We start from the raw sequence: 114,095 nt of genomic DNA, 5'->3' as shown, positions 1-114,095 counted from the left end.
CACATTAAATGTTTTGTGAATGGTGAATGGTGAATCGTTAATTGTGAATCTATTAGCAGTCTATTATTCACTATTGACTTGCGAAGCAAAATTGACTTTTCACATTTAAATTTTTGTGAAGGGTGAATCGTCAATTGTGAATCCTACTATCAGCCTATCATTCACTATTGACTTGCGTAGCAAAATTGACTTTTCACATGAAAAACAGCAACAGAATTCCTGCTTACCCGAAATAGTTCAGATAAGGACGTCTGTTTTCCGCGTGAGGGATAGGAAGGGCGGCGAGGAACGAGCCGGTGCGAAATGAAATGGAGCACCGAAACGAAGTGAAGCCGTGGAATAGCCCGACCGTTTTGCCCCGGCTTTGCCGGGGCAAACGGGCACGCCCTAATATTAAAAATTAAAAGAAACCTAATTTGTTTTTGTTGTAAGAGATCAGCATGTTTTTGGTCTGACGGTAGTGGTCAAGCATCATTTTGTGATTTTCTCTACCGATTCCCGACTGCTTATATCCTCCGAAAGGTGCTCCCGCAGGATACGAATGATACTGATTCACCCAAACTCTTCCCGCCTGAATCTGACGCGGAACATTGTACAACTGGTGTGCATCTCTTGTCCAAACCCCTGCACCAAGTCCGTAGATGGTATCATTGGCAATTTTTATCGCCTCTTCTTCGTCTTTGAAAGTCGTGAATGCCAATACAGGCCCGAAGATCTCTTCCTGAAAGATTCTCATTCTGTTATTCCCTTTGAAGATTGTTGGCTGGATATAGAATCCATCTTCAAGATCTTCTCCCACATTGTTTACTTCACCACCTACAAGAACCTCAGCGCCTTCTTCTTTTCCAAGCTGGATGTAGGAAAGGATTTTATCTTTCTGGATCTGGGAAGCCTGAGCACCCATCATCACGGTTTTGTCCAGTGGATTTCCTACTTTGATGGCTTTTACTCTTTCGATTACTTTTTCAATAAATGCATCTGCAATATCTTCCTGAACCAATAGTCTTGAAGGACATGTACAGATTTCCCCCTGATTAAGGGCAAAAAGCACAGCTCCTTCAATTGCTTTATCGAGGAATGCATCATCTGCATCCATCACCGAACTGAAAAAAACGTTTGGAGATTTCCCACCTAATTCAAGGGTTACCGGGATAATATTTTCTGTCGCATACTGCATCACAAGACGTCCTGTAGCTGTAGAACCCGTGAATGCTGCTTTTGATACTTTAGGATTGGTTACCAAAGCTCTTCCCAGTTCTGCTCCGAAACCATTAACGATATTAATAACTCCGGCAGGCAATAGATCTCCAATGATTTCCATTAAAACCATAATGGAAACCGGAGTACTTTCTGCCGGCTTCAATACTACGCAATTTCCTGCTGCTAAAGCCGGAGCCAGCTTCCACACGGCCATCAAAATCGGGAAATTCCAAGGGATGATCTGTGCGATTACGCCCAGCGGTTCGTGAACAATCAGAGAAACAGTATCTTTATCGAGTTCGTTATGAGAACCTTCTTCTGCGCGTACCACGGAAGCAAAATATCTGAAATGGTCTACCGCAAGGGGTAAATCAGCTGCTAAAGTCTCTCTGACGGCTTTTCCATTATCGATGGTTTCAACGATGGCAAGATGTTCAAGATTTTGCTCTATTCGGTCTGCTATTTTATTCAGGATGATACTTCTCTCCGTAGAAGAGGTATTTTTCCAGGTTTGAAATGCTTTGTCCGCAGCATTGACAGCCAATTCCAAATCTTCTTTGGATGAATGGGCTACCTGAGTGAAATTTTTCCCGTTAACCGGTGAAACTACATTGAAATACTGTCCGTTAACCGGAGGTGTGAATTTTCCGTCAATGTAATTATCATATTTGTTTTTGAATTCAGGCCACTGAAATGCGGTCTCTGATTTTGGTTCTGTAATTGTGCTCATATTAGTAATTTTAATTTTTTCGTAAAGCCAAGTTACATTTACAGATGAAAAAGCAATAGCACAATCGTATAAAAAAACATCACAATAGTGCAGATGTTCAATTTTATAATTTTATTAACAACAGTGTAGGCCTAAAATTTATATATTTGAGTGATTGGGTTTTACAAAATGTTTAGAAATGAATAACAATAATAAATTTTTATTAAATACTCCTGAATTGAAGAAGGAGAGCCAGTTATTGAACCTTGTTGAAAACCAGACAAAATTCAATCTAAACAACTGTGAGTTCAGCATATACGAAACGCATAAAGCCGCTTTCGGTGTCAAACTCCACTTTGAAAACATTGCTTTTACAGCCATGCTGAGAGGCAAAAAACACATGAAACTGGACAATAAAACGGGTTATTTTGATTATTTTCCGGGAGAAAGTGTTCTGGTAGCTCCGGGAGAAACTATGGTCATTGATTTCCCTGAAGCAGATGAAGCTCCAACCCAATGTATTTCTTTAAGTCTTAATCCTGATTTTATAGAGGATTCTCTCAATTATTTAAATTATAGCCTTCCTAAAGTGGACGAAACTTCACAATGGAATATCCAGCTGGATGAATTTTTCCTTTTTAACAATCAATCCTTAACGTCTGCGACCAACAACATCATGAGAATTGCTATGGATGATAATTCCCAAAAGGATATCATGGCAGATTTTGCTTTGAAAGAACTTCTAATAAGACTTATGCAGACCCAGGCCAGAAGCATGGTAGAAAAAAATATCGCTAAAAATAAATCGAGAATAGGTTTTGCCGTAGATTATATCAGGAAAAACCTCCATCAAAAGCTGTCTATCGACAGTATGGCCAAACTGGCTTACGTCAGCAAGTCTAATTTCTTTAAAATGTTCAAAGACGAATTGGGAACTTCTCCGAATGATTTTATCCTGCAGGAAAGAATCAATCGGGCAAAGGAATTGCTCGCTGGGCAGAACAGCATTAAGGAAACTGCCTATCAAACAGGTTTTTCAGATACAAATTATTTTACTAGGGTGTTTAAGCAGCTTGTGGGTGTGACGCCGAAGAGTTATCAGATAAAAACAGTATTGTCGGAACGGTAATTTTTGTAATAATGATTAATTAAAACCTTTTTATTCGTTATAAGAAAAAGCCCTGCAGAGCAGGGCTTTTGTTTGAATTTTTAAATGTTTATAGTTAATAACCTGGAAATTGTTTGATATTTGGATTACTTAGTATCTCTCCTTGAGGAATAGGAAACGCTTTAAATTGGTATTTAGTGTTGTTCAGCGTCACACCAGTTTGAGAATTTGTAAATCCTATTCCATTTCTTTTTAGGTCCCGATATCTAAATCCTTCCAAAAACAACTCAACATCTTTCTGAAACAAGATCTCCTCCAGCAAAGCTTGTCCTGTCCCTGCAAAAATATACCCAGGCACTCTATAAGTTGAAACATAAGTATTTAATTTTACTAAGGCAGAAGTCGGATTTGTATAATAAAGAGCTTCCAGTTGGTTAAAAACTGCTTCAGATTTTCTCATCAAGATAATATCAGTTGCTGGTGTCTTGTATTTAGCGACATCAACAGGTTTAGGATTATCTGGAAATGCAGATATTGCTGGAGAACCTACACTGGTTAATGTAAACCAGCTATTTTTTCTCACATCACTGTTAGAAAGTTTATCATAAAGCCCTCTGGTAGCAAAGTTCTGTCTATATCTTCCTCCTGAATACCAAGTTGCGGTAATACCATCATTAGCTCCCGGGAGATCTTTATCATTAAACTCAAGCTTAAAAATTGTTTCCTTTCCTCCTTCTTCCGTAGCACTGAACATTGTTGGAGCCTCCGTAGTGGTTGAAAGGCTGGAAAAATTACTATTTAATATTTTTTGAGAATAAACATCTGCTTGAGAATAGTTCTTAACTGCCAGATAATATCTGCTAAATAACATATCTACAGCTGAATTGTTGATCTGCCTTTTATTAGTATTCAAAATTTTCCCCTCTGCAGTAGTAAGATCGGAGAGAATTTGATTATAAATTTGAGCAACTGTAGACCTTGGAAGCTTAGCATTTACATCTAATACCAAAGGAAGAGGAACCCCAAGATCCTGATTTCCATTTCCCGAAACTTCGGAAAAGTGAGTGATCAGATCATAATAAGCCATTGCTCTGACAGCATGTGCTTGAGCAAAAAGGCTGCCTGGAGTCTCGGATGTATTGGTATCATCCTGAATTTTTCCTTCATAGCCCAAAACAAAGTTTGCATTTGCGATTATGCTATATAAACTTCCCCATAGACTGGTAAAATTTGCCTGTTGGGTAACATAATATGACAAATCAGTCTGCCTTGTACCCGCAAATCTATTTGAGTTTCTTAAGCTCACAAAGCTGTTATCTGCTAAGAGCTCATTTAAAGTAGGAATCAACGCTCCATAAGAATCTGTACTCTGCAATCCATTGTGTAATCCAAGAATAGCAACCGCAAGATTTTTCTCATTAGTAATCCCTTCTTTTAATTCTACATCAACCTGTGGTTTTTCTTCCAAAAAATCATTACTACAAGAAGTAGATGACGCAGCTATAATGAGTGATGCAATTATATATTTAATATTTTTCATTTCTATCTTATTTAAATTAAAAATCTACACTAACACCCAACATGTACTGTCTCAAATTGGGCTGCGTCTGATCATAAACGCCTAAATTAGAAGCGGTATAGGTAAAAGCATTTGAGTTAGATTCCGGATCAAAATAAAGATTTTTATCAAACGCATAAGTCAATAAATTAACTCCTCTTGCATATACGTAAATACCTTTAACACCATCAATTTTTAAGACATCCTTTGTAAACCTGTAACCAAATTCTACATTTCTTAACCGTATATGATCTCCATCAAATAAATATCTTGTAGAAGCCGAATTAGCATTCTTATTTCCTCCATAAACATATTTTGGTTGTACAGCGTTAGGATTTTCCGGAGTCCAGGAATTATATAACGCTGAAGACATCTGGTTCAGATAGCCATACTGACCACTGGAATCATAAACAAATGCCCATCTGTCATATACCGAATAATTACCCTGATAATTAATCAGGAATGATAATTTAAAATTCTTATAATTCAATTCATTATACCAACTTCCAATATGAGTAGGCAAAGCATGCTTACCTGTAAAAGATAGTTTAGCTAAACCAGAATTATTTGTTGTAGCAGTCTTTGAATCATCGGTATACCATAATGGATCTCCATTTTTAGGATCAACGCCAGCCCAAAGTCTTGTGTAAAACTCTGTTGGATTATGGCCTGGAAAAAAAGCTTTAAATCCATCTATTGTAGTGGGGTTAGTCTCTCCATTTAAACTTTTAATTCTACTGTCGTTATAAGCATAATTAAACTTGGTATTCCAATTAATACCCTCACTATTTCCCACTCTAAATCCTAAGGTGGCTTCTAATCCTTTTGAATAAGAATCAGCAATATTCTTTGTCAGAGAACTAAAGCCTGTAGATGCCGGATTTGGGACACTAAAAATTTGATCGGTATTGTTATTCTTATACACTTCTAAAGTACCGTATACAGCTCCATTTTTACCAAATGTAAAATCTAAACCTATATTGGATTTATCTGATTTCTCCCAATATAATCCTTCAACAGGAGCAACATTAGAAACAAAACCTGCATTTGAAGAAATATATGCCCCTCTGTAAGAATACTGATCATATTTTGCATAAGGACCTACTGCCTGGTTACCATTTTCCCCGTAACTGGCTCTTAGCTTCAAGCTTTTAAAAAATCCAGGAAGAACATTTGCTTTACCAAAATCAAAACTGAGCCCTGCGCCCCAAAAATTACCATTATAACCTGTAAACCCAGAATAACCATCTCTTCTGAAAGAACCTGTAAACGTTAAAAATTTATTGTATGTATAGGAAGCCCTTGTAACATACCCTACCAAACTCCTAAAATCAGCGCTTCCACCAGCTCCTGTTGGGTTCGCTCCTACATCAGCATATTTTATTCTTGTCCCGGCAGGAAATCCCTGTACGTTCAGAACATTAAATTCTCTTTCCGTTCTTGTAGCTTCCAGACCTACTGAAACAGAAACATTGTGTTTATCTGCAAAAACCTTATTATAATGTACAAAATTATACCAGTTCCAGGTCAGATAATTATTAAATTGCCTTGCCAGATATCCATTACCATTCGCATCTCCATCAAATGTTCCATCTCCAAAGTCAGGATTCCAATAAAGTAATTCATTTCCTGATGTATAATCTAATCCAAAATTGGAAGAGTATCTGAAATTAGGGAGAAACTGATAATCACCCCCAACACTTGTGATAATTTTATTAAAAATACCTTTCTCTAAGTTTTCATTTTGAATCCCAATAGGATTAAATTCTTCGCTAAGGTAATAGAGTTTAGTATTATAGGTCCCATCAGGATTATAAAATGACTGTGTAGGAGACATCAATCTACCTGTAAATACAGGATTACTAAATGCTGATCCATCTGTCGCACCCCTCTGAACTGATCTTGATAAATTAACAGACATATTCATCTTTAATTTATCACTTGCTTTCCAATCCGCTCTTAACGCACCATTATACCTATCAAATTTAGAATCTCTGGAAATCCCTTCTTGCTGAAGGTATCCAAGTGACGCAAAAATCAAAAGGTTTTCTACTCCCCCACTATAGTTAAAATTATACCGACTGAACGCCGGATTAGCTCTTCTCACCGCACGATTCCAATCATAATCTGAAACACCGTCCCAACCATACTCAGATTTTGCTAAATTATATCCGTTCTGAAGTGTGGTAGCCTGCCCTGCATTAAATAAGCTCCGACCAAATAAACTGGTAGATTCACCTGCATTAAGCATTTTAAATTTTTCAAAAGCTATCTCACCTGCACCTATTTCACTGGTAAAGTTAAGATCTGATCTACCTTTTTTACCAGATTTGGTAGTTATCACAATAACCCCGTTAGCGCCTCTTGAACCATATACTGCAGTAGCAACTCCATCCTTCAATACTTCAATATTCTCAATATCAGCAGGATTAATCAGTGACAATGAATTCTGTGATGTTAACAATCCAGAAACATCACCGGAGGGTATGGGAACTCCATCTAAAATGTATAAAGGATTATTTCCGGAAGTCAAGGAACCAAGTCCTCTGATTAGTGTAATACTGTTTGCACCAGGCTGCCCACTGCTAGCGGTTGACATTAATCCGGCCACCTGCCCCTGCAATGCATTTTCTATCGAAATTGCTGAGGGTCTAACCAATTTATCGGCTCCAATTTTAACGCTCGATCCGGTAACCTGTTCCGGAGTCTGCCTGATCCCATAAGACCCCGTTACCACCACCTCATCAATCTCACCCCGAATAGTGTCATTTTTCGTTTTCTGCGCCGAGACAGCATGTCCTATAAAGAACAAAACTCCCACACTTAACACACGTAATTTTACATTCATGTTTTTAATTTTAGCATTTAGACAGCAAATATGTTAATAAAGCTTAACAATGTCAAAATTTAAAATACTGGAATACAAATAGATACAGTGTATTAATTTAATTGAAATACAAGTAAAAAGAGTTTTTAAAAAAGTATTTGCATTGAAAGAATAAAAAATAATCTAAGAAAAACGATTCAATAGAAATTTTAACCCGTGAAAAAAAAATCATCACAATTAAACAAAATCTACAAAATGATAAATAATATAAATGATTAATGAATTGATTAACAAATAAAATAAAGATTCAGTTTTAGCAATTCATAAACAAAATCAAGCTTTACCCTATAATTTCCTCAAAAAATAAACAATAAAACATTGAAAAAGAAAAACCATCCCAAATGAGAAATACATTTTTATGATTAATTAAGAATAAAATAACAGTCAATTCAAAAAGCCAGTGGCCGTGTTACTTTGCAACAAAAAAATCTTTTAATACAATCACAGACTTGGTACAAACAGAAGATTGTTTTAAATTTATTTGCAAATACATCTATGAGAACCTTTATTATCCTGACCATTGTGTTATTAACCGGAAGCAGATATACAGCTCAGCTTCAGGAAAATAAGTTTCAGATTTCAAAAGATTTAGAACAAATTCCTCTGTGGACAAGCCAAATGCCTGATGGATCCGGACCACGAGGAACAGAGATAATAACAGCCAAAGGATCTGTTACCAACATTTCAAAACCAAGATTGATCGTGCATCAACCTACCCATCCCAACGGAACAGCCATTTTAGTGATTAGCGGAGGTGGATATGCTCATATTGAAATGGGTAAAGAAAGTACTCCAACGGCTAACTGGCTACAATCTGAAGGGGTAACAGCTTTCGAGCTTATCTACAGACTGCCTTCAGAAAACTGGAAAAGCACCAATGTTCCTTTTGAAGATGCTCAGCGGGCCATGCGTATGATCCGAAGTCTTGCAAAAAAGTATAAGTTTGATCCCGATAAAATAGGAATACTTGGATTTTCTGCAGGAGGTCATTTAGCAGGATTTACCTCAGCTCAACCGGATAAAAAGCTCTATAAACCAGTTGATAAAATAGATTCTTTATCAGCGAGACCGGATTTTGCAGGACTCATCTACCCTGTCGTTTCCATGCTTCCTCCCAATAATAAAACCCATTCAAGGAAAAGTATTCTTGGAGAAAATCCTTCTGTTGCGGAAGAAGCTGCATTTTCAGTGGAAAAACTGGTCAATTCAAATATGCCTGTTACATTTTTAGCACAAGCTATGGATGATCCTATCTCTTCTGTTGATAACAGTTTGCTGTTATATTCGGCTCTAAAGAAGGTGAATGTAAAAGCTGAAATGCATCTTTTTCCAACCGGTGGTCATGGCTGGGGCTTAGGTAAAAAAGGAAGTTCTGTGGCTGCCTGGCCGGAGCTTTTTAAAACCTGGATGAAGAATAGTGGTTTTTAGAAATAGGATTGTAAGGAAGTGTTAGGATGAATGAGGGAAGATCCTGAGAAATATCCTTGCCAAGGTTTAAAACCTTGCCAAGGATGAGAAAGGTTATTAATCCTTCTGATATTTTTTAATCCTGATAATGGTAATACCTCGCTCCTATCAAAACGGGATTTTCCGATTCTATTGATACTAATCCAAAACCGTGGTAGTTACTGTTAACAGAATGATCAAGCTGTTTTCTATGTAGTTTTTCATAGGTCTCAAAATCAATCGCTATTCTGTTTTTTATATGTTCGAACAGATTCCATTTTGAAACGGCTGTTTTCCAGTTTTCAGATATTTTTCCGGCGAAAACTTTAGATTTTGAACCGCTACCATAGCCTAAGAAGCCAATTTCTTGACCAGCCAGTTCTTCACCTTCATCATAAGAAACCTGAATAGCAGACAGCAGCGCCATAAAAACAGAAGCTGTATACATATTCCCTATTTCTGACGATGCTCTTTGAGACCTTTCTATTTTTTCATTGATAAAATTCAGATAGTTTTCAGATTTTGCAACCGCTTTCTGCTCCTCGGGAGTTTGATAAGAAAGTCCGTTTTCAAGACTGTAGATCTCTGTAAACACTCTTTTTCCATGGAAGGCATATGGAAGATGGAAAATAAGATATCTCCAGTCTTCATACGGTTTATCTCTTCCTGTAATTTCTTTATAATTCTGATAAGCTTCTCTGATTCTGTCCTGATAACACTGGTTGGAATACTGTCCGTCGAAAACAGGCTCATCAGTAAAAATTTCAATCTTATCCGGAAAAGTATCCGGTGCTGCATTTAAATCTTCCTTGCTGTATGGTCTTCTCGGTTTGAAAAAATCAAAGACACTTTCTGTAGCAACGCCCCAGTGGTTTTCAATTTCCAGAAGATCAGGTTTTGATGAAACCAGTAATGCTACTGCTCCTCCACCCTGTGTATATTCACCGGAAGAAGCCAGTTCATATTTAGCATAATCGCTGGCAATGACTACGGCTTTTTTCTCAGGATTTACCCTTACAAAATCAAGGGAATTATGCAGGGCATCTACTGCTCCAATGCAGGCAAATGTCATGTCCACGACATCACAGTTCCTGAAACTCCTTTCACCAAACTCCTTTTCCAGAACTTTTTCTACCATCTGCATCGCATAAGAAGCGGTAGGTTTCGCTGCATCCGGCGCGCTTTCGGTTCCCAGATAAATCCTGGCTATATCTTTCGGATTGAGATCATGATCCCTGATCAGTTTTAATAAAGCCTCTGCCGCAAATGTAGCTGCATCTTCATGAACATCCGGGAAACCCATTTTATGCAATCCCAGTCCTTTTTCCAGTTTAGCGGGTTCAATTCCCCTTTTCTCCGCCAGATCTTTGATCTCTAAGTACAAAGACGGCACATAATAGCCCGCAGCCTCAATTCCAAAAGTCATTGTATTCTAAATTTTTATACGAATTTATAAAATGATGTTTGAATATACCTCCCATTTATTACCCAAATTTCGTTCTTAAAAATAAAAATCATAAAAAAACTGCTGTTTTTCACAGCAGTTTTATATTCTAAATAATTTTAAGGATCTTTTTACTTAAAATCTTCAATGGCTTTATTAATCGCATCGATCTGTTTGTTGATGCTCGCTGCATTCTGAGGATTCTGTCTCAGCAGTTCCATTTTTTTGCTTAAACCATCTTTCAGCATCTGGGAAATCATCATTTTAACCTGAGGATTATCTCCCATTTCACCTTTTGCATGGCTGATGATTTTTGTAATATTTTCAGTAGCTTTCAGATTATCCGAGCTCATGATCCAGTTGTATCCTTCTTCTGCAGATTTCCCCAGTTCCGGGTTCTGGAACTTAATGAAAGGATAGAATGCTACAAGTGGCGTGATATTGGACATCTGAGAAGTCACTTTATTCTTCACAATTACCGGAAGAAGTTGTCCCAGTAATTCTTCTGAAGCCCCTTCAAGATCAATCTTATCAGACAGTGCATTAGCTTTTGACGGATCTATCGTTAAAACAGCACTTAATGACGTTGCTTTTACAGCATTGGATACCGCATTCACCCCTTTTTCAAAAATCGGAAGGTATTTTTTATCTTTAGTTTTAGCCAAAGCAGTAATCGCAGCAGCCTGAACCAGTGTTTTCGGATCATTGGAAGCCAGTTTCTCTACATCAGCGCCAAGGGCTTTCATCTGTTCAGCATTTGAAAGATCCATCAACTGAAGTGCTTTGATTCTTGTTCTGAAGTAAGGATCTTTTAACGCCGCTGCCAATAATTTCGTAGCAGCCGGGTTTTTACCCACCTGATCTTTTATAGCGGCTAAAGCTTTGTATCTGCTCTTAAATTCCTTAGAATTGGTAAACTGCATCAGGTTTTGTTCCGGAGTCTTAGTCTCAGTAATTTCTGAAACTAAAATTCCGTCTGCATTGACATTGATCAGATCCGGAGTTTTAGACACATCAAAATTGAATGTGTTTTTCGCTTCAGCATTAACCCATACATTATATCTTTTTGGTTTTCCGTTGTCATACACATCGATGGCAAGAGGGAATTCAAACGGTTGATCCTGGGTTTGGTTAATGGTTACGGCTACCTGCTTTTTCACAGGCTCAAAAGTAAACGAATAATTCAACTTTGGATTTCCGCTTCCGAAATACCATTGATTGAAGAACCAGTTCAGATCTTTTCCTGAAACTTTTTCAAAAGAAAGTCTCAATTGATGAGCTTCTCCGTTTTGGTATTCATTGGTTTTCAGATAATCATTCATTCCGGCAAAGAACGCATCGTCCCCTAAATAATTTCTCAGCATGTGAAGGATACCACCACCTTTCTGATACGTCACCAGGTCAAAAACATCTTCACGGGAATCATAGTTGAATCTCACGAGGTTTTTCTTGAAATCAGCCGGATTGTGAATGTACATATTCACATCACTCATCTGGTGATAGTCTGCCTGATCTTTTCCGTATTTATATTCATTCCACAGGTATTCAGAATAGTTGGCAAAAGATTCGTTCACGGTAAGATTGCTCCAGCTTTCTGCCGTCACAAGATCTCCAAACCAGTGGTGGAATAATTCATGAGCAATGGTATCTTCCCATTTGTTTTCATCAATCAGCTGTCCCGGTTTCTGTAGAATATCACTTCCGTGAAGAGTCGCCGTTGTATTCTCCATCGCACCACTCACGTAGTCTCTTCCTGAGATCTGTGCATATTTCGCCCACGGATAATCATACCCCATTTTTTTAGAGAAAAACTCGATCATTTCCGGCGTGTTTCCGTAGATCTGTTTTGCGTAAGGTTCATATTCTTTTTCGATATAATAATCTACCGGAATATTTTTCCATTTGTCTTTCACAATAGCATATTCACCTACTCCCATAAAGAACAGATAGGTAGAATGTCTTTTATCCATGACCCAATGGTCGGTTCTTAAACTTCCTTCTTTCTGTGAATCTTTCAGAATTCCATTGGAAAGGGTGACATATTTATCAGGAACGGTCATATAGATTTCCTGAGTAGTTTTCTGATTCGGTTTATCGATGGTTGGGAACCATGCGGAAGAAGATTCTGTCTCACCCTGCGTCCAGATCTGAGTCGGCATCTCGGGATCCTGTCCCTGTGCATTGATGAAATAAAGACCTTTGGCATCGTTGATCGCCATGCTTCCTTTCTGTTTCACCTCATTCGGACGTGCCGTATACTTGATATATACCGTATATTCCTGGTTCTTCTGATAGGTTTTATCCAAAGTGATCTTCAGAATCTCGTCCTTATATTCATATTTCAGAGGTGATTTTTTTCCGTTGCTGTCAAGAGCTACTTCATGAATCAGCATTCCTTTCGCATCAAGCGTCAGTTCGTTCGTAGGATAGAAATACGGAGTGGCCGTTAACCATTCTTCTCCGCCCATCTGCTCTTTCTGATAATCGAAATTGACTTTAAGCTTGGTATGTTTAAGTTCCGTTACTTTGGTATGTGTGGCTCTGTACGCCTTTTCTCTTCCTGAAGTTTCGGTCTGTGCTGATACGTTTGCGGAAAAGAAAATTCCGAGTATAGCAATGGACAAAATCGCCTTTTTCATCTGTTACTTTATTATTTTTTAGAATTATTTTTTGTTATTATATCAAAAATATCATTAACCAGGGTTTCGTAGTCGCCCGTTTTCAACTGTTCTTTGGTTTTAGCAAAAGCTTTTTTCAGTTCACTTTCCGGGTTTTCATCATCAATGATCTCTACCGAGGCTACTCCTTTCAGCTGCAGAACTGCATTTTGAAGTGCCGCAAGATCTGCATTGTCTTCTGTATTGATTTTTAAATATTTCATTTTATTGTTTCTTAAAGGTAAAATTATTGGCACCCTGCGAGAAGTCCATGGTTCCTTTTTCCGCATTGAACTTCATTTTGATGCCTGCCATTTCAAACTTAAATTCAGTTTCAGAGACCGCTTCCAGTGGAAATGCGCCCTGGCCTGTAGCCTGTCCTTTCAGTTTGCCTTCTTCCTGGAAGATTTTTATATCCAGTGGAAAGCCTTCGGTCTTGTAAAGTCCTTCATATTTTTTCAAAGTTTCGGCGGCTACAGAAACTCCTCTAAAATTAGGCATTTTAAAATCTTTACCAATAGATGTTTCCAGCATTTTAATGGAAATATCATTATTATCGTAATCTGATTGATTGGTAATGGCGCTCACTCCTACTTTCAGTTCAGGAAAATAATACAATACCGAGCGGAACTGATCAATTCCACCGTTATGCCCATAACCCGAATATGTTTGAAAAGGGACCTTTGCCATTCCGTAGCCATAACCGTCGATAAAGTTTTTCATCCCGGAAAGACTGGCTTTACTGATCAGTTTTCCGTTTTCCAGAGCAATGATAAACTTCAAAAGTTCAGTAGGCGTGGAAATGATATCTCCTGCACCTAACGGAACGCTCATATCTGTTTCCTGCCATGGCTGATAACTCCCGTTGGAATAGGTATAGGAAAGCGCCTGGTTTTTAGAAGGATCAATCTTTCCGCCCACTTCTGTCAGGGTTAACTTCAAAGGGTTGGTGATTTTGGTTTTCAGCAGCTGTGCATAGGTCTTTTTATATACTTTTTCCAGTATAAAGGTCAGCAGAATATAGTTGGAATTGCTGTATTCATATTTCGTTCCCGGAGCAAAGTCGCTCTTATATTTTTTGATGATAGAGAACAGGGATTGTTCTGTCTGGGGCTTTGTATTGTAGTTCCAGTAATCCTGTTCATCCGTCAGATTATGAATTCCGCTTCTGTGCTGTAAAAGGTTTTCGAGGGTTATTTTATCTGCATTTTCTATTTCCGGATACCAGGTGGAAAGTTTGGTGTCAAGAGATAGCTTTTTCTCTTCAACAGCTTTCATCACAAGGACTGCGGTGAATGTTTTGGAAATGGAACCTATGCGGTATTGGGTATTGATATTGGTTTTCTGCTGTTTTGCAGCATCGGAGAATCCGGTTGTCTTCAGAAAAGTAGGCTGACCGTTCTCTGCAATCGCAAAACTTCCCATTACTTTGTGGTGAACAGAAAGTGAATCGAGGTAATCCATTAGTTTCTGTTTGTTTGCACTTTGAGAAAATGCCATACACGAAATACTTGCTGTCGCTACAAAAAACAGTTTTTTCAGAATCATATTATTAATTTTTCAATCAGTAGTAAAATTAAGGATTCTGTTACAACAGGATTCGGAATATCAATCGTAATCTTCAGAGAAAATCCCGTTATTTTCCAGCCGGGACATAATCTCATGATCCTCTTTCCACAGGCTGTCTTTTTTGAGATAATTCAGGACCGTTTTTTTATTTCCGGGATTATTAAAGGAAAGAAACATGGCTACATAATCTCTTTTATGTCCTATATTAATAGAATCATTTTCGATCAGATTTGCCAATTCCTTCTGCAAAAGGTCAGCGTATTCCTTTTTGTGCCATGAGTTAAGGTATTTCAAGGCCGGCTGCCTATGATTTTCAAAGGCCTGTTTTGCGATTTGGTTTTTCAGACCGTCGGAATAGGTTCTGTTTCTCAATACTGTTGTAAGGATAAGTTCTGAAGATTCCGGCATGAAAAGGATCATGCTGTCGAGCTGTTTCAAATCCTGATCTGAATGGAGTTCTTCAGGTTTCAGTTTGTAATATTGTGTCCAGTAAACCGGTTCCGCCGGGTGGTCATGACTGAGAATACACCCATTTTGAATAGGCATCGTTCCTTTTCTGTTGAGCATTTTCTGAAAAGCAGGAACCGTATATTGCTTATTTTTGTCCAAAAGTCCAATGGCTGCATACACCGCTACTGCATTATTTTTATTGTCAGTAAGCGATAGCAATTCCTGTTCTGATGCTAATGCTGATAATTTTTTGAAGTTTTCAAAATTATTATAAATCGGCGGGCCCTTTCCTTCAACTCCTGTATCATAAACATTTATTGCAGAAATATTTTTGACCATTTTTCTTAAATGTTGTGGCACATTTAAAGAATCGAAGACAGCATCTTTTGTATAATCGAAATCCTCGGTCAACAGATCTGTAATGACCGGTTTTTTCTCTTCTTTTTGATGACAGCTGAAGAGCGTAATGGTAAGAATAACAGCGAAAATTCCCGAGACTTTCATTATACCGCTACAGGCGCTTTAATTCCCGGATGCGGATCATAGTTTTCAAGGGTAAAATCTTCAAATGTAAAACCGAAAATATCTTTGATCTCCGGATTCAGTTTCATTACAGGAAGTGGTCTCGGATCTCTGGAAAGCTGTTTATTTACCTGCTCAAAATGATTGTTGTAAATATGTACATCCCCGAAGCTGTGAACATAATCTCCAACTTCCAGGTCACATACCTGCGCTACCATCATCAGTAATAATGCATAGCTCGCAATATTGAAAGGTACTCCTAAAAAGACATCAGCACTTCTCTGATAAAGCTGCAGCGACAGTTTTCCATCTGCTACATAAAACTGAAATAAAGCGTGACAGGGTGCCAGCGCCATATTGGGAATTTCGGCAGCGTTCCATGCAGAAACAATCAGTCTTCTGGAATCCGGATTTTTTTTAATCTGATCAATGACCTCAGTGATCTGATCTATGATTTTCCCATCCGCTCCCTGCCAGCTTCTCCACTGTGCACCGTAAACAGGACCTAAGTCTCCGTTTTCATCTGCCCACTCATCCCAAATACTTACTCCGTTGTCATTCAGATATTTGACATTGGTATCGCCTTTCAAAAACCAAAGCAGTTCATAGATAATGGATTTCAGGTGTACTTTTTTAGTGGTCACCATAGGAAAACCTTTTGACAGATCATACCTCAGCTGGTACCCGAAAACACTTCTGGTTCCGGTCCCTGTTCTGTCGGTCTTATCTGTTCCATTGTCTAAAATATGCTGTAAAAGGTCTAGGTAGTTCTGCATTTTTGAAAGCGGGTTTTGATGGTTCAAATTTAGAAAAAACTAACCGATTTTGAGTTATCATAGATCATAAAAAAACAGCTGTGAAAATTATTTCCACAACTGTTTAATGGTATGATGTATTGGTTAAATCCCGAAGGATCCGTTAAAAATCAATGATTAATTTTTAATAATTTTCTGAGTAATTTTCTCTTTCCCGTTATCCAGTGAAAGAACATAAACTCCCTGAAGCAATGCTTCCACGTTGATAGACTGGGATTTGGTTTCGCCAGACTGCACTACGCTTCCACGGGCATCCACAAGCTGATATCTGAATTCTGAACCGGATTGAGATTTAATCTTAATCACATCTTTTACCGGATTTGGATAAACACTGATAGCCGTATTATCACGAGAAGATTCAGCAATTAATGAAGAGATAGAACCAACAGAAGTTATTTTTAAGGTATAATCTTCCACCTGTCCGTAGCTAATTGTTCCACATGAAGACGAAGGCACTGCATTGTATTTCATAATCACTCTCATTCTTGTATTTCCTGTAATAGCAGTAGCTGGAATGGTTATACTTCCGGACACCGGAGATGTTGTACTTGCTGTTTTTGACCATGCCAGTTCTCCACTGTCTGTAAAGTCTCCGTCACCGTTATAATCAATATAAACTGCATATCCCTCGCCAAATTTTGTAGATGTCCAGAACGGAGTTACTTCAACAGTATAGGAGTTTCCTTTTACCACATTTCCAACAACCGAGGTAAAATCTTCATATCCTGTAGTCCCTGTTGATACTTGATTAATATCTGCAAATTTAACATTGCTGATGCGCTCGTCTGCTGTGGAATTGGAAGAAGCTGAACAATAGCTTGCAGCCGTTCCGGATTGGGTCGTTACATTTACGGTATTGCTTACTACGGAAATATTTCCAGCTGCATCTTTTGCCTTCACAGTGAAGCTGTACGATGTGGACGGAGAAAGTCCGGTTACGGAATACGTTGTGGCAGTAGTCGTAGATCCAAGAAGACTTGTACCTCTGTACACATCATAACCTGTCACCGCAACATTATCCGTAGATCCGCTCCATGACAATGATGTAGAGTTTTGTGTGGTGGAAGATGCAGACAACTGAGGCGCTGTAGGTGCCTGGGTATCTGTTGTAGTTCCGCCTGAGTAGGCCGTTCCTAATCCTACCGCATAAAATGCATTCTGAGTAGCTTTATGTTCTGCCGAATCTGCACCGAAAAGATCTTTTACGGATTGAATTCCGTAGGTTAAAGTATTGCTATAGGTAGAATTAGATGTCAGATAAGAAGTTTCTAATCTGTAGACTATTTTTGCTGCTTTTTCAAATCCGATTCCGGTCACATTGAAGCTGTTTCCAATATCATTGGTTCCGGTACCTCCCATTACCAGAAGATAGAACCAGTAATTCAGCACGCCGCTATTGATATGAACACCGCATTGATCGTTATTATCTGTTGGAAAGCAGGAACTACTTGCATCTTTCCAATAAGTTCCATTATAAGTATCCGGTTGATTGGACAAGCCTAAGTTAGGATTACTCATAGACCTTAGATAGTTTGGTGATACTTTTGTAATATCCTCACCAATTAAAAAATTTTGTTTTTCCGGGGCATATTTATTTTCAACTATTGCGCCCCAAATATCGGAAAGTCCTTCATTTATAGCTCCTGATTCTTTTTGGTAGGTAAGAGCTGCTGACCCCTGGCATATTGCATGTCCCAGTTCGTGTGCTGTAACATCAAATGCTCCAAGAGGCTTAAATGTGCTCGCCCCGTCACCATACACCATGGCACTGCCATTCCAGGCTGCATTTTCCCATGAGTATTTTACATGAACATAATTGTCAAGAACAGCCCCCTGATTATCATAACTGTTTCTGTTGAATGTATCTTTGAAATAATCGTATGTTTTCTCTACTCCCCAATGAACATCCAGTGCTACATCATTCCCTGTGGAAGAATGTTCTGCTGTTGTCCAGTTGTTATCCGTATCCGTAATATTATTTTTTGTAAGACTGGTATAGTTCGCATTATTGTTGTTGTAGGTATTGATTCCACCTCCTCTTGTATTGTCTTTTAATGCATACTTTCCACTTACAAGGGTGGTCTCAATTGATTTTGTTCCGCTGTATTTTGTCTGGGCGTTCCCGGAAACAAAAATTGATGCAAAATCCTGTTTTGATTGGTTTTCCGGCCCTACAGGAGAAATACCAGTCATTCCTTTTCCGTGAGCATGTTCTCCTGCATGCTTCATAATCTGGTCGTTAAGCAATACTGCTCCTGATTTGGCATCTACATACACATTAGATCTTAAAAAAGGTTCGGCTGAAAAAATGTCAAACTTATAGGCTAATAAAAGCCGATACTTTTTATTGGAAGCTTCAACCGGTAATAGTACAAGTTCTCCATTAGGCTGATAATTAATCTCTCTCCCGTATTCTGTGGTTGTCATTAAAACTTTAGCACCTATATATTTCATGGCAGTTTTAAGTGCAGCAGATTCCGGAACATCGGGCTGGGTGTTCAGATCGTTGGTATCATATAATTCGCCATTCATGCTTACCAGGTTGCCTTTTATATAGTGCAGCATATAATTGGCAAATTCAACTTTAATCCCATCGTGATAAAGCTGATATTTTTCATCAGAAAAATCATTGAAGAGTTTTGCAGAGCTAACTTTTACCATTTTAGATCCGGCGGGTAAATTTAAAACTTCAGAGAAGAATTTTCCGCTATCTGATAAAGCCAGGTTTCTAGCAGTTGTTCCGGAGTTAAAAGTAATAAATGATGATCTGCCATCATCACTATTGACACGCTGCCCAACATATTTTTGGGCCTGTACTGAAATTCCACTTATCAAAAGAGGAATTAAAAAAGAAGGAATCAATTTGTTTTTCATAAATATGTATTGGTTTGTTTAAGGTTCTGTAATGTAACGACAAACAAAATACGCAAACAATAAAAATCCCTACATATTGAATAATCAATATCTCCAACGCCAAACCATCAAACTAAAAAAAATTATAAAATATCCTGATTAAACAAAATAATTAATCAATTAAAACACATATTAAAAAAACAAACAAGGCAACTCCTTCAATTCATTAAATACATTAAACCGTGAAAAATATGTAAACAGAGGAAATATATTCTATAATTTATCTGTAAAAAAATAAATTTTACGCAACACCTTATTCCCAATTAAGTACTATTTTCTTTTTTCCATTAAAATTTATATGATTTAAATACCCAAAAATCAGCCTGTCTATCCCTGTAATTGTACAGCCGACCTATTTCACCTTATTTTCAATACCTTATAAAAGCATTATGAAATGTCATTTTTTTTAATCCTTCTACCAGATCTTATAATATTGTGGTGAATACTATTTTATAACAAATCTTTCTGCATAGCTTTTGCCAGGGAACCATTCTGAGCTTTATCAGAAGTTTCAGTTGATATTTTTCTGACAACAGCCAACTGATCAAAGATTGTTAAAGTTATCACAGATCATAAAAAAAACAGCTGTGAAAATTATTTTCACAACTGTTTAATGGTATGATGTATTGGTTAAATCCCGAAGGATCCGTTAAAAATCAATGATTAATTTTTAATAATTTTCTGAGTCATTTTCTCTTTCCCGTTATCCAGTGAAAGAACATAAACTCCCTGAAGCAATGCTTCCACGTTGATAGACTGGGATTTGGTTTCGCCAGACTGCACTACGCTTCCACGGGCATCCACAAGCTGATATCTGAATTCTGAACCGGATTGAGATTTAATCTTAATCACATCTTTTACCGGATTCGGATAAACACTGATAGCCGTATTATCACGAGAAGATTCAGCAATCAATGAAGAGACAGCTCCTGTAGAAGTTATTTTTAACGTATAATCTTCCACTTGTCCGTAGTTAAATGCTCCACATGATGAAGAAGGCACTGCATTGTATCTCATGATCACTCTCATTCTTGTATTTCCAGTAAGAGCAGTCGCTGGAATGGTTATACTTCCGGACACCGGAGATGTTGTGCTTGCTGTTTTAGACCATGCTAATTCTCCGCTGTCTGTAAAGTCTCCATCACCGTTATAATCAATATAAACTGCATATCCTTCACTGTATTTTGTAGAAGTCCATGATGGTGTAACGGAAACGGTATAAGAAGTTCCTTTCGTCACATTTCCAATAACAGAAGTAAAGTTTTCGTATCCTGCCGTACCTGTTGATGATTGATTGATATCCGCAAATTTCACATTGCTGATACGTTCATCAGCCGTGGAATTACCCGAAGATGAGCAATAGGTAACGGTACCTCCACCAGCTTGTGTGGTAACGCTCACTGCATTACTTGCTGCTGAAATATTCCCTGCTGCGTCTTTTGCTTTAACGGTGAAACTATAAGTAGTGGCCGGCGTCAATCCTGTTACAGAATACGTTGCAGAAGCTGTAGATCCCAGAAGACTTGTTCCTCTGTACACATCATAACCTGTCACCGCAACATTATCCGTAGATCCGCTCCATGAAAGTGTGGTGGAGGTTTGTGTGGTCCCTGAAGCCACCAATTGAGGCGCTGTAGGTGCCTGAGTATCTGTTGTCGTTCCGCCGGAATAAGCTGTTCCTAATCCTACCGCATAAAATGCATTCTGAGTAGCCTTATGCTCTGCTGAATCTGCACCGTAAAGATCTTTTGCAGATTGAATTCCATAGTTCATAGCATTGGTATAATTGGAATTCCCTGTAAGATAAGACGTTTCTAATCTGTAGACTATTTTTGCTGCTTTTTCAAATCCGACTCCCGTAACATTGAAGCTGTTTCCGATATCATTGGTTCCGGAACCTCCCATTACCAGAAGATAGAACCAGTAATTCAGCACGCCGCTATTGTAGTGAACCCCGCAGTTATCGTTGGTGTCAGGATTCGGAATACAGGAATTAGTGGCATCTTTCCAATAGGTTCCTTTATAGGTATCCGGTTGTTTGGAAATTCCTGAATTGGGATTGCTCATAGATCGTAAATAATTAGGAGCAATTTTAGTAATATCCTCACCAATTAAAAAGTTCTGTTTCTCGGGTGCGTAAGCGTTTTCAACCACAGCTCCCCAGATATCGGAAAGCCCTTCATTCAACGCTCCTGATTCTCTTTGATATGCCAGATTTGCTGTTTCCTGACATACGGCATGTCCTAATTCGTGGGCGGTTACATCAAATGCTCCAAGAGGTTTAAATGTGCTCGCCCCGTCACCATACACCATGGCACTGCCAATCCAGGCTGCATTTTCCCATGAGTTTCTTACATGGACATAACTATCAAGAACAGCCCCCTGATTGTCATAACTGTTTCTGTTGAATGTATCTTTGAAATAATCATATGTTTTCTCTACTCCCCAATGAACATCCAGTGCTACATCATTCCCTGTGGAAGAATGTTCTGCTGTTGTCCAGTTGTTATCCGTATCCGTAATATTATTTTTTGTAAGCGAGGTATAGTTTGCATTATTGTTGTTGTAAGTATTGACTCCACCTCCTCTTGTGTTATCTTTTAATGCATACTTTCCACTTACAAGGGTGGTTTCAATTGATTTTGTTCCACTGTATTTTGTCTGTGCGCTTCCGGCAACAAAAATTGATGCAAAATCCTGTTTTGATTGGTTTTCCGGCCCTACAGGAGAAATACCAGTCATTCCTTTTCCGTGAGAATGTTCTCCCGCATGCTTCATAATCTGGTCGTTAAGCAATACGGCTCCTGATTTGGCATCCACATACACGTGAGATCTCAGAAAAGGTTCGGCTGAAAAGATGTCAAACTTGTAAGACAGTAAAAGTCTGTATTTACCATTGGAAGCTTCAACCGGTAATAATACAAGTTCTCCTTTAGGCTGATAATTAATCTCTCTCCCGTATTCTGTGTTTGTCATTAAAACTTTAGCACCTATATATTTCATGGCAGTTTTAAGTGCAGCAGATTCCAGGACATCCGGCTGGGTATTCAGATCGTTGGTATCATATACTTCGCCATTCATGCTTACCAGGTTGCCTTTTATATAGTGCAGCATATAATTGGCATATTCAACTTTAATCCCATCGTGATAAAGCTGGTATTTCTCATCAGAAAAATCACTGAAGAGTTTTGCAGAGCTAACCTTTACCATTTTAGATCCTGCAGGAAGATTTAAAACCTCGGAAAACAATTTTCCACTGTCAGATAACGCTACATCTTTCGCAGCGCTTCCCGGATTAAAAATAATAAGTGATGATCTGCCATCTTCACTGTTGATTCTTTGCCCAACATATTTTTGGGCCTGTAGAGAAACTCCGCTTACTAAAAGGGGAATTAAAATCGCAAGAATTGATTTGTTTTTCATAAGTAAATTGTTATATTATTATTGGTGTGTTACCAAATTTAATAATAAAATTCACATAAAAACAATATAAACGTAAATTTATAGTAAAATAATTACAATTATGGTTAAATTATTAAACATATGACAATAATTAAAATCAAATATTTAACATAATAAATTAACCTATTTAAGGCAATGTTATAAATAAAATATCACAACTATTTAAATTAATTAAATATTTTAAACATTAAAATTACTATAAAATGTGATTTTTTTCATCAGCTTATAACGATCACATAGACAAACTTCTAAAATCGAAGATGATTTGTAAAAATTATCCGGCATTGATGATTCATATAGGATTTAAACCTGAAAGAATAGACCAGCTTACCAAATCTGCATAATAGTTTGAGAGATATTATTAACAGCAAATGTATCTCCTTCTTTTTTCCCGGACATCGCTTTTGCCAATGGAGATTCAGCAGAAACGGTCATGATCTTCTGATTTTCGGAGATAATTTCTCCCACGGATACGGTGACATAAAAAAGGCCTTTATCTGTTTTCACCAGAGATCCGTTCTGTACTTTATCGCAAGGTTCGGTTGATATTTTTTGGATAACCGCCAGCTGGTTCAGAGATTCGTTAAGCTGTCGCTGAAGATTATTGATTTCCTGCTGGAGCATTTCGCGGCCTGTTTCGTATTTATCCCCCATGGAACTTTTGGTATCGTTGCTTGAAGCGCGGGTTTCTGCAATGAGGTCTTCAAAGTTTTGAATTTTGCCGCCGAGTTTTGTTTTTATGATGTTTAATAATTCCTGTTTGTTCATGTCGTGAAAGTTTTCTGGTGGAAAGGTCTTAATTCATCTCGCAATAGGATGATGGCTCGCAAAAATATACATTTTGGCTAAAGCCGTCTGCAAATATGCATAAAATAAGCGGGCTAAAGCCCGCCCCTATTGAATATACTATTCAAAATAAGCTATTTATTTTTCAAAAACTGCGTAATCTGAAACTTTGAAAACGAAATCTTTTCCAGCGTCAAAATCTCTTTTTGTTCTGTCAAAAATATTACGGAACATTCCTGAAAGGTTTTGATCTTCGATGCTAAAGTTTACGGGTTCTTTAGACATATTCAGGACAACCAGCACTTCATCATTCCCGTTTTTTCTTACATAAGCAAGGATTTTATCGTTGGCTGTTGTGTTCAGCAGATAGGTTGACACATTTGTATCTCCGCCTCTTAAGGCAGGATTGGAAGATTTCAGCTCCAGCAGAGTTCTGTAAAATTCAGCCATCTGGTGTGTATTGGTCCATTTGATGGCGTCTTTTTCAAAGAATTCGAGTCTTTTCATATTGGGAAGTTCCTGTCCTGAATATAACAGGGGAACACCGTTCCATGTTGCTGAGAATATCGCCATTGGTTTGGTGATTACTCCGTATTTTTCATATTCTGTTCCGTTCCAGGAATTCTCGTCGTGATTGGACGTAAACCAGGCTCTCATGGAAGCATCCCCGATATTGGAATATTGCTGCAACAGGTCTTTAAGCTCCTGAAGCGGCTCATTTTTCTTGTAATAATCGGCCGATTTATGCATCCATTTCCATGAATAGCTGGCATCAAATACTTTTCCATATTCAGGGCTTTCCAGTTCATCAAATTCACCCAGCCAGAAAAGCGGTTTAATTGTTTCCACTTCCGGACGGGCCTGCTGCCAGAAATCTACTTCTACCCATGAAGCAAGGTCGCATCTGAAACCATCAATTCCTGTTTCTTTTACCCAGAACTTCATCGCATCAATCATCGCGAGCCTCATCTCCTGATTTTTGTAATCCAGCTCAATGATATCATCCATTCCTGAAGCAATGTGGAATTTTCCGTCGGCATCTTTCAGGTAGAATTCAGGATGTGTTTTTGTCCAGATATGGTCCCAGCCTGTATGGTTGGCCACCCAGTCTATGATCACTTTGAATCCAAGTCTGTGGGCTTCATTTACCATATGTTTAAAATCATTCATGGTCCCGAACTCCGGGTTAATGGAAGTATAATCAGAGGCAGCGTAAGGGCTTCCGAGACTTCCTTTTTTGTTCTGTTGTGCAATGGGAGTTATCGGCATGAACCAAAGTGTTCTGACCCCCATTTTTTTCAGGCGTGGCATTTCCTTTTCAAATGCCCTGAACGTTCCTTCGGGTGTATATTGTCTGATATTTACTTCATATATGTTGGTGGTGTGCTTCCATTCTTTCGGAGAATCCATAGTGTGTGTTGTATTTTGAGTGGTACAGGAAACAATTCCCAGACCAATTACTGCTAGTAGAATTAATTTCTTCATTCATCTATTTTTAACAAAAGTAAGGAAAAATGAAGTTTTTAAAGGTGAATTGTGAATGGTTAATTGTCAATTTTGCTTCGCAAGGCAATGTGGAGTGGTGAATTTTGCTTCGCAAGTGAATCGTCAATGGTCAATAATTTTAAAATTTTACTATCAATGTCAACCTTCAGGGTATAAAACGTGAATGGTCAATCGTCAATTTTGCTTCGCAAGTGAATACTCAGTGGTCAATATAGTGTCTTAAAATGCACTATTGACTTGCGAAGCAAAATTCACTTTTAACATCAAACTTTGGTGAATGGTGAATGGTCAATAGTGAATTGTACTAACGGTCATAATTGATTACTGACTTGCGAAGCAAAGTTCACCATTGACATAAAATTTCAAAGAAAACACCAGATGTAAAAAGTAAATCGTGATTAATAAGTATGCAGCCTTCACCATTGACACAAAAAAGCCCCGGACAAAAATCCAGGGCCTTATATTGTATTCAGATGTTATCTTTCATCGTCGTTGTCTTCTTCATCTTCGAAAACATCATCGTTGTAGTTTTCTTCTTCCTCGTCATCGAAGTTGTCGTCATCTTCATCTTCAAAATTAGTGCTTCCACCAAAGTCATCTTCGAAGCTGAAATCATCATCCATCAAAGGCATGGCTGATCTCTTTTTGGATCCTCCGGAACCGCTTTTGCTTGGTGCTTTTAACGGAACGTTTCCGAATCTGTATACTGTGATTGGGTAAATTACTCCTTTTGTCTCGTCGATTACTTCTACAAGCTCGCAGAAGAATTCCCAAAGGTCAAGAAGCCCGTACTGAAACTGAGCTTTGTCGCCCACACTTTCAAAAGCTTCATCAATGTACACATCTGACATAATTTCGCCATCACCATCGTCACTCATATCTTCCAGGGGAACACTTTTAACAATTGTTCCGTCATCTTCCAACATATTAAAAGTAGAAAGTTCGTCTCCCTGCAGACTGAACGCACTTTTAATTCCCAAATGTAAGTTCCATAGTGATTGTTTTCCTTTTACTTCAATATCACGGAAAATATCCTCTTTCGCATCTAATATTACGCGGATCTTGTAAACCATATCAGTTTCTTAAATTACTTTTTTGCCTTAATTATTATGATAAATCTCTGTTGCAAATATATAATAAATGACAGGTGACAAAAAAATATTTCAGGATTTTTTAAAATATTTTTTTTTCTTACATTTTACCAGAATTATTTACTTTTTTCAATCATAAAACTGAATTTAGTTCCTTCAAGATAAACACTTTCTACGGTTATATTTTCATTATGCGCCTCCAGGATGTGCTTTACAATAGCGAGTCCTAGTCCGGAACCCCCTTCCCTTCTGCTTCTGCTGGTTTCCACGCGGTAGAATCTTTCGAAAATCCTTGGAAGAATTTCGGCCTTAATTCCCATTCCGTTGTCGATCACTTCAATCAGTACTTTATTTTTAAGAACGCTGGTTTTGACTACGACTTTAGCTTCCTGCCTGTTGGCATAATGAATGGCGTTGGAAATTAAATTGATGAAAACCTGTGAAATCTTCTGTTTGTCGGCATCTACAAAGATTTGCGGATGAAGGGTCTGGATCTGCAGCGTCGTATTGTGTTTTTCCGCTTCAAACTCGAGAAGTTCAAAAATTTCCTTGATTAAAAGATTGACATCAAATTTTGAATTGGTAATGCTGATCTCGCCAGCTTCAAGACGGTTGATCATATCCAGATCGGTCACAATAGCGATCAGTCTTTCCACTGATTTATCGATTCTTTCCAGATATTTATCACGAATGGTAAGATTATCTACCCCGCCGTCTCTAAGGGTTTCTACGTATCCCTGAATGGAAAACAAAGGAGTTTTAAGCTCATGGGAAACGTTTCCGATGTATTCTTTACGGTAGCTTTCCATTTCTTTCATCATATCGATCTCCGTTACCTGCTGCTGGTTCAGATCCGAAAATCTTTCGCCCAGTTCTTTAATGGTAATGTTTTCGTTATTGTCATGAACAATTTCCTGCGGAAGCATCTGTGAAAGTCCACGAACCTGCTTTTTTCCGTAGTAGTTGAAGAGAAGCTCCAGAACGACGTAATTGATGATAAAAATGAGGACCAGACAGATAAAAAGGCCTATTTTAAAGAAAGGCGTCCGGTAATAGATATCCTTCAGCGAATCAAAGATGATCACTAAAAGAAACATCACCAGTGTCAGAAGACACGAGGCGACGAGTGTAAGTCTGTAAAATTTCAATTTTACAAGTTGTTTTTATAGGTTATGTAAAGGTAGGAATTTAAGTTATTAAACGATAAGTTTATAACCGATTCCCTTTAATGTCTGGATGGTATTAATTCCCAGTTTTTCTCTTAATCTTCTGATGTGGACGTCAATGGTTCTTTCTCCTACGATCACGTCATTTCCCCATACTTTTTCAAGAATTTCTTCTCTCTTAAATACTTTTTCAGTGTTTGAAGCCAGAAGATACAACAAGTCGAATTCTTTTTTAGGAAGAAGGAACTGCTGTCCGCTTTTGGAAACTCTGAAATTGTCTTTGTCGATAATCAGATCACCGATTTCGATCAGTTTTGCATTATCAGACACCTGAGAAGTCAACTGCAGTAAAGCATTTACTTTAGAGATCAGAATTTTCGGTTTGATCAGTTTTACAATATAATCATTGGCTCCGGCCTGGAATCCTGCAAGCTGAGAGAACTCTTCGCTTCTAGCGGAAAGGAAAACGATGAGTGTTTTCTGAAGTTCTTTTACTTTGCGGAGTTCCTGACATGTTTCGATACCGTCTTTTTCGGGCATCATAACATCTAATAGGATAAGGTCCGGGATGATTTCTTTGGCTTTGTCTATACCTTCGTTACCGTTTGTGGCTGTATAGATATCGTAGCCTTCTTTTTCTAAGTTGTAAGACAGAATCTCTAAAATATCCAGTTCGTCGTCTATTAAGAGTATTTTCTTTTGGTTCATTTTAAATTTTTACAGAGTCAAAGTTAATAAATTTTAAAGCACAGATGAACAAATCTATTATCGTTCACATAAAGTTAACAATAATCCCCTTTTATTAATGTTTAGTTAAAAAAAAATTAAAACACCCTAAACCATTTACCCCATTAATCTTTTATTCCTTTGCACCGAAAGAATCTAGTAAATAAAGTAAGTAAAATAATGAAAATTAATAAACTTAGCATTGCAGTCGTATTTTTATCCGGATCAATGTTTTACGCTCAGGAAACGAAGCAGGACACGATTATAAAGGAGAAAAAAATTGATGGCGTAGTAATCCAGGGAAGCAGTAACAAGAAAACTGAAACTGCGGTATTAGGAGAACAAAAAAAAGCGGTTATTCAAAAACAGGCTGTAAGTGCTGAAGAGATATCCAGAAAAGGAATCTCTAACGTAGAACAGGGACTTACGAAAGTAACGGGAATCACTACGGTAGAAGGAAGAGGACTTTTCGTAAGAGGTCTTGAAGAACGATACAATTATTTATTGATCAACGGTCTTGGATCTCCTTCCAACAACCCATTCCAAAAGATCATTGCGCTAAAGCAGTTTCCAACGGATGTGGTAGGAAAATTAAATATTTATAAAACCTTCAACTCCAACCTTTACGGAGATTTTGCAGGCGCTACTTTTGATATCGAAACACTTACGATTGATAAGCCTTTTACAAAGGTGGAATTCAGTGTGGGAGTGAATACTTTGAGCACATTCAGAAACAATTTCAAAATAGCTGAAGGTGCAGACGGAATGGAGGGATATCTAGGATTAAACTCTAAAGACCGAAAGCTTCCTGATGAGATCAGAAACTCAAGACCTGATAATTATAAATTTACTCCGGACCAGTCACTAAATTCATTCAAAGACTCCTGGAATGTGAACAATGTAAAATCGATGCCTAATACAAGTATTGGATTTACTACTGCTCAGAAAGTAAAAATGGGAGAAACCGGGAATTTAGGAATTCTATTCTCTTTAAACCAGTCGAGTAAATTTGAATATAAAGACGGTGCTAACAATCAGTTTAGAGCTCAGGGCGAAAATTTCATTGACAATATGAACTTCCTTAACCGTAAGCAATATAATTACGAGACTGAGTCTTCCATATTATTAGGTTTAGGGTATAAAAACAAAGGAACCAATGTTAATTTAAATGCTATTTATCTACAAAATGCAAACAACATTATTGAAGATAATTATGGCTATAAAGATGGACAGGTTTTCAATAAAGAAACTGGATTTTTTAGAACTAACCAATTAGATATTTCAAGATTTTTAGATCTACAATTAACAGCTTCACAAAAAATTAACGCGAGAAATCAGGTTAAAGCTGGAGCGAGTTATGTACTCAACAACTACAGCCAGCCAGATAGAAAAATCATAGATGGTAACCGAGCTGATCCAAACACAGGCGGTATTCTTTCAGATGGATATGTTCAAATGCGTTACGGAGGAAACAACCTTATCCGTCAGTATTTAGATGTTGATTCAAGGTTTTACGGTTCAGCTTTCGCAGAATATCAGCTATCTCTTGGTGAAAAAGGAGACAGAAAGGATTATCCTATTCAGATTGCTGTGGGTTATAATGGTTTCTCAGATTTTAGAAAAACTTCTTATAGATTTATTTTTGGGCGTCCGGCAGCAGGTTTCTCAAATCCTGTCTTTGTAACCAATGTGGATACTCCTCAGGATACTTTTAATGCCTCATTAAAGAACGGAAACTTATATTATCAGGAAGGCTCTGATATCTCACAATTCTATTCAAGCTTTTATCAAATAATCAATGGTGGATATGCTAACATTAACTTTAAACCAAATGATTCCTGGGATATTTTGCTAGGTGCGAGATACGAAAACGATATGACCCTTATTCGTTACTCTGATCAAGGTGCTGAGAAAAAGAATAATCTTGAAAAAAACAAAGATTTCTTTTTGCCTTCATTATCCATTAAAAAGGCACTTGATACTAAACAGAATTTAAGATTTTCATTCAGTAAGACTGTTACACGTCCAATTCTGATTGAGACAATGCCTATCAAATATGTGAGTCCGGATAACGTAAATATTGTCGGAAATCAAAATATTCAGAACAGTGAAAACTATAACTTTGATTTGAAATGGGAATACTTCCCTACTAACAAGGAAATGTTTGCTGTAAATCTATTCGCAAAAAGAATTAACAATGCAATCGAGCGTTCATTGGTAGCTTCAGGAGATGCAACAGGTTCTACAATCACCTTCTTTAATGCTAAAAAAGCAGATTTATTCGGAATAGAATTGGAAGGGATTTTAAGTTTAAGCAGAATTTCCGAATCTCTTCACAACTTTACCTTAGGTGCCAATGCAACCATCATGCATTCTGATGTTGAAAGAAGTGCAGATCAGCTGAAAATGGAAGAACCAAAATGGTTCCAGACTACGGGGGAAAAACTACGCAAAAGAGGTTTACAGGGAGCAGCTCCTTATACTATCAACGCTGATTTAAAGTACGAACTTAAAAACCGTAACAACTTAGCCCATACTTTCTCTCTTGTGTATAACGTATCAGGAAGCAAAATATATGCAACTGGAGGTGCAGGTACAGATAACTACTACGAAAAGCCATTTAGCCAGATCGATTTTGTATACCAAGGGCAGCTATCCAAAAACTGGAATGTAAAATTTGGAGTACAGAATATCTTAGACAGCAAATATAAAATCTTATTGGGTGACAAAAATTATCTCCCGCTTAATATAGAGGAAGGAAATAATACATTGGTCAACTACTACAGAGGTATCACATTCAACTTTACTGTTGGCTACACATTTTAAAATAAATTAATAAAAAATAAAAATAAAGTATAAAAATGAAAAGAAGAGTTTTATCATTATTATCGTTAACAGCCGTGTTAACATTAGCCTTAAATTCATGTACTATCGAGGTAAATGATGGCTTAGGAGACGGTACTACAGTTACTACTCCTGGAACTACTGAAAGTGTATTAAGCGGAAGCGGAACATTATCAGGGACTATTTCAAAAGATATCCTTATCAAAAAAGGAAGTTATACATTAGACGGAATCGTAAAAATTACAAATAACGCTACCATCACTATCGAAGCAGGAGCTACTTTCAATGTAGTCACTTCTAAAACAAGTGGTTTAGTGATTCTTCAGGACGGAAAGATCAACGCTGTAGGTACAGCTGCTGAGCCGATTGTATTCACAACTTCTACCAAAACTCCTGGAGACTGGGGTGGAATTACCATCTACGGAAGCGCTCCTATCAAAGCAGTGAACGGAAATACACAAGCTCTTTCTGAAGACGGAAATAACGTTTACTACGGTGGAACTGATGCCAATTCAAACTCAGGAACTATGAAGTTTGTAAGAGTAGAATACGCTGGTAAAAAGATCGGTGACGGTACTTCTGAAACCAACTCTATGACATTCTACGCTGTAGGAGCTGGAACTACTTTAGAGAACCTTGTAACTTATAAAGGAACTGACGACGGATACGAATTCTTCGGTGGAACTGTAAGTGCTAAAAACATCGTTTCTTACGGTAACTTCGATGACTCTTTCGACTGGCAGGATGCATGGAGCGGACAGAACAATACCAACTGGTACGCTTTCCAGACAGGAACAGGGAACTTCGGAATGGAAATCGAAGCTTCTGGAAATGCTGATAACGTAGCACCAAAAGTATCTAATATCACTTTAATCAGAGATACAAATACTAACCCTGAATCTGCCAACTCTCCGGAAATTTCTGCGATCCAGTTCAAAAAGCACGGAACAGGAATTTTCACAAATGTTTATATCAGCGGTTATAAAAATATCGGAACTCAGAAAGCTTATAGCGTTCTGATCCAGGATGCAGCTACAGAAACAAGCCAGGTAAATACCGGAAAAGTGGTTGTAGCTCCTCTTACCTACTTAAACTCTGACAATGCAGGAGTTTGGGGTTATGCATTCTCTCCAAACGGTGCTAAAACTTTCACCAATGCTACTACTGTTACCAAAGTTTCTCTAACTCCTGGAGCCTGGGCTACAGTAGACGGAGTAAACCTTTTAGCAGGATTACAATAAGTAACTAGTTTCTTCATATCAAATTGTAAAAGCCATCAGGAATTTTTTCTGATGGCTTTTTATTAGTTAGCTACTCCAATCGACATTTTTATGCAGGTCTTTTATCTCTTGTGATATTTGATATTTGTTTTTTATAATGTAATCATACCAGTCGTTGGGAACGATGACATTGTAATTTAATATATATTCCGGTAAATCATTAGGCCAGGACCAAATTCCGTCCGTCAATATCAAAAAAGATCCTGATCTTATTTCTTTTGTAAATATGTGTGGAAAATTCAGAGCGCTGGTTGCTGCAGCAATTCCTCCTGAATTAAGATAATTGATTAACTTATCCTTATCATATAATGCATTCACTTCTTCATTAATATAGAGGTTTACAGATGGGAAATTCTGGTACTTTTCCCCATATTCTTTCCAAAGTCCAAATTCTTTATACATTGCTGTTTTACAATTTAAAATTCTGTATCATTTTATACACTTATTATCGGTACATACCTATTTTCGCAAAACCTGATCAACTCTTCAGAATTTCCGGGAGGCGGTTCTTCTCCGGTGATACATGCATAATCCGGATTCAGATATCTTTTCATTCTGTAGTACATCAGCAAGCTCTCTCTCGAATCTACTTCGTTTCCATAAATAGAAACTCCAAAAATCATTTTCCCGTCATTTGTATATTGTAATGTAAACTGCTTTAATTCAGAAGTGTCAGCGAGGTTTTGCCAGTAAATAATATAATCAACACCTGCATTTTGATCGAGATAAGTCAGCAAATCTTTAACATTATCAAAAGCTTTCTCATTTTCAGGCCCAAATTGAGGTATTGGATAGTCTTCAGATAACTCTTTGTTTTGGGGTAAAAAATCATCCAAAAACTTATAGACCAGACCGGAGTCTCTCTCATTAACCAAATAATATGAATCTATGTATTGAGGCATTTTTTATTGATGTGAGTTTTAAATTTGTCATCCGCAAAATATAAACAAATAATCATTCTTACAATACACCGAAAAAGCCATCAGAAAATCCAATGGCTTTATTCACAAAAAACAAGTATATTAAAAAATATATATTTCAATTAAGGTCTCCAGAACAGGTTCCCCTCATTCATGAAGGCTTCTGTTTTGGATATTCTGGAAACCGCTTCTGCGGAACAAGAAGCATCAGCCAGTACAATGGAAGCTTCGTCACCAGGCTTTGGCCACTGCTGCTTTCCTTTGTCATCCAGCGGAAGAATGCTTTGAGTGGCAAACTGAAGTGTTCTGGACAGGTAAAATTCAGTTTCATATCCGTAAAGCTCAGCAATCAAATTCGCTTTCTGAAGCATATTTCCCGAACCGAAAGTACTCCAGTAATCCTGAACATTATCATTTCCGATCAGAACATTCACTCCATACTTTTTCAAGACAGGAATCGGCATTACCGTTCCTCTGAAGGGAACAGAAGAGGCAATTCCCACTTTTCCTTCTGCCAGCCTTTCTGCGATCTTTTCCGTTTCTTTTGTCGAAAGATGTCCTAAAGCAAAAGCATGACTCACAAATGTTTTTCCCTGCAACTGCGGGTTTTCAATCGCTTTATCGATCAGATAATTGATGGTTTTCATCCCGGACTCTCCTGCTTCATGCAAATGGATATCAATTCCTTTTTGATGGTCTAAAGCCAGCTGTACCGTAAAGTCAAGCACCTTTTCTATGTTCCCATCAATACTTAAAGGATCAAGTCCTCCGATAAAACCTACACTTTTCAGTTGTGCCGCTTCTTTCATCAAAGGAGCCGTATCAGTATAATACAAACCATGCTGCGGAAAAGCTACTAGTTCAGCTTTAAAAGAATCTTTTTTGTGTTCTAAAGCTTGTTCCAGATGTTCCAGAGATTTTAAACCTGACGTAGGATCAATATTAAAGTGCGTTCTCGCAAAATGAGTTCCGTAATGCTGCAACAGACTGATCAATTGCTCTGCCCTTTCCACGGAAGTTTTTAAGAGTTCAGGGATGATTTTCTGCTCATAGGTGATCATATCCTTAACCGTTCTCCGTTTGGGCGAAAGTGCCTGCCACGGAAGTCCGTACCATGTTTTATCCAGATGGATGTGCATATCCTTAAAAGCAGGAAGCATCAGAAAACCTTTGGCATCCCATGCATCGGAAGCAGGATCATTCGGCTTTACAGCTTTGATTTTCCCTTCTTCTATATCCATACTGAAAAGGTCAGTTTTTGTTCTGATCACTTCTCCTTCATCATATTCAAATCCCGTTTCCAGACGGACATTTTTGAGCGAATACGTTCCTTTTGCAACCAATTGATACGGAAACTGCATAACTTATCTTTTAACAGGACAAAGTTACGCCGGCTTTGTTTCAGAGCCGGTGTATCAATTATGCTTTGTTTTGTATGGATTATTATTTGAACTGCGACGGTGTCATTCCCGTCTGTGCTTTGAAGAATTTGGAAAAGCTCGCATGATCATAGAAACCAAGATCGTAAACGATATCCTTGACTGACATTTCGGATACTTTTAAAAGACGTTTTGCTTCCAGTAAAATCCTGTCCTGAATCAAAGATGAAGCTGAAGAATTGAGATTTTTTTTGCAGACGATGTTTAAATAATTGGCAGAAATATTAAGCTTCTCCGCATAAAAAGACACCGATCTTTCCGTTCTGAAATGTTCATCAATCAGCTGTAAAAATTTAGATATAATAGGATTGGAGTGGTACATTTCAAAATCCTTAAAAGTCCCTTCCACCGATTTACTGACCAGCAAACCGATCAGCTCACTCCGTTTCTGGATGACTTCCCAAAATACATGCTCTTCACTCACCTCTTTCTGGATGGCCTGAAATTCATATAGGAAAGTCCCAAAAGTTTCTTTCGAAAGATTAATCACCGGATGGCTCTGATAATAAGAAGCTGAAAACCTCAGCGAAGGCAGAAAACTCTCAAACCAGTCTCTGCTGATCATCAGCTGATAACCTACCGTTTCCTTTTCAATCACCCACTGATGCACCTGATCCGGAAAAACAAGATGAATCTGGCTGTTTCCCACCTCATATTCCGTGAAATCAATGGTGTGGCTGCCTTTTCCGTGTTCAAAAAGATTGATGATGAAAAAATCATGTTTATGAGGTTCATCAATGGAACGTTCCCCATGCAGTTCATTAAACAGCAGATGACAGCCCTGAAGCTGGTTTTCGCTGAACTCCTGAATCCCTAAAACGGGAAAATGATCTGTATGATGACCCACTTGATCTGATTTTCTCTTAAAATTAGTAAAATTTATGCGAGAAATCTGAACGGATGGAGATATTTTCATTTTTAAACAGGATTGATCGTTTCTTAACCACAAAATGTATTAATCACAGGAATCAGTTTTGAAGCATTAAGAGGGATGAAGGAGGTAAGGAAAGTTAAGAAAAAAATAGGTTGATTTTTTTAAGCTGTGTTTCTTAAAAAGCAAAGCTCTACTTAATATTCTTAAAACCTGAATAAATCTTAATGGTTCAGTATTTTCAGAAAAAGATCTGTACAATCTGATCAATCTGCGCGAAATTATTTCTTAGCAACAAAAATTTTTAAACACTTAAGCTATTTTAAGTTGAAAGTATTAAGTAATCTTTCATCCTATTATTTTTAATAAACCACATTTCCCTGATGAACTAGTGATTCCACATTTGAAATTCTTGATACTGCTTCTGCGGAACAGCTTGCATTCATCAGTACAAAATCTGCCTGATCTCCGGCTTTTGGCCATTTTTGGTTTCCTTTATCATCTAATGGAAGAACATTTGCCGTTGCCAGTTTCAGACTTCTGGATAATAAAAACTCTGTAGAATATCCATACAGCTGTGCCATCTGATTCGCTTTCTGAAGTACACTTCCCGTCCCGAAAGTATTCCAGTGGTCTACAATACTGTCATTCCCGGTCAGAACCGTTACATTATGTTTGTACAGCGCAGGAATCGGCATGATGAGGTTTCCAAAAGGGATGGTAGAGACAATTCCGATCTGAGCTTCCGCCAGTTTTTCAGCCATTTCTTCCTGTTTTGTTTTGTCTAATTTGGCTAAAATAAAACAGTGACTCAGGTATGTTTTTCCTTTCAGAGAAGGATTTTCATTGACTTTTTTAATGAGATATTCCACCGTGTTCAGCCCTGAATCTCCGGTTTCATGAAGGTGAATATCAATTCCTTTTTTGTGATCTAAAGCCAGCTGAACCGTAAAATCAACTGTTTTTTCAATCGCTCCGTCAATATTAAACGGATCTACTCCACCGATAAAATCAATATCCATTTGAGCTGCCTCTTTCAGATAAGGCACCGAATCTGTATAAAAAACGCCATGTTGTGGAAAAGCAACCAGTTCGGCTCCGAAACCTTTCTTTTTATTTTCTAAAGCCTTCTGAAGATTCTTTAATGAGTCCAATTTTGAGGTGGGTTCAATATTGACATGACTTCTCGCAAAAGATGTTCCTTTTGACTGTAGCAGTTCAATCATTTTTTCTGCTTTGAACGTTGAGTTTTTCAGCATTTCAGGAAGCATTTTCTGTTCAAGTGCGATCATTCCTTTTACACCGCCCGTTCTTTTTCTGACCGCCTGCCATTGATCGCCGTAAAACGTTTTATCTAAATGAATATGCATGTCTTTAAATGCAGGAAGCATCAGCATTCCTTTTGCATCAGTGGCTTTTGCATTGGGTTGATTCGGAGCAATACTTTTGATTTTTCCGTTTTCGATTTCGATATAAAACAGATTGGTTTTGGTGGAAATGACTTCTCCTTCCTCATACTCAAACCCGGTTTCCAGGCGAACATTCTTAAGGCTTAATTTTCCTTTTGCCGAAACGTTTTGCTCTCCAGGAAAAGGAGATGCTGCCATGATATTGGGCATTAGGCTAAGTCCGGCTGCGGCCAGTGCTGAATTTCTTATAAAATCTTTACGGGATATCGTATTGTCAGAGGTCTTCATTTCCAATCTATTTCATACAAAAATAGAAAGAACGGAAAGGATGAAGGTGTATGGTTTATTACAATCTCTGTATGATTTATTGAATGGCTTAATTTGTTTTGCCTTGAAAATATTAAACCATTAAGATTTAATAAGCTTTTAAGAATATTAAGTTTGAGCTTCGCCATAAGATACACGTCTAAAAAAATCAAATGATTTTTTCTTAACTAACCTAAGTTTGGGATAAGAAAATTAAGATTGAATGGCTCCGGGTTTCTGGATGCGGGTTTAAGATTTGCAAGTATATAGGGTTACCTGTAAAATATTTGGAAGTTTTTTTGACGCAAAGATTGATCTTGTTAACGTTTTAGTTTTGAGGAAGGTAAAGACTGTGACTGCGTCACTGATGAAGCGATCTGTATACAACATCCGCTTCATCGAATCAATGAAATTGATTCCACCTTTGCTGCCCTTTTTGAATAAAATAATCAATTTCTTTGCGTCAAAATAAACATCCTGAAATCATTGTTAAAAAAAATACCTAATCCCGAGCTCACGTTAACTAAACTTATCTCCTTCATTTACCTTAATGGTTCAAAAAAAATTTCAGACATCAGTCTGTCTGATCAGATTATTTTATATGAAATCAACTCAGAAACTTTTTAGTAAAAAAAGAACCGGATTCTAAAACCCGGTTCTATTATATTGTATTCGCTTAATTTTTAAGAAAAATCAAAATTTCTTACTGCTTCAAGCGTCATGTCAATTTCTCTATCCTTGATCGCGTCACTGATGAAATAGGTTTCATAGCCACTTGGCGGAAGATATATTCCATTCTGAAGCATCTGGTGAAAGAAATTATTAAACAACGAATGATTGGAAGCTGCTGCCTCATCAAAATTGGAAACACTGTTGATGTGGAAAAACACAGACATCATGGATCCTTTTCTATTGATTTTATGGGCAATTCCTTTTTCATTCAGAATTTTTCCGATTCCAAAATCCAGTGTTTCTGCTGTTTTGTTGATTCTGTTAAAGAATTCAGGATCATTTTTTATCAGCTGTAATGTTTTCAATCCGGCTCTCATTGCCAATGGATTTCCACTTAAGGTTCCGGCCTGATAAACACCTCCTTTAGGTGCCAGGTGATCCATGATTTCGTTTCTTCCTGCAAATGCGCCTACCGGAAGTCCTCCACCGATCACTTTTCCGTAAGTAACAAGGTCAGCCTTCACATTATACAATTCCTGTGCACCTCCGAAAGCCAGTCTGAAACCAGTCATTACTTCATCAAAAATCAATAAAGCTCCGTTTTCATCACAGATCTTTCTTAAGTTCTGAAGGAAATTGTTTTCAGGAAGTACACAACCCATATTTCCGGCAACCGGCTCAATGATCACGGCTGCAATTTGTCCCTGGTTGTGACGGAACAGGTCTTCTACCTGCTCAAAATCGTTGTAACGGGCCAAAAGAGTGTCTTTGGCAGTTCCTTCCGTTACACCTGGAGAATTCGGGTTTCCGAAAGTAGCTGCACCACTTCCCGCCTTGATCAGGAATGAATCTGAGTGACCATGATAGCAGCCTTCAAATTTAACGATCTTATCTCTTTTTGTAAAACCTCTCGCCAGTCTTACGGCACTCATACATGCTTCCGTACCTGAAGAAACCATTCTTATCTGGTCTATATTCGGGACATTTTCTACGATGAATTTTGCAATTTCTGTTTCCAGTTCTGTAGGGGCTCCGAATGAAAAGCCTTTTTCTGCCTGTACCTTCAGTTCTTCCAGTACTTCAGGATGAGTGTGACCTAAAATAGCCGGTCCCCATGAATTGATATAGTCGATGTATGTGTTGTCATCTGCATCGGTAAGGTAAGCTCCTTTTGCCGACTTCATGAATACAGGAACTCCTCCTACTGATTTGAATGCTCTAACCGGAGAATTAACTCCTCCCGGAATGTATTGGTAGGCTTCATCAAATAAAGCCGAACTTCTTTGGTATTTCATATTTTAGTTGAACGTTGAAAGCTTATAGTTTTACAATTAATGAGCAACTGTCCACCAGAAACTTACAACAAAAAATTAATTTCTTGGTTTTTTATCAATCAAATAAATCAGCTGGCCTGCAGACGGTTTCTGTCCTTCGTCCATTCTGTTTTTTGCGTATAATTTATGTAATTTGATTCCGAATTTCTGAGCGATATCGTGCATATCTTCACCGGACTCGGCTTTGTAGATGGCTGTATTTCCGGCAGAATTTTTAGATTCAAGGAATACAATATCGTTTTTCTTTAATACATCGCTTTCCAGTTCATTCCATTTAACAAGTCTGCTCTCGCTTACTCTGAATTTATCTGCAATGAATTTAACGTTGGTATCTTCAGGAATGACGATGTATCTTAAACCATCATTGGGATGGGTTTTGATAAGAATTGAATTAAGAATTTCAGCTTTTGTTTTGATCCTTTCCACTCTTTTTTGCTGCTGAGCATAAGAGGTTTGCTTGTAAGGAACTTCTACGGTACCCTGATCTTTAGCTTTTTTGGTAACCATTTTTGAAGGTTCCAGCTGAGCCATGAATGTACGGTCATCTTTCAGGTCCGGATACATTTTAAGAACGGCATACAGAACTTCTCTTGAGCTGGTATCGTCGAACTCATACAGTCTGTATTTTTCAATTTTTGTGATCAGGATGGAAGCGTAACGGGGATTCGTTGCGTATCCTGCTTTTTTAAGACCATGTGCCCACGCTTTGTAATCTTTCATGTCAAGATTGAAAAGATTTGCGTAATATTTTCTTGTCGATAAAAATACCGAATGATCTTCGTAGGACTGTCTCGGATCGTCATAAACACGGAAACATTCATTGGGAGCGTCATCCGTATGTTTCATGGTTTTTCCTGTCCAGTCTTCTTTACATTTTATTCCGAAGTGATTTTTGCCTTCCTGAGCCAGTCTGCTTTGCCCTCCTCCGGTCTCTAAGAGTCCCTGGGCCAATGTAATAGAAGCCGGAATTTTGTATTTTTCCATTTCCTCTACCGCATATTTAGCGAATTTCTGAATGTACTGGTCTTCAGTAGCCCAAGATTGAGCTGAGAATTTTGATAAAACTAAAAGGCTTACGAGTAAGAAAAGTCTTTTCATGTTTTTCAATTTTTACTTATATAATTAAATTTCTATTCTGTTTTTCCAAAAGCAGATTGGCTCCTTCAATACCCTGCAATCCGCCGGTATGAAAACACAAAACCCTGCTGTTCTCAGGAAAATATCCTTCATCTATCAGTTCAAAAACCTTCTGCATCATTTTTCCTGTATACACCGGCTCCAAAGGGATACCGTATTTCTCTTTAAAATCATTGATAAAACGGATGTTTTCATCTTTTATTTTACCATAACCTCCAAAACATGAATCTATTAGATTACAATTCCGTCCTGAAGTTAATTCTAAAACTTTATTCTCGAGTGAAGCATCGTCAACAACTTTAAATCCTATAACTTTCTGATTTTCTTCACAAAATTTTGCTATTCCCGCAACCGTTCCTCCGGTTCCGACTGCGGTGCAAAGATAATCAAAATCTTTTGTTTGGTCATTCAGCATCATTTTTACGCCTGCTACAGCCTCTTCATTGGTGCCTCCTTCTGGGATGATCAGGGCATTTGAGAATTCGTTTTGTAAAAATTCTGTCAGTTTTTCTTTGTGGCGGTATTCCTCACGGGTGACAAATTTCAGATTCATCCCGTTTCTTTTCGCAAAAAGCAGTGTAGGATTATCACGCCATTTATGCTCCAGCTCTTCACCTCTTATGATTCCCAATGTCTGGATACCCGACAAGCTTCCTGCAGCAGAAACCGCAGCAATATGATTGGAGTAAGCTCCACCGAATGTAATGAGATAAGGGTTTTCCGGATTTTTCTCCAGATAGTTATTGATATTATAAAAGAGTTTCCAGTATTTGTTTCCTGAGATTTGGGGATGAATGAGGTCTTCTCTTTTGATGAAGAGTTTTATATTGTTCTGAATAGGTATTTCCTGAATGGGAATGGGTTCTGCCGGGGCTTTTAACAGCATTTTAGTTGTTTAACTATGATCTGCAAAATTAGTAAAAGATTTGTGTTTCTGTAGATTTATATAAATGACGGGAATCATTTTGTTTTTTTTGATAGAAAATGCAGAAAATGTTATGGTTATTTTTTTACCACGGATGACACAGATTTTCACAGATGATGATGTTAAATGCATTTGTGAAAATTTGTGGGAATATTTGTGCAATTTGTGTTTAAATTTTAGGTTTTGGCTAAAGCCCCATGAATGTGAATTTATTTTTGGAAGGCGGGCTAAAGCCCACCCCTATTGAATTTTAAGGGTACTTATTATCTTTTATTCTTACCCTTTGAACCATTCTATTTTTACGATAAAACAAATAAAATTTATATCATTTTTTTTAACCACGGATGACACAGATTTTCACAGATGATGATGTTAAATGCATTTGTGAAAATTTGTGGGAATATTTGTGAAATTTGTGTTTAAATTTTTAGGTTTTGGCTAAAGCCCATGAATGCGAATTTATTTTTGGAAGGCGGGCTAAAGCCCACCCCTATTGAATTTTAAGGTAAACATTTTACATTTTACATTTTACATTTTACATTTTACATTTATTACAAATACTTCCTGAAATTCCAGAATCTCCTTTTCTTCAAATAATCCAGATCCTGTTCGTTTGCGTAGGCTTCGCGTTCAAATGAGATCCTTTTATAGGCAAGGAAACCGTCTTTGAGTTTGAAAAACCAGTAGTAATATTCGATGACGTAAAAAATATAAAAGAAAATAATAAGCATTTCCAGCTGCTGTCTCAAATGGATTTTTTCGTGATTGATAAGTACATTATTTTCCTTATCTTCGGGTTTCCTAATGAAGATAAAGGGAAAGAGAGCAATGCCGTTAATTTTTAATTTTTTTAATGGCTTTTGGCATATAATTATCATACTAACAAATATAAAGTTTTTTGACTTAGAGATTTAACTTATGGCCCATTATGACATCAAAGAAGGTGAAGACTTCTACTACAATGAACAGGGGTACAAGGTTTTTACAGAAAAATTCCATCTGAAAAGGGGACATTGCTGTAAAAGCGGCTGCAGACACTGTCCTTACGGGTACAATAAAAAGACGGATACATTCATTAAAAACGATAAAAAAAATAAATAAAATGAAAAAATATATTTTTATTTTGTTAGCTACGGCTGCATTAGGCCTTACATCGTGCAGTCCTTTCCAGGTGCGTTCAGATTATGCGGAATCGGCCAATTTTACGACTTATAAAACCTATAAGATCAGAATTGACGATCTGAAACTGAATGATATTGATAAAGACAGAGTTTTAAACGAGTTATCGAGACAGCTTCAGGCCAAAGGGCTTCAGTCCGGCGAGAATCCTGATCTGATCGTTAATGTAAAAGCGAATCATAAAAAAGTAACCGACATTACCAGCAATGGTTCTCCTTACGGAATGTGGGGATGGGGCGGTCCTTTCGGATGGGGCGTTGGCATGAGCAGAACATGGACGAGCAACTATAACGAAGGCGCAATCATCGTTGATCTGATTGATTCTAAATCCAACAAACTGGTTTGGCAGGGAATCGGAAGCGGAATTTCTGTGGATTCTCCAAAATCCAAGCAGAGACAAATTCCTGAGATTATGGCTGAGATCATGAAAAATTATCCTCCTCAGAGAAAGTAAGATTTATTTTAAATCAATTTTATATACAATCCGGTGCAGTTTTTCTGTACCGGATTTTTCGTTCAAAAGAGTTGAAAGCTTCAGCATGTTTTTTAGACATTAAACTTTCGTGAATTTCTTTTTATCTGTCCTTTTGTCTTGAAACAAAAGAACGAAAAGTTCAAGACTGGAATCTTCCGCTAAAAATTATTTCTATTCTCTAAAAATTCTAAAACTTGCGCGATTTCGATATTTGTTTTTGACTCAATATTTTTGTCGCGCTTCAAACAGTAGAATTTTCTTAACGTTCATAGAATTAATTTTCTTAACGCTCCATCTTCCTAGGTCGGTTAAATTCCCTCTAAAGAAATCGCCAACCATTGACATGGATTTCCAAAGATGCGAAGTAAATTCTGGTCTTCATAAACTGCATGCGGTACATTTTAAAATTAACAATTATGTAATTTCTTATTCGGGAAAATATAGTATTCTTACAGAAATTTTATTGATATGAAAAAAATTATCTTATGTACTGTAATAGCGGGGTTTGCCAATGCCCAGGCTCCTGCAGGGTATTACAATTCAGCGAATGGATTAAGCGGTGCCGCGCTTAAAACGGCATTAAGTTCTATCATTACAAGCGGACATCAGGACAAAGGCTACGGTGGACTTTGGACAGGCTATAAAACGACTGACATTGACAAAAACTACGAAAATGACGGCTCGATCATGGATATTTATTCAGAAAAACCTTCAGGAGCCGATCCTTACAAATATACTCCGGGAACGAATCAGTGTGGAACGTACTCCGTAGAAGGAAACTGCTACAACAGAGAACATATTGTTCCTCAAAGTTTATTCAATGAGTCTTCACCGATGGTTTCGGATATTCACTTTATCAGAGCTACAGACGGAAAGGTAAATGGAATGAGAAGCAATTATCCTTTCGGAAAGGTAGGTTCTGCAACATTTACTTCTAAAAACGGATCCAAACTGGGAAGTTCTTCTTCTTCAGGATATGCAGGAACGGTATTTGAGCCGATCGATGAATTTAAAGGAGATGTAGCCAGAATGATCTTTTATTTTGTAACCCGTTATCAGAGCAAACTTTCTACTTTTTCTTCGGGGAATATGTTAGGAAGTTCAACATTTCCGGGACTACAGACCTGGGAGCTGAATGTGCTTCTGGCGTGGCATAATCAGGATCCTGTTTCGGCAGCTGAAATTGGAAGAAATAATGCGTCTTATACTTATCAGGGGAACAGAAACCCGTTCATTGACAATCCTAATTATGTGAATCAAATCTGGGGTTCTTCCAATCCTGGACCCACAGATCCGGGAACACCTAATCCAGGAACAGGCTGTGTGAACGAAACGTTTGAAGCAATTCCGGCTGCCAATGCTTCTTATACGACAAGAACATGGACCGGAAGCGGTATTTTATGGACTGCAACTGACGCGAGAACAGACCAGACCATCAACAGCAAGGCCATTACGGTAAGATCAGGATCTTTAACTTCAGGAAGTTCTGCCAATGGTATAGGATCATTAACGGTAACTATGCAACTTAAGTTTTCAGGAAGCAACGGAACTTTTGATGTTAAAGTAAACGGAACAACGGTAGGAACGGTACCTTACAGCACTACTGCAACCACGACGACCATCAATAATATCAATACTTCAGGAAATGTGACGGTAAGCCTTGTGAACAGTTCGTCCAGCAACAGAGTGGCGATTGATGACCTAAAATGGACCTGCTATTCAGGAAGCGCCAGACAGGCTCAAAAAGCTGCTCTAGGAGAAACTGCGGTTCAGGAGCTGCAGGTCTACCCTAACCCGATTTCAGGGCAGGAAATCTTCGTAAAGGGAGATACTAAGGATATCAAAAAAGCAGAGATCTATAATCTTCAGGGGAAAACACTTGAGACGATTACCAGTCCTTTTAAAAATGGAAATTCTATTAAGATCAAAAATCTTGAGCAGGGAATTTATATTTTAAAGCTTGATCAGACTACTTTAAAGTTTATTGTGAAATAATCTCTTGATTAAACATAAAAAGGCCGGTTCAATGTTTTGAACCGGCCTTTTATTTTTGATGTAAAGTTTAGTCTTAAAAGCATTTACTGCTTAAGTTTGATGTACTTATTTTCCATCCCTTCATACAGAATGATCAATGTATCATTTTTAATGGTGTATTTGCTTTCCGCCTTTTCCTTCGTATCTTTCTCAATAGTGATTATTTTATCATCCCGTAATTCATAGGTTGATTCTACTGTGTTTTTCATTTGACCTTCCCCTACATGCTGAAGAAATTTCCCATCATTGGTAAACTCCAAAACAATATGATCTATTAAACCTCCTGTCTTAGAATCTTTGAGACCTCCCTGCCATTTACCTATAAGCTTGTCATCCTCTTTCTTTTGAGAATTGCAGCTAAGTGCTACAAGGCATCCTAAGATCATTAAAATATGTCTAATTTTATGTTTCATTTTAAGTAAAATTATCTTCAGAATTATTTCATGTACTGATACCACGGAGATCCCTGTGGAGTAGGATATTTTAATCCGAATACCGCATCGTTCCTGTAAGCATCTTTGGTCACGGTCACATATTTATTTCTGATTCTTCCATCGTCTTCAATAGAAATACTCAGGATGGAATAGTTTTTCCCATCGTCCCAAAAGAAAGATGTAGGATAGGTAAAAGAGTTTTTCTCACCCTGATTCCATGATACTTTATCCGGTGCCACTTTTTTAAGCTTTTCAAAAATCTGCTTTACCATTTTAGCATCTACAGTTGCTTTGTCTGTGACTGTAGCCGTAGGTTTACCATGTTTTCCTGCAATTTTTTCAACAAATTCCAGAGAGCTTTTTTCTGCGGCATTGGTGTCAACTGCCCCTACTTTTCCTTTGTATACGGTAATTCTTGTCCCCATTGTATTGTCCAAAGGAATTCCTCCATAGGTCAAACCTTTATTTTCATCTGCATAATATTGAATGACATCCGGTTTGCTGCCTTTGTCTTTCAGAAATACATCTTTATTATCAAAATCATACTTCGTTGCCTCTTCGCCCAAAGAGACGGATGAAAGATCAAATGATTTATTTCCGCAGCAGATATTAATCAATACCACGAAAATCAATATCAGAAATTTTCCTTTTTTCATAATAGTTTATATTTTGATTTATTAATGTCATTCCCCTTTTCTTCCTTTGTGAAAACAGGTCAAAGTATTCTTATTGTTTTAAATAGATGAATATGACACAGAGTAGGTTGATCAAAATGAGTACCAGCCCTGCTCTCAAAGACCATCTTAGTCTTTTTTTCATGCTATCCGATGTACCGTAAGTAGCGAGCAGTGCCGCAAAAAATGCAGCAACTCCAGTAAAGACACCTCCAGCGGCCAGCATTACCCAATCCAGTTCCACAGTATTGGTATTCTCCTGATTCTCAGTATCTGTAATTTTTACTTTTTCACCCAAAACCGGTGGATCATTACTGGTGATGTCCAGTGTTTTTACAATTTTTTTGCCATTGACATTGGTATATTCCACTCTCGGAAAAAAGATGACTCTGTCGCTGTATGAGGAATTTGAAAAGTTTTTACCTTTTGTGATTTCTTTTTTATATCCTATCACGGTAGCGGTATATTGGGGTTCACCGAAAGTTCTGTAGGCTTTCTCCCAAAAAAATGAGTAGGATAAAATGAACGCTAATCCATTAATGGAAACCATTATTAACGAAACAAAAAACAAGAGAAATGCCTTCTCAAGAAAACCTCCAGTCTTTCCGGAATTCTGTTTTTTATCCGAAATTTTTGAAAAAATCCTGTATCCTAAAAATATAGAAAACAGAACAACCACAGCTACAAAACCTCCAAAAAAAGTCATTTACCCGATATTTTAAATAATACTAAATCCTTTTTCCTTCGTTCTCATGTGAAGCTTGATTTCCATTTCAATATTGCCCTGCTTTTCAAGATCCGGACTTATGAACTGAAGCGGCTGAGATCCGTCTTTTCTCATGAGTCTTACCAATTTACCATAGCCCATGATTTCAAGGTGCAAATCAGCCTCATTAAGTTCCTCAACAGCTAAATTCTGGCCAAACAACTGACCGGCACTGTCTAAAAACCTTTTTTTCCGGTCTTCGGAATAATATAAAGCCTGCTCCTGAAGCTGCATTTTGTCATGAGACATTTCCAGGTATTTTCCGGCATTATGCTCAACCAATACGGCGCGTATCTGTTTATAATATTTGAAAACATCGCTGAAGAGGTCTTCTTTTTTCACATCTTTAAAATCTACCGAATGCTGCCAACCGTCCAGTACAAAAGGAAGTTCCACTTCTATTTCGCTGGCCACATTAAACGTGGGATGCTGAACATTTTCTGTGAGTCCGTCCCATGGAGATTCCATTTTAGGACGAAATTCAGCACGGGATGCCTTCCAGTTATCAAAATCTGCACAAAAGAAATCTACCGATAAGGTATCATCTTCATCCAAAACATTTTTTCCCAAACGCGGATACATTTTTCCAACTACCTGATATTTCCCACTCTGAAGCAGTGCCTGGTTGATCATGGTATCTCCTCCGAATCCGCCTTCTTTGGTCTCATCTCCGTACCAGTCTATGACAGGAACATCATTCACATAAATGGTTCCAGAACAGTACATTCTGGGATAAACGGAATATAATGGTTTTTTAAAATTATGCATACCTGAATTTAAGTTAAATATTTTTTATCCATATAGTAAGTTTCTTCTTTCATCACCTTTTCTTCTACTTTGAAATTACTTTTCCACCAGCCTACCTCGCCTTCTATTTCTACAGAAAGAACGACTCCTGAAAATTTCAGAACAGGCTGGATAAATAATCCTGTCGTATCAGAATCTATCACGATATCGCCTCCAAAATAGGAATCTGCCTTGGCTGCGGCTTTAAACGTAACAATAGGTTTTGCTTTGGTTCCTTTTACCGTTCCTACTTCAATACTGATACTGAGTTCTATGGTAGCCCCCATTTTCCCTCCGATCGTGGTTTTACCCTGCATATTGATCCCGTTAATACTGTCAATTTTCAGAGCATCCACCATAATTTCCAGCTCACCATAAAATGTAGCGGTAAAGGTCACTGAAGCGCCAAGTTTTTCCAGTCCGCCTCTGAATTTATTGATAAGTTTCGCAGCAGCAGGGTTACCAGTCGCTCCGTAAGAAGCTACCGCAATGGCTGCGCCTATGATATCAATAACGACCTCAGCGCCTATCAGCGGTTTGAAACCAAAACCTACTTCACCGATGACACTTAAAGAAGCTCTCTCATTGACTCTTTCCAGATACCATTTTCCTACAACGGTAAATTTAGGATATCTGAGATTGAAACCAACGGGAATAGCGGTTTCTTTGGCAGCACTCTGAGCATAGTTGATGGCATTCTGAACGATATTTACAGCAGTGGCGATCATTCTCGCGACCACCTCTATTTTATCTGCAAACTCGTTGGTAAAGCTTCTTTTTTCCCGGCCGGCATCCCATTCTGCGGACAATCCTACACCTACATTGATCGGAACTTTTCCGTCTTTATTCAACTGCATTCTTTTGTACCCTGCCTGTCTGGATTTTTCCTGATGCTTGGCGTAGATATTCCCTGCCGGCATATTGGAGGCTTTATAATTGGAAACATTCACCTGAAATTCCAGGGCGAGTTCCCATTTAATATCCGGATAGGCTTTAATTAAAACCGTTGTTCTTTTATCGTTACTGAAATATCTGCAACTGTGAATGTTCATATGGAACTGATTCGGATTGGTTGCTATAGGCCAGATATACTTTATGGGAGCAGCATTGAACCTTGACATATTCGAGTAGACTTTATAATTAAAAGACGATGGGGCAAAAGTCTGTTTGGTATCTCCTTTATCTACCGCCTGACCTACGTCGGTCATCAGGATCTGCTTTTTATGCTTGTTTTTACTTCCGTGGTAGCATTCATTGGTATCAAATCCGGAGATATCAATTGTGAGATCTTTTTTCGTTGATTCCGTCGGAGCTACGACTTCATAATTAATGGTCTGGGCATCATGAGCATTGAATACAAAAGAAATATCTACTCTTCTGTTACTCTCGTAATCTCTTTCATTTTTGAACCGGATATTATCCTTGCCCATTTTATCATCTGTAGGATCTACTTCTCCTTTCCCAACAGAAATAATCCGGCTTGGATCAAGGCCGCCATCTGCAAAAAATTTCTTTACAACATCGGCTCTTCTTTGGGACAGCCCTTTATTGTAATTCTGTTTTCCGATCACGCAGGCATAACCGCTCAGATTCATGGTTGAGTCCTTATGTTCCAAAAGAAACTTGAGCACGTTATTGAGGATAGCTACCCCGTCTTTATCGATGACCGTAGAGTCAAATTTATAATAGATTGTTCTCTCGATACGCTCCTGAAGGGCAGCTGACTGTATTTTTTTGATTCCTTTACCGTTATCAAACACAGTTACCGTAGTATTACTGGCTTTCCCGTCTTTCACTTCACTTTCGGTGATCTTGATCATTTCAAAGCGGCAAGGTTCCTGACGGACGGAATTTACATCAGGTTTGTATACTTTCGTAGGGGTTTGATTCTTGCTGACATTGGCATTGGTGGTGACCACTTTATTTTTTACATTCAGATAAATGGCGTGAAGATCATCACCCAGATTATCTTTAATGTACTGTTTGGAAGCGGTATCTTTTACTTTGATATAAAATTCTTCTACATTCTGGATGTTATCTACATGAGCCATCCACGAGTAGGTATTTTCTATTTTTAAATTAACCTCTCCGTCTATTACCTGAACATTATTGTAGACATGAACCAGCTTATCTTTTTTTGCAGTCTGCTGATTCCAAAGCTCTATCGTTAAGGTATTTCCGTTAAGGCCTTCCGTCATCAGATTAAGATAAACTACGTGTCCGTAAGAAATGAAATTGATCTTATTCTGGTTTTTGATGCTGGTTTTACTTCCTCTTTGAGTCGTCCATTTGCTGGTAACAATTTTAGGGTCACACCAGCCCTTTACATAGAGTCCCACAGGGTTCTTAGGGTCTCTTTTTCCGGACAGACTTGCTTCAATATAATAGTGATAGCTTCCGCAAAACTGTTTGGAGATCAGAAATTTGTAACCTCCTTTTGAAGGTGCCTGATTGATGATTATTTTCCGGTTATTGGTCTGCCTCATCCAGATAATTTCTTTCTTTTTATCTTCGGCAGTAGTTCCGGGCAGCCATTCTTCAACGCCAAAATAAACCCACTGATCAGGTTTTAGCGTTACTCTCTGGCCTTTTACCGACATATCGGGATAGTAAAGTCCTTTTGTAACCTGTATTTTTTTTACTCCTTTAGCCATTTGTCTGTCGTTTAGATTACACCATCTTCCCCACCATAGGCAGGCTGTTCATTATACATTTCTTCTGAATCCACCAGTGGGTTGATCTGCTGCTGTACATCCTTATCCGCATTTTTAAAATTCTGCGGGCTGCCTTCCGTTCTCTGTCCGTGGTCTATGATCTCTATACATGGCGTTCCTGCAATGGCACAGATGGCTTTGCTGGTTTCAACGATGATATAGCCGCCGTTATTAAGCTGTACTTTTTCATAGAAATCTTTCCATTCAGTCACCATGATTTTGCATGGCGGTGGTGGAACTCCCATTTTGATGCAGTTTCCGAATGTATTTTTCTCGAATGTTGCTGCTCCTATTTCTTTCGTGGTGACGATGAGTTTTTTGGAGGCGTTTTTATCATTCGCGTATTCTTTCTGGTGTGAGAGCACTTTGAGTTTGTCCGGAAGCTGTCCGAACTGGCATTTGCACATAGCACCCTGTACTACAATATGTTTCTCTGCCATGGTTAAAATTCTTTATTTGAAATTACTAGTCGGGTTAAATATTCATTTCCAAATTCAAGACGGACGAAGGAGGAATTCATCTTGAACGTCACAACGGTCAAGGCTTTTTCTGAATTTTCTTCCGTTTCTCCTACGGTCTGATAAAGCTGTGCGTTATATCTTGCAAATTTTTGTTTACATTCTGATGGAGAACTGTCATTAAACACCAGGCCATGAGGTAATCCAGACACCATATCCTGTCCGTAATACTGGATAGCATAATATTCCAGACCCGTGCTCATAGTGGCGTAGATCATATTAAAATCATCGAAATCCCAGTTGGAGTATTTTCCGCCTTTGCAGTCTTTACATTCCGGTTGAGTGGGCTGTACCTGTAACAATTTTGTGAAGGTATCGGACGTGGCCGGTAGTGCAATAAACTGTTTCTTCCCGAACAGACTCTGTAGTTTTTTTGATGTTTTTTCCTGCTTCGAATTTTCTGCGATCATATCCGTTGTGGTGACAGCCGTAGTATAAGTAGTGGCAGCTACGCTATCGGTTTCTGATGAATCATCATTTGAAAGTTCCGGGCGTTTATAGTTTAGAAGAAATTCTTTGATCTCTTTCTCTACTTTCCCGGTGGATTTAGTCAGTTTGGTATCTACTTCTTTTTTTGACCAGCTGTCCGGAATTACTTTTTCAAGAAAAACAGTGACTTTTGTGCTTTTTGAAGAGACTTTTTTCATATTGACATTCCATACGGCCTGTTGGATAAACTGTTTAGATTTAGCGCCATTTTTTAAAGCCAAAGTCAGGTAAGGATTTTTCTGGTCGCCTTCATATTTTAAATGATAAAGGTCAACAGTGGTTGAAAAATCGGTATCTGATGCAGCGGCCGCTTTCGCTTCGTCCTGGGTGAAATCATTTTTAAAATCAAAAATAGAATTCTGCAGGGTCTCGATATCTTTTGGGACATTAAACTCCACTTTTTGCCCGAAATACAGGCTAAAGCTCAATATAAAAACAAGGATGGATAATTTATGATTTGGTTTAATTTTCATTTTGTTAGTTTTTTTTCAATTATTCAGTCAGCATCGCAATGACTACTGATATTTTCTTTTTCTTCTCAAGTTGCAGGTCACATTCCAAATACATTGATTTCACCAGTAAATTCTGCCCGTTCAGATAATAGACAATCCTGAAATTTCCTTCATGATTCATCACCGGGTTATCCTCAATAATCATTGAAAAAGGAGCTTTGTTGATGAAATCATAGGTACTTCTTTCATCATTTAATCTGCCTTCACCTTCTATATTAACCAGACCGGATTCTCCTTTCAGCGGATCAATTTCCAGTTTTATTTCGTATTTCGGTTCTACCGGATTATCTACCACAGGAAAACTTTCTGTTAGTTCTGTTTCATAATCCTGTCCGAAACTCTGATAAGCCCCAAAAAACAATGTTCTGATGAAATAATCATTCTTAAGATAAAGACTGATCACCTCCGGCTCATCTATTATTTTTTCTATCTTTTCACAGTAGCTGTCTACCGTTTCCCCTTCAAATTCTTTATAAACTTCCTCTTTTACAGCGGCCCATCTTTCTTTAAACACCGAAATATTTTCCACCGCATTGAATTTCCCCTGCTCATCCACACTGATTTGTAATGGATACAAGACCTTGGATGTTTTATAGGCCAGGAGATCGGCTATTTCATTCACTTCTTCTTCGTTCAGAAAAAGATTGGAGGTTCTGTCTATTTCAAAAAAATGCAGCTTAGTCTCCTTTTTCAGCCAGCGGACTGAGGTTTCATATTTCAGTTCATTCTTGCGGTCATTGCTTTCCATATTGATGGAAACGCCATATCTGTAAAATGAATTTTCAGGTTGAAAAACAAGGCTGTTTCCTCTTCCGAACGGCACCAACCGGGTTTTATCCGTCACCGCTGTTCTCGGAAGAAAAAGTTCCTTCTGGCCTGTAAGCTCAATCAGGATCATATCCTTGACATCGCAGTGGTTATTGTGAAATAACTTTAAAGCACCAGCATCTAAATGGTACAGCGAAGCTATACTTTTCAGGCTCTCCCCTGTCTGGACGTTATGTATGTTAAATTTCTGCATAAAAATGATCCGGCATCCCTGTTCTCTGTCAGTTTTTCTTACTTAATACTCAATATATAAATGATCAGCAGCACAATACCCGATGCGATCAATATTAAATTTGTACTTCTGTTCTTATTATTTTTGGTAAAAAAGCCCGCTATAATCTCTATTAAAAGCCATAAACACCATAAAACAATCCAGCAGAGATTTAAAACCAGATCCATCGGAAGAGACATTCCGCTGTTTCCTCCTATGGACTGTACCGGATGAAACCATGAATCCCAGTGATCATAGACATAGATCAGGACAAATCCCAATAATAAAATTCCTACTCGTACTGCCAGATGTTTATTCATATAACTACGCTTTATGAATTACCCTTTCTCTATCTGAGGTAGGATCCATTCCTATACCTTCTCTTCTTGCAGACCAGTGCAGGTATTTATTTCTGAGGGTTCTCAGATCATCCTGCTCTTTCATTTCTTTCTGATAGTCGGCATATTTCTGTTCCGGTATAGAAGCTCCACCATAAGCGGTCTCAACCTCTTTATATCTTTTAAAGACATATTGCTTTCCATCTGCCATGGCATAAGGTCTCAAACGGTCTTTCACTCTTAAAAGCAACTGATCCCCTGAAATGGAATACGTTTCATCGGTAAGTTTTTTTATTTTGAGCGGAACTGTTTTTTCAACGCCGTACTCCGCCATAAAATGTAAGGGAATATAGCTGTAAGTTTTTTTCAGAAGTTTACGTTCTCCTCTTAACGACAGATAAAATCCTGGGGTAATGGTAAGCTCTTCTTCCGTATACCAGGAATCATTGATTAGTTGCTGTCTTAATGTTTTTAATTTTGTACTGGTGGTCCATGAGGTTTCCACTTCTTCCCAGACTTCAGGTCCCTCTTCATAAGCTCCGCCTACATCACAGTGTACACCGGGGAATATTTTTTCTGTTCCTATGCTTACATTGGTAAGGTCAAAGTTTTCTCTGTGTTCATTTTCAGCGACAAAATGGATAATCGTTTGTGCTCTTCCGATATCATCCAGCCCCAGTTCTGCCACATCATTGTGGAAATTTGGCTTTGGAGAAAAGTTCTTGGAATAGGACGAAACCGTGTCGTAAATCCCCAAAAATCTCACCTTCAGTATACCTACTTCAATTCCGGCTTCCTGCAGTTTCAGACCCAGATGCCCCCATTTTGGAAGATCCTCGCCTTCTACTCCGGTTCCGTCACTGTCCGAATGGGAAGTAACGGTCACGCCTTCATAAGAAACAGTTGTGGTTTTAGCTTTATATTTTGATTTTCCTATTTCATGTACGAAATTCCGGGCAGCAGCAGCACCACGGCTGAAACCGAAAACATCAAAAGTAAGTACGGCAATCTTATCGGCTTTTTTCGAGCTTTTAATATTCTTTACTTTTTTCACGATCTCTTCGCAGCCTTTTCGGACTTTTCCGCGGATTCCGGTATCTCCTGTTCCGAAGGCATATCCAAGCATAGAATCTTCCTCCTTATCTTCCGTTCCGATTCCTTCTATATAAATTCCGAAATTTTTATCGTAATTATCCCATAAACGCGCTACATTACTCCAGTCGTTATTATAACTGTTGTTGTCACTGGGTTTCCCTCCGTTTTTCTTGTAGTCGGCCGTTTTATCCCTTCTTTCGATGGTATTGGTCTTGTTGTTCAAAGTTCCGTCAAAAAACACCCCAAGAGTAATATCTAACACTTCCTCTTTGGATATTTCCGGTGTATAATCTCCAAATTTATTATTGTGCATGGTTTTATTTTAATTTTTATTGACAGATTTTAACAGGTACAGAAATTCTTTTCACTGTTGCTTCTTACTCTATTTTACGGGAAAATCTGACCTTCGAATTTTTGATTGGCAGTTCTTCCTTTTCGTTCTTTAATGATAAACTCGCGCCTGTATTATCCACATTCACTTTGATGATAAGATCTATATTTTTTTCTTTTCCAAGCTGATGGAAGAGTTCGAAGATTTCTCTTTCATCAAAAGCATCCACCCATACGGCGTATCTGTTTTTATTTTTATCTCTCCAGTAAAAACCGCAGAATTTCGGAACTGCACGATTTTTATAGGTATCACTTTTCAGACTTTCTCCGAAAAGATTTTCCTGCTCCCCATTATAGTTATTAAATCCGAAATCGATCCATTCACTTCCTTCCGGCAGGATTACTGTGGGTTTCCAGTTAAATTTTTCTCTGTACGCTTTATAGATATCCGGAGCGGGATAGCCTTCTTTTTCTATTTTAGCTCTGGTTTCAGGTTTAAATGTTTCATAGGAAGGGTCTTTAAGCATTCTTTCTGCAAAGCCTTCTTTCAGCATATATTTGGCGTTATCGTATGCTTTTTCCTGAGTAATAATGGTATCATGCGCCTGAAAAACACCGACTTCTTTCTGGTTTCCCGGACCGTTGATCCAAAGAACGACTTTTCCTTTTGGAGCAAGTCCAACAATAAAATTGGTGTAGGTCGTTTGTTTACCATTATCCTGATCGATAAATCCTTTTTCAAAAAGTCCTTTGATCTTCTCTTTATCCAGGTCCCATTTTCCGGTATAAAATGTATTTTCCACCAGAGAATACCAGGTAAATTCCAGCTTATTGGGAATATCCATCTGGCGGGTTTCTACGCTCATGGTTCCGCCTTCATTTCCCCAGCCTGTATTTTGGGTTCCCCAGATGGCATCAAAGCTGTAGGTGAAATCATCTGCAATGATGCCTCCTTTATAAACTTCCATAGGATATTCCATGGGTGCCGAAACGGTGCCTAGCCAGCTGTATTTTTGTTCCATTTTTTTATTTTGACAATTGATGAGTGAGAAACTACCTGCAATAAAAAGAATCAGAATTCTTAATTTACTTGTTCCCATGAGACATTATTTTCTTATTGCTTGCCAAAACAAGGTTGTTCTTCTGTGCTTCCACATTGATCTTCTGCGCAATTTTTTCAACCTTCTTGCCTACATTCAGATGGTACGTGTCATTGACCTTGATCTGTATATTTTTAGCTGTTTTGATGATCGCCATATCAGAAAAGTTTTGATTTTTCAGCACTGTTGAATTCTACAATCTTGCCACTCTGCATCGTCATATTTTCAAGCTCGCTGAACATAGATATTTCTCCGGCTATCTCATTGGACGTCTCAGACTGTCTTTTGAATTCTTTTTCTACCATCTCCGTTCTCGTATCCGAAGATTCACGGATGTCACCTGTAGCAGTCTGTACGATATCTTTTCCGGCGGTTGAAATAATGCTGTTATTGGCTGAACTGTTGATGCCTTCTCCCGCACTGATCGAAATTTCTTTTCCGGCGGTGATATTGATATTATCTCCTGCATTCAGTGTAAAGTTTTTAGGAGCTTTCATGCTGATATTGCCTGCACCATCCATAAAATAGATATTTCCGCTGGGATCCATGATCTTTACGCTACCTTCTTCGTCATTCATCAGAATTCTGATTCCGCTTCGTGTCTGGATAGATTTCAGGTGATTATTAATCCCGCCTCCTAAAGCGATTCCTCCATGAAACATTCCTCCCATAACGAAAGGTCTGTCGGGATGGCTGTGAACAAAATTCACCATCACCTGATCTCCCACTTCGGGAATGGCTACATAACCCCTGTTCTGCGATATCTGATCTGTTCCTCCCGCATCAGGGCTCATCATTCTGATAAAATGGGTGGTATCGCTGGTCTGCCAGTCAAACTGCACCTGTATTCTTCCCTGTCCTTCCGGATCCGTATTGGAAATAACGATGGCTGTTTGTGGTTCAGCTTTAGGAATCTTGTATTCCGGTCTTGGAAGAAATCCTGTATCTGCTGCTATTCCTGCAAAGCTTCCTTTGTAATGACCTATTGTATCAATTTCATGTTCAGCTTCCGTGATCATAATTCTTGTAAAATAAGATGTCTCATTGGAATCCTGTTTACGCATCTGAACATCGGCCACACATCCCGGATGAAGGAATGGAACCGTAGTATTCCCTGAAATAGAGAAAACATTGACCGCCTCACTTCCTGAAGCACTTTTCTGTGAATATTCCACATCAAGATGAGTGGATGCTTTGATAGGCGCTATCTGAAGCGCAGGAGTTTTGTAAATGCTGTTATTGTGATCGTAAGCTGTTTTTGCTATATCACTTACATGCTGGATCGGTGTAGAGCCTGAAGTAAGTTTTTCATGCTTGTTGCTGTTGTATCCGTAATATTGGGGTTTGGTGTGTACTGCTTTCAGTTCAACCTTGATATCGTTCGCACTGCTTCCGTAGGTCAGGGTGATAGGTTTGTTCTGAGGCGGAAGTTTCCCGAAATGCAGGACTTCACCATCATAAAAAAACTGTTCGCCATATGCTTCGGCCATTCTTGCCAGATAATTGTAGTGGGTTTCGTCGTATTGGCTGCTGTAGATGATCTGGGAAAAATTATTGGCATCGATTCTGATATCAAAACGTCCCCTATCGATTCCCTGTTTGATCACTTCTTCGGCAATGATTCCCATATTGACAGGCTGGTTTCCTCCAAAACTCTGAATATGGGCGGCTCCGTCCAGCAGAATAGTAGGACTGCATCCGGTAAGCACAATGTTTCCAAGACTCATTTTTTCCTGGCTGAATGCCACTCCGGTGATGATTCCCACAAAGGTTCGTTCCGGGCTGTTCTCTATATCTTTATAGGAAATAACTGCCGTAAGACGTTTTCCTAGAAATTTATTGGCATCTTCCAGTGAGTGGGTCTGGCGGTCTCCCAAAGTATCGTGCGCCAGAGTCAGCGTAAATTCGTGGTGACGCTGGGTACTCTGCTTCAGTTTAAAATGCTTATAAAATTTGATAATTTTTCCTTCTATGACTAAGGAAAGCTTTACCAGACGGTTGATGCCGGTATGATGATTCTCGGATACCCCATCTGCATTCTGTGCCGGGCGAAAAGCTGCACCCTTTGGTTGTTCTGGTGTAGTAGACATATTTTATAAAGTGATTTGTGTTAAAATGTGTATATTATTCATCCAAACGGGAATTTTTGAAAATAAACAAAGATTCCTGGCCAGAAAATAGCGTTCACAACAGGTAAAAAAAGACCGTCTTGAGGGACAGTCTCTTTATATTTTTTACTACTCGGGACCTAGCTTAACGGCCAGAATCCTTCGTAAAGTGAATTTCCGTAAGAAATAGTTTCTGCACTTATGACAAAGCTTACCAGCATACTATTGCTGTCTACGGCATCAAAATCCATTTCATGTTGAATGACGTATCCGTTTTCCCATTTCAGGGTAATCAATGTTCCTTCTTCATGAGATTTATTGAATGTAATTTCACCGTTTGTAGGCTTGTATTTCCCATTCAGTAAGCTTTCCAGAATATCAGATTTTTCAGTTGCTTCTACAGTTACTTTGATCAAAGCATTTGACGGGTCAGACGCTACACGTCCTGAAACATCAGTAGATCTTGATACGCTGTAATTAAGCTTTAACAACTTTTGTCCTTCACCTCCATTGAATTTTAAGATTCCTCTTGAATTTCCTGCCATATTCTTATATTTTAATCATTTACGATTATACTTTTCATAAAACTAGTCTAACAAAGATAGAGTTCATGCTCTAATTTAAAAAGTTTTTAGGGAAGAGATTTATATTTTGTAGTAATTCTACGACTTTTTTTCAGACCTCTTCATTGCCTATCAAAAAATATTGTCCCATTTTGATCTTTCATTTATCAGTGGGCATGCAGATAAAAATGTTTGTAATAGTACGATACGATCATAATAACAAGATTGACACCCACCATGATCATCAGAATATTTCCGTACTTCCTTTTTTTATCTGCAAAACTCAGGCCTAATGTAAACAGAAACAAGAGTAATGTATAAACGGCCGGATACAGATGAAAAGCTTCTGAAAACTTGCCTTCAAATACAAGCACAATAGCTCTCTGGGCACCGCATCCCAGACATTCTATTCCCAGAAATTTCTTGCTGGGACAGGTTAGCATAAAGTCTTCAATATCCATCCGGAATGCTATGATGAAATTTTTGCTCTGGTATACTGATGTGGGAAGAAGCAGTCTTCTTTCATCTCAAATGATCCCTGCACAGCAATATAAGGGTTTCTCAGAATCTCTCTGGCTATAAAAATCAAGTCTGCCTCTCCTTTCTCAAGAATTTCTTCAGCTTGCTGCACTTGGGTGATCAATCCTACGGCTCCGGTTTTTACACCGGCTTCGTTTCTTACCTGAGATGAAAAAGGAACCTGATAGCCATTAAAAACAGGTATTTTGGCTCCGTGAATATTTCCTCCGCTTGAAACATCTACAAGATCTACGGAATGTTCTTTTAAAATCTTAGCCAGTTCAACACTATCATTAATATTCCATCCGTTGTCAGCATATTCGGTGCCGGAAATCCTTACAAAAAGAGCGACATTATCATTCAGTTCTTCATTCACAGCGTCTACAATTTCCAAAAGAAAACGGATCCTGTTTTCAAAACTTCCTCCATATTCATCTGTCCGGATGTTGGAAAGCGGTGATAAAAACTGATGAACCAGATACCCGTGAGCTCCATGAATTTCTATAAGATCAAAGCCTGCTTTTACGGCTCTTTTGGCTGCTTCTTTAAAATTTGCAATCTGCTCTTTAATTTCTTCAACGGTAAGAACGTGTGGAATTCTTTCGGAAGGGTGATATGGAATAGCACTCGGTGCAATGGTCTCCCAACCTTCCTCAAGCGGGATCTGCAGATTGTTCCAGGTGGAACCTTTTCTTCCGGCATGAGCAAGCTGTATTCCTATCTTACTTTCTGACCTTGTGTGAACAAAATCAACGATTTTTCCGAGTTCTGCTGCCTGCTGATCATTCCAGATTCCCATACAGTGATTGGTAATTCTTCCGCGCGGTTCTACTCCGGTGGCCTCAACCATAATTAATCCTGTTCCGCCCTGAGATCTGCTTCCATAATGCACAAAATGGAAATCATTAGCCAGGCCATTTTCACATGAGTACATACACATGGGAGACATTACCCATCTGTTTTTTAGCTCTATATTTCTGAATTGTATTGGTGTATATAGCATTTGATTTTTTTGAATTTCAATTTAATGATGGATAAAAAAAACATTGTCCACCTGATGAAAAAGAAGTAAATTTAGCCCCCCTTTTTAGCCTGACTAATATATGAAAAAAGACATACAGATCAGTTACGAGCACTTTAAAAATAGCAGTGAACTGAACGATATAGAAAAAACTCTTTTTAAAAGAGCAATCCAGGCCCGTGAAAATGCCTATGCGCCTTATTCCAACTTCCTGGTAGGATGTGCCGTTTTACTTGAAAACGGTGAGATTTACTCCGGAAATAATCAAGAGAATGCAGCCTATCCATCAGGATTGTGCGCAGAAAGAACGACTCTTTTCTGGGTAGCCGCCAACTTTCCGGATATGAAAGTGAAGAAGATCTTCGTGGTAGGCGGTCCAAAGGAATTTCATGAGAAAAACCCACCGATTCCACCTTGCGGAGCCTGCCGACAAAGCTTAATAGAATACGAAACCAAGCAGAATGAAGACATCGATCTTTATTTTTCAAGCATGAATGATGAAGTGGTGAAAGTGCATTCCATCAAGGATCTGCTGCCGTTTTATTTTGATTCTACGTTTTTGTAGAGGAATCAAGAGTCAAGAACCAAGAACCAAGAGACAAGAATCTAGATTTTGAATATGAAAGCCTGGATTTTTGTCAATGGTGAATTTTGCTGCGCAAGTCAATCGTGAATTTTAATGCTGTGTCCTTACCAACCATGATTTACTTTTTACATTCTGGTATTTCTTTTGAAACCTGAGGTCAATGGTGAATTTTGCTGCGCAAATCAATCGTGAATTTTAATGCTGTATAGTTATGGCTATCATTGACGATTCACTTGCGAAGCAAAATTGACCATTCACCATTCACTATTCACTTTTAGTTTTTTTTCAATTTCGCAGCACTGTGTTCATTAGTGATCATTTATATATTTAAAAAATTTCTTTACGAAGCAAAATTCACCATTCAACATTCACTTTTCTGCCTTTTTGTGCAATAGATTTAAAAGGTTATCTTTGCAAAAATTTTGGTTTCCAGCGTATTGGAAATAATAGGGAATTGGGTGAAACGCCCAAGCTGTCCCCGCAACTGTAAATCGCAATAAGAGTTTCTGCAAAAAACCACTGTTCATACGGGAAGGTGCAGAAAGCGAAAGTCAGGAGACCTGCCAAAATACTAACTAAAAAACACATTACTTTCGGAGGAAAAGTAAAATAGTATGGATATAAAAAGATCTTTATTACTTCTTTGTTCGTCTTACGGCAGCTTTCTTTTCGGACAGGAGAAGGCCCTTGACACTATTTATATTTTCGACAGCCAGATGAGCAAGGTGAAACTGTTTCATCCGGTTCGTACCATTACTCAAAAAGACATCGAGAAAAACTCAACCAATCTTTCTGAACTTTTACGTTATCAATCTTCTATTTATATTAAAGAAAACGGACGTGGTGCTGTTTCTTCGCCATCTTTTCGTGGAACCACTGCACAGCAGACTGCTTTTGTATGGAACGGAATCAACATCAATTCCAGTTTTTTAGGACAGGGAGATGTCAATAATATTCCACTGTTCGGATATGATCAGATCGACGTCAAAGCTGGCGGAGGAAGTGTTGTTTACGGAAGCGGAGCGATAGGTGGAAGTATTCATTTAAACAATGTTTTAGATTTTAATAGAGGTTTTAAAGGTTCTGTTTTCTCGGAAGTGGCTTCTTTTGATACCTATAATAATTTTGCACAGGCTTCTTTCAGCAATGAAAAGTTAAGTGTAAAGGTTTCCGGAAGTTATTTAACGAGTAAAAATGATTATAAAGTCCCTGAATTTGTTGTAGGAACAACCCCGTTTGATAATATCAACGGAAGGTATTACAATACTTCAGTCAATTTTGGGGTTTCTTATAAAATTGCTGACCATCAGACTATTTCGTGGCAAAATCAGATCTTTGATGCTTCACAGCACTATCCTATTTTTGAGGATAATGGAAATAGAACAAAATATAATGCACAAACTCTGAGAAGTCTGATTGCATGGGATGTCCAAAAAAGCACGCTGTCTAACAGCTTAAAAGTAGCCTACACAGAAGATAATTTCCAGTATTTTTCAGATATTAATCAGCCTAAAGCAAGTGGCGCAGAGGGAAAGAATTACATCTTTAAAAATGATTTCAATTATTTCATCACGCCAAAGATTAATATCAATGCTATCGGAGAATTTCAGGTCAATAAAGGCGAAGGCTATAAATCCGGAATCGGAAGCATCAGCAGAAATGTAGGTTCTTTAGCTGGATTGATCAGATATTTCGCGACTAAAGATCTTCGTTTTGAAGCAGGAATTAAGAAAGATTTTGTAGAAGATATTTCTTCTCCTCTTCTGTATTCTTTTTCAGGAAAATGGAATGCTACACCATGGTATCACGCCGGGATCAATTTTTCCAGAAACTTTAGATTTCCGTCATTTAATGATCTGTACTGGCAGCCGGGAGGGAATCTGGATTTACTTCCAGAAACTTCCACCAATATTGATATGAACCATGAGTTCAGTATGGGAGATTTTAAAATTACATTAAGTCCTTACTACATGGACATCAAAAATCTCATTAGCTGGCTTCCGACATCCTTTGGATATTGGGCACCAGTAAATACGTACAGAGTTCAATCTTATGGTCTGGAATCACAGATTACCTGGAACAAAACGTTTGGAAAACATTCTTTGAAACTGGATGCGGGCTATACTTACACCAAATCTATTAATAAAGAGACTCAGATGCAGATGATGTATGTTCCGACTCACAAAGCTGTCGGGAATATAGAGTATGGATATTCTTTCCTTAAGCTGTATGCTCAGGGGCTATTCAACGGTCTTACCTATACCAGTAGCAACGAACAAAGATCCACAGCTATTGATCCTTATTTTACTTTAAATACAGGAATCTCTGCAACAGTCTTCAAAAAATACACTGTAGGATTTAAAGTGAACAATCTTACCAACGAGGTTTATCAGACGGTATCTCTCTATCCGATGCCGAAGAGGAATTACAGTGTTTACGCAACAATCAATTTTTAAACTTAAAATATTATGAAACTGAACAAACTTCTACATTTTCTTTTTGCTTTTACGCTTCTTTTAGGCATCGTGTCTTGTAGCAATGATAATAATGATGAGCAGGAAGTATTCTATGGCAATGGTTTTTTAATCGCTAATGAAGGTACTTTCGGAAAACCTGAAGGAGACGTAACTTTTGTAAGTGCAGACTTAAATCTTAAACAGGACAATATTTTCTCACTTAATAATGGTGGGGCTAAATTGGGTGATGTTTTACAGATGATTGCTTTCAAAGGTGAAAACGCTTATCTGCTATTGAATAACTCCAACAGAATCCAAATCGTAAACCGTTTTAATTTTAAAGCTGCAGGTGAAATTAAAGCAGAACTTAATGTTCCCCGCTACATGGCTTTTGCGAACAACAACATCTATGTAACGAATGATAAATATCTAGGGGATAAATTTGTAAGTATTTATAAAGCTTCAGACTTTTCTTTCATCAAAAAGATTACTTTCACGGATGCTGCTGAGAGAATCGTGGAAGCGGGAAATAATATTTTCGTACAGAATGCTTCATTCGGTTTTGGAAATAAAATCACTTACATCAATACTTCTACCAACGATATACAGTCTACGATCACATTACCGAACGGAAACATCAATAAAATTATTTCCAACAATCAAAATGTGTATGCTATTGCCGCTGGAACTACAGATTCTTATATCTATCAGATCTCAAGTACAGGTAACATTACAAAAACTACGACTTTGACAGGTATTGCCAATGGAACAAACCTTGAAATTTCGAATGGTAAATTTTATTTCTCTTCAGGGAAAAATGTGTATGCCATGGATATGACTGCTACTACAGCGCCTACATCTCCTCTGTTTACCGTAGCAAACAGTGTAGATAATTTCTCTGCTCTGTATGGATTCAGTGTGATCAATGACAAAATTTTCACTTCGGATTCCAATGGATTTACCCAAGCCAGCAAAATTGTAGTGTATTCTACTTCAGGAACTATCATCAGATCATTCACTGCAGGTATAGGTTCAAATTCAGTTTACGCAAACTAAGATATTAATACTTCGGTATTATCTATAAATTTTTATTTTTTTTCATCATTTGTGTTTTTTATCAGGCCGCTTCTTCGAAGCGGCCTGATTTTGTTTTGTAGCATAAAAAAAGCTTCGGCGGGACTTTGTCCCGCCGAAGCTTAATTATTTAGTTTTAATTTAATTGTATTTCAATCCCAGCTTTTCCGCCTCAGCAATCACAAACTTTTCAGCTTCTTCCTTGTCATTAAGTATCTCACCTTCCAGAATAGCTTCTTTCACTTTCTCCTTCAGAATTCCTATTTCTTTTCCGGGTTTAAGATTAAACATCTGCATAATCTCTTCTCCGGTAATGGGTGGCTGGAAATTACGTACCTGATCCTTCTCTTCCACTTCCTTGATCTTCACCGCAACATATTCAAAATTCTTTTTGAACCGTTCCTGCTTTTTGGAATTTTTGGTGGTAATATCTGCTTTACAAAGTGTAAAAAGATCTTCCAGATTTTCACCGGCATCGAATAAAAGCCTTCTCAGTGCAGAGTCTGAAGCATCATCCGTGATCAGGGCAATTGGACGTGAGGAAAGCTTTACCATTTTCTGAACATATTTCATATCGCTTCCCAGCGGCTGTTTCAGTCTGTGGAAAAGGGTTTTCACCATTTTTGAGCCTAAAAACTCATGACCATGGAAAGTCCATCCCGTTCCTTCCACGAATTTTTTGGTTGGCGCTTTACCCACATCATGCAGCAATGCCGACCAACGCAGCCAGAGGTTGTCTGTATTTTCAGAAATATTGTCTACGACTTCCAATGTGTGGTAGAAATTATCTTTGTGAGTCTGCCCTTCTACTTCTTCTACTCCTTTCAGCTCGATCAGCTCAGGAATGATCAGTTTCAGAAGACCTGTTGCCTCCATTAATCCCAAGCCTACAGATGGTTTTTTGGACATCATGATCTTGTTGAATTCCACCATGATTCTTTCCATAGAAACGATATTAATCCTTTCTGCTTCCTGTTTAATGGCGTTCAGAGATTTCTCTTCAATCACAAAATTCAAGGTAGATGCAAAACGAACCGCTCTCATCATCCTCAACGGATCATCAGAATAGGTTTGGGCTGGCTCCAAAGGTGTTCTTAAAATACCTTTTTCAAGATCTTCAACCCCATTAAAAGGGTCTATAAGCTCACCGAAGTTAGCCTTATTTAAAGAAATCGCCATTGCATTGATGGTAAAATCTCTTCTCTTCTGATCATCTTCCAGTGTTCCGCCTTCTACTTCGGGCTTGCGGCTGTTCTCTGTATAACTTTCTTTTCTGGCACCTACAAATTCCAACTCAAGATCTTTATATTTGATCATGGCCGTTCCGTAGGTTTTGAAAACAGAAACTTTTAACTTGGGATCAATATCTTTTGCTACAGTCTGGGCAAGCTCAATACCGCTCTGTTCTGTCACAAAATCAATATCCGTGGATGCTGTTCTTTTCATCAGAAGATCACGGACATAACCACCGACGATGTATACGGACTGGTTATTTTTTTCCGCAGCATCAGCAATGATTTTGAATAGTTTTAAGTTTTTATTTTGGGTAAGATTAATTTTCATCGTTAATAAATAGATCGTCTTTTTTCTGTCAATGTATCTTTTCCATTAATCATAATGGGCATACATTGTATTAATTTTTCCTTCATCATCAAAAAAACAGGACTTTCACATCATGTTTATCCATTTTCCAGTTGAAGAATGCAAAGATAGAAATTAAAAAAAAGAAATCCTGCCGATATACATTGACAAGATTTTAAAATGAAGGAATTATTATAGAATTTTATTCACGAAGAACCTTAATTCTATTGTCACTCCATATCTTAATCACCGAAGATCCTGAATATTTTGAAACTTTCTCTCTGTCTTCTTCTACCGCATAATCTACCAGTTTAATCATTTCCGGTGAAATATCCGAAAACTTCAACGGACTTTTATCACCACTGAAATTGGCCGAAGTAGAAACCAAAGGTCTGTTTAGTTTGGTGATCAGTTTTTTACAGAAATCCGTTTTTATCAGTCTGATACCAATGCTTCCGTCTTCAGCAAGTAATTCTTTCGGAAGTCCGCGGGGATTTTCATATACAATAGTAACTGGTTTTTCGCTAAGGTCAATGATTTCCCATGCCATTTCCGGAACATCCACCAAATCCTGAAGCCTCTTTTGAGACTCTACCAGAATGATCATTGATTTGTTTTTCTCCCTTTTTTTGATGTCAAAAATTTTATTGACCGCTTCTATATTGGTAGCATCACAACCTATACCCCAGATCGTATCTGTAGGATAAAGAATCGTTCCGCCGGATTTGAGTATTTCAACAATATTTTCCATAATTTAAAAGGTATTAAAACCCGTGGATAAAGGTAAAAAAACGGAAAGGTTCAGCCAAAAAATATGGGCTAAATGTTTGGTTTGGGTAATTTTTTTAGGTTTTGGCTAAAGCCGTGTTGGTGTGATTTCCATAAAAAAACGGGCTAAAGCCCGTTCCTATTGAATGTTTTTTGGTTCATTACAATTCATTAAAGAATGCACTGAAATAGCTTTTTTTAGTCTTTATTTTTGTTTGATTCAAGATTTTCGTGAGTTCTCTTTTTTCAAAATGCTGAGAAAACAAAACCGGAAAGTTAGCTCTTGCTCCTTCTTGTATTAACGTGTATAAAATTTCGTTGTCTTTAAAAAATACCATTGTAGTCCGTTCATATACCTTTAAACGAAAACCATCAGTAGGTTCATTAAGTAGTATGAGGTTACCGGACCATTGGGAAATCCTGAAATTGTATTTTTTCCCATATTCAATAATTCTCTTTTTGGCTTCTTCTTTATGAATACTAAATTTTATTTTTTTTAATTTTTTCTCTGAGAATTTACAGTATAAAACATATAAAGAAAATGCGATTACACCAGTCACGATAATATATTCTAATTTATTTTTTGAAAACGACTCTAATTCTGAAAAGCAAACGATCATTTCAAATATAAATACTACAAAGAAAAAATTAACCAAAAATGTATCTAATCTTTCATTCCAGCTTCCTTCAAAAACCAGTTTTTTTGATTCAATACTTTTATTGATGTCTAAATTTTTTAATGTTCTCATTGTATAGTCGGCTAAAGCCTTATTTGACTTCCTATCATTGAAAAAACGGGCTAAAGCCCGTTCCTATTGAATATTTTTTCTTTCGTTACGATTCATTAAAGCACAAAAATTCTCTATATCCACCGTCTTAGCTCTACACACCTATTTCACCCCTGGCAAATACCTCTCTTTAATAATGCTTAAATGATGATAATTGTGTCCTACAATCAGTTTCCCGATTGTTTCCACAGCGAGTTTATTGCCGTTGGCGATACCTGTATTATTCAAAACACCGGGTTCAAGGGTTTCGATGAGGATTTGTGAAGACTTTCTTACAAGTTTATACTCTTCCAACAGGGATTCTAATGATCTGTTATTCGCAAAAGAAGCCGCAGCATATTCTTCTTCATCAAAGCCCGGCAATTGAGCTTTATCTCCTCTAGCAAAGGCCAGAATTCTGTATTGGAATATTCTTTCGGTATCAGATAAGTGGAGTAAAAGTTCTTTCAGTGTCCATTTTCCGTCTGCATAGGCAAAAAGGGACTGTCCTTCTGTAAGGGCTGCGTATATTTCTACGGTTTTATCTCCCGATATTTTTAATTCTCCGATCCAGTCCTCTGAAGGGATCTGATCCAGATATCTTTGTACGTATTTTTGAAAATCAGACATGGGTTTTTAGTTATAAGTGATGAGTGATGAGTGATGAGTAATCAGTAATGATCAATGAGTAATATTTCAAATGGAATTCACAATTGACCATTCAAGATTGACCTTCTTAATTTTCCTTGTTCGTCCATTCATAGAAATTAACAGAGTCGTAGAGTTCAAAGCCGCAGGCGGGATATAGCTGGTTTCCGACATCGTTACTTTTTCCTGTTTCCAATAGAACTCCGCAAGCATTTGATGATCTGCTCAGGTCTTTGGCTTCTTCGATCAGTTCTTTGGAATAGCCTTTTCCTCTGTAATTTTCATTGACATAGAGGTCGTTCAATAGCCAGTATCTCTGCATTCTTGTGGATGAAAATATCGGATACAACTGGACAAAGCCTGTCAGTGTACCATCTTCTTCTGCCACAAAAATTTCAGAATCTTTGTGCTCTATTCTTTCTCTGAGAAAATGTTCAGCTGCCGGAATATCAGATTCTTTATGATAAAAAATCCTGTATTGGTCGAATAATTCGGCCAACTGACTGATATCTTCAAAGGTTGCTTTTCTTGTGTTTTTCATATGGTTATAAATGATGATCGTAGCTCAATACCCTTTTCATCTTCCATTGCTTATCTTCCTGAATCCACAAAATAGTAAATTTCGCCCGGCTTCCCTGGTTCCATTTTCCATCTGAAAATTCGAAGAAATCATGTTCTCCTTCTTCTATGAAAGCGTATAGAACATTATTGTTGTACAAAGGATAGACTTTCATGCTGTTGGGCACCAGATCACGCTTTACTTTATTTCGGTTACCACAGATATTATTTTTAATGGAAGCTGTAAAAGCGGGCTCACCGGAAGTGATTCCTCCTTTATCATGGTAAAACTCCAGGTCTTTACTGACTATAGATTTATAATGAGAAAGATCACATTTATTAAATCCTATATCAAATATCAAACTGTCCAGCTTTTTGGCCGTTTTATACAGTTCATCGGTAGTTTTTACCTGCGAGTATACAATCTGACTGACAAAACTTAAGATCAAAAAAAATTGAATCTTTCTCATTATATTTTATTTTAAGGGGTTAAGAAAAAGCTTTCTCAAGATCTGCGATAAGATCTTCTGCATCTTCGATACCCACGCTTAAACGAACTAAGTCGTCTGTAATCCCAAGTTCCTCACGTTTATCGGCAGGAATGGAAGCGTGTGTCATCAATGCAGGGTGATTGGCTAAAGATTCTACGCCTCCTAAAGATTCAGCCAGAGTGAAGACTCTTACTTTCTCAAGGAATTTTACAGCATCTTCTTTTTTCCCGGATTTGAAAGTGAAGGAAACCATTCCTCCTGATTCTTTCATTTGAGATTTAGCTAATTCGTACTGAGGGTGAGATTCCAATCCCGGGTAAATAACTTTATCCACTGCAGGATGCGTTTCAAGGTATTTCGCTACAGCAAGTCCGTTATCTGAGTGACGCTGCATTCTTAATGCTAATGTTTTGATTCCTCTTAAAACAAGATAAGAATCGTGAGGTCCTAAAATACCACCACTCGCAAACTGAATAAAATGAAGTTTTTCTCCCAGTTCAGCATCTTTTGCGATCAAGGCTCCGGCGATAACATCTGAATGTCCTCCCAAATATTTTGTAGCCGAGTGCATCACGATGTCTGCTCCCAGATCAATAGGTCTCTGGATGTACGGTGTTGCGAAAGTATTGTCTACAGCAACCAGGATATCTTTTCCTTTTGCCATTTCCACTACCGCTTTGATGTCTACCAGTTTCATCAGAGGATTGGTAGGCGTTTCTACCCAGATCAGTTTTGTTTTATCTGTAATTACATCAGCAATTTTCGAAACATCATCGAAATTCACGAACGTAAATTTAAGCTGATATTTTTCAAAAAGTCTTGTAAACATTCTGTAAGTTCCCCCGTAAAGGTCATCTACCGCTACTACCTCATCACCGGGATTCAGTAATTTCAAAACACAGTCGATGGCAGCCAGTCCTGAACCGAAAGCAAGACCTCTTGCTCCATTCTCAATACTTGCCAAAGAGTCTTCCAATGCCTGTCTTGTAGGATTGGCAGCTCTTGAATATTCATATCCGGAATGCACTCCCGGGCTTTTCTGTGCGAATGTAGAAGTTAAAAATACAGGAACATTTACAGAACCTGTTGCAGACTCATGATGCTGCCCTCCGTGAATTACTTTTGTATTAAAATTCATAATATTTTTATTTTTTATAAGCCTCCCATGAAAAAATCAAGGCTCTTTGAAACGTTATCGGATTTTCTTTTCACTTCCAGCTTTCCGTTAAAGGCATAAGCCAGAACTTCAATATCTTCGGGAACTTTATCGGGAACAGTTGTGGTAAAAGAAGCCAGATATTCACTGTTTTCATATTGATCCTTACCTGTTTCTTTCAGTTCCTCAAATTTTCCGTTGATTTTGAGAATTATTTTTTTCAGGGAATCATCTATATAAGCAATATCCGAGCCGTTTCCTTTAATGAAATCATCCATTGTGGGAACAAGCTCCATGATAGATTCACCTTCCATATCGTGGGGATGAAGGCTTCCCTTTAACATCGCAGCAGGAATTTCTTTTTCCTTGAATAAAGCAATGTCCATAGCACTGTTTTCGGAAACTTTCTCCGTTCCGGAAACTTCTTTATTTTCAGAAGCCGGAAGTTTTTCCGCCGTTGCAGCAGAATACGGTGTTTGGGTTTCTTTGAGTTCAGTTTTTTTACTGCATGCGGCCAACAATACCGCTGTACTGATGAGTAAAAGTGCTTTTTTCATATAATTTTGTGATTGGTGTGGAGTTTTGCTATACTGACCTGATGGCTGATTTAATAGCAAATTCATCTGCTATCTGCTCAAGCCATTCTGCTACATCCTCTTCTCCGGTAGCTCTCTGGTACGTATTCCCTAAAGATACCAAAATCTGGTGAATGAACATCTTCATCTGATCTACCGGCATTTCTTTGGTCCAAAGATCGATTCTTAAAGCTTCCATTGTTTTATCATCCCAAACAGAGATCATCGTCGCTTTCGTTTCCTCTTTTTCCACACCGCCGTCCTGAGCGTTCCATGTTATACTTTCAGGAATGTGGTTCTCATCCAACTCTACATCTATTGTAATCTGAGTTTTTCTCATATCAATCTAAAATTTTTCCGCAAAGTTAATACTTCTTAAGCTTATCTAAAATTTCTACGAAGTTATCTTCATCAGGAAATGGTGTATTAAAATTAAAAATCTTCCCATCCGGATCTATAATGATAAATCTTGGAATAGACTGTATCCTGTATTTGTTCATAAACTGCTCTGCATTCGTTAGCCAGAACTGGGGAACATTGGATTTTTTGGTCTTCAGATAATTCTGCCATTTGGATTTATCCTGATCCAGACTTATTGAAATAAACTGAATATTATCATAATATCTGTACTGATAACTTCTGGTCTCAAATACAGGACGGATCTGCTTACAAGGCCCGCACCACGTTGCCCAGAAATCAATTACCACATATTTTCCTTTATATTTTGAAAGCTGATTCTTTTTATCCTGATCATTCAGCAGCACAAGATCCGGAAATACGGAACCTTTCTGAGATCTGTTGATCTGATCAATCTTGGAATACAGCATTCCTTTATAATCTTTATCGTTTACTTTTTCAATTTCAGCAGCAAAAAGTTTATTTCTCGCCAGACTGTCTGTCTGCAGTTCAATGGCTTTTGCAAGGTGTTTAGCCATCAGCTGGTCTTTGGAAATTCCTTTAGGCATCTGATCGATCTTTACAAACAGAATGCTGTCCGAATTGGAAGCCTGGTCTTTATCTGAAAGCAATTGGTCCAATTTATACTGAAGATAATTATCATTCTTGCTCAAAAGAGGTCCCGGCTTCTGAATATTTTCATTAAGTTCCTTCGTAAAAGACACAGGAGCCGCAAATTTCGGATCGTTCCAGGAGGTCATTTTTCTGTAATTATTGATCTCGTTCAGGTATTCGATGGCCATCAACTGTCTTCTGTATGTTTTATAATCTTCTGAAAGGGCATTGTTTTCAGGATCGGCAAATACATTTAAAATCCTTTTGTTGTCTTTCCAGTCAGATTCTGCCAGTTCATAAAACTTCTGTGGATCATTATTATAATTCTGCTTTTCAAGAGCATATCTAAATTCATAACCAAAAGAGTTTTCCGTATTTTTATATACCTGATCAGCCTTCCGGTTGGATTTTACATAAGATACCATATTCGCTCCGTTAAGTTGAATCTCAAAATCAAACCAATCGCCGCTGCCCATCACAATATCCAGTTTTTTATTGCCGACTTCCAGTACATATTCATCTAACGGAAGCGTTTTTGTGGTCACCCAATTGAACATATTATTTTTAACTGCCGCAGCTCCGATCTTTTTGTGGAAATCCTTTGAATAGATTCGCACAGAATCAATTTTAAGATCCGTTTCCAGTTTTCCTTTAATCACAACACCGGCTCCGTCACTTTGATAGGATTTTGGTTTTTGGAACATATAAAGAAATCCTGCAGCAATGATCAGCGAGACGGCTGAAAATATCATCTGCTTTTTACTTTTTAAGAATGCATTTTTAAATCCTTTTTTACTGTACCAGAAATATCCTAATGCAAGAAAGACTACCATCCAGAAAAGACTCATGTATTCTGAATAGGAAATAAAATGATTAAGATTTCTCACTTCCGGCGCTTTCCAGAAAGCATATAGCGAGCTGTAAGGGTTGAAGAAATAAGACTGTTTTTGTACCACCGACGTAATATTGGAAGCCAGCCCAAGCATACCGATCAGGAACGACCAGATAAATCCCTGGAATACCACGGAAACACATAGCTGTAAAGCCGCAATTCCTAAAATCGTCACACCCACCCTCACAAAAGTCTGGATCATCCAAACCGCATCGAAAGTCAATAGTTTAGCCGGATCCGGATGGATATAGTAATCCGCAAGTACTAAAACAATATTAAACCCGAAGTAGGAAACCACACAGATAAAACTCAGCAGCAGTAAAATAATATATTTGGAAAAATAAAGATCAAATCTGCTTACCGGCTGCGTTTCCATCAGTTGCCAGCCATTATTTTTATGATCGGTCTGAGCTATTCTGTTGGCGGCAATAATGACAAACAGAAGCATAATGAAAAAGGTAAAAGATTTAATAACATCTCCTCCTATTGCATCTTCAAAAATGGAATACGGAAGATCTCCTTCCTTTACTATATGTGATTTGAAAAAACCGGGCACAAAGCCTATCAGAGGAATCAAAGCTCCTAAAACAATAGCAATGTAAGTCAGTCCCAGACCTTTAGTTTTCAGCCATTCTACATTGATGGCGGTGAATAATTTTTTCATCTGTGTTTTAGTTTTTAGTTATTTCCATGAACCAGTCTTCCAGACCTGCACTGTTTTTAATTTCGAAAATTTCAGCATCAATGAGGATCAGCTTTTTGATAAGTGAAGCAATGTTCTCCTTAGACTCAGCTGTAATTTCAATGGTGGACGAGTCAATTATTTTAGGCGAATAACTTTCCGGAATCTGCTCTATAAATTGTGATGCATTGTTCAGACCAATTCTGATGTGGTCATATCTGTAAAGTTCGTTCAGATCTTTTATGCTTCCTGTAAAACGGATTTCCCCATGAGAAATAATCGCCAGATGGGTAATCATTTTTTCGATTTCCTGAAGCAGGTGGCTCGAAATAAATATAGTGACGCCTTCTTCCCTATTAAGCTTGATCAGCAGTTCACGCATTTCCAGCATTCCGTTCGGATCAAGACCGTTCACCGGTTCATCAAGAATCAGCAGTTCAGGTTTTCCCAGAAGAGTCATCGCGATGGAAAGTCGCTGTTTCATTCCCAGAGAATATCTTTTCATCTTCATGTGTCTGCTTTCCCAAAGATCTACAAGATGAAGAACTCTTTCACATTCGGATTCCGGCAAATTTCTGAGTCTGGAAATTATAAGAAGATTTTCCCATCCTGAAAGATGGTCATAGAATGCAGCAGTATCTATAAGGCTCCCGATCTTATGGAATCCATCGGGATAAAGTTCTGCTAAGTTTTTATCAAATATTTTAATGGCTCCGGCTTCGTCAGGAATACTGCCGATCAGCATTTTCATCGTGGTAGATTTTCCGGCCCCATTGGCACCCAGAAATCCGAAAATACTTCCTTTCGGAACGGAGAGATTTATATTTTTAAGGACAGGCTTATTCCTGGAAAATTCAAAATTTAAGTCTTGTATCTGGATTATATTTCCCATAAATGTGTATTTCGTTGGAAACAAAAATACAAATTAAATAGTAATATGCAATACAAAGTAGTGTGTTTTTAAAAATTATTTAAAAAAAAAGCCTCCAAACTGATTTGAAGGCTGTTATTTATTTTAAGGCTTAAGGTTTCTTAGGCTTATACACCGCTTCATTGAAGATTTTGGTGGCATCGAGCTTTAAGAATTCCTGCAGTTTCGTTTCCGGTTTCTGTCTGAAATAAGCTTTACAAATCTGCCATCCGGTAAAAATTCCGATCATAGGGGAAGACTCATTATCAATTTCCGTATAAAACTTTGAAAAAGGTCCGGGAGAAATGAAACGCTCTACCAGTCTTGGATCATCTCCGAAAATCAGGTTGCTTTCCACAAAATAATTCCAGATATTGGACTCATTGGCTACTGCCCACTCGTACTGCTTCTTCGTGTAATTCATTTTCAGATAATCCGGCGTATCAGGAAGGAAAGCATCCTGTAACATCATGATTTTTCCGTTCAGAATCACCCTGTCTATGAATTTCTGGTGATCCGGAGATTCCGTCACAATACTTTCAGCAAAGATCTGTGAAACTTTCGGAACGATATTCTGAGGATTCATTGATTTCTGAAAATACAACTCCAATCCTTTGTAATTGGCATTACCATCACCCATAAACCCGGTAATATCTATGAACAGAAGATTTCCTTTTGAATCATAAAAAATAGGATCCTGAACCATCTGTAATGCAGATGAAAACAGGTAAACCTTCGGGCTTTTGAACTGTGGAAAATAATATTTCATGTGAGCAAACAGATCCTGAAGTCCTTTCTGAATCTTTGCTTCATCTATTTTTCCGGCGGCTTCTTTATAGATTTTGATCTCTTCTGCATCTGCTCTTCTTTTGCTGAAGTCGGCATCAGAAACCGTTCCCTGGAACCATGGAAACTTAGCTTTAAACTGGTCCAGAGGAATATCCTGGTTGTAAAACTCTTTGGAAATATCAGTCACTTCCAGTTTTTCTGCAGGTTCTTTTACTTCTACTTTCCATTGGTTTTCGGGTTCTTTTTTACAGGAGTCCAAAGCAAGAACTAAAATAGACGAAACGGCAATAATTCTAAAAATCTTCATTATTTTTACATGAAATTTAAGTACACAAAAATAAGGATTAAAAACACAATCGGTGATGAAAATTAAAATATTTGCAAGCCTCGGCCTGATTATTTCAGGATTTTCTCTTTTCTGTGCCCAAAAACTCAATTTTAAAGATCAAAACTTTGAAAAAGCTGTGCTTGAAAATTTTGACCTTAATAAAAACGGTTTAATCGAGCAGCTGGAAGCTGACATGGTTACCAATCTGTTCATGGTTCAAAAGGGTATCCAATCAGCCGACGACATCAAGCTTTTTCCCAATGCGAAAATGATCATGCTGGATGACAATACTATTTCCAGTGTATCTATGACCAATCTGCCCTATATAGAACTCTTTTCCTGTACGGGATGTAAGATATCTTCCTTTAAGGGACAAGGTCTCAAAAGCTTAGCTTCCCTGTATCTTGACAATAATCTTCTGGAGAATATTTCGCTGAAGGAAACACCAAGAATTGATCAATTAACATTATCTTTAAATCAATTAAAAACCATTGATCTCACCGCGCTCAAAAACCTGAGAAAACTGAACGTTGAACACAATAAAATTCTTAAGCTTGATATTTCCGGAAACCCAGCCCTTCAGACTCTGAATGTAGGTGGTAATAAAATGAAGGAAACAGATATTAAGATGGGAACGAAGACCGACGTCACTATTTTCGGAACTGAGCCCTAACCTATTACTATGAAAACAGAAACAAAAAGACTGCTTTTACGAGAACTTGAAGAAACAGATATTGATAGAATGTTTCTGCTGGATTCTAACCCGGAAGTGATGAAATACATCGGGGTTCCGGTACTTACAGAAAAAAGTCAGGCATTAGAAGTGATTAGAAAAATCAGGAAGCAATACGATGAAAATGGTACAGGAAGACTGGCTGTGATTGAAAAGGAAACCGGATTACTGATCGGCTGGAGCGGGCTGAAATTTCTGACTGACGAGATCAACGGGTACAAAAATGTTCTGGAGCTTGGCTACCGCTATTTACCTGAATCATGGGGGAAAGGTTATGCAATGGAAGCTGCAAGAGCTTCTCTTGACCTTGGATTTATTGATATGAAGGCGGATATCATCTATGCCTGTGCACATTTTGCAAATGAAGGTTCCAATCATATTTTAACAAAATTAGGTTTTGAAAAAACCGGTGAATTTGAGGAACCGGACGGGATCTGTAACTGGTATGAACTCAAACGCAATAACTATCTGCCATAATATGCTGACGATAAGACAGGAAGAGGAAAAAGATCATAAAAAGGTATTCGAGCTTACGGAAGAAGCTTTCAGAACCATGGAGGAAAGTGACCATCAGGAGCATTTTCTTGTGGAAAAATTAAGGAAATCTGATGCTTTCATTCCGGAACTTTCTCTGGTTGCTGAAACTGAAGAGGGTGAAATCGCAGGCCATATTTTATTCACAAAACTTAAAATCGTGAATGGTGACGAAACATTCGAATCACTGGCTCTGGCTCCTGTTTCCGTACGACCTGAATTTCAGAATCAGGGAATTGGAGGACAGCTGATCCTTCAAGGACATACCATTGCGAAGGAACTGGGCTATCACTCTGTCATCCTGATCGGGCACGAAAATTATTATCCTAAGTTTGGTTACGAAAAAACCAGTAATTTTGGAATCTCTTTTCCGTTTGAAATTCCTGAGATCAATGGCATGGCTGTTGAACTGACGAAAGACGGATTAAAAAATGTAAAAGGTGTAGTAAAATACCCTAAAGAATTTGGAATAAAATAGTAGCTAAGAGAATTTTTTAAATTATATTTTTAATATTTTTTATAAACATGAAGAAGTTAAGATGTTTTTGATGTAGCTAAAGAAAGATTGTTTAAGAATTTGCCGATGGCAAAATGAAGCACATCGCTTAAAATATCGAAGATATGCTTAATCAATCTTTAAAGTTAGGATTCTAAATGCCTTAATGTTTGAAAAAAATAACGTTAAGAATTCTTTCAACATAACGAATTAAGAAGAATATTTTCATGTTGAAAAACAATAAATGTAAACACTCTAAAAAATAAACAATGCAGACTCAAAAAGTAACAGATCATATTGTACAGTGGTTAAAAGATTATGCTGTAAAAGCTAAAGTAAACGGATATGTCATTGGAGTTTCCGGAGGTGTAGATTCCGGTGTGGTTTCTACGCTTGCTGCCATGACAGGCTTAAAAACCCTTCTGATTGAAATGCCGATACGCCAGAAACCGGATCAAATAGACCGTGCCTGGGAGCATATGAATGATCTGAAATCCAGGTTTCCTAATGTGGAAGCAATGTCTGTGAACCTTACTCCTGCTTTTGAAGAACTTTATAAAGCATTTGATGTAAAAGATGATCTGTATCCTAATGAGAAACTGGCTTTTGCCAATACGAGATCTCGTTTGAGAATGCTTACCCTGTATTATTACGGACAGATCAACGGTCTTCTGGTATGCGGAACAGGAAATAAAGTGGAGGATTTCGGTATTGGGTTTTATACAAAATATGGTGATGGCGGTGTAGATGTCTCTCCTATCGCAGACCTTTACAAAACAGAAGTGTATACGCTTGCAAAATCATTAAATCTGGTTAAAAACATTCAGGAAGCGATTCCTACAGACGGACTTTGGGATGTGGACAGAACGGATGAACAACAAATTGGAGCTACCTATCCTGAACTGGAAAAAATCCAGAAGGAATACGGAACTAAAACTGCCAACGATTATGAAGGGCGAGACAAAGAAGTCTTTTTAATTTTTGACAGAATGCACAAAGCAGCTCAACATAAAATCAATCCTATCCCGGTTTGTGATATTCCTGAGGAGTGGAGAGAAAGCTAATGCTGAGTTATAAGTATTAATGATAAGTTATAAGTTGATATGAATGGTAAAATAAGATCGGTATTTTTTATTTGTCTGGGACTTCTCTTCGGGATGTCTGTGATGTATATCTACAATAATTTTATTGCAGACAAAAAGGGAAATACGGAGATCACAAAAACAGAAGCTTCCAGCACCGGAAACATTGCTACGGATTCTCAAAGTACCGGCGGAAATTCTTCGTCACAGGCTATTGACCAGCTGACAGAGGAAAAAACAGTCATTACTTATGTGAAGCAGAATCACAGGCTTCCGGATTATTATATCACTAAAAATGAGGCAAGAAAGCTTGGCTGGAATCCTTCAAAAGGTAATCTCTGCGATGTACTGCCGGGAAAAGCTATTGGTGGTGACCATTTCAGCAACCGTGAAAAAAGACTTCCCCAGGGTGAAAAATATTTTGAAGCAGATGTCAACTACAGCTGTGGAAACCGAAATTCTGACCGAATCATTTTTACCAAAAACGGTGATGTTTATCTGACTAAAAACCATTACAAGAGTTTTGAAAAGCAATAGTTTTTATGGTCTGATGGCAATGGTATTCCTGGCATTTTCATGTTCGGAGAAACAGCAGCCTGTAAAAAGCACTAAGCCGATGACCATACTGATTCAGCCTTTCAAAGATTTCAGTTCTGAAAATGTATTGAAAACAGCCGAAGGAATCAGGAAAATCTATCCCAATATAAAAATCCTTGAGGCTATTGATTTTCCGGACAATGCCTATTATAAAGAAAGAAACCGTTATCGGGCAGATTCTATCATTAAGTTTCTGGACAGCCGGACAAAAGACGGTTTTGTCACCATTGGCCTCACTTCAAAAGATATCAGCGTCACCAAAGGAAAAATAAAAGACTACGGAATCATGGGACTCGGTTACAGACCCGGAAAAGCCTGCGTAGCTTCAAAATACAGGCTGGACAAAAAGAATGCGGATGAGCAGTTCTTTAAAATAGCCATTCACGAACTCGGACATACTCAGGGCCTGAAACACTGCCCGGAAAAAACATGTTTTATGAGGGATGCAGAAGGCGGAAACCCTACAGATGAGGAAACCGATTTCTGCCCAAAATGCAAAACTTTTCTAATCAGTAAAAACTGGAAATTTAATTCTATATGAAGACAATATATATCGATTTTACAGACATCGGCGACTACGAAGATTTTTATGCCCAATTAAAGGAAAAGGTAACGCTTCCTGAATACTTCGGGGACAATCTGGATGCGCTGTCTGATGTGATTACAGGAGAACTGGAAATGCCGCTTCACCTTGAATTCGTTAATATGACGGTAGACCAACTGGAGATTTTTGAAGATCTGCTGACTACTTTGGAAGATGCAGAGGATGAAAGAGAAGATTTCACTTTCACCTATTATCTGGAACAGTACGAAGATGATGAAAATGACGATGAGGATGAGCAGGAAGAGGAAAAATAACCATTATCTCAACTGAAATAGTTTAACTCAATATTATTCTCTTTTTTAGCAGGTTTTCAAAATAAAAGATTAATATTTGCAGCATAGCAATCATTAATCTTCTTGTAAAATCAAACTATGAAAAGAGTACAATTCTCTATGATATTCTTATTGGTGAACTTTGCTTTCATCAATGCGCAAGTAGGTATAAACAATCCATCTCCCGCCTCCACACTGGACATCACTGCAAAGGATGCTACAGGAACTTCTGGCAATACGGATGGATTGTTGGTCCCTCGGGTAGACAGACAAAGGGCGCAAAACATGTCCGCCATTCCCGTATCTACACTGATTTATGTAAACAGTATCGCTACAGGAACTCCGGCCGGAACAGCAGCTAATATAAATTCTTTAGGATATTATTATTTTAACGGAACCCTCTGGACAAAGCTGGCTACTTCCCTGAACATCTATAATTCTGATGGAACTTTAAACAGCTCACGAACGGTTACCACCAACGGAAATCTTTTAACCTTTGTAAACGGCGGCAACAATGTAAAAGTAATTACTTCTGCAACGGAAGGTGCACTGTCTGCCAACGGTTCTTCAAGAGGTTTTTTAAATCTGGTGGGAGGCTCTGCGAATATTGATTACTATGTAGAAAACAACGGCATCGCTCAGTTCAATGCTTCCGGAAATTCGACTAAACTCAGCATAGGTTCTACCAACGCTACTCCACTTGGACTGAAAACAAACAGTATTGAAAGACTAACTGTTTTAAGCGGTGGAAATGTAGGGATCGGAACTACATCACCCAATACAAAATTCGAAATATCTTCTGGAACAGCCAATGTTTCAGGGACAAGATTAACCAACCTTAATTCGGCATCTCCTATCAGCACAGGACAAACCTTAGGGGTAGACAATCTCGGAAATGTAATAACAGTGGCCAACCCGACTGCTGCCAGTGTAACAACCGCATCGGTAAACAGTACAACGGGAAGCAATTTCAACGTGAATGACACCACGGTGACTATGGTGCCGGGAACTTCACAGCCTGTCACCATTCCCACAGGCGGAAAAGCTTTATTCATCAATTTCATGCTGGGGATTGATTATGGAAGCAATCCTGCCGGAAGCGGTGCATCCTATTATGAAGCAAGATTATACATAGATGGCGTTGCTACAGACTGCTATATGCGTACGCAGGAATACGGACCGGGCGGATTCAGTGCCCAGTTCAGTTTTAATACGGTGAAATTTCTTGCAGCCGGAAATCATACAATAGATGTAAGAATGACAAGAACGTTTAATAACGGGGTGGCTTCAGGAACAAATATGCTTTGTGCCCCGATTTCTATGTCATTTAATGCTACTTATTTGAATTAATTTAAATAGCATCAGCACAGTTTCTTACTGTAAAAAATGAATTTTCATCTTAAAAAATTTCCCATGAAAAGAATACAATTCTCCATCATACTTTCTATTTTCGGTTGTTCACTCATCATTGCACAGATGGGACTCAATAATAACAACCCACTCACCACATTAGATATTACCGCTAAAAATGCGACAGGCACTTCCACGGATGTAGATGGAATTTTAGTACCCCGAGTGGACAGGCAACGGGCGCAAAGCATGAGCAGTGTTCCGGTTTCCACCATGATCTATGTAAACAGCATTGCTACAGGAGCCCAAACCGGTACTGCTGCTAATATAGATGCACCCGGATATTACTATTATAACGGAACTTCCTGGATTAAACTCAATCCTATTAATAATATCTACACCTCGGACGGTACTTTAGGCGGAATGAGAACAGTTACAACTAACGGAAATACCGTAAGTTTTGTCAACGGAACCAGTAATGTAGGAATTATCACTACAGCAACAGAAGGACGGTTTTCTGCTAATGGCTCCACAAGAGGCACCCTGACTTTATCCTCCGGGACGAATATAGTGGATGCTTATGTAGACAATGCCAATGCAGCACAGATCAATACTTCGGGAACTGCCACAAAATTAAGTATCGGAACGACCACTGCAACTCCTCTTGCCCTTAAAACAAACGGCACAGACAAACTTACTCTTTTAAGTAACGGAAATGTAGGCATCGGAACTACAGCACCTTCCTCAGCATTTGAATTAGCATCAGGAACGGCCAATACATCCGGATTAAGATTCACCAATCTTACTTCTGCGTCGCCAATAAGTACAGGACAGGCCCTGGGGGTGGATACCAGTGGAAATCTGGTAACCGTTGCCAATCCCAGCCCAACGAATGTAAGTACTTCTTCTGTAAACAGTACAGCGGCGGCAAACTTTAATGTCACCGATCTCGCTGCAACCATCGTATCCGGAACTTCGCAGACGATTACTGTCCCAACGGGTGGAAAAGCTTTATTTATCAATTTCATGCTTGGGGTAGATTACGTCAATAATCCGGCAGGTAGCGGAACAGCCTATTACGAAGCGAGATTATATATAGACGGAGTGGCTACAGACTGTTATATGCGTACTCAGGAAGTGGGTATAAGTACCAATGCGTCTTTTACCATCAGCACGATTAAGTTTTTGGCTGCCGGAAATCACACGATTGATGTCAGAATGCAGAGAACATTCAATAATGGAACGACTTCGGGAGCGGGTATGACTTGTGCCCCGATATCGATGTCATTTAATGCCTCTTATTTAAATTAAGCTTAAGCGCCATAAGGTAGGGCAATCCAGGCATTGCGAAAATTAATCATTATCTTAAACTTACGTCATGAAAAGATTTCAACTTTCAATTATATTTTTATTAGCGGGCATTTCAGTTGTCGTGGCACAGACGGGAATTAATAACAATACTCCTTTGTCTACGCTGGATATCACGGCAAAGAATGCAACCGGAGCCACCACCAATGTAGATGGTCTCCTAATCCCAAGGGTAGACAGACAAAGAGCACAAAGCATGTCTTCAGTGCCGATTTCAACACTGATCTATGTCAACAGTATCGCAACGGGAACATTAGCTGGTACCGCTGCCAATATAGATGCAACAGGCTATTATTATTTTAACGGAACAGTCTGGACTAAAATAGACGCTCCTGTGAATATTTACACCTCAGACGGAACATTGCCGGGGCAAAGAACGGTAACCACCAATGGAAGCCCTTTACTTTTTGTAAACGGAGGTACCACTGTAGGAATTGTCACAAGCGCAGGTTTAGGAGCAGTCGCTACAACCGCATCCACAAGAGGATCTGTCACCTTAACCGGAGGAACAGCTAACCTTGATATTTACACGGATGATGCTAATCAGACCCAGATTAATTCATCTGGAAGTTCAACCCAATTAAGCCTGGGAACTAATAATACAGGGATTCTTGGCTTAAAAGCTAACGGAGCAGAAAAAATCACCGTGTTGAGTAACGGAAACGTAGGGATAGGTACTACAACTCCCAATACAAGACTTGAAGTTGCTTCCGGTACCGCCAATGTTTCGGGGGTAAAATTCACCAACCTTTCTTCTGCTTCCCCCATCGGAACAGGACAGTCTATAGGAGTGGATGCAACAGGAAATATTGTCACGGTAGCCAATCCTACTCCGGCCAGTATCAACACCGCTACGGTAAACAGTACGACCGGCGCTGATTATAACGTGAATGACCTTGGTGCCACTATCGTAACCGGAACTTCTCAATCGATTACAATTCCTGCAGGTGGTAAGACTTTATTCATCAATTTCATGCTTGGAATAGATTATTTAGGCAGCCCTGCCGGAGGAGGACAGGCTACTTATGAAGCAAGACTTTATATTGACGGTGTAGCTACAGACTGCTACCTCCGCACACAGGAAGCTTCAGCAGGGTCCAACACGCAATTTACCATCAATACCGTAAAATTCCTTACCGCAGGAAATCATACTTTGGATGTAAGAATGACCAGAGCTGTGAATAACGGAACAACCTCCGGTATTGACATGCCCTGCAGACCTATTTCAATGTCTTTTAATGCTTCTTATATCAACTAGGGCTAGTTTGAGAGTCGGAGCGTTTGAGGGTTTCCAGGGTGCGGGGGTGTGAGATGCAGGTTATGGTGGCTTCGAGATCCTCAGCCGCCATTTAGAATGTCAGTTATTCGTTGGAATATTCAATTAGCAGAGTAGCATCCTGTTGACTGGAATTCGAAGCCACCAGCAGTATGTCTGAAATCTCCACTCAAAAATTCACCATTCACTTGCGAAGCAAATTCACCATTGACATTGCCTCAATCTCAATCTTACTATTAAACTCAGTTCCTACATCACATACAAAACTCGCAGAAAATTCCTGCGAGTTTTTTTGGTCGAGTCTTTTTAAAGTACGCCTAATTTTTACTTTACTGTTTGATCAATTTAAAACTCTGTGAATTCTCCCCTTTCACGAAAATCTGCAGGATATAATTTCCTTTTGATAAAGAGGAAACATCTATTCTGCTTTCCACAGCATTGTCTGTTTTTACTTTTTGACCGACCATATTGTATATTTCCACTTTATCTATCTTTGTAATTCCTTTGAAATAAAGAACATCTTTTACAGGATTTGGATAAATGGCTATGTTGCTGTTGTGTTTTGTGCTCTCACTGGTAGAAAGCTGTATTTTCGAAAGATCCAGATAAAACGCAACGATCTGATTGGATGCATTGGTTCCTATTCCGGCTACCCTTCTTCCATCCTTCGAAATGGCCAGAGGAAGTGACATATTCACACCCTGGGTATTGATTCCCAAACCGACCGCATAATCGTTCAGGTTTACACGGCCACTTGCAGCGGTCCATATAAAGCCTTCTCCAGACATTGGAGGTGCTGCGAAAGGTCTGAAAAATCCGACTACTTTTTTACCGTCGGCAGAGATTCCTGTTGCTCCTCCTCTGAAAAAGGCTGAGGAATTTGGATGGGTAATATATGTCAGGCCGCTTACGCTGTTCCATACGTATGGATTGGGCATAGCAGCTCCTATGATCGTAGTTCCGTCGGCAGAAACATCTCCTGCTTCGCCTACATATTCTCCGTTACTGTCTGTGATAAAACTTTCTACGCCATTCACCCATTGGGCACCGCTTCTAGTCCCGTTATCCTGATCCTGCCAACCGACAATGACAGATCCGTCGGAATTAATAGCATTGGCTCTGGAGCTTCGGTTCGGAACTATACTTCCGAGATCTGTTACGCCATTTGTCGCGTCCCACTTTACAGCATGTGCGCTTCCGGCGGTTATCCATCCCAGTCCTACGATGGTATTTCCGTCTGAAGTCATTCCCCAGGTAGAACTTACATGGCCGTCCCAGCCTGTAGGAACCAGACCTCCGTGATTGCTCCAGGAAGCTGACGCTGTATCATACGTAGATATTTCATTAAATCCGGTTCCGGAATTGGTCGTGGAAGAAGCTATTTTGGTCCCGGTAGCATTGATGAGGGTTCTTCCGGCAGCTGGATAGCCATTCGAGATCAGGCCGATCTGAACAAGACCATTGATCTCATCCCATTTAAAGATCTGCCCCGCACTGGTATGCATGCTTACGACTCCGCCATCAGAAATACTGCCTACGGTATAGTTTCCAACCGCCATCACAGTCAGTTGGGCAGCAGCTGAAGCAAACCCAAACAGAAAGCAAGCATATAGAGCTTTCATTGAAATTTTGTAAATCTTTTTCATAATTACTTAAGTTTAATATTTTGAATTGGCAGAAACAATATTAATATTATATTTGCCTTTCCGAAAGAATTTGACTTACATAATTCGTGAAATTTAAAAGAATAAGAAATATAAATCATTAAAATACAACCATATAACAAAAATCTATTTTGAGGACAGATCATCAGGAAGCTGTAAGAAAAACCGAAAAAAAATCTTTTTTTTGCCATACTATTCTGGCTCAAACCGTTCCCATTCTGCTGGTCATTCTCTGCTCAGTATGGATCAAAGGACAATCCGGTCCCGACTTCAGTATTTTGGCGGATAAAGCTTTTCAGAAATTATATCAGAATCCGGATGACTGCATCAATTATTCACAGAGTCTTCTGATCAGTGACCAAAATCCGGAACACAGGATTGTCCTGCAGAATATCATCTCCCAGGCCTACGCTATGAAAGGAGATTATATCCAGTCTGTTAATATTTACAGCCAAAAGGAAGATTCAAGGGAAAAAGAAAGCCTCTCCTATTTCCTGCAGGCCGCCGGTGATTACAATCTTGCTGATCAGTATCAGAATCTGGATCTTTACAGCCAGTCGCAGCGGATCATTTCCGGTCTATTGGCTGATCATAAATTATTAAAAGGCGACAATCCCCGGATGAATGTTATTACGGCTAAGCTTTATCAGCTTCAGGCGCTTAATTTCGGAATCAACAGAAACTATAATCAAGCGTTGGAAAACCTCAGCAAAAGTGATCAGTATCTCGGTTTCAACAACCAGGAAAACAGGATTCTTGAAATGGAAAATAAAGTGTTCAGGGCTTCTTTTTTAATGAGACTGAATAAACTGGAAGAAGCGAAGTATCTTCTTGAATCTACAATCGTTTTAGCTGAAAAGAATACAGATTACTACTTTATCCAGGCATTGGCTTATGAAAACCTTTCTCGCTACTATTTTTTAAAAGAAAACTACGGCACTGCTGTTGAAATCCTTGAAAAAGCACTTTCCAGAATAGAAAATCTCCCTTACAACAGCCTGAAAGCAAAAATTTACGAATCTTTATCCAAAAATTATTTCGCGCTTCATCACGATGAAAAATACCATCAGTACAATAAACTTTACACTGAACTCCGGACAAAACTGGATTCCAGCACTAAAGAAGGTATCCGCTATATCGTCAAGCTCGTGGAGACCAACCAGAATAATAATCTGGAGTTCCAGAAACAGAAACAACTTAATAAGGTAAGTTTAATCTCCGGTGGTTTTCTTATCATAATTTTGGGTCTTCTGATTTATTTTTTAATGCTGAAAAACAGCAACAAGGATCTTAAAAAACAGTCAGATTTCTTTGAAAAACAGAAAAACCAGGAAGAACCGGCAGTTCAGAATCTTTCCAGGGAAACCTCAGCAACTGATAAAACGACAGAAAAAGACCCTCATAAAATTTCAAAGGAAAAGGAAGATGAAATTCTTCAAAAACTGGAAGATTGGGAAAAGCAGCAACGTTATCTGGACAAAAGCATGACGATTTCCGCATTGTCTTCCCAAATGGGTGTGAATACAAAATATCTTTCCGAGGTGATCAACAATAGTAAAGGGAAAAATTTCAACGCTTACATTAATGAATTAAGAATCAATCATATTGCACGTCTGCTGAGAACGGATCCTGTTTATCTAAATTACAAGGTCAGTTATCTGGCAGAATATTCGGGATTCTCTTCGCACAGTGCATTTACCACCGTTTTTAAATCTGTAACGGGAATGTCTCCCAATGCTTATATTCAGGAAATCAGTAAAAGCAGAACATTATGAAATTGACATTAAAAATCATTACAGCCATTTTTCTGTGCGTCTGCCTCTCAATTTCCGGACAGCAAACTTCTTTTGATTCCCTAATGAAAAAAGCGCGTCTTGAAATTTATGACAATCCGGATAATGCTATCAGGATTGGAAGAAACCTCATTGCAGAAGAGAAAGATATTCATAAACAGATCATTATTTATCAGCTTCTTTCTACGGCCAATATCGCAAAAAGAGATTTTGATCAGTCGCTTCAGTATCTTTTAAAAGCTAAAGAAACCGCGGAAAAAACAAATGATCTGAAAGTCCGTACCAGCGTTCTGATCTCAGCTGCCATCCAATATCAACAGATGGAACTGTTTAGCAAAAGCCTTGAAACGCTGAACGAAGCAGATCAATATCTGGCTAAATTTCCGGATGATGTTCCTGAAAAACACATTGAAACGGCAAGAAGCTACGCGATCCGTGGAATGATTTATAAAAGCCAGTCGAATCCCGAAATTGCCCTTGAAAAATTTCTGATTTCCATTCAAAATTTTGAAAAAATAGAACATAAACAGACCACGTATTCCAATATGAGTGTGGTCTACTATAATATCGGCTACTGTTACCTTAATCTCAACCAGCTTGAAAAAGCCTATCAGGCATTTATACAGTCTGCTGAATATGCCCGTAAAAACAAAGCAAAAAGTCTGGAAGCCTTTGCTTTAAAAGGAATGGCTGAAATGTATAAACAGAAAAAGGAAAACGAAACAGCCTTAGCATTGCTTATGAAAGCCGAAGATCTCAGCAAAAATACCGGCGACCTGATCCTCAATGAAGGAATATACAAGGAAATGTCCGAAAACTACCTCGCCATGGGAAAACCCAATCTGTATCAGAATTACAGCAGGAAGTATTTTGAAATGCGTTTTCAGAGGGAACAGAACGAATTGAGTTCTATCAATCATTCCATTAATGAGCACAATAAGGAAACGCTGAAGAAAAGTACTGAAATGAAAACCCGGTATCAGTATTTTACAGGCATTATCATTGGTATTGGAAGTCTCATCGTTATTCTACTCATTTCTTTCATTTTCAGGATCAGAAAAAGAAATCTTCAGTACAAACAAAAAATCCATAATCTGATACAGTCTTGAATAATGGATTATCTTATCATTTGGAACATCTGAAAATGAGCTATCAACTCTTTTTCTCCTCTCTCCATTTTTACTTTTTTATTTTTTTTCGAAAATAACACCTCACTGACCACTTTACAATCAATTAAATATCAATCACTTACACAACAACATATAAATACAATGATATTTTTTTATTTTTTTTTGTAAAAAAAAAACCAAATAACGATTTATATCGTATGTATGTCTAGGACCAAATATAGTTTGGATAAAAACTAATGAACACCATAAAACATTTAATCAATTTCTATCGGACATAACAGCACAGATTAATCATAAAATTAATCTTCTGATATTTTTTGATATAACCTAAATAAATTAAACAACGATGAAAACGATACACTTTATTGTTCCCTTATTATTTGTGGGCTTTTCTTTTATGGGAGCACAGGTAGGAATTGGAATAAACTCACCCAACGCCAATGCGGGATTGGATGTAACCAGCTCCAATAAAGGTTTACTCCTTCCCAGACTTTCCCTCGTTTCTACCAACAGTGCTTCTCCCCTTTCAGCCCATGTGGCCGGAATGACCGTCTACAACACAGCCACCAATACTTCTGTGCCCGCCAACCCTGTCTATCCGGGAGAATATTATAATGATGGTACCCAATGGTTAAGGAAGTCTTCCTGGAATGATGCCCGAATGATTACCGGAGGAAGCATAACCGACCCTATTGCTCTGATCACAGCAGATGCCGTTGCCGAAACAGCATCGAATACAACACTGAGTACAGTTTCTTTTACTTTAGACAGACCGTCTACTGTGGAGTTCAGCGCTAATGTTTCTACACGATATACCGCTACCGGAAGCAATACAACTCCTTTATCAGACGGAGCCATAAAATTGTGTACAGTCAATTTTCAGTTTACTACAGCTCCGGCCGGAGTTTCTACGACTGCTTTTTTTGGTGATCACTCTACCTCTTATACGAATTCACTTTCTGCTGCAGGAACTTCAACCGGAGATGTTTATCTGAATCCGTATAGTGTAGCCAATCTGCCGGCAGGAAGCTATGTACTTATTGTAAGAGGTACTGTTTTGAGTGGAACGGCCTTTAGAATAGGATTTGGCGGAGGTACGCGGGATATGATCCAGATCAAAGCTACCGCGTTACAGTAATGGGAATCTGTCTTTTTTAACATCATTAAAATACTAAAAATGAAAAAATTTAAATATACCATTCCGTTCTTTCTGGTTTGTTTTTTATTGACCAATGCTCAGGTTGGCGTAGGACTAGCGAGTCCAAATGCCAATGCTCAACTGGATATTACCAGCACCAACAAAGGTTTTTTACTGCCCAGACTGGCATTAACGGCGACTAATAATCCTTCACCGTTAACAGCTCACGTAGCGGGAATGACGGTGTACAATACGGCGACCAATACTTCTGTCGCTGCCAATCCTGTTTATCCTGGTGAATATTATAACGACGGAACCCAATGGCAGAGAAAATCAGCTTTGAATGATGTTAGAATGATAGCGGGAGGCACGATCGCTGATTTACTTACCCCTATTACCGTGGATGTTGCAGCTGGTACTCCTGCCACAACGACCTTAACTACTTTTTCCTTTACTCTGGACAGACCATCCAGCGTGGAATTCGGGGGTAATATTTCTACTTCTTTTACAGTGAGTGGTGACAGCAATACGCCACTGGGAGATTCCTCCGTAAAATTGGCAACCGTGAATTTTGTATTTACCGCAGCACCAGCTGGAATAACGGTCAACGCTCCATTTGGAGACAGCACAGTCACTTATATGAATGCGATCACAGCTAATATAACGACCATTACGGGCAATCTTTATACAGCTCCGCATGCCATCCTCCAGTTACCGGCAGGAAATTATGTGGTTAATTTAAACGGAGTGGCATCCAGCAGTAATGCTTTTAGAATTATGTATGGTTCCGGCGTACGTGATATGGCGCAGATTAAAGCGACGCCGACAAAATAGATTTTAGGCTAAGGTTGAGATTGGGGAATGGCAGATTTTAGAGCCAAGAATCAAGATTTCAGACATCAGACATCAGATATCAGACATCAGACGATAGCTCATTAACTTAATTAATACTAACAAGCAAGCAACCAACTAGCAACCAGCAACCAAATCTAGACTCAGATACTTTCAACAAACTAACTAAAACATATCATGAAAAATATATTTCTTACAATCCTTACTTTTCTAGGTATTTCATCCCAGATGACAGCTCAGGTGGGAATAGGCCTTGCTTCACCCAATACCAATGCGATGCTGGAGGTAAGCAGTACAAATAAAGGAATATTACTTCCCAGAGTAGCTCTTACAGCGACTAATAATCCTTCCCCGCTTTCTGCACATGTGGCTGGAATGTCGGTATACAATACTGCAACCAACACCTCTGTAGCAGCCAATCCAGTGTATCCGGGAGAATATTATAATGACGGGACCCAATGGCAGAGAAAATCCGCTTTGTCTGAAAAAACAATGCTTTCAGGTGGTACCATAGGTGGAGATGCACTAACCACAACAACATTGGATGTTCCGGCGGCTACAACCGGCGGATCTATTACTGCTATTACGCTGGCCACTATATCGTTCACTTTAAGCAAGCCTTCTTTGGTAGAGTTCAATTCCAATATTTCTGCTATTTTCACCAACTCAGGTATTGCTCCTGGTGCTACCGGAGCGGGAATAACGGATAACGCTGTGAAACTGTGTAATGTTTACTACTCATTTACAGCTGCACCTGCCGGCATCCCTATCAATAATGCATTCGGGATATCTTCGCTATCCTATATTAATAGCTTTACCACTTTCATTACGACTGGTAATTTTTATCTTGTCCCCCGTTCTACTCTAACTTTACCTGCCGGAAATTATACCATTACGGTAAATGGTGCGGGTGCCAGCGGAACTGCTTTCAGGATAACATTTGGTTCAGGAAACCGTGACAGCATCAATATAAGGGCGACGCCTTCGAAATAAGATCTTGATAGTTTTAATAAGATGATAACAAAAAAAGAGATACAACAATTGTATCTCTTTGCTTTTACAATATGGTAAAAAATATCCCCCGATACTTTATTACTTTGTTTTCACTTGAGAACTGACATAGTAAATCAATCAGATATCAAGACAGTCATTATTATATTTCGTCACAATTAGGTAAGTGTACGATCTCGGTAGTTTTCAGGCAAACCCGATTGCAGCAGATGTGCTTTGGCGGACATCTATTGTCAACTGAACATGCTAAATCTCCACTACCCTTGATCATTTTTAGATTTTCTCTTGATAATTTTTTCATGGTTAAATATTTAATTAATTTCCCCAAATATAACAATATATCCCTAAAATTAGAATTAAATAAGAAACTAGTATAATTTTAACTTCAATTTTAATAAGCAGAAAAGTATACATAAAAAAAAAAAACATTCCCCGAAAGGAATGTTTTGTATTATATAAGAATTAAATTATCTTCCAATAACCTCCGTAATCGGATTTCCTACATTTCCACTCGGGAACTGAATTTTCAGTAATGATGAAACGGTAGGGGCAATATCGGTCATATTATACGCTTTATTGCTTTCTCCTTTCTGAATTCCCCAGCCCATAAAAATCAATGGAATGTGAGAGTCATAAGAATTCCATACGCTGTGTGTGGTTCCTGTTTTAGAGTATGGAGGAAGCATAGAGTCGTGGGAGATCAGCTGGATATCACCACTTCTCTGTCTGTTGATTCCGTTGATGATTCTCTGCTTGATCGGCTCCGGAATGGTAGCTTCCTGAACTTCATCCACAGATACTGCATATAAAACCGTTGGATCTTTCTGCAATTCTTTAATCGTGAAATCTCTCAGATCATCCAGTTCAATTTTGTTGTCCTGCATCAGCTTTCTGTCGAAATAGATCTGGTAATTGTCTACGGCATTGATCAGTTTATCAACCCCGAATTTATCCTTCAGTTTCTGATTGATATCTTTTTCCATTCCTTCTCCGAAGAATCCTGTCGTGATCTTATGTTCTTTCAGGAATCCTACAGAATGTGCTCCACCGTGATCAGCAGAAAGGAAAACAGTGTACTCTCCTTTTCCTACTTTTGAATCCAGGTAATTGAAGAATTGAGCCAGATCCTGGTCAAGTCTCAAATAAACATCTTCCACTTCAATAGAATTCGGTCCGAATTTATGCCCTGCATAATCCGTAGATGCAAGGTTGATCGCTAAGAAGTCAGTAATAGTATCACCACCTAATTTTTCTCCTTCTACAGAAGCTTCAGCCAGTTTCAGCGTCAGCGTATTTCCGAAAGGAGTATAACGAATATTGTCTTTTTTCGTCTGATAATCCTGAGCTAAATTGCTGTATGGGAACACCGGTGTTTTTGCACTTCCCAACAGTCCTTCCCATGGAGAATTATCCGGAGAGCTTTCTGTATATTGGTTTATCGGAAGTAAGGTATTCCAGCCGTTTGCTACTAATTTTTCAGGCAGATTTTGTGCATTAAAAGACTTCATCCACTGAGGCAGGTCATTCATATACCATGAACTCGTAATGAAATTTCCGGTACTGTCATCAAACCAGAAGGCTCCGTTCGGCGTATGGCCCGCAGGAAGAATAGAAGCACGGTCTTTTAACGAAACCCCGATTACTTTCCCCTGGAAGTTGGTCGCCAGTCTCAATTCGTCGGTTACGGTGGTAGACCAAAGGTTTTTTGGAGAATGACTTCCCGTTTTTGCATTGGCTGTTCCTACCGGCTGCACGCTCTCGTCTGCTGTACAGTATACATTTTTTCCAGTTTCTTTATCTGTCCAGTCGTTTCCGGCAATCCCGTGGATCGCAGGTACAGAACCTGTATAGATGCAGGTATGTCCCAAGGCCGTAATGGTAGGTACGTAAGGGATGTGAACGTTATTTAAAGAATATCCTGTATTTAGAAGTCTTTTGAAACCATCACTTCCGTATTTGTTATAAAAACGGTAAAGATAGTCCCACCTCATCTGGTCTACGACTAATCCTACGACTAATTTGGGTCTTTCTAATTGAGAATTTTTGTTCTTCTGAGCATTGATTGTAATTACGGACAATAAAGCCGCTGCCGCAATTGAAATTTTCCTAAGCATCTAGTAAATTTTTGTTGAGCACAAATTTAAGGGTTTTGAAAGTTTTGGAGTGTGAAATTTTATTAAATTTAACTCAATCAGTACGCTTTACGTTTTCATAATTTTTCAAATGCAGAAAAGTGCTTTTTTACTGACTGATAAATCAACCTTCTATAACAAATTAGTACATTAGAAATTTACTTACTTTTACATCCAAAAATTAATAACTTTAATTTATGTCTAAATACATTTCTTTTTTTCTTATTTTCATGATCATCAAAACCAATGCTCAAATCAATAAACAGCAACTCATTGACAATTGGGCCCTCGTAAAATCCAGTATGCTGGACGGAAGCAGAGATCTCTCATCATATTCCGGGCGGGCTTCAATATGGAAACTTTCTGATCATAAAATCTGTGAGTATGTAGATCCCATCTTTGAAGAAAGGAAAACATGTTATGATATTAAAATAGAAAATAAAAATATTAGAATTTCACCAAAAACATTCTATGAAATTGAAAAGCTATCCACTGACACTTTAGTTATCATTGAAAGAATAGACGGCATCACCGGCAATGATAAAATAAAAAAGAAGTGGCTAGTAAGAACATCCAAATTGCAAAATGAATACCTCAGCACATTAAAGAATGATAGCATTGTAGAAGCCAGTTATTATTTTACACCCTCTCTAAAAAAGAATATTTTTTCTGATTTTTTGGAGCGATCTATGACAGACAATGGTCGTAATCTGAGTTTAAGCGGAAATATTATAATATATCCGAAAAAACAGAAGATCAATTTTCAATCTGAAAGTACAGATCAGTCTAAAAAGAATTTAGAAAATATAGAATTTTTAAAATCAATTGTTGAAAAGAGCTATCCGTCTTGGAATTTGGCAGGCTTCGAAAAATATGATCAAATAATAATTCCCTATCACATAGAAACTAAAATCGGAGATGATTCCTCTCAAGCTTCTTCAATGAAGTTTAGTTTTTTTAAAAATGATCGTAAAGATTTGGATAAATACCCCAATAGAGCTATTGTAAAAATAAAAGATAAAATGCTAGCCGCGGAAGCTTACAATAAAGCTATGGAAGCACTTGACAAAAAGAAATTAGACAAGGCTATAGAATTATTCAACAAAGCATTTGACTTGAATAACACCAATGTAGATGCACTGTACAATGCAGCTTCTATAAGTCTGGATAAAAAAGATATGCCTACAGCCTGTACCGCTTTGAAAAAACTCAAAGATTTCGAACAGGTTGAAGGAACAAAACTTTTCAATGAATTATGTTCAAAAAACTGATTCATAGTCATAGCTAATTAATTGACTTATTACTATGATTTTAGGAGTCTACTGGTATTTTAAATTCCCGGAAAATCTATACCGTTTTCAATTTTTTAAGTTTCTCAAAGGATTTGGAGGCCATGCGAACAATCTTGCCGAGCTGGAAGCCCGAGTTTCAGTAGATCATCCCGAAAACCTCATCAGGAAACTGGAAGAATTACATCAACGTTTTACAAGGATATATTTAGATATTAAGATCAATGAAAACTACTTATTGATCTCAACAGGTGATTATACCCTTTTTGATGAGCATTTCCAGTTCGTTTCAGAAATAGAAAAACTGCTGATTCTCGCCAATGCTCAGGTGATCGACACTCCTTTCGAAGTAAAATCAAGCAGAAATTTAAGCCCGGAAAACGTAACCTATGAAACCATAGAACATCGGTTTATCCAGATCACCGGCTCAGATTTCAGGAAAAACAATGCTGAAAATATTTCGGTAAGGATCGACTGCAATCTGCCGACCATACACAAAGAAAACTTAATCAATGATTTGATTCGTATCTATACTGAAGAGAATATTCATGTATTCTACTACTATGACTGCGATTTTAAAGAACATTCCAATCTGATGCTTTTCTTTTCCAACGGAAGACAGATGGAAAATGCGGTTCAACATGTTGACATCAATGCTTTCGGAAGCAGGGTGCGTCAGCTGGAACAGAATTATCCGCTTCATTTCGGCAATTTCGGAGGGATGCAGTATTATCCCAAAAATGGTCCTCATATAACGCTGATCACAGACAAAGACTATATTTTAAACACTTATTAAAACCATCATTATGATAAAATTCAAGTATGTTATTTTATACGTTGAAGATGTGGAGAAATCAATGAACTTTTACCATCAGACTTTTGACTTACCCATTAAATTCATCACTCCCGAAAAAGATTACGGGGAACTGCTTACCGGAGAAACCAGTCTTTCTTTTGCGTCCATAAGTTTAGCCAGCTCCAATATAAAGAAGGGATTTTTGTCTTCTAAATCTGAAGAAAAGCCTTTCGGAATCGAATTGGGATTTACTACAGCTGATGTGGAGAAACTGGTAGAAAAAGCGGTTAACAATGGGGCTGTTCTCTATGAAGATATAGCTGTAAAACCTTGGGGACAAAAAGTAGCGTATGTCAAAGATCCGGATCATTATTTAGTAGAAATTTGTACTGAAATTCAATAACAATCAATCATATTCCGCATTTCCATGGAAATAAAAAAATTAGAAAAACTGACTCAAAATCCCACACTCAATTGGGGACTCAACGGATACAATACAGACAAAATCCTCTCCGTTTCTTTTGTTGAATACGGCGGCTCTTTTGAGTTTGTATTAAAAGAAAAATCTATACCCTACTCTAAGGTCTGGGAAACCGATTCCAACGACATTGAAGAACTTAATGAAATCATTGAAAAAGGACAATCATTCGGCGTTTTTGAAGATGGAGAGCTTATGGGCTGGATCATCTGCGAACACAGAACATGGAATAACAGCTTTTACATTGAAAATATTCTGATCAGTGAACAATTCAGGAGAAACGGAGCCGGAGCTCAGCTGATCAAAAATGCTGTCCGTGAAGCCAGACATTTAAACTGCAGAATTATTGAGCTTGAAACGCAGAATACCAATTATCTGGCGATACAGTTCTACAGGAGAATGGGTTTCAGCATTACAGGAATCAATACAAGACTGTATGAAAATCCGGAGGAAACGGCTGTTTTTATGACTTTAGATTTGTAGGATGAAGCATTTTTACTTTACTCATTAACTTTTATGATCGACAAAAACTATAAAACGTATTGAATTTTTTATTTTGTACTAAATGGTACAATTACATAACTTTGTCCCAGAAATAATCCCGATGGCAGGAAGACCTAAAATATTCGATGAACAGGAAGCCGTTGCAAAAGCAACCGAAGTTTTCAAAGACAAGGGCTATGATACAGCTTCTGCCGATGAACTTCTTTGCGCTATGGGAATCGGGAAAGGCAGTTTTTATCTTGCTTTTAAAGGGGGAAAACAGGAACTTTATATCCGTTCGATCAGACAGTTTTCAGACAGTTTCTATCAAAAATTCTCCGGAAGTTTGGCGGTCTCTGATGATCCAATTCAATTCATTAAAGAGTTTTTTCTGAGTTTGGCCGATGCTTCAGATTGCGATAAAGAACGGGGCTGTTATTTGGGGAATGCCCTGGTACAGCTTTCTGAAAAGGATCATGAAATAAAAAAGATCACCGCTCAATTGCTGAAAAAGTTACAAACCCTTTTTTCGGAAACCATCCGAAACGCGCAAAAAAGCGGACAGATCACCAGTAGTGAAGATCCGGAAATGATCGGCTGGCACCTGAGTAATTTATGGAACGGAATCCATGTCACCAGAAGAATGGAAAGCTCACCGGAAATTTTGAGAAGCATTCTTAAAATGAATCTTAAAATACTGGATTAAAAAAATTTAATCAATTTTGTACCAAGTAGTACAATTTAAAAATACTTATTAATTTAATACAAAAAATGTCATGAACATTACCAACAACACGATCCTTATCACTGGCGGAGGCTCAGGAATCGGACTGGAAATTGCAAAATCACTGAATGCATCCAACAAAATTATTATTGCCGGAAGAAATAAAGAAAAACTGGATGCTGCGGCAGAAGGTCTTGAAAATGTCTTTACCATACAGGCTGACATTACCAACGAAAAAGATGTAACCCGATTGGTAGAAGAAATAAAACTCAACTTCGGGGGTCTGAATATTCTAATCAATAATGCCGGTCACGCCTATGCTTACACGCTTTCTGATACATCAGACACCTATACCAAAGCTTCGGCAGAATTTGAAACCAATTATTTTGCGCCTATCCGCCTGACTGAAAAACTGCTTCCCTTATTGAAACAGGAGAACAATTCAGCAGTAGTCAATGTTTCTTCCATTGTAGCATTTGCTCCGGGCTCACACGTTCCTACGTATTCTGATTCTAAAGCGGCTTTACACTCTTATACGCAACTGCTCAGACACGAGCTGGCTAAAGACACTACCGTTAAGGTTTTTGAACTGATGCCACCTCTTGTTAATACAGATTTTTCAGTAGAAATCGGAGGAAGGGAAAATGGCATTCCTGCCTCAGAAGTGGCTGACAGTTTCGTAAAAGGTCTTCTTGAAGATACCTACGAGATCCGTGTCGGGAATACTGAAGTCCTTTACAGCAACTTCTTTGCGGGTTCTGAAGGCGCTTTCGGTGTAATGAACAAATAGCTGGTTCCATATATCCGGTCTTTACTGCGGGGGAGAAATAATTCTTTTCCGCAGTTTCATTAGTAAACTACATTAAAAAGTTTCTTTACTATCCATTTTTTTAATTATTCTAGCGATTAAATCTTTAAATTTTAACTAATATTATTTAAATCACATTTTCGTGTATTAAAATTTCTTATATTAGTAATCAACAAATTAAAAATATTAACTGCTATGAAAAATTTAAAGAAATTAACGAGAAAGCAGCTTGAATTTATCAGTGGTGGCGATATCGCTTATGGTATCTGTGATGCTGACGGTAACTGCCCGCGTACTATAGGATCATATTACTGCAATGATGGTATCTGCTACAGAGTTACAGGAGGAGGCCATCCCGGAGGAGGCTGTACTGAGCCTATGCACCTGTGTCAAGAATGGGAAACCGGATGCGGATGTGTTTATATTTAAAAAATTTTTGTTAGATAAATCTTGAGGGCGGTGTTTTTATACCGCTCTTTTTTATTTTGATTTTATTTTTGATAGTGGAAAAATAATATCTTAGTGCAATGAAATATTTAGAAAAAATTCAAGCATTTCTTCCGTTAGGATATATATATTTAATAATACTAGGATTATTAAAGGAAACTATTCTTTTTTATCCTTTAGGAATCAATATTCTTAAGTATTCTTCCCTTACCGACATTCTCATCAGTCCTGTTTCAGACATGATTTCCAATCCTATACTCATCCTCGTGGTGCTTTCAGTAGTGCTTCTTTTCTTTTTAATTCAACTTTTAATTATTAAATACAGCTATACAAATGTGGTTCAGAAAATATTGAAAAGCTACAGACTGAACCCTGATCTTGATAAACGTGACCTGCGAAAAGCAATGATTCCTTCATTTGTGATACTCGCTGGATTTGAGCTTTTAGCTCTGTTTGTAGGATTAGGAATTGGGCAGGGAGAGAAAATTAAAAAAAGGCTGGATACCCAAACTTTAAAAGAGAACTACATCCTTACCGCCAGCTCCGGAGAAACGAATCCGGTCTATCTGATCGACATTAACAGCATCTATTACTTTTATATCAAAAAGGGCGAAAAAAAGATTAAAATAGCTCCTGTCGGAAGTATCGGCCACCTTGAAGTCATCAATAAAAACTAATATGAGAAACAAACTAATAACCGAATACACTGATGAAGAGTTGATTAATAATGAAAAGAAACTCAAGGTCCTAACCGTTATACTAGGCGCCTCTACAATGCTGTTGTTTTTTGCAACTATTGTACTGACAGTCAGTAAAGGCTTTACTCCGATCCTGATCGTACCAATCTGTATTCTTCCCTTGCTCATCATCAGTATCATTAACTGGAAAGGATTTGAAAAAGAAATTAAAAGAAGAAATTTAAAATGAATGGTCTCCGTTGAAATGACTATTAAAAAACAATCTATCTTAAAGTAATAAACCATGTCTTTCAACTGTTATTATACTATGAAAAACATCTACTTATTTCTGTTATTATTTTTGGCTGTCACCGTTGTTTCGGCACAGAAAAGCAATATGGAAAGGACTTTTGAAACTTCCGATCATGTAAGAATCAATTATAAAGTTTCAGGAAAAGGAGAAGCATGCATTTACGTTCCGGGAGGTCCGGGGCAGGGATATCCTTCATTTGAGCTTTTGGGCGGAAGCAGTCTTGAAAAAAATATGAAGATGATCTATATGGATCAGCGGGGTTCCGGGCAATCGGGGACATCGGATAATTATCATCTGGAGGCCATGGTTCAGGATATTGAAGAACTCAGACAGCATCTAAAACTTGATAAGATTTTCCTGCTGGCTCATTCTTTCGGAGGAATTATTGCGACTCATTATGCTAAAAAATATCCTCAGCACACGAAAGGACTGATTCTGGCTAATATCACACTTCATTTTCTCAACAATGAATCTTTAAAGGAACAGATTGAATATGGAAACAGCCTGCTGAAACAGCCTAATAAAGCCGTTCCTGAAGACAGTCTTTCTGCTGAGCTGTCAAAAATAAGTGCCGCATTAAGAAAGAAAAGAATCGGGTATAAATTTCTCACCGAAGATATTGAAACCATTAAACAAACCGATAAAATAGATTCTCTTCATCCAAGAATCATAGATTTCGGGATGGCCGTAATTTCGAAACCGAAAGATTATCCGGAGTATTACTCTGATCATGCGCTGCTCACCAAAGATATTCATGTTCCGGTATTAATTATCACCGGGAAAAACGATAAAGCTGTAGGAACACAGCATTACAAAACGTTTCAGTTCCCCGATCAGAAAGTGGTATCCATTGATGGCGGACATCTTTTGTATTATGAGAAAAATGCGGAATTTTCGAATGCCGTTTGGAATTTCGTGCGAAAACACAAAAAGTAACTCATTCAAATACGGCTGATGGGCCAATAAATCGTCTGGTATTCTCTTTTATTTTAGGACAACGGCAGAAATTTGATTAATTTCGGGGCTCTAAAAATTAATACCAAAATGAAAAACAATTTGTTTTTATCCGGTTTCTGGACAAGAATATGGGCCTTACTTATTGATTCGCTGATCCTTGGAATCCTAGGGTTTATATTAGGATTCATCTTTGAAAATATATTTATCTCCATGGGAGAAAGCGCCAAATTCATTGGCTGGGTTATTTCTCTGGCTTATTTTTCAATTTTAAATTCTAAGATCAATAATGGTCAGACCTTGGGTAAAAAATTCATGAAGATCCAAGTGACTGATATTGAAGGAAAAACGATTGATTTAAAAACTTCATTCATCAGAACTTTAATCCTCACTACTCCATTTTTTCTGAACGGATTTAAAATTCCGGGATCAGATGCATTCTCTGTTATTAATATAGTCCAGTCGATCATTATTTTTGCATCAGGTATAGGAATCATCGTTTTTTACATCTTCAACAAAGAAACAAGACAGTCCCTGCACGATATCTTAATGAAAACTTATGTTGTTCGGGACCATAGAAATACTTCCGTTACAATGATGCCTCCACTGAAGAAGTTACCGTTTTATATCACAGGTGGACTTCTTTCCCTTATCATCATAACATCCGTTTATAATTTTAACAGCAACAGTGAAATAAAAGAATTGATTCCTGTTTATGAAAAAATTTCTCAGCAGGACCATGTTTTAAGAACTACTCTTTCAATGAATTACTTTCCGCCTGACAATAAAAAACCTGTCTATACGATATACATCAGAACGGATCAAAAACAGGAATTCAACGGCAATATTGAAAATGACCAGGTTGTCAAAGAGGCCGTTGAAACATTTATCAGCAGCAATGTCTATAAAACAGATCAAAGCATACTCAACGTCGTGATCGGCTCAGGATTCGATATTGGTATAGCAAGAAAGTATTATTCTTATAATGTTGTCAAACCTATTTACCAATGGAGAGAAATACTCAAAAAATAATCTACTGAAAATCAACATAAAAACGCGCTCAGGGTGCGTTTTTATTTTTATATCGACTGTGAAATTTTATCATCAGAAAAATCATATCTTTTCGGTCATTATTTCTACAGAAAACATGAAAAAACTAATACCTCTATTTTTTCTTATCTTAATTCAGTCATCAGTTTATGGTCAAAAAGACCAGTATCATCTTTTCATCAAAACCTGGAATTTTCTAAAATATTATCATCCTGATATAGCAGGTGGAAAAACAGATGCTGACAGCTTATTTTTAAAGACCGTTGAAAAAGTGAATAACCAGTCAGATGCCAACTCGGTAATCACAATCCTCACTGAAAATCTGAACAATCAATTTTCAATAGCTCTGGCCACTGATCTGGAAAAAGATATACTTTCAGCCAATCAGAATTTCAATTGGTATAAGAAGAATAAAAAAGTCAGTTCTGAAAATAAAGCTCTGCTTAACAATATTTATGCTCACAGATTTGTTTCAGATTCTGAAAAAGAACAAAAGCCTGCTGATAAAAAAAAGGACCCATTAGCGAAAGATAAAAACTATCCTTTACCGGAGAGACTTCTCATATTTGCAAAAATCCAGGGCTCCATAGATTATCTTTATCCTCACAAATACCTGATGCCTAAAGATGCTGATGCCTATTTTGCTAATTTATTGGAGCAAACTATTCATTGTTCATCAAGGAAAGATTTTGACATTATTCTGGCTAAAGCTGTTGCCAAAATGGAAGATACCCATGCATTTGATTTTTATAATCAGCTGAATTATAAGAATGAAATTTACCACCGTGCCTATTTTCCTCCATTCGATTATGTCATTTCTAACGATTATTTACTCATTACTGATCTTATCTTACCTGAAATCTGTTCTAAAGCAAATATCCATACCGGAGACAGGATAACGGAGATCAATGGTAAAAGCATTCCTGCAGTCATTAAAGAAAAACAGGAATTACTTTCTGCATCCAATACGGAAACACTCCTATACAGGCTTTCAGATTACCAGAAAAACCTGATCTGGACGGATGATCTTGCGCAGAAAGAACTTACCATACAGTCAAAACACAATCATAAATCTCAGTCTGTAAAAGTTGATTTTCTCAATTTCTCCGACAAACAGCAGCTTGCCACTGTTACAGAATATATAAAAGAAAAAATCCGGATAAAAGATTCGCATACAATGACTCATGCTGATCTTACTTATTTTAAAATTCATAATGTACGCTATATCAGCGAAAGTGTTCCCGATGATCAGCTGGATGATCATATGGACAAAATCTTTAAAGAAGCCTCCTCCAAAAAAGCAATCGTCTTTGACATGAGAGGTTATCCGGATTGGGGTGGATTTGTATTTCATTATATCTACAAATACTTTTCTCCTGTAGAAAATCATTTTGGAAAATACTACAAGCCTAATATCCGCAATATCGGCACTTACATTCCTTTCAGCTATAATGAGTTTGGACATTACTATCCAAAGATTGAAAATAAAACCGTTCATCCATACAAAGGAAAAGTTTTCCTCATTGTAAATCCCGAAACTTTAAGCATGAGTGAATGGAATACCATGAACCTGCAAAAAGTCTTCCCACAAGCCGTTACGATAGGCCAGAAAACAGCCGGTGCTGACGGAGATATTACAAGTGTACCACTCAACGCAGAGTACAGTCTTGAATTTACCGCAAACGGCATTTTCTATGATGATAATTCACAAACCCAAAAAGTAGGGGTAAGAATTGATGAACTGATCAGGTATACGGATGAGGATGTGATTCAGAAAAAGGATCTGGAATTTGAGAGGGTTTTGAAAGCGATGAAGTAAGGGGAGTATTATTTTATTTAGTTTCGGCGCGGCCTCCGGCCGCGCCGAAACTAAACATATACTCATCAAACCCTCAAAAAGTCACTCAAGAGTCCTCTAGTATGGATTCCCGTAATATTCATACCATACATGTTATTATATTTAAACTGAAAATTTAAATTAATTATCATGAAAAGAATCCCCATTATTTTCTTTTTGTTCTCATGCTTATATATTTCAGCGCAGCAAAAAGACGATTTAAATTCTAGTACACGAAAATTCATTGATGGCGCAGACTTTACCCAAGTCAATAAAAATTGGAATATTACAGCAGATTTTAGATCAGGTATGGGTGAAGAAGTTTCATTTTTCCCTGTCGAAGCAATCAATTTAAAAACCAATCAGAAAATAAAATCCATTCAGGTTGATATGGATGCAAAATATGATTTTATGGGAAAATCAAGAAGGTTTTTCAAAACGTCATGGCTTGACTTAAATGAAGTGGAAGAATTTATTCAGTTTATAGAATTATACGTTATTCCCAACATAAAAGATAAGACAGAAAAGAAACAATCTACCACCTATATTTTTAATTCTAAGGAAATATCATTTAATTTTTACATTGAAAAAAATACGAGAAGAATTTCTATTTACTTAAAGGATTTCGGTGTAACCGATAATGAACATTATTTCTGGACCGAATCACAGGTGAATAAAATTCCTGAGTTATTAGACGTTTTAAGACGGATAAAATAAAAAACTCGATGTAGTTTTTATTAGTACAAAAGAATTTACTTATGGTTTTCCATATTTTTTAATCATAAAGATTCTGTAGCTTTAAACTATTGCAAAACAACAATTATGAACGTAAAACTTAATCTAATCCTGTCTACTATAACATTATTTTCTCTAAGCTGTAGCAATAATAAAAAAGAGCAACACCAAATAACAAACTCAATAGATGGCCTTACAATATCAAATCAAGAAGGTAAAAACGATGCTCATATTGATATACAACCCAAATATAATAATGATAAAATGAAAGTAATTGACAGTAAAAAGGAAATAAGAAGTGATGGTAATTTTAATCAAATGACACTTTTCGAAGTTGATAAAGATATTAGTTTGAACCAATTAAAAGACTACTGTTCAACTGCTAAATCTGATTACACAAATGGCTATTTTCAAATATTAGTTTTCTTTAAAAAATCTAATACCGCAAAATTCCCAAACAATCCTGTCACTGGATTATATATGGAGGATGAAGACATGAAAAATATAAAAGCCATTTATACAATCAACAATATGAACGGATATAGTAAACTCGATTATTATGATAATAATAGTTTTGAGAGCCTAGCAAAAACAATTGATATCAATTAAGATAAAACTATTATATTACTTAAAGTAATAACTAAAATTTAATTATAAATGAAGAAAACACTCTTAATTGCTTCTATATGCGCACTATTAAGCTGTAGCAATGATAAAAAAAACGAATCAGTTACCACAGAAAACGAAACAAAAATAGAAACATCTCAAACACAAAATATCAGTCCATCTGAATTAAAAAAATATAACTCTGTAAAAGAGATGCTAGAAGATGCTCATGATTTTACGGTTGAACAAGGAACTCTAAAATTCATAAATACTGATGAGAAAAACTTACACATTCAAGTTTCCAAGCCTACCATAGAGGGAGATTCGGACAAAACAATTAATGAAATGGTCAAAAGAGATATTGTATATATTGCATTTCAGGCATTTGCCCAAACTTCAATTAATAAAATTACGATAACATCAATTCCTATTGACTTCAACAACAAGAAGAAATATTATGATGAATATAAAAGGACAGTTACATTAACCAGAGATAGAGCTGATCAAATTATGCAAAAGGAGTTTGATACTAAAGATTATTCAATTCTTTTTGTTAGCTTAGATGAGATTCAGACTCCTAGTGATAATTTTAGTAAGTTAAAATTTCAGGATCTTGATTTGGTTTACTCAGAATTGTCCAAATAGAATTACACTCTTCATAAAATTCATTTTTATAATAAAAGTGGCCTGCGGCCTCGCCGAAACTAAATAAAATTCCGACAAAGAATTCAGATAAAAAAACTCAGCGCGGCCAAAGGCCGCGCTGAGCTATTATATAAAGCTTAAATCAATTAAAACTTAAGATCTCCGTTCACCTCTCTCACAGCATTAGCTGCTTCAGAAAACTTCAACTGCTCCTCTGCAGTAAGTGTTACGTTAACGATTTTTTCTACTCCGTTTGCTCCGATAATAGCTGGAACACCTAAGCAGATATCATTTTGTCCGTATTCACCTTCAAGCATTAAAGAACAAGGGATCATTTTTTTCTGGTCGCAAGCGATAGCCTGAACCATTACAGAAACTGCTGCACCTGGTGCGTACCAAGCTGAAGTTCCTAATAATTTAGTTAATGTAGCACCTCCTACTTTAGTTTCTTCGATGACGTATTTTTGTTGCTCCTCATCTAAGAATTCAGTTACCGGAACACCATTTCTTGTCGCTTTGCTCAATAATGGAAGCATTCCTGTATCACTGTGTGCAGCGATTACCATACCGTCTACATCAGAGATCGGGCTTTCCAAAGCTTCAGCCAATCTGTATTTGAATCTTGCAGAGTCTAATGCACCACCCATTCCGATGATTTTGTGCTTAGGAAGACCTGAGGTTTTGTGTACTAAATAAGCCATAGTATCCATTGGATTAGAAACCACAATGATGATCACTTCCGGAGAATGTTTTACCAGATTTTGAGTAACATCTTTCACGATACCTGCATTGATACCGATCAGCTCTTCTCTCGTCATTCCAGGTTTTCTTGGAATACCTGAAGTGATTACTGCTACATGAGAACCTGCAGTTTTGCTGTAATCTCCTGTTGTTCCGGTAATTTTTGTATCGAATCCGTTCAGCGATGCAGTCTGCATCAAATCCATTGCTTTACCTTCCGCAAATCCTTCTTTAATGTCTACTAAAACTACTTCTGAACAGAAGTTTTTCATTGCGATGTATTCTGCACAGCTTGCACCTACAGCGCCTGCACCAACTACAGTTACTTTCATATTGTATACTTTTTTTAAATTATTTTTTAGTTTACTCTAAAAATTGAAACGCTCAAATTTAACAATTCCTGAAAATGTGGGCAATTTTTCAGGAATTTAATTAGGGTTCAATGAAATTAATTGACGTTCAGTAAAAACGTATATAGTTTTTTTGCTCCTGAAAGGACTTCATTGTAGTTGTCTTCAGCCACTTCAGTGTCCAGAACCTCTTTGAAATTTTTCCACATCGGGCCTGTATTTTCCTGATAGCATCCGAAGAAATTGAAAGTCACATTATCAAAACCTTCTGTTTTAGAAAGCTGTTTTGCAATCACGTTTCCACCCAAAGTAGAACCTTCGATCACGTACATCGCTCCTAAAGCTTCATGCTCGTTGTCAAATTCAAGATCATGGGAAACAGTTTGGTTTTCCAGAGAAAGACTTTCAAGATCCTTTTCGATAAGGGAAAGCTTCTTTCTGTTGTTAAGTTGAAGCTTCTCCGAATATTTATCAGAAAGGCTTCCGAATATTTTATCTTCACTGTGAAGAAGCATCAGATAATTCGTATGAATGATCTTTTTGTAATCCTCAAGGGTGAAAGTTTTATTAAAAATTTTTTCAGAATTGAAAAGTTTCTCTGCAGCATCGTGATATTCCGCTGTATTTTGCTTAAGATACTCTGATACCATAAATAAGGTTTTTAAATTTTCCCAAATTTACGGTTTTTTGAACGTTAAAATGAAACAAGTACCCTCTTTATTGTTATCATAATCCACATTTCCACCAATCCTTTTCATGATTCTGTGCACAATGGACAGCCCTACTCCATTTCCCTTAAATTTTTTCGCATTATCCATCCGGTTGAAGATTTTAAACATCTTATGCTTTTCTTCCTGTGGAATCCCGATTCCATTGTCTGAGATCCTGTACACAATATGTCCGTCCTCTTCCGCTCCCCAGATTTCCACTTTAGGCTCATCTTTATGAGAGGAGTATTTTACCGCATTATTGATGATATTTAAAAACACCTGATGAAGCATCGTTTTATCCGCGAGTACATCGGGACATTCCTTAATAATGATCTCACTTTTCGGGCTTTCAAAAGTGATCTTTGCATTTTCTGAGATCTTAAGAATGGTATTGGCAGGTTGCAGGCGCTCCAATTCTATCTCGCTGTGTTTTGCACGGCTGAGCTGGAGAACATCATGCATCATTTCCGCCATACTGTCGATTTCTTCAACAATAGACGTCAGTTTATTTTTATTTTTTTCTGTCTTTTCAAAATTGGCGAGCAGCATCTGAGCATTTAACTTCATCACGGTCAAAGGTGTTCCCAGGTCATGTGAAATTGTATAAGAAAAACTGTCAAGCTCCTCATTGACCTTTCTCAGCTCATTGTTCAGGGCTTTGATGGCATTATACTGTTTGTGTGACGTTTCAAGAATCACATCCCGGACAGTCTGCACCGAACTGATATCTCTGGAATTCCATCTTCTGGAGTTTCCTTTAATATTTTCTGTAAATATGTTAAAAGATGTTCTTGGCGAAACAATATGTTTTTCCTGTCCATCCTGAACCACCACCCCAATTTTCTTCTCAGGATTTCCGGCCCAGCTGATATGTTCATCAAATTCCTTACGGAACCAGATCAGCATTTCTTTTTTACTTCTTTCGATAAAATAGATAATAATTCCGGCTGCACTTTCATCCAGTCCAAGTTCCTCGCCGTAATCTTTAAGGAAACTTCTGCTGACAAAAATACTTTCCGTGGTATTTTCGAGGGCCCAATGGGCAATGGCATCAATGATTCCCCGTTCAGGAACCGTTCCCACAGTCACTATATCACCCTCTGCAATAATAACCAAACCATCTGCCTCAGGCAGTTTTCTTATTTTTGCTTTATTGTCCGCCAAAGAGTCGAACAGATTATTATGTTTTAAAAACTCCGCTTTTAGCTGTGACGATTTTTCGTTCAGTTCAAGACGATAATTTAATTCATTTTTAGATTTAAACGAAGAATAAGCATTAGAAGCCAAAGCCGTAAAAATACCGGCCTGCACCCTGTCTTCAAGGTCAATATGTTTAGCCTCCGAATTCTGGCACGTTACCAGTCCCCAAAGATGATCCTCAATGATAATAGACACACTGAAACTGGAAGAAGCTCCGGAATTTTTGACATACTGCCCGTGAACCGGCGACATTCCCCGAGAAGCCGCAAAAGTAAGATCAATAACCTCATCCGTTCTGCTGATCAGCGGAACCGTATCTGCATAGACATTGCTGAAAATTCTCTTCCTTTTCTTTAAATAAAGCTCTCTGGCTTGTCTCGGAATATCGGATTCGGGATAATGAAGGCCCAGATAGCTTTCCATATCCTCATCTCTCCTTTCTGCAATCACTTTTCCGGAACCGTCCATCATAAATTTATACACCATCATCCGGTCATAATTTACAATCTTGGAAAGCGTACTCAGCAACTGTTCCCAAAGCTCCTTTTCATTGTCGATGACGTAAAAATTGTCATACTTATTGGAAATACGTTTATTCGGATTTTCCAGTACCGCTTCAAATTCCAGGAAAATATGTTTCCCGCTTCTGAAAATGGAAAAATGATATTCCTTTCCGCTGATAAATACCTTATCAAAATGCGTTTCGTTTTCTCTTTTTGTAAAGTCTTTCAGAGAAGAATACAAATCAGAATCCATCACAGAACGGAAAATTTCAGGAAAATCCATAAGACTTCTCCCAAAAAGCTCTTCCGCATTTTCGATTCTGAATATATCCGAAATATTCCTGCTGAAAAAAGTGATGGAATGAGATTCTGCATCAATGCCAATCAGGTATCCAAAACTTTGTATATACCCAGGAATATGGATGGGCTCCTCATGACACTCTACAAAATTCATATCTTTCTTTGATCTACCAAATATAACGATTTTTTTAACGACATATTACTTTGTGGTACGAAATCACGGAAGTCCTTAAAACACCGTCATCCCTGCAATCCGTGACATGAATCCCTCTGATTTTCAGCCCTGATACGCTTGCTTTTTCAATACTGATAATGGCATTTAATTTATAATATACTAAAAATTTAAGAGCAGGTCAAGTTTAATTTTCCCATCATGATTCATCACATGAATTTTACATTAACCCCTAAAATAATTATGTTAATTAAACAAAATTTATTAAATTTATATCACCAAATAATGAATACGTTTAAAAATTGTTGAATTTTTTTGCATTATTTTCAATTAAATCCTCATTTAAATTCAAATAATCAGACTATGAAAAAGTTCCCTTTAATTATCCTCACCCCTTTCCCCATATCAGGAATCGGAATTCATTTCGAAACCCATAGTGGAAAAGTCTACAAAGATTCGGAAATCCCGATTACTACGCTAAGTTCCATGAATTGGAGGAAGTCCATTTCCAATTTCCAGGCAACTAAATAATAATTTTTTAAACACAAATACTATGACCCTTTTTTCACCAAAAAAGAGAAGTCTGATCTTTTGTGCCCTGTTGGCAGGTTTTTCCGCCAGTGCACAGATCCAGGATTCTCTGCAGCAGAACAAGCAGGAGGAAGACCATGTGAAATATCCGGTGCTTCAGATCAAAGGCCTTTTTCAGGCACGTTATCTCGTAGGCATGACCAAAGATGTAGATGTAAACGGTTTGCATCATGCGGATGGGTCTGGAACCAGCAACAATTTCATGCTGAAATACATGAGGGTTCAGGTACGCGCACAGATCAGCAAAAGAACGGAAGTCGTAGCACTTGCGAACCTCGCTGACTTTAAAAACGATCCCAAAAGCAGGGTTCTTGAAAATGCTTATCTGAAATACACCTTCAATCCTAAGCTCGCCTTTACAGTCGGACAATTCAGACCCTGGTTCGGAATTGAGGAAACGTATCCTATTGACATCATCAAATCTCTGGATTGGTCCAATCAGTATACGGAATTCGGAAAACTGGGCTGGACAAGCTTCCAGATCGGGCTTTCTGCAACGGGGCAGCTTCAACTGGGTCAAATTCCTTTCCAGTATGCGGTGTCAGTCGTCAATGGAAACGGGAAAAATCAGATCAATGACAACGATGACGGGAAGCAGTATTCCACGAGATTGGTTTTCGGTTTGTCTAAAAAATATAATTTCAACGTCGGCCTGAACGGAGGTGTCGGTGAAGTATTAAGTAAAAAAGTATACGCCGTAGGAATTGACCTCAGCTCATTGATCCAGTTTGACCCGAAATGGAGTCTGGATATGCAACTGGAAGCGAAACAGGCGACCAATCATGTTCTTTACAACACGATGGATCCGGAGTTGAGACCTTCCAATCCTGATCAATACCTGATCCGTGGCGCTTATTTTCTTCCGAATGTACGGTACGAGATTAATCATAAAAACCTCAGCGCTTTCGAACTGTCTTGTCGATACGAATATCTGGATACCAATTTCAGGCTGAACTCCAATCCAAGACAGACCATAACGCCGATGTTCGGGCTGGAATTCCTGAAAAACTATGGAGCAAGAATCCAGCTGGGTATGCAGTTCGACCGGTACAAACATCAGGTAGACAACACATCACAATACAACAACAATCTATTCATTGTTCAGGTGCAAAGTAGATTTTAACCGCTTAAATATTTATAGATCATGAAAGAAATTAATATCAGAAATATCGCGATAACGTTTGCCGTTGCGCTGATTATATGGTTTATTCCGGCTCCGGAAGGCGTTGCTGAAAACGCCTGGCATCTGTTCGCTATTTTTGCGGCCACCATCTTGGGAATCATCCTTAAAGCAGCACCTATGGGCACCATGTGTATGATGGCCATAGCATTTACAGCGCTTACTCAGGTAGTCGCACCGGGAGATGCCGGAAAATCTATCACCAAAGCACTTTCCGGATTTGGAGATAAAGTGATCTGGCTGATCGGGATCTCATTCTTTATCGCCAGAGGATTTATCAAAACCGGATTGGGAAACAGGATTGCCTTTTTATTCATCCGAATTTTCGGTAAAAGCTCATTGGGACTGGCTTACGGACTTGGACTGGCCGATGTATGTCTGGCTCCTGCTATTCCGAGTAACACCGCAAGAGGAGGCGGAATCATCTACCCGATTATGAAATCTATGGCCATCAGCTTCGATTCCGTTCCTGAAAAGCCGGAAACCCACAGAAAACTGGGGTCTTTCCTTACCCTGAACAGTTATTATATGAACCTCATCGCTTCATCCATGTTCCTTACCGGGACTGCGAGTAACCCGATGTGTCAGAAATTTGCAGCGAATTTAGGAATCAATATTACTTGGATGTCATGGGCTGCAGCCGGTTTCGTTCCGGGCTTAGTCGCATTCTTCGTGGTCCCGTTGGTTTTGTACAAATTATATCCGCCTGAGTTGAAAAAAACTGGCGATGCCCCGAAAATGGCCGCTCAGAAATTAAAAGAAATGGGACCTATTTCCAGAAATGAATGGTTGATGTTACTGGCTTTCTTTATCCTTTTAGCCCTTTGGATATTTGGAGGAGCACTGTCTATTGATGCTACCACAACAGCTTTCATAGGACTTACCATGTTACTTCTTACTTCAGTTCTGACGTGGGAAGATATCAAAGGGGAAAAAGGTGCCTGGGATACCATCGTGTGGTTTGCGGTTCTGGTGATGATGGCCAGTTCTTTAAACGAGCTCGGTTTCATCGGATGGTTCAGTGATCTGATCAAAGTAAAAATAGGCGGACTAAGCTGGCAGGTTGCCTTTCCGGTGATTATTGTCGTGTACTTTTTCAGCCACTATATTTTCGCGAGTGCAACGGCTCACGTGGCTGCGATGTATGCAGCATTATTGGGTGTTGGTGTTTCTTTAGGAATCCCTCCGATGCTATTAGCTATGATGCTTGGTTTCTTAGGTTCAATTTATGGAGTTCTTACCCATTACGGTCACGGCCCTGCTCCGGTATTTTACGGAAGTGGCTATGTCGAGCTGAAAGCCTGGTGGCTGAGAGGTCTTGAGATCGGAATTGTTTTACTCATCATCTATATGGTCGTAGGAGGACTTTGGATGAAAGTTTTAGGATATTATTAATCATTAAATCAAAAATATGCTGTCAACCTTGTCAAGAAAAATGCTGATGTGCCTTACAGGACTGTTCCTGAGCTTCTTTCTGTTGATCCATTTCTTGGGAAATCTCCAGCTGTTTCTTCCGCCTGAGCAGGCGCACCTGCAGTTTAACGCCTATTCGCATTTTCTGTCCGGAAATATTCTGATCAAAATGGTTTCCTACGTTCTGTATGCAAGTATTATCCTGCATGCTCTGGATGGACTGCTCATTACCCTGAAAAATAAAAAATCGGGTGGAAACTATCAGTCGGAAAACCGCGGAAGAGCCAGTAAATGGTATTCCCGCAATATGGGAATCCTCGGTACGCTGATCCTGATCTTTCTGGTGATTCACTTTCAGAATTTCTGGTATGTCTACAAATTCGGAAACCCACCTCTCGATGCAAACGGGAATAAGGATCTGTATATCCTTGTCGTAACGGTTTTCAAGGAATGGTGGTATGTCATCATTTACGTACTATCAATGGTTGCTTTATGCTATCATCTGATCCATGGAATTCACAGTGCGGCCAGAACACTGGGATTATTTCACCCCAAGTTTGTGAAATGGTTCAAAACCGCCGGAATTGTCTATTCAGTGATTATCAGTATAGGTTTTGCACTGATGCCCGTTTACGTATTCTTTACTGCCCATTAAACAGAAAAGTTATGATCTTAAATTCAAAAATACCTCAAGGCCCGTTAGAACAAAAATGGGACAACTATAAAAAGAAAGCCAAGCTCGTTAATCCTGCCAACCGTAAAAAGCTGGACGTTATTGTCGTTGGAACCGGATTGGCAGGAAGCTCAGTTGCTGCTTCTCTGGGCGAAATGGGTTACAATGTCAAGTCATTCTGTTTCCAGGACAGCCCGAGAAGAGCCCACTCCGTAGCCGCGCAAGGTGGTGTGAATGCCGCTAAAAATTATAAAAATGATGGAGACAGTGTTTACAGAATGTTCGTAGACACCTTAAAAGGAGGCGATTTCAGAGCCCGGGAAGCCAATGTCTACCGGATGGCTGAATGTTCATTAAACCTCATTGATCAGGCCGTAGCGCAGGGCGTTCCGTTCGGACGTGAATATGGTGGCTACCTCAACAACCGTTCTTTCGGTGGTGTTCAGGTGAGCCGGACCTTTTATGCAAGGGGACAAACTGGGCAACAACTTCTTCTCGGAGCCTATCAGGCCCTGATGAGACAGGTTGGAAAAGGAACCGTGCAGTTGTATTCCAGACATGAAATGCTTGATCTGGTGATGATTGATGGTAAAACAAGAGGCATTATCGTCAGGAATTTAGATACCGGAGAAATTGAAAGACATGCTGCCCATGCAGTAATTCTGGCTACCGGAGGTTATGGAAAAATTTATTACCTCTCAACCTTAGCCATGGGCTGTAATGGTTCTGCGATCTGGCGGGCTCACAAAAAAGGAGCTTTGATGGCTTCCCCGAGCTGGATTCAGGTGCATCCTACTTCTCTTCCGCAATCGGGAGATTATCAGTCTAAATTAACCCTGATGTCAGAATCTTTGCGTAATGACGGAAGAATCTGGGTTCCTTCAAAGGTTGATGAAACAAGACTTCCTAATGATATTCCGGAAAACGAAAGAGATTATTATCTGGAGCGCCGGTATCCCGCTTTTGGAAACCTGGCTCCGAGAGATATTTCTTCCCGTGCTGCTAAAGAAAGAATTGATGCCGGTTTTGGAATCGGACCTTTGAAAAATGCAGTGTATCTTGATTTTTCCAAGGCGATAAGAGAACAGGGAAAGGAAAAGATTCAGGAGAAGTACGGAAATTTATTTGACATGTATCTTAAAATCACAGGATACAATGCTTATAATGAACCGATGATGATCTCTCCTTCTGCTCACTTTTCCATGGGCGGACTTTGGGTGGATTATGAACTGATGACTACTATTCCAGGACTTTTTGCTTTGGGTGAAGC

At 38.2% G+C, this 114,095-nt stretch carries 103 protein-coding genes and 1 riboswitch (1 of these 104 only partly in view); of the genes, 45 read left to right on the top strand and 58 right to left on the bottom strand.

From position 1 onward, the window contains the following. Positions 1-400: 400 nt before the first annotated feature. Positions 401-1,930 carry an aldehyde dehydrogenase family protein gene (locus BUA72_RS04660; protein WP_072921979.1) on the bottom strand — a complete coding sequence of 510 codons (1,530 nt, stop codon included), beginning with the start codon at positions 1,928-1,930 and terminating at the stop codon, positions 401-403. Between the two features lie 178 nt (positions 1,931-2,108). Here BUA72_RS04660 and BUA72_RS04655 point away from each other — a divergent pair, with 178 nt between their 5' ends. Beyond that, complete coding sequence (locus BUA72_RS04655; protein ID WP_047449328.1) at positions 2,109-3,038, top strand: AraC family transcriptional regulator; 930 nt, start codon at positions 2,109-2,111, stop codon at positions 3,036-3,038. A gap of 94 nt (positions 3,039-3,132) precedes the next feature. On the opposite strand, the gene BUA72_RS04650 is transcribed toward BUA72_RS04655, so the two are convergent. Then, positions 3,133-4,557, bottom strand: a complete 1,425-nt coding sequence (locus BUA72_RS04650) for a RagB/SusD family nutrient uptake outer membrane protein (RefSeq protein ID WP_072921978.1) — start codon at positions 4,555-4,557, stop codon at positions 3,133-3,135. A gap of 16 nt (positions 4,558-4,573) precedes the next feature. Then, positions 4,574-7,423 (bottom strand): SusC/RagA family TonB-linked outer membrane protein, encoded by a 2,850-nt coding sequence (locus BUA72_RS04645; RefSeq protein WP_072921977.1) that lies wholly within the window; start codon positions 7,421-7,423, stop codon positions 4,574-4,576. Positions 7,424-7,957: 534 nt separating this feature from the next. On the opposite strand from BUA72_RS04645, the gene BUA72_RS04640 reads away from it, so the two are divergent. Then, positions 7,958-8,890: an alpha/beta hydrolase gene (locus BUA72_RS04640; protein WP_072921976.1), complete on the top strand. Its 933-nt coding sequence runs from the start codon at positions 7,958-7,960 to the stop codon at positions 8,888-8,890. 115 nt (positions 8,891-9,005) lie between these two features. Here BUA72_RS04640 and BUA72_RS04635 read toward each other — a convergent pair whose 3' ends face one another. From BUA72_RS04635 to BUA72_RS04575, 13 genes are all read right to left on the bottom strand, one after another. Next, on the bottom strand, positions 9,006-10,334 hold the full coding sequence (locus BUA72_RS04635; protein WP_072921975.1) for a hydroxymethylglutaryl-CoA synthase family protein: 1,329 nt from the start codon (positions 10,332-10,334) through the stop codon (positions 9,006-9,008). A 149-nt stretch (positions 10,335-10,483) separates the two neighbouring features. Further along, complete coding sequence (locus tag BUA72_RS04630; RefSeq protein WP_047449340.1) at positions 10,484-12,991, bottom strand: M1 family metallopeptidase; 2,508 nt, start codon at positions 12,989-12,991, stop codon at positions 10,484-10,486. A gap of 11 nt (positions 12,992-13,002) precedes the next feature. Next, entirely contained in the window at positions 13,003-13,233 is a 231-nt protein-coding gene (locus BUA72_RS04625) for a hypothetical protein (protein WP_034728770.1), read from the bottom strand. A 1-nt stretch (position 13,234) separates the two neighbouring features. Further along, on the bottom strand, positions 13,235-14,557 hold the full coding sequence (locus BUA72_RS04620; protein WP_072921974.1) for a serine hydrolase domain-containing protein: 1,323 nt from the start codon (positions 14,555-14,557) through the stop codon (positions 13,235-13,237). 60 nt (positions 14,558-14,617) lie between these two features. After that, positions 14,618-15,532 carry a hypothetical protein gene (locus tag BUA72_RS04615; RefSeq protein ID WP_072921973.1) on the bottom strand — a complete coding sequence of 305 codons (915 nt, stop codon included), beginning with the start codon at positions 15,530-15,532 and terminating at the stop codon, positions 14,618-14,620. Beyond that, entirely contained in the window at positions 15,532-16,326 is a 795-nt protein-coding gene (locus tag BUA72_RS04610; protein ID WP_072921972.1) for a thymidylate synthase, read from the bottom strand. The genes BUA72_RS04615 and BUA72_RS04610 overlap by 1 nt, the downstream gene beginning before the upstream one ends. Before the next feature lie 156 nt (positions 16,327-16,482). Further along, positions 16,483-19,239 (bottom strand): M4 family metallopeptidase, encoded by a 2,757-nt coding sequence (locus BUA72_RS04605; RefSeq protein WP_072921971.1) that lies wholly within the window; start codon positions 19,237-19,239, stop codon positions 16,483-16,485. 702 nt (positions 19,240-19,941) lie between these two features. After that, the gene (locus BUA72_RS04600) at positions 19,942-22,701 is read right to left on the bottom strand and encodes a M4 family metallopeptidase (protein ID WP_072921970.1); all 2,760 of its coding nucleotides are present in this window, start codon (positions 22,699-22,701) and stop codon (positions 19,942-19,944) included. 366 nt (positions 22,702-23,067) lie between these two features. Then, positions 23,068-23,508 (bottom strand): GreA/GreB family elongation factor, encoded by a 441-nt coding sequence (locus BUA72_RS04595; RefSeq protein ID WP_072921969.1) that lies wholly within the window; start codon positions 23,506-23,508, stop codon positions 23,068-23,070. Positions 23,509-23,664: 156 nt separating this feature from the next. Next, positions 23,665-25,011, bottom strand: coding sequence for an alpha-amylase family glycosyl hydrolase (locus BUA72_RS04590; RefSeq protein ID WP_072921968.1), 1,347 nt, complete (start codon positions 25,009-25,011; stop codon positions 23,665-23,667). A 497-nt stretch (positions 25,012-25,508) separates the two neighbouring features. Next, positions 25,509-26,105, bottom strand: coding sequence for an IS1096 element passenger TnpR family protein (locus tag BUA72_RS04585; RefSeq protein ID WP_047449363.1), 597 nt, complete (start codon positions 26,103-26,105; stop codon positions 25,509-25,511). Between the two features lie 134 nt (positions 26,106-26,239). Continuing rightward, on the bottom strand, positions 26,240-27,271 hold the full coding sequence (locus BUA72_RS04580) for a sensor histidine kinase (protein ID WP_047449366.1): 1,032 nt from the start codon (positions 27,269-27,271) through the stop codon (positions 26,240-26,242). A gap of 48 nt (positions 27,272-27,319) precedes the next feature. Continuing rightward, a complete protein-coding gene (locus tag BUA72_RS04575; RefSeq protein WP_034728755.1) occupies positions 27,320-27,997 on the bottom strand; it encodes a response regulator in 678 nt (225 codons plus the stop codon). Between the two features lie 198 nt (positions 27,998-28,195). Between BUA72_RS04575 and BUA72_RS04570 the strand changes: the two genes are divergently transcribed. Then, on the top strand, positions 28,196-30,841 hold the full coding sequence (locus BUA72_RS04570) for a TonB-dependent receptor plug domain-containing protein (RefSeq protein WP_072921967.1): 2,646 nt from the start codon (positions 28,196-28,198) through the stop codon (positions 30,839-30,841). Positions 30,842-30,876: 35 nt separating this feature from the next. Beyond that, entirely contained in the window at positions 30,877-32,100 is a 1,224-nt protein-coding gene (locus BUA72_RS04565) for a hypothetical protein (RefSeq protein ID WP_034728752.1), read from the top strand. A 66-nt stretch (positions 32,101-32,166) separates the two neighbouring features. On the opposite strand, the gene BUA72_RS04560 is transcribed toward BUA72_RS04565, so the two are convergent. The 9 genes from BUA72_RS04560 to BUA72_RS04515 form a co-directional block, all read right to left on the bottom strand. Next, on the bottom strand, positions 32,167-32,541 hold the full coding sequence (locus BUA72_RS04560; protein ID WP_072921966.1) for a hypothetical protein: 375 nt from the start codon (positions 32,539-32,541) through the stop codon (positions 32,167-32,169). 32 nt (positions 32,542-32,573) lie between these two features. Next, on the bottom strand, positions 32,574-33,041 hold the full coding sequence (locus BUA72_RS04555; protein WP_072921965.1) for a hypothetical protein: 468 nt from the start codon (positions 33,039-33,041) through the stop codon (positions 32,574-32,576). A gap of 140 nt (positions 33,042-33,181) precedes the next feature. Then, positions 33,182-34,420, bottom strand: coding sequence for an amidohydrolase (locus BUA72_RS04550; RefSeq protein WP_072921964.1), 1,239 nt, complete (start codon positions 34,418-34,420; stop codon positions 33,182-33,184). Positions 34,421-34,502: 82 nt separating this feature from the next. After that, positions 34,503-35,345: an AraC family transcriptional regulator gene (locus BUA72_RS04545; protein WP_072922487.1), complete on the bottom strand. Its 843-nt coding sequence runs from the start codon at positions 35,343-35,345 to the stop codon at positions 34,503-34,505. A 386-nt stretch (positions 35,346-35,731) separates the two neighbouring features. Then, positions 35,732-37,066 (bottom strand): amidohydrolase, encoded by a 1,335-nt coding sequence (locus BUA72_RS04540; RefSeq protein ID WP_072921963.1) that lies wholly within the window; start codon positions 37,064-37,066, stop codon positions 35,732-35,734. 701 nt (positions 37,067-37,767) lie between these two features. Further along, positions 37,768-39,051, bottom strand: coding sequence for a glutamate-1-semialdehyde 2,1-aminomutase (hemL, locus tag BUA72_RS04535; protein WP_072921962.1), 1,284 nt, complete (start codon positions 39,049-39,051; stop codon positions 37,768-37,770). 75 nt (positions 39,052-39,126) lie between these two features. Further along, entirely contained in the window at positions 39,127-40,188 is a 1,062-nt protein-coding gene (locus tag BUA72_RS04530) for a glucosaminidase domain-containing protein (protein WP_072921961.1), read from the bottom strand. A gap of 16 nt (positions 40,189-40,204) precedes the next feature. Beyond that, on the bottom strand, positions 40,205-41,113 hold the full coding sequence (locus BUA72_RS04525; protein WP_072921960.1) for a 1-aminocyclopropane-1-carboxylate deaminase/D-cysteine desulfhydrase: 909 nt from the start codon (positions 41,111-41,113) through the stop codon (positions 40,205-40,207). Positions 41,114-41,703: 590 nt separating this feature from the next. Beyond that, complete coding sequence (locus tag BUA72_RS04515) at positions 41,704-42,030, bottom strand: hypothetical protein (RefSeq protein ID WP_072921958.1); 327 nt, start codon at positions 42,028-42,030, stop codon at positions 41,704-41,706. Positions 42,031-42,070: 40 nt separating this feature from the next. On the opposite strand from BUA72_RS04515, the gene BUA72_RS04510 reads away from it, so the two are divergent. From BUA72_RS04510 to BUA72_RS04500, 3 genes are all read left to right on the top strand, one after another. Next, positions 42,071-42,253, top strand: coding sequence for a DUF5522 domain-containing protein (locus BUA72_RS04510; RefSeq protein WP_072921957.1), 183 nt, complete (start codon positions 42,071-42,073; stop codon positions 42,251-42,253). A gap of 1 nt (position 42,254) precedes the next feature. Beyond that, a complete protein-coding gene (locus BUA72_RS04505; protein ID WP_072921956.1) occupies positions 42,255-42,785 on the top strand; it encodes a DUF4136 domain-containing protein in 531 nt (176 codons plus the stop codon). 489 nt (positions 42,786-43,274) lie between these two features. Continuing rightward, positions 43,275-44,801, top strand: coding sequence for an endonuclease (locus BUA72_RS04500; protein WP_072921955.1), 1,527 nt, complete (start codon positions 43,275-43,277; stop codon positions 44,799-44,801). Positions 44,802-44,884: 83 nt separating this feature from the next. Here BUA72_RS04500 and BUA72_RS04495 read toward each other — a convergent pair whose 3' ends face one another. The 16 genes from BUA72_RS04495 to namA all read right to left on the bottom strand — a co-directional run bounded on the left by BUA72_RS04495 (position 44,885) and on the right by namA (position 59,828). Then, a complete protein-coding gene (locus tag BUA72_RS04495; RefSeq protein ID WP_139259511.1) occupies positions 44,885-45,253 on the bottom strand; it encodes a hypothetical protein in 369 nt (122 codons plus the stop codon). Between the two features lie 23 nt (positions 45,254-45,276). Continuing rightward, positions 45,277-45,930: a hypothetical protein gene (locus BUA72_RS04490; protein WP_072921953.1), complete on the bottom strand. Its 654-nt coding sequence runs from the start codon at positions 45,928-45,930 to the stop codon at positions 45,277-45,279. A 70-nt stretch (positions 45,931-46,000) separates the two neighbouring features. After that, positions 46,001-46,654, bottom strand: coding sequence for a hypothetical protein (locus tag BUA72_RS04485; RefSeq protein WP_072921952.1), 654 nt, complete (start codon positions 46,652-46,654; stop codon positions 46,001-46,003). Between the two features lie 12 nt (positions 46,655-46,666). Beyond that, complete coding sequence (locus tag BUA72_RS04480; RefSeq protein WP_228407837.1) at positions 46,667-47,482, bottom strand: hypothetical protein; 816 nt, start codon at positions 47,480-47,482, stop codon at positions 46,667-46,669. Between the two features lie 8 nt (positions 47,483-47,490). Continuing rightward, the gene (locus BUA72_RS04475; protein ID WP_072921950.1) at positions 47,491-50,154 is read right to left on the bottom strand and encodes an OmpA family protein; all 2,664 of its coding nucleotides are present in this window, start codon (positions 50,152-50,154) and stop codon (positions 47,491-47,493) included. 11 nt (positions 50,155-50,165) lie between these two features. Continuing rightward, entirely contained in the window at positions 50,166-50,654 is a 489-nt protein-coding gene (locus BUA72_RS04470) for a DUF4280 domain-containing protein (RefSeq protein WP_047449413.1), read from the bottom strand. A gap of 2 nt (positions 50,655-50,656) precedes the next feature. Further along, on the bottom strand, positions 50,657-51,694 hold the full coding sequence (locus BUA72_RS04465) for a hypothetical protein (protein WP_072921949.1): 1,038 nt from the start codon (positions 51,692-51,694) through the stop codon (positions 50,657-50,659). Between the two features lie 19 nt (positions 51,695-51,713). Further along, on the bottom strand, positions 51,714-52,754 hold the full coding sequence (locus tag BUA72_RS04460) for a hypothetical protein (RefSeq protein ID WP_072921948.1): 1,041 nt from the start codon (positions 52,752-52,754) through the stop codon (positions 51,714-51,716). Between the two features lie 38 nt (positions 52,755-52,792). Continuing rightward, positions 52,793-53,092 carry a hypothetical protein gene (locus BUA72_RS24175; RefSeq protein ID WP_139259509.1) on the bottom strand — a complete coding sequence of 100 codons (300 nt, stop codon included), beginning with the start codon at positions 53,090-53,092 and terminating at the stop codon, positions 52,793-52,795. A 4-nt stretch (positions 53,093-53,096) separates the two neighbouring features. Continuing rightward, positions 53,097-54,518, bottom strand: coding sequence for a T6SS phospholipase effector Tle1-like catalytic domain-containing protein (locus tag BUA72_RS04450; protein ID WP_072921946.1), 1,422 nt, complete (start codon positions 54,516-54,518; stop codon positions 53,097-53,099). A 64-nt stretch (positions 54,519-54,582) separates the two neighbouring features. Next, positions 54,583-55,557 (bottom strand): DUF2931 family protein, encoded by a 975-nt coding sequence (locus BUA72_RS04445; protein WP_228407836.1) that lies wholly within the window; start codon positions 55,555-55,557, stop codon positions 54,583-54,585. A 64-nt stretch (positions 55,558-55,621) separates the two neighbouring features. After that, positions 55,622-55,792: a hypothetical protein gene (locus tag BUA72_RS24365; protein ID WP_156122705.1), complete on the bottom strand. Its 171-nt coding sequence runs from the start codon at positions 55,790-55,792 to the stop codon at positions 55,622-55,624. Position 55,793: 1 nt separating this feature from the next. Further along, positions 55,794-57,725 carry a type VI secretion system Vgr family protein gene (locus tag BUA72_RS04440; RefSeq protein WP_072921944.1) on the bottom strand — a complete coding sequence of 644 codons (1,932 nt, stop codon included), beginning with the start codon at positions 57,723-57,725 and terminating at the stop codon, positions 55,794-55,796. 158 nt (positions 57,726-57,883) lie between these two features. After that, on the bottom strand, positions 57,884-58,288 hold the full coding sequence (gene tssD / locus BUA72_RS04435) for a type VI secretion system tube protein TssD (RefSeq protein WP_034728721.1): 405 nt from the start codon (positions 58,286-58,288) through the stop codon (positions 57,884-57,886). Between the two features lie 185 nt (positions 58,289-58,473). Continuing rightward, on the bottom strand, positions 58,474-58,767 hold the full coding sequence (locus tag BUA72_RS04430) for a DUF2752 domain-containing protein (protein WP_072921943.1): 294 nt from the start codon (positions 58,765-58,767) through the stop codon (positions 58,474-58,476). 8 nt (positions 58,768-58,775) lie between these two features. Beyond that, positions 58,776-59,828: an NADPH dehydrogenase NamA gene (gene namA, locus BUA72_RS04425; protein WP_072921942.1), complete on the bottom strand. Its 1,053-nt coding sequence runs from the start codon at positions 59,826-59,828 to the stop codon at positions 58,776-58,778. A 100-nt stretch (positions 59,829-59,928) separates the two neighbouring features. On the opposite strand from namA, the gene BUA72_RS04420 reads away from it, so the two are divergent. The 3 genes from BUA72_RS04420 to BUA72_RS04410 all read left to right on the top strand — a co-directional run bounded on the left by BUA72_RS04420 (position 59,929) and on the right by BUA72_RS04410 (position 63,944). After that, the gene (locus tag BUA72_RS04420) at positions 59,929-60,411 is read left to right on the top strand and encodes a cytidine deaminase (protein WP_034728716.1); all 483 of its coding nucleotides are present in this window, start codon (positions 59,929-59,931) and stop codon (positions 60,409-60,411) included. Positions 60,412-60,838: 427 nt separating this feature from the next. After that, positions 60,839-61,015, top strand: a riboswitch (cobalamin riboswitch). A 31-nt stretch (positions 61,016-61,046) separates the two neighbouring features. Next, complete coding sequence (locus BUA72_RS04415) at positions 61,047-62,888, top strand: TonB-dependent receptor plug domain-containing protein (protein ID WP_072921941.1); 1,842 nt, start codon at positions 61,047-61,049, stop codon at positions 62,886-62,888. A 12-nt stretch (positions 62,889-62,900) separates the two neighbouring features. Beyond that, complete coding sequence (locus BUA72_RS04410) at positions 62,901-63,944, top strand: YncE family protein (RefSeq protein WP_072921940.1); 1,044 nt, start codon at positions 62,901-62,903, stop codon at positions 63,942-63,944. A gap of 159 nt (positions 63,945-64,103) precedes the next feature. Here the strand turns inward: BUA72_RS04410 and BUA72_RS04405 are convergent, their stop codons facing one another. From BUA72_RS04405 to BUA72_RS04350, 12 genes are all read right to left on the bottom strand, one after another. Next, positions 64,104-65,525, bottom strand: a complete 1,422-nt coding sequence (locus BUA72_RS04405; RefSeq protein WP_072921939.1) for a CCA tRNA nucleotidyltransferase — start codon at positions 65,523-65,525, stop codon at positions 64,104-64,106. Positions 65,526-65,745: 220 nt separating this feature from the next. Next, positions 65,746-66,294, bottom strand: coding sequence for an L-threonylcarbamoyladenylate synthase (locus BUA72_RS04400; RefSeq protein WP_047449454.1), 549 nt, complete (start codon positions 66,292-66,294; stop codon positions 65,746-65,748). 178 nt (positions 66,295-66,472) lie between these two features. Beyond that, positions 66,473-67,060, bottom strand: coding sequence for a hypothetical protein (locus BUA72_RS04395; RefSeq protein WP_072921938.1), 588 nt, complete (start codon positions 67,058-67,060; stop codon positions 66,473-66,475). Positions 67,061-67,201: 141 nt separating this feature from the next. Further along, complete coding sequence (locus BUA72_RS04390) at positions 67,202-67,708, bottom strand: DinB family protein (protein WP_072921937.1); 507 nt, start codon at positions 67,706-67,708, stop codon at positions 67,202-67,204. Positions 67,709-67,814: 106 nt separating this feature from the next. Further along, positions 67,815-68,267, bottom strand: coding sequence for a GNAT family N-acetyltransferase (locus BUA72_RS04385; RefSeq protein WP_072921936.1), 453 nt, complete (start codon positions 68,265-68,267; stop codon positions 67,815-67,817). Positions 68,268-68,271: 4 nt separating this feature from the next. Then, positions 68,272-68,754, bottom strand: coding sequence for a nuclear transport factor 2 family protein (locus BUA72_RS04380; protein ID WP_034730520.1), 483 nt, complete (start codon positions 68,752-68,754; stop codon positions 68,272-68,274). Between the two features lie 19 nt (positions 68,755-68,773). Then, positions 68,774-69,916, bottom strand: coding sequence for a cystathionine gamma-synthase (locus BUA72_RS04375; protein WP_262484397.1), 1,143 nt, complete (start codon positions 69,914-69,916; stop codon positions 68,774-68,776). An 11-nt stretch (positions 69,917-69,927) separates the two neighbouring features. Next, the gene (locus BUA72_RS04370; RefSeq protein WP_072921934.1) at positions 69,928-70,488 is read right to left on the bottom strand and encodes a hypothetical protein; all 561 of its coding nucleotides are present in this window, start codon (positions 70,486-70,488) and stop codon (positions 69,928-69,930) included. 28 nt (positions 70,489-70,516) lie between these two features. Continuing rightward, a complete protein-coding gene (gene gldC, locus BUA72_RS04365) occupies positions 70,517-70,846 on the bottom strand; it encodes a gliding motility protein GldC (protein WP_034730514.1) in 330 nt (109 codons plus the stop codon). Positions 70,847-70,871: 25 nt separating this feature from the next. Then, positions 70,872-73,073 carry a thioredoxin-like domain-containing protein gene (locus BUA72_RS04360; RefSeq protein ID WP_072921933.1) on the bottom strand — a complete coding sequence of 734 codons (2,202 nt, stop codon included), beginning with the start codon at positions 73,071-73,073 and terminating at the stop codon, positions 70,872-70,874. 7 nt (positions 73,074-73,080) lie between these two features. Beyond that, complete coding sequence (locus BUA72_RS04355; RefSeq protein WP_072921932.1) at positions 73,081-73,983, bottom strand: ABC transporter ATP-binding protein; 903 nt, start codon at positions 73,981-73,983, stop codon at positions 73,081-73,083. Between the two features lie 130 nt (positions 73,984-74,113). Continuing rightward, positions 74,114-75,097: a gliding motility lipoprotein GldB gene (locus BUA72_RS04350; protein WP_083544116.1), complete on the bottom strand. Its 984-nt coding sequence runs from the start codon at positions 75,095-75,097 to the stop codon at positions 74,114-74,116. A 55-nt stretch (positions 75,098-75,152) separates the two neighbouring features. Between BUA72_RS04350 and BUA72_RS04345 the strand changes: the two genes are divergently transcribed. From BUA72_RS04345 to BUA72_RS04300, 10 genes are all read left to right on the top strand, one after another. Further along, a complete protein-coding gene (locus tag BUA72_RS04345) occupies positions 75,153-75,791 on the top strand; it encodes a leucine-rich repeat domain-containing protein (RefSeq protein ID WP_228407835.1) in 639 nt (212 codons plus the stop codon). 9 nt (positions 75,792-75,800) lie between these two features. Next, positions 75,801-76,328: a GNAT family N-acetyltransferase gene (locus BUA72_RS04340; RefSeq protein ID WP_072921930.1), complete on the top strand. Its 528-nt coding sequence runs from the start codon at positions 75,801-75,803 to the stop codon at positions 76,326-76,328. A 1-nt stretch (position 76,329) separates the two neighbouring features. Further along, positions 76,330-76,863, top strand: a complete 534-nt coding sequence (locus BUA72_RS04335; RefSeq protein WP_175548853.1) for a GNAT family N-acetyltransferase — start codon at positions 76,330-76,332, stop codon at positions 76,861-76,863. A 287-nt stretch (positions 76,864-77,150) separates the two neighbouring features. Further along, positions 77,151-77,945: an NAD(+) synthase gene (nadE, locus tag BUA72_RS04330; protein ID WP_072921929.1), complete on the top strand. Its 795-nt coding sequence runs from the start codon at positions 77,151-77,153 to the stop codon at positions 77,943-77,945. Positions 77,946-77,984: 39 nt separating this feature from the next. Then, positions 77,985-78,500: a ribonuclease domain-containing protein gene (locus BUA72_RS04325; protein WP_047449493.1), complete on the top strand. Its 516-nt coding sequence runs from the start codon at positions 77,985-77,987 to the stop codon at positions 78,498-78,500. Then, positions 78,487-79,101, top strand: coding sequence for a matrixin family metalloprotease (locus BUA72_RS04320; protein ID WP_228407834.1), 615 nt, complete (start codon positions 78,487-78,489; stop codon positions 79,099-79,101). The genes BUA72_RS04325 and BUA72_RS04320 overlap by 14 nt, the downstream gene beginning before the upstream one ends. Further along, positions 79,098-79,418 (top strand): barstar family protein, encoded by a 321-nt coding sequence (locus BUA72_RS04315; RefSeq protein ID WP_047449497.1) that lies wholly within the window; start codon positions 79,098-79,100, stop codon positions 79,416-79,418. The genes BUA72_RS04320 and BUA72_RS04315 overlap by 4 nt, the downstream gene beginning before the upstream one ends. Positions 79,419-79,535: 117 nt before the next feature. Next, on the top strand, positions 79,536-80,786 hold the full coding sequence (locus BUA72_RS04310) for a hypothetical protein (RefSeq protein WP_072921927.1): 1,251 nt from the start codon (positions 79,536-79,538) through the stop codon (positions 80,784-80,786). A gap of 63 nt (positions 80,787-80,849) precedes the next feature. After that, entirely contained in the window at positions 80,850-82,097 is a 1,248-nt protein-coding gene (locus tag BUA72_RS04305; RefSeq protein ID WP_139259507.1) for a hypothetical protein, read from the top strand. A 67-nt stretch (positions 82,098-82,164) separates the two neighbouring features. After that, entirely contained in the window at positions 82,165-83,412 is a 1,248-nt protein-coding gene (locus BUA72_RS04300; protein WP_072921926.1) for a hypothetical protein, read from the top strand. 347 nt (positions 83,413-83,759) lie between these two features. Here BUA72_RS04300 and BUA72_RS04295 read toward each other — a convergent pair whose 3' ends face one another. Next, complete coding sequence (locus BUA72_RS04295) at positions 83,760-85,076, bottom strand: T9SS type A sorting domain-containing protein (RefSeq protein WP_072921925.1); 1,317 nt, start codon at positions 85,074-85,076, stop codon at positions 83,760-83,762. A gap of 149 nt (positions 85,077-85,225) precedes the next feature. Here BUA72_RS04295 and BUA72_RS04290 point away from each other — a divergent pair, with 149 nt between their 5' ends. The 5 genes from BUA72_RS04290 (at position 85,226) to BUA72_RS04270 (ending at position 91,000) form a co-directional block, all read left to right on the top strand. Further along, positions 85,226-86,869 carry a helix-turn-helix domain-containing protein gene (locus tag BUA72_RS04290; protein WP_072921924.1) on the top strand — a complete coding sequence of 548 codons (1,644 nt, stop codon included), beginning with the start codon at positions 85,226-85,228 and terminating at the stop codon, positions 86,867-86,869. Next, positions 86,866-87,996 carry a tetratricopeptide repeat protein gene (locus tag BUA72_RS04285; protein WP_072921923.1) on the top strand — a complete coding sequence of 377 codons (1,131 nt, stop codon included), beginning with the start codon at positions 86,866-86,868 and terminating at the stop codon, positions 87,994-87,996. Before BUA72_RS04290 ends, BUA72_RS04285 begins: the two co-directional genes overlap by 4 nt. A 367-nt stretch (positions 87,997-88,363) precedes the next feature. Beyond that, positions 88,364-89,155, top strand: a complete 792-nt coding sequence (locus BUA72_RS04280) for a hypothetical protein (protein WP_139259505.1) — start codon at positions 88,364-88,366, stop codon at positions 89,153-89,155. A 39-nt stretch (positions 89,156-89,194) separates the two neighbouring features. Then, entirely contained in the window at positions 89,195-89,989 is a 795-nt protein-coding gene (locus BUA72_RS04275) for a hypothetical protein (RefSeq protein ID WP_072921921.1), read from the top strand. 195 nt (positions 89,990-90,184) lie between these two features. Beyond that, complete coding sequence (locus BUA72_RS04270) at positions 90,185-91,000, top strand: hypothetical protein (protein ID WP_139259503.1); 816 nt, start codon at positions 90,185-90,187, stop codon at positions 90,998-91,000. Positions 91,001-91,485: 485 nt separating this feature from the next. Here the strand turns inward: BUA72_RS04270 and pafA are convergent, their stop codons facing one another. Then, the gene (pafA, locus tag BUA72_RS04265) at positions 91,486-93,132 is read right to left on the bottom strand and encodes an alkaline phosphatase PafA (protein WP_072921919.1); all 1,647 of its coding nucleotides are present in this window, start codon (positions 93,130-93,132) and stop codon (positions 91,486-91,488) included. A gap of 320 nt (positions 93,133-93,452) precedes the next feature. Here pafA and BUA72_RS04260 point away from each other — a divergent pair, with 320 nt between their 5' ends. From BUA72_RS04260 to BUA72_RS04190, 15 genes are all read left to right on the top strand, one after another. Then, positions 93,453-94,421, top strand: a complete 969-nt coding sequence (locus BUA72_RS04260; protein ID WP_139259501.1) for a tetratricopeptide repeat protein — start codon at positions 93,453-93,455, stop codon at positions 94,419-94,421. A 34-nt stretch (positions 94,422-94,455) separates the two neighbouring features. Further along, positions 94,456-95,235 (top strand): hypothetical protein, encoded by a 780-nt coding sequence (locus BUA72_RS04255; protein WP_072921918.1) that lies wholly within the window; start codon positions 94,456-94,458, stop codon positions 95,233-95,235. Between the two features lie 10 nt (positions 95,236-95,245). Continuing rightward, complete coding sequence (locus BUA72_RS04250; protein WP_072921917.1) at positions 95,246-95,638, top strand: VOC family protein; 393 nt, start codon at positions 95,246-95,248, stop codon at positions 95,636-95,638. A 24-nt stretch (positions 95,639-95,662) separates the two neighbouring features. Further along, complete coding sequence (locus BUA72_RS04245; RefSeq protein ID WP_072921916.1) at positions 95,663-96,196, top strand: GNAT family N-acetyltransferase; 534 nt, start codon at positions 95,663-95,665, stop codon at positions 96,194-96,196. Positions 96,197-96,278: 82 nt separating this feature from the next. Further along, complete coding sequence (locus BUA72_RS04240) at positions 96,279-96,902, top strand: TetR/AcrR family transcriptional regulator (protein WP_228407833.1); 624 nt, start codon at positions 96,279-96,281, stop codon at positions 96,900-96,902. 70 nt (positions 96,903-96,972) lie between these two features. Then, positions 96,973-97,710 carry an SDR family oxidoreductase gene (locus BUA72_RS04235; RefSeq protein ID WP_072921914.1) on the top strand — a complete coding sequence of 246 codons (738 nt, stop codon included), beginning with the start codon at positions 96,973-96,975 and terminating at the stop codon, positions 97,708-97,710. A gap of 213 nt (positions 97,711-97,923) precedes the next feature. Then, positions 97,924-98,157 carry a bacteriocin-like protein gene (locus BUA72_RS04230; protein ID WP_047449532.1) on the top strand — a complete coding sequence of 78 codons (234 nt, stop codon included), beginning with the start codon at positions 97,924-97,926 and terminating at the stop codon, positions 98,155-98,157. Positions 98,158-98,255: 98 nt separating this feature from the next. Further along, the gene (locus BUA72_RS04225) at positions 98,256-98,852 is read left to right on the top strand and encodes a hypothetical protein (protein WP_072921913.1); all 597 of its coding nucleotides are present in this window, start codon (positions 98,256-98,258) and stop codon (positions 98,850-98,852) included. 1 nt (position 98,853) lies between these two features. Then, positions 98,854-99,102, top strand: coding sequence for a hypothetical protein (locus BUA72_RS24170; RefSeq protein ID WP_072921912.1), 249 nt, complete (start codon positions 98,854-98,856; stop codon positions 99,100-99,102). Between the two features lie 78 nt (positions 99,103-99,180). Beyond that, positions 99,181-100,101 (top strand): alpha/beta fold hydrolase, encoded by a 921-nt coding sequence (locus BUA72_RS04215; RefSeq protein ID WP_072922484.1) that lies wholly within the window; start codon positions 99,181-99,183, stop codon positions 100,099-100,101. A gap of 108 nt (positions 100,102-100,209) precedes the next feature. Beyond that, positions 100,210-101,151 (top strand): RDD family protein, encoded by a 942-nt coding sequence (locus BUA72_RS04210; protein WP_072921911.1) that lies wholly within the window; start codon positions 100,210-100,212, stop codon positions 101,149-101,151. A 115-nt stretch (positions 101,152-101,266) separates the two neighbouring features. Further along, the gene (locus BUA72_RS04205) at positions 101,267-102,988 is read left to right on the top strand and encodes a S41 family peptidase (RefSeq protein WP_175548852.1); all 1,722 of its coding nucleotides are present in this window, start codon (positions 101,267-101,269) and stop codon (positions 102,986-102,988) included. Positions 102,989-103,156: 168 nt separating this feature from the next. Beyond that, positions 103,157-103,723 carry a hypothetical protein gene (locus BUA72_RS04200; protein WP_072921909.1) on the top strand — a complete coding sequence of 189 codons (567 nt, stop codon included), beginning with the start codon at positions 103,157-103,159 and terminating at the stop codon, positions 103,721-103,723. 105 nt (positions 103,724-103,828) lie between these two features. Further along, complete coding sequence (locus BUA72_RS04195) at positions 103,829-104,350, top strand: hypothetical protein (protein WP_072921908.1); 522 nt, start codon at positions 103,829-103,831, stop codon at positions 104,348-104,350. A gap of 48 nt (positions 104,351-104,398) precedes the next feature. Then, entirely contained in the window at positions 104,399-104,992 is a 594-nt protein-coding gene (locus tag BUA72_RS04190; protein ID WP_072921907.1) for a hypothetical protein, read from the top strand. A gap of 146 nt (positions 104,993-105,138) precedes the next feature. Here BUA72_RS04190 and BUA72_RS04185 read toward each other — a convergent pair whose 3' ends face one another. The 3 genes from BUA72_RS04185 to BUA72_RS04175 form a co-directional block, all read right to left on the bottom strand. Next, positions 105,139-106,065 (bottom strand): malate dehydrogenase, encoded by a 927-nt coding sequence (locus BUA72_RS04185; RefSeq protein WP_047449545.1) that lies wholly within the window; start codon positions 106,063-106,065, stop codon positions 105,139-105,141. Positions 106,066-106,181: 116 nt separating this feature from the next. Continuing rightward, positions 106,182-106,733, bottom strand: coding sequence for a biliverdin-producing heme oxygenase (locus tag BUA72_RS04180; RefSeq protein WP_034730454.1), 552 nt, complete (start codon positions 106,731-106,733; stop codon positions 106,182-106,184). Between the two features lie 27 nt (positions 106,734-106,760). Further along, positions 106,761-108,950 carry an ATP-binding protein gene (locus tag BUA72_RS04175; RefSeq protein ID WP_072921906.1) on the bottom strand — a complete coding sequence of 730 codons (2,190 nt, stop codon included), beginning with the start codon at positions 108,948-108,950 and terminating at the stop codon, positions 106,761-106,763. A 381-nt stretch (positions 108,951-109,331) separates the two neighbouring features. Here BUA72_RS04175 and BUA72_RS24360 point away from each other — a divergent pair, with 381 nt between their 5' ends. The 5 genes in view from BUA72_RS24360 to BUA72_RS04155 are tightly spaced (at most 22 nt apart) and all read left to right on the top strand, a layout consistent with a single transcriptional unit that may run on beyond the window. Then, the gene (locus BUA72_RS24360; RefSeq protein WP_175548851.1) at positions 109,332-109,499 is read left to right on the top strand and encodes a hypothetical protein; all 168 of its coding nucleotides are present in this window, start codon (positions 109,332-109,334) and stop codon (positions 109,497-109,499) included. Positions 109,500-109,521: 22 nt separating this feature from the next. Continuing rightward, positions 109,522-110,682, top strand: a complete 1,161-nt coding sequence (locus tag BUA72_RS04170; protein WP_047449551.1) for a porin — start codon at positions 109,522-109,524, stop codon at positions 110,680-110,682. A 21-nt stretch (positions 110,683-110,703) separates the two neighbouring features. Beyond that, a complete protein-coding gene (locus BUA72_RS04165; protein ID WP_047449555.1) occupies positions 110,704-112,134 on the top strand; it encodes an anion permease in 1,431 nt (476 codons plus the stop codon). Between the two features lie 16 nt (positions 112,135-112,150). Further along, positions 112,151-112,807 carry a succinate dehydrogenase cytochrome b subunit gene (locus BUA72_RS04160; RefSeq protein ID WP_072921905.1) on the top strand — a complete coding sequence of 219 codons (657 nt, stop codon included), beginning with the start codon at positions 112,151-112,153 and terminating at the stop codon, positions 112,805-112,807. Positions 112,808-112,818: 11 nt separating this feature from the next. Further along, positions 112,819-114,095 carry the 5' portion of a fumarate reductase/succinate dehydrogenase flavoprotein subunit gene (locus BUA72_RS04155; RefSeq protein WP_072921904.1) on the top strand. It continues 640 nt past the right edge of the window, so 1,277 of the gene's 1,917 nt are visible here — the first part of the coding sequence; it begins with the start codon at positions 112,819-112,821; the stop codon falls past the right edge of the window.

Source organism: Chryseobacterium sp. OV279, assembly GCF_900128945.1.
Lineage (GTDB): Bacteria > Bacteroidota > Bacteroidia > Flavobacteriales > Weeksellaceae > Chryseobacterium.
Note: the sequence above shows the minus strand (reverse complement) of the source record. Positions and strands in the feature narration are given on the sequence as shown.

Excerpts from the sequence above, each read along its gene's own strand:
- BUA72_RS04660 (WP_072921979.1), bottom strand. The coding sequence starts at position 1,930 with ATGAGCACAATTACAGAACCAAAATCAGAGACCGCATTTCAGTGGCCT.
- BUA72_RS04655 (WP_047449328.1), top strand. The coding sequence starts at position 2,109 with ATGAATAACAATAATAAATTTTTATTAAATACTCCTGAATTGAAGAAG.
- BUA72_RS04650 (WP_072921978.1), bottom strand. The coding sequence starts at position 4,557 with ATGAAAAATATTAAATATATAATTGCATCACTCATTATAGCTGCGTCA.
- BUA72_RS04645 (WP_072921977.1), bottom strand. The coding sequence starts at position 7,423 with ATGAATGTAAAATTACGTGTGTTAAGTGTGGGAGTTTTGTTCTTTATA.
- BUA72_RS04640 (WP_072921976.1), top strand. The coding sequence starts at position 7,958 with ATGAGAACCTTTATTATCCTGACCATTGTGTTATTAACCGGAAGCAGA.
- BUA72_RS04635 (WP_072921975.1), bottom strand. The coding sequence starts at position 10,334 with ATGACTTTTGGAATTGAGGCTGCGGGCTATTATGTGCCGTCTTTGTAC.
- BUA72_RS04630 (WP_047449340.1), bottom strand. The coding sequence starts at position 12,991 with ATGAAAAAGGCGATTTTGTCCATTGCTATACTCGGAATTTTCTTTTCC.
- BUA72_RS04625 (WP_034728770.1), bottom strand. The coding sequence starts at position 13,233 with ATGAAATATTTAAAAATCAATACAGAAGACAATGCAGATCTTGCGGCA.
- BUA72_RS04620 (WP_072921974.1), bottom strand. The coding sequence starts at position 14,557 with ATGATTCTGAAAAAACTGTTTTTTGTAGCGACAGCAAGTATTTCGTGT.
- BUA72_RS04615 (WP_072921973.1), bottom strand. The coding sequence starts at position 15,532 with ATGAAAGTCTCGGGAATTTTCGCTGTTATTCTTACCATTACGCTCTTC.
- BUA72_RS04610 (WP_072921972.1), bottom strand. The coding sequence starts at position 16,326 with ATGCAGAACTACCTAGACCTTTTACAGCATATTTTAGACAATGGAACA.
- BUA72_RS04605 (WP_072921971.1), bottom strand. The coding sequence starts at position 19,239 with ATGAAAAACAAATTGATTCCTTCTTTTTTAATTCCTCTTTTGATAAGT.
- BUA72_RS04600 (WP_072921970.1), bottom strand. The coding sequence starts at position 22,701 with ATGAAAAACAAATCAATTCTTGCGATTTTAATTCCCCTTTTAGTAAGC.
- BUA72_RS04595 (WP_072921969.1), bottom strand. The coding sequence starts at position 23,508 with ATGAACAAACAGGAATTATTAAACATCATAAAAACAAAACTCGGCGGC.
- BUA72_RS04590 (WP_072921968.1), bottom strand. The coding sequence starts at position 25,011 with ATGAAGAAATTAATTCTACTAGCAGTAATTGGTCTGGGAATTGTTTCC.
- BUA72_RS04585 (WP_047449363.1), bottom strand. The coding sequence starts at position 26,105 with ATGGTTTACAAGATCCGCGTAATATTAGATGCGAAAGAGGATATTTTC.
- BUA72_RS04575 (WP_034728755.1), bottom strand. The coding sequence starts at position 27,997 with ATGAACCAAAAGAAAATACTCTTAATAGACGACGAACTGGATATTTTA.
- BUA72_RS04570 (WP_072921967.1), top strand. The coding sequence starts at position 28,196 with ATGAAAATTAATAAACTTAGCATTGCAGTCGTATTTTTATCCGGATCA.
- BUA72_RS04565 (WP_034728752.1), top strand. The coding sequence starts at position 30,877 with ATGAAAAGAAGAGTTTTATCATTATTATCGTTAACAGCCGTGTTAACA.
- BUA72_RS04560 (WP_072921966.1), bottom strand. The coding sequence starts at position 32,541 with ATGTATAAAGAATTTGGACTTTGGAAAGAATATGGGGAAAAGTACCAG.
- BUA72_RS04555 (WP_072921965.1), bottom strand. The coding sequence starts at position 33,041 with ATGCCTCAATACATAGATTCATATTATTTGGTTAATGAGAGAGACTCC.
- BUA72_RS04550 (WP_072921964.1), bottom strand. The coding sequence starts at position 34,420 with ATGCAGTTTCCGTATCAATTGGTTGCAAAAGGAACGTATTCGCTCAAA.
- BUA72_RS04540 (WP_072921963.1), bottom strand. The coding sequence starts at position 37,066 with ATGAAGACCTCTGACAATACGATATCCCGTAAAGATTTTATAAGAAAT.
- hemL (WP_072921962.1), bottom strand. The coding sequence starts at position 39,051 with ATGAAATACCAAAGAAGTTCGGCTTTATTTGATGAAGCCTACCAATAC.
- BUA72_RS04530 (WP_072921961.1), bottom strand. The coding sequence starts at position 40,188 with ATGAAAAGACTTTTCTTACTCGTAAGCCTTTTAGTTTTATCAAAATTC.
- BUA72_RS04525 (WP_072921960.1), bottom strand. The coding sequence starts at position 41,113 with ATGCTGTTAAAAGCCCCGGCAGAACCCATTCCCATTCAGGAAATACCT.
- BUA72_RS04515 (WP_072921958.1), bottom strand. The coding sequence starts at position 42,030 with ATGATAATTATATGCCAAAAGCCATTAAAAAAATTAAAAATTAACGGC.
- BUA72_RS04510 (WP_072921957.1), top strand. The coding sequence starts at position 42,071 with ATGGCCCATTATGACATCAAAGAAGGTGAAGACTTCTACTACAATGAA.
- BUA72_RS04505 (WP_072921956.1), top strand. The coding sequence starts at position 42,255 with ATGAAAAAATATATTTTTATTTTGTTAGCTACGGCTGCATTAGGCCTT.
- BUA72_RS04500 (WP_072921955.1), top strand. The coding sequence starts at position 43,275 with ATGAAAAAAATTATCTTATGTACTGTAATAGCGGGGTTTGCCAATGCC.
- BUA72_RS04495 (WP_139259511.1), bottom strand. The coding sequence starts at position 45,253 with ATGAAACATAAAATTAGACATATTTTAATGATCTTAGGATGCCTTGTA.
- BUA72_RS04490 (WP_072921953.1), bottom strand. The coding sequence starts at position 45,930 with ATGAAAAAAGGAAAATTTCTGATATTGATTTTCGTGGTATTGATTAAT.
- BUA72_RS04485 (WP_072921952.1), bottom strand. The coding sequence starts at position 46,654 with ATGACTTTTTTTGGAGGTTTTGTAGCTGTGGTTGTTCTGTTTTCTATA.
- BUA72_RS04480 (WP_228407837.1), bottom strand. The coding sequence starts at position 47,482 with ATGCATAATTTTAAAAAACCATTATATTCCGTTTATCCCAGAATGTAC.
- BUA72_RS04475 (WP_072921950.1), bottom strand. The coding sequence starts at position 50,154 with ATGGCTAAAGGAGTAAAAAAAATACAGGTTACAAAAGGACTTTACTAT.
- BUA72_RS04470 (WP_047449413.1), bottom strand. The coding sequence starts at position 50,654 with ATGGCAGAGAAACATATTGTAGTACAGGGTGCTATGTGCAAATGCCAG.
- BUA72_RS04465 (WP_072921949.1), bottom strand. The coding sequence starts at position 51,694 with ATGAAAATTAAACCAAATCATAAATTATCCATCCTTGTTTTTATATTG.
- BUA72_RS04460 (WP_072921948.1), bottom strand. The coding sequence starts at position 52,754 with ATGCAGAAATTTAACATACATAACGTCCAGACAGGGGAGAGCCTGAAA.
- BUA72_RS24175 (WP_139259509.1), bottom strand. The coding sequence starts at position 53,092 with ATGAATAAACATCTGGCAGTACGAGTAGGAATTTTATTATTGGGATTT.
- BUA72_RS04450 (WP_072921946.1), bottom strand. The coding sequence starts at position 54,518 with ATGCACAATAATAAATTTGGAGATTATACACCGGAAATATCCAAAGAG.
- BUA72_RS04445 (WP_228407836.1), bottom strand. The coding sequence starts at position 55,557 with ATGGAACAAAAATACAGCTGGCTAGGCACCGTTTCGGCACCCATGGAA.
- BUA72_RS24365 (WP_156122705.1), bottom strand. The coding sequence starts at position 55,792 with ATGGCGATCATCAAAACAGCTAAAAATATACAGATCAAGGTCAATGAC.
- BUA72_RS04440 (WP_072921944.1), bottom strand. The coding sequence starts at position 57,725 with ATGTCTACTACACCAGAACAACCAAAGGGTGCAGCTTTTCGCCCGGCA.
- tssD (WP_034728721.1), bottom strand. The coding sequence starts at position 58,288 with ATGGCAGGAAATTCAAGAGGAATCTTAAAATTCAATGGAGGTGAAGGA.
- BUA72_RS04430 (WP_072921943.1), bottom strand. The coding sequence starts at position 58,767 with ATGGATATTGAAGACTTTATGCTAACCTGTCCCAGCAAGAAATTTCTG.
- namA (WP_072921942.1), bottom strand. The coding sequence starts at position 59,828 with ATGCTATATACACCAATACAATTCAGAAATATAGAGCTAAAAAACAGA.
- BUA72_RS04420 (WP_034728716.1), top strand. The coding sequence starts at position 59,929 with ATGAAAAAAGACATACAGATCAGTTACGAGCACTTTAAAAATAGCAGT.
- BUA72_RS04415 (WP_072921941.1), top strand. The coding sequence starts at position 61,047 with ATGGATATAAAAAGATCTTTATTACTTCTTTGTTCGTCTTACGGCAGC.
- BUA72_RS04410 (WP_072921940.1), top strand. The coding sequence starts at position 62,901 with ATGAAACTGAACAAACTTCTACATTTTCTTTTTGCTTTTACGCTTCTT.
- BUA72_RS04405 (WP_072921939.1), bottom strand. The coding sequence starts at position 65,525 with ATGAAAATTAATCTTACCCAAAATAAAAACTTAAAACTATTCAAAATC.
- BUA72_RS04400 (WP_047449454.1), bottom strand. The coding sequence starts at position 66,294 with ATGGAAAATATTGTTGAAATACTCAAATCCGGCGGAACGATTCTTTAT.
- BUA72_RS04395 (WP_072921938.1), bottom strand. The coding sequence starts at position 67,060 with ATGAGAACATTAAAAAATTTAGACATCAATAAAAGTATTGAATCAAAA.
- BUA72_RS04390 (WP_072921937.1), bottom strand. The coding sequence starts at position 67,708 with ATGTCTGATTTTCAAAAATACGTACAAAGATATCTGGATCAGATCCCT.
- BUA72_RS04385 (WP_072921936.1), bottom strand. The coding sequence starts at position 68,267 with ATGAAAAACACAAGAAAAGCAACCTTTGAAGATATCAGTCAGTTGGCC.
- BUA72_RS04380 (WP_034730520.1), bottom strand. The coding sequence starts at position 68,754 with ATGAGAAAGATTCAATTTTTTTTGATCTTAAGTTTTGTCAGTCAGATT.
- BUA72_RS04370 (WP_072921934.1), bottom strand. The coding sequence starts at position 70,488 with ATGAAAAAAGCACTTTTACTCATCAGTACAGCGGTATTGTTGGCCGCA.
- gldC (WP_034730514.1), bottom strand. The coding sequence starts at position 70,846 with ATGAGAAAAACTCAGATTACAATAGATGTAGAGTTGGATGAGAACCAC.
- BUA72_RS04360 (WP_072921933.1), bottom strand. The coding sequence starts at position 73,073 with ATGAAAAAATTATTCACCGCCATCAATGTAGAATGGCTGAAAACTAAA.
- BUA72_RS04355 (WP_072921932.1), bottom strand. The coding sequence starts at position 73,983 with ATGGGAAATATAATCCAGATACAAGACTTAAATTTTGAATTTTCCAGG.
- BUA72_RS04350 (WP_083544116.1), bottom strand. The coding sequence starts at position 75,097 with ATGAAGATTTTTAGAATTATTGCCGTTTCGTCTATTTTAGTTCTTGCT.
- BUA72_RS04345 (WP_228407835.1), top strand. The coding sequence starts at position 75,153 with ATGAAAATTAAAATATTTGCAAGCCTCGGCCTGATTATTTCAGGATTT.
- BUA72_RS04340 (WP_072921930.1), top strand. The coding sequence starts at position 75,801 with ATGAAAACAGAAACAAAAAGACTGCTTTTACGAGAACTTGAAGAAACA.
- BUA72_RS04335 (WP_175548853.1), top strand. The coding sequence starts at position 76,330 with ATGCTGACGATAAGACAGGAAGAGGAAAAAGATCATAAAAAGGTATTC.
- nadE (WP_072921929.1), top strand. The coding sequence starts at position 77,151 with ATGCAGACTCAAAAAGTAACAGATCATATTGTACAGTGGTTAAAAGAT.
- BUA72_RS04325 (WP_047449493.1), top strand. The coding sequence starts at position 77,985 with ATGAATGGTAAAATAAGATCGGTATTTTTTATTTGTCTGGGACTTCTC.
- BUA72_RS04315 (WP_047449497.1), top strand. The coding sequence starts at position 79,098 with ATGAAGACAATATATATCGATTTTACAGACATCGGCGACTACGAAGAT.
- BUA72_RS04310 (WP_072921927.1), top strand. The coding sequence starts at position 79,536 with ATGAAAAGAGTACAATTCTCTATGATATTCTTATTGGTGAACTTTGCT.
- BUA72_RS04305 (WP_139259507.1), top strand. The coding sequence starts at position 80,850 with ATGAAAAGAATACAATTCTCCATCATACTTTCTATTTTCGGTTGTTCA.
- BUA72_RS04300 (WP_072921926.1), top strand. The coding sequence starts at position 82,165 with ATGAAAAGATTTCAACTTTCAATTATATTTTTATTAGCGGGCATTTCA.
- BUA72_RS04295 (WP_072921925.1), bottom strand. The coding sequence starts at position 85,076 with ATGAAAAAGATTTACAAAATTTCAATGAAAGCTCTATATGCTTGCTTT.
- BUA72_RS04285 (WP_072921923.1), top strand. The coding sequence starts at position 86,866 with ATGAAATTGACATTAAAAATCATTACAGCCATTTTTCTGTGCGTCTGC.
- BUA72_RS04280 (WP_139259505.1), top strand. The coding sequence starts at position 88,364 with ATGAAAACGATACACTTTATTGTTCCCTTATTATTTGTGGGCTTTTCT.
- BUA72_RS04275 (WP_072921921.1), top strand. The coding sequence starts at position 89,195 with ATGAAAAAATTTAAATATACCATTCCGTTCTTTCTGGTTTGTTTTTTA.
- BUA72_RS04270 (WP_139259503.1), top strand. The coding sequence starts at position 90,185 with ATGAAAAATATATTTCTTACAATCCTTACTTTTCTAGGTATTTCATCC.
- pafA (WP_072921919.1), bottom strand. The coding sequence starts at position 93,132 with ATGCTTAGGAAAATTTCAATTGCGGCAGCGGCTTTATTGTCCGTAATT.
- BUA72_RS04260 (WP_139259501.1), top strand. The coding sequence starts at position 93,453 with ATGCTGGACGGAAGCAGAGATCTCTCATCATATTCCGGGCGGGCTTCA.
- BUA72_RS04255 (WP_072921918.1), top strand. The coding sequence starts at position 94,456 with ATGATTTTAGGAGTCTACTGGTATTTTAAATTCCCGGAAAATCTATAC.
- BUA72_RS04250 (WP_072921917.1), top strand. The coding sequence starts at position 95,246 with ATGATAAAATTCAAGTATGTTATTTTATACGTTGAAGATGTGGAGAAA.
- BUA72_RS04245 (WP_072921916.1), top strand. The coding sequence starts at position 95,663 with ATGGAAATAAAAAAATTAGAAAAACTGACTCAAAATCCCACACTCAAT.
- BUA72_RS04240 (WP_228407833.1), top strand. The coding sequence starts at position 96,279 with ATGGTACAATTACATAACTTTGTCCCAGAAATAATCCCGATGGCAGGA.
- BUA72_RS04235 (WP_072921914.1), top strand. The coding sequence starts at position 96,973 with ATGAACATTACCAACAACACGATCCTTATCACTGGCGGAGGCTCAGGA.
- BUA72_RS04230 (WP_047449532.1), top strand. The coding sequence starts at position 97,924 with ATGAAAAATTTAAAGAAATTAACGAGAAAGCAGCTTGAATTTATCAGT.
- BUA72_RS04225 (WP_072921913.1), top strand. The coding sequence starts at position 98,256 with ATGAAATATTTAGAAAAAATTCAAGCATTTCTTCCGTTAGGATATATA.
- BUA72_RS24170 (WP_072921912.1), top strand. The coding sequence starts at position 98,854 with ATGAGAAACAAACTAATAACCGAATACACTGATGAAGAGTTGATTAAT.
- BUA72_RS04215 (WP_072922484.1), top strand. The coding sequence starts at position 99,181 with ATGAAAAACATCTACTTATTTCTGTTATTATTTTTGGCTGTCACCGTT.
- BUA72_RS04210 (WP_072921911.1), top strand. The coding sequence starts at position 100,210 with ATGAAAAACAATTTGTTTTTATCCGGTTTCTGGACAAGAATATGGGCC.
- BUA72_RS04205 (WP_175548852.1), top strand. The coding sequence starts at position 101,267 with ATGAAAAAACTAATACCTCTATTTTTTCTTATCTTAATTCAGTCATCA.
- BUA72_RS04200 (WP_072921909.1), top strand. The coding sequence starts at position 103,157 with ATGAAAAGAATCCCCATTATTTTCTTTTTGTTCTCATGCTTATATATT.
- BUA72_RS04195 (WP_072921908.1), top strand. The coding sequence starts at position 103,829 with ATGAACGTAAAACTTAATCTAATCCTGTCTACTATAACATTATTTTCT.
- BUA72_RS04190 (WP_072921907.1), top strand. The coding sequence starts at position 104,399 with ATGAAGAAAACACTCTTAATTGCTTCTATATGCGCACTATTAAGCTGT.
- BUA72_RS04185 (WP_047449545.1), bottom strand. The coding sequence starts at position 106,065 with ATGAAAGTAACTGTAGTTGGTGCAGGCGCTGTAGGTGCAAGCTGTGCA.
- BUA72_RS04180 (WP_034730454.1), bottom strand. The coding sequence starts at position 106,733 with ATGGTATCAGAGTATCTTAAGCAAAATACAGCGGAATATCACGATGCT.
- BUA72_RS04175 (WP_072921906.1), bottom strand. The coding sequence starts at position 108,950 with ATGAATTTTGTAGAGTGTCATGAGGAGCCCATCCATATTCCTGGGTAT.
- BUA72_RS24360 (WP_175548851.1), top strand. The coding sequence starts at position 109,332 with ATGAAAAAGTTCCCTTTAATTATCCTCACCCCTTTCCCCATATCAGGA.
- BUA72_RS04170 (WP_047449551.1), top strand. The coding sequence starts at position 109,522 with ATGACCCTTTTTTCACCAAAAAAGAGAAGTCTGATCTTTTGTGCCCTG.
- BUA72_RS04165 (WP_047449555.1), top strand. The coding sequence starts at position 110,704 with ATGAAAGAAATTAATATCAGAAATATCGCGATAACGTTTGCCGTTGCG.
- BUA72_RS04160 (WP_072921905.1), top strand. The coding sequence starts at position 112,151 with ATGCTGTCAACCTTGTCAAGAAAAATGCTGATGTGCCTTACAGGACTG.